A 114,333-nucleotide genomic window follows, 5' to 3' on the forward strand; every position below is an offset into this window, starting at 1 on the left:
CGTGATGATGCCATTGAGGGTCGTGCCGGCATCCTGCCAGCCCAGCACACCGTACACCTGCAAGGCGCTCAGGGTTGTGTTGAAGTAAAGGTCCCCCACCTGCAGCTCGGTACCGTCGATACGGACGAATGGGGGTTCGGCCTTAGTCCCTTGGTAAATCTTGTACAGGGTCGAGCCGAGTGAGCTTTGCAGCAGCGCCAGGTCAGCCGAGTCCTGCGCTTCTTGAGCACAGAAAAGAACGAACGTGGTCATGAGGTCCAGGTCCGACTCTTTCAGTACAGAGCCGTCCGAGAAGTTCACCGGAGCGACATCTTTAGGGGTCGTACGGCGAATCTCTACTTTCCCCGAGGGGGCCGGATCGATACGGATGGCACCGGAGTGGAGCCAGGTAAACGGGACCTCGGCGTCCTTGACCTTTACGGTGATGTGGCTCTTGTCAAGGTATTGGAACGGCAGCGAAAAGTTCGCAGTGGTTCCGTCCCCCCGGAGGAGGACATAGCTATAGGGCAAAGTTATCTCCGAAAAAAGAAAACCCCAGCCGGAGCCGGGGGTGTATTAGCGTTCTGCTTCGCTTGATGGGTAGTCGTTGGCCAGGCTGTTCAGCATGGTGCTGACCGGGACAACGTTGTTTAGAGGCAGGAGCCTGCCCCAGGTGCGGATGTCTTTCTCGGTCGTTTGGTACTCGTCAGAGACCCCATTCCGTACCAGCTTCTTCATCGAGATAAGGCCGTTGATGGCCTGATAGGTCGGGTTGGAAGCGAAGCTCGAAAGGTCACTGGTCGTCCGCATCCCACTAAACAGTGGGTACGGAGAAACGGTATCGAACGCCACGGGCAGGAGGGACGCCTGGGCGATCCGCCCGAAGGAGTTGGCAACGATCTGGCCGGGAGCCATACGCTGTGCCAGGAACTCCTGCTGCTTCTGCGGGTCCATCCCTTGGGAGGTCAGCATCGTTCGCCCCATGTAAGCCAGGGAGGCAAACAGGGAGCCGTGAAGCACCGTGCTGAGCGTGGACCAGTCGCGGTGATTCATTGCGAACTGCAGGGACTTGTTCCAGCCGTGCAGCGAGAAGTTCATGAACTGGAACACCGTCTTCCCCAGGGTGGTGCCCATAAGGGGAATCATCGAGCCCAGGTCGTTCTCCTGAACCACCCTGCGGGATTCCCGATGGATGGCTGTCATGAACTGCGAGTACGTCTTCGGGTCTGCCTTCTGCCACCCCTCGAAGTCCATCTTGTGGCTCTTGGAGAATTCCCCTTGGGCCGGCTTGGTGTACGTGTCGATGGCCTTCAGCACACTTCGGTAGTCCTGCTGGTCCAGCCCCATCCACGCCAGGCGTTCAGGGGTAAGGAACTTAGACTCCGTGCCCTTTGCTGCGGACACCCAATGGTTCACCAGGGCTACCGCATGGACCCGCTTCTGCTGGATCATGATGGGTGTCATCCCGGTGTAATCTAGGACGCCCCGTGCCAGCTTCCGCTGTGCCGTATCGAGCTGGTCCAGCCGGCGATTGAACGCGGTATCGCCCTTGTGGCGTACCCAGTCATCCTTGGCGGTGAACTCCATGCGGGCCACGTACTCGGACCCCACGCCACCGATGGTGTTCTCCAGGTGATCGAGGATGTCGTTCGGTGCCTTCCCGCTGGCGATGTCACGGGTGAGACTCCGCAGCTCCGGAATGGCTCCCATCGTCGTCCTCCAGCCCATAGAGCCCACGATCTGGGACATCTCGGTAGCCTGGTTCCACACCGCACCACCCATAAGGCGGATCACGTTGAAGTTCCTCCACATCTCCATGGACTTGTTCAGGGTCGAGAACTGCTCCTGAGGGAGCCCCTGAAGGCGGTCAAAGGCGAACTGAAGATCAGTGCGGAACTTCTCCAGGTCGGCCGGCTGCTTAAATCCTGAGCCCAGCTTGTTGGTCGTGGCGTCAAGGATGCGGTCCTGGATGTGGGTCGACTTGTAGATGTCCAGATGCTTGGCCAAAGCCACGCTGCCTGCCGTCCTGCGGAGGTATGGCTCCACGAGATCGAACGCATTGGAGTGCGTGAAGTCGTTCAGAGACACCTGCACCTTCTCACCATCGGCACGGGTCCACGATTCCGTATAGGTCTCGTTGATCGTGTTCCGGTGTTTCAGGCTGGCGATCCGGCCGGCGTCACTACCTGGTGGAGGGAACATATCGTCCATGATCTTCTGGGCCTCCCAGTCGGAGAACATGCCGTTCCTCATCAGGGACTCCTTCAGGCCATCCTTATCGGTGCCCCGCATCATGTCCTCCAGGAGGTCCTGGGAACGATTTGCATGGGCCTCCTCTACGGTCCGGACGTACCACTTGGACCACTTCGCAGCGGCTTCGTCGGAGATGCCCTCCCGGCCACTTTGGTAGGCACGAGCCCACCACCCTTCCACAGCCTCACGGCCGAAGGAGGTGGCCATATCGTTCCATTTGTTGACATCATGCTTACGAGGGAGGTAGTTCGGATTCTTCTCCAGCTTCCCTACCAGGGCCACCTCGTTGGTCTCAGGGTCCCTCAGCTCAGTCTCGGTAAGGCCGCGCTTCTGCATCCCCTCATCGCGGAGCGGGTTATTGATGTATTCCCGTACCTTGTCCAGGGTCTTGCGCATGTGATCGCCGGCCTTGATGACCTCGGGTGAGAAGTCATCCTCGAATCCCCGGATGTAATTGGAGACCTGAGTACCGAAGTCCTCGAAGGCTTGGCCCTTCTGGTGGTACGGAAGGTCCTGCTTCTTGAACCACTCCTCGAATACCGGATAGGTCCCCTTCCGCATCTCCACCGCCCAGCTATCGGCCCACTTGGTCGTATCGTCCCAGGCATTCGCCTTGACCACTGAATGGCCCTTGTAGCCAATTGTGGTGCCGAAGAGTTTGGAAGCCAGCTCACGGACCGCTTCAGGTGCCTTCTCGCCACCCAGGCGGTTCTCCAGGCCGAGGCCCCAGCCAAACACGGTGGGGATTTCAGCTCGGGTAGCAGCGGCAGCGGTGGCCGCATCCACGCCCGAGTTGGCTGGCGTCATCAGGTAGTCCACCTTCTCCTGTGCCCCGGTGCGCTTGTGAACAAGGGTCTGCTTCATTTGCAACGGAGTGGAGATCAGTTCGTCCGTCAGGCCCATTGCCTTCGTCAGGGCGTTGTGTTCGCCCGGTGCCATCCCAAGGATGCGCCGTACGATGTCCACAGCCTTGCTCAGGAGGGTCTGTCCGGACACCTGGGTCTTCGCCAAGAACTCTACGAACTCGGACTTCCCGGAGTACATCCCGGCAACGAATTCATCAATGTTCTTGAGGTAGTAGTCGGTCTTGTAGTCACTGAACGTCCTACCTGCAGCGGCCTTTCGGACCTCCTCATAGACACCGTGGAGTTCCTTGGTGAGATGGCCGTGGGCCGATGTCGGGTTATCGAGACCAAACCTGATCTTGTTCACCGTGGCCGCGTGAGCGATTTCATGGAGGGCGACCCAATCCTCAGCCCCTTTGCTAAGGTGAATCTCGTGCCGGCCCGCATCGTAGTAGGAGCGAAAGTCTTCACGCCTTGTGACGATTCGGATGTCGTCCCCGATCTGGCCCTCCAGGCGTGCTGCCAGGCCGGCGATCAGTGTGTCATCAGAGCCCTTCAGGGAAGACAGCCGGGACTTCACGGTGTCATCACCGAGGCCCTCGATGCGCCTCCGCATCAGGTTCGTTCGCTCGTAGACTGGGATGTCCGACTTGACCTCCTCCCGCACGCGGGCAGTGATCTCGTCCACCTCATCCACAGCGTTGCCCGCAGCTACCCTCTCGTCCACATTCACGGCATCCGAACGGGTACCGAGGTGGGCATCCGCTTTCACGTGGTCGATGTTCTTCTCGCCCACGAGGTCCACCAATTCCTGTTTCTGGGACACGGAAGCCTCTCGCCGGCCTAGCTGGGCCAACTCCTGGTTCTCACGGGCCAGCCGCGTGGCACCGATCCTCGCAGGATTGATAGCACCACCGATGACAGCACCGAGGCCCAGGCCCATGGCCGCGCTCATGTAGAGCTGGTCGTGGGTGTAAGTCGGCCGGTACCGCCCCGCAGCGGCATCGAATGCCACGTTTGCGCCAGCATTGAAGAGACCCAGCCGGGCAGCGTTAGCGACCCTGGAGCCCACCGTGAGGAGCCCCTCCCCACCCATACCAGGCACGAATGCGATGAGCGTAGGGAGGTCGGCAAGGCCACCGATGAGGCGCCCGCCAAAGCCGGCAACGCCCATGCGGCCCAGCTCCGCCTCCTTCTGCAAGGAGTCAGCCATGCGGGCCTTTCGGTGTGCCGCTTCGCGGTCGGAGGTTGCCTGGAGGATGTACCCCCAGTGCTGCTCAGGGACACCATCAAGGTAGTTCGAGGTGCGCTCGTCGTTCCACCGGAAGTCCGGATCGGTCTCCTTCACGCCTCTGTCTTGCCACCAGTTGTACACCGAGTTGTCCACCTGGAAGCCACGCGAGATAGCACCAGGCAGATTGCCAACACCATTGACAAAGCCCCCGTACTCAGACTGCTGCTGTTCTGAGTCTCGATAGAGTTCAGATGCGCCGGGGGAAGCAGTAAGAGGGGTCTCGGTCCCTGTTGAGAACTGGGTTGAGATGGGAACTTCGGTGGCCGGCTTGGCGCCCTTGTAGAACTTCGCCAGGTAATCCGAAGTCTCCGCCCAAGGTTTCCCTCGGGCGAGCGCGGAGGCAGCCTTAGGGCCACCGTTGTAGTCCGCGAGGGCCAGCTCCAGGCTGCCCCCGTACTTCGCCAGGTTGTCCTTTATGTACCGCGCGGCACCGTCAGCCTCCGAGGGGAAGTCCCCGTATGTGACGTTGTACGCCTGTGCGGTACTTGGCATGAACTGGAAATAACTGCGGGCACCTTTCGGGGACACCGCGTTCTTGTTGAAGCTGGATTCAATGCCACCAATCTTGAACAGCGTTCCCGAGGGGATGCCGTACTGCGCCTCCTTCTCGGAGGTGATCTTCCGTGCCTCGTTTAAATCAATCGTTGGCATATCTTCCTGTTATTTGATTTCACCTGCCTTGAGCTTTCGCTCGTAAATTTCACGGGTGAAGAATTTGTCGAGTCCATCGACACCTGGGATGAAGGGCTTGGAGCCCAACTTCTCACTGAGCTTCAGAGAGCGGGCACGTTCGCGGGCCTTCCACGCTTCATAGTTGGCATCTGCCGCTGCCGCATGGACATCGCCCTTGTAGGCACCATCAATCCACTGGCTCACCTCGTCCTTGCGGTAGGTGACCACTTGGCCCCGTTCGTTGATGAGGGGTGTCCCACCGATCCACGCGGTGAAGCCTCCGTACTGGTTCGGCTCCAGGCGCACATCGCCGGACATCTTCTGGTCCTTGGCTAGCTTGCTCGGCACGTCCGTGATGAACCGCTCCAGCCACTTGCCAGGCTGTTCGCCCTTAGGCACGGCCGGCAGGTCCTTATTGAAGTACAGCGTGTTGTTGATCTTCGTGGTTACTGCGGGGTTCGAGAGGTACTCCACGGAGGACCGGACAGCCACCTCGGCATTCGGCACTTGGCCGGACATCACGAGCAACTCGGCCCTGCGGCGGATGTCGGATTGGACCGAGGTGAGGTTCACCTGGTTGTTACCGAACATCCCCGAGAACCACGAAGCGGTCCCCGAATACCAATGCGGGTTCACCACATCGTCCACGGCAGCGCCCACAGCCTTAGCCATGGAGCCGTAGTCCGACGACTTGATGTCCGCACGGGTGACCTGGTTCACGATGGCAGCCGCATCGGACACGTTCGGGAACCCACCCTTCTCTACGAGGAACTGGATATCGGACAGCATCTTGTAGTCCTTCCCGCCCCCTACGAGCTTCTCCGCATACCCTGGATGGGTCGCGTTGACGCGCATGAAGGTCTCGATGGACTTCTGCCCCTGAGGGTTGAGCTGGCCGATGTTCTTACCGTCATAGCTCCAGCCCACGGAGGCGATGTTCGAGGCGCCCGATTGGATATCCCGCTGCCACTCAGGGTTTTCCACGTTGTTGGTGGCCCACATCTCCGTGGCTTTCCCCAAAGGCATCCCTTGGGTTGCACTGAGGAGGTGCTGTTGGGCCGCCTCCTTGACGTTGAAGTCCTTCACTTCCCCGGTGGGGGACATGACTTTCACGCTCAGGGGAATTGGAGAGCCAGTCCGTACCGCAGCAGAAACCACCTGGTTAGCTTCCAGGACGGAACGTTCCGAGGCGGCCACCATCTGGGCACGCTCGTATTCCTTCTGGAGCCGTGCACGTGCCGCAGCGTTGGAACTGGTGATGGCGTGCATGGTTTGGGACGTGAGGTACTTCTCGCGGCCCGTGGCCCACTCATTGAACTTCTTCTCGTCCAGCTCGCCGCGATCCGCCCGGGCCAGGAAGGGGCGCATCTCCACGTCGACCTGCTGCCGCTGGCCTTTGTCGAAAACGACCTCGGACTGTTGCAGGATGGTTTTGGCCCGAAGGTCCCCCACCACGGCAGCCACTGTCACACCACTATCGAGCTGCTTATCGAGAAGCCCCTGGACCAGCTCAGTACGGCCACCTGCAGCTACGGAAGTCAGCATGTTACCCAGTGCCTCCTTCGCGGCATCGTCACGCAACAGTGCGGTTTTCCGCAGGAGTTGATAGCGATCCACTAGGGTTTGCGCGGGGTCCCCTTTGAAGTCCGGAGCGGTGACCTGCAGGAGCACGTTGCCCAGGTTGTCCGAAGACTCCTGAATGCCACGCTCCACTGCTTGGGCGTTGACCACCTGGGTGTTCGCCCCGATGGCCCGCTCACGGAAGGTGTTCCAACCCTTGTCAAAGCCGGCCGTGGTGTACTTCGATTGGCCAGTAAGGGTCTCGTTACGGTGCCCCGTGAGGTACTCGTCCATCTCTTGCTGCGAGCCGAACCGAAGTTCCCCGCTTTGGATTTTGGACAGCGTATCCCGCTCGAAGGCGCCCTGAGCGTTCTCCCCGTAGATGTGCTGCAGGGCTGCTGCGAAGGCGGGGGAGCTGGACGGAAGAAGGTCACCAGTCCGGATGGCCTTGCCCAGTCCCTCGACTGTCATGGAGTTTGCGTAAGCCTGGGCCTGTTGCTGGGCCTCCTTGTCCCGCGCATCCTGGATGGTCTGGAGAGAGGCGCCTAGTGCCCTCTCATCGATTGCCCCTAGCGCCCGTGCAAGCTGGAATGCAGTAGAGGCGGGCGGGTCTAAGCGGGCTCGTGGCGCTTGTAGGGTTTGGTAGTTTGACTCCCGGAGCGCAGTGCGTCCCCCCTGGTATTCAACCTGAACTCGCGCCATTAGAACTTACCTGTTCTCTGATAATCGGCGTAGGCGCTTGTACTTGCTTGACCAATTCTCAGCACTGCACCCGCGTAATCCGGCATCTGGGCGCCCGGTAGTGAGTTGATCTGGTCGACCACTCCGCCGAAGGCATTGGCCTGCTGCAAATCTATTGCACGGTTCTCGCGGAGGAGGTTTTCCTCCACCCGTGTATTGTCCAGTCCGGCCTGTCCAGCCAGCTCGCGCAACAGGGCGTCGACAGACGTTCCTGCCACGCCAGCCTCACCGGCCGAAACGGTCCCGGTAGCTTGGACCTTCTGGGCTGCCCGGTTGTTTAGGTTGATCTGATCCGAAGCGTCGGAAGCTTGCTCGTTTCGCTTCACTTCTAGGTTTGCCACGTTCTGGCGATAGGTCTGCATGTTGCTCTCATACTGCTGGTCGGTGGCCTTGTTCGCGGCCTTCACCACTTTCTTTTGCTGTGCAATGGATGCCGCTGTGGTAACCGCAGTGATGGCCAGCATGATGGTTGTCGGCTCACACATGGTGGTCCTCCTTCCTCAAATAGAATCGTTGAAATGGTTGATCGTTGATCCCGAACGGGACCGGGGGGTCGATGGTGAAACCCAGCCAGCGGAGCCACTGGATATGAACCTGGTTCTCTGCCCAGGCATAACCCTCAAGCTCGTCATGGGCCTCCAGCCAGCCTTCCACGTATCCCCGGCACTCCCTTAGGAAGCTCTTGCGGATCAACGGAAGTTCTTCCGAGGCCAGCATCCAGGGGAACCCTGTAGCGCCCTCCTCGCCCCACGTGAGCTGCCCGGCGATGCCGAACAGGGCGATCACTTGGCCACGCCAAACCACCGCATAGGCGATGTTCGAGACCGCGAGGGAGAACCTGAGGGCCAGCTCGGGGGGCATTCCGGAGGAGTGGAAGACTTCCTCCACGTCCTCCTGCCGAAGCCTTGGGGCCAGCTCGAAGGTGTCCTTACGGGTCGCCAGGCGGACGTAGGGCTTAGATGCCTTGGCTTCGTTTTGCATACATACCTTCCCAGTCCGCGCTCAGGAAGGCGCACGGCAATGGCGAGTCGGAAACCATCTCGATCTTCACGTCGGTGTTTCTGGCACGCACGGGGAAGCGGAATGTCCCTGTCGCCAGTGCCATGGAGCCGATGATGGATGAGGTCATGCCGAGGGTCTTCCCTGTAAACGGATAGGTGAAAGTGTCGCGGCCCTGTGGCGTCACCTCAACCTTGAAGTAACCAGTGTCCGAGTAGTTCACCTGCATGTTGCGAAGCTGGAGCCTCGCCGTGTTGTCGGCCTTCTCCCCGCCATTGCTGGTTGCCGTCTTGGGGACGATTGTGGAGAACTGGTAGCGGAATGCGTACCTGCGGCCGAACACGAAGTCATACTCCGTTAAGTCGCCAGGGCCGATAATCAGCCGCAGCTCTCCAGCCTCAGTGTCATTGGCAACAGGGAAGACCGCGCCAGGAATGCCTGTGGTAGCCACTGCCGTATAGGCGGGCGTGCCAGAAGCGAAGTAGCCAACTTCCTGCGGCAAGACGTAGGTGTAGTTCCGCGCCTCGTCGTAGAAGAGGACCTGTCCGGGGAGATTCCTCTTGCGGTCCAGGTGGACGAGGAATGGCTCCCCCTCCTCCGGGAACTCGGCGGAAACGTCCAGGGACTCCAGGTAGAGGCCATCCACCCGGTTGACCGCGAGGTACATCACGGACTCCACGAAGTCCACGTTGAGAACCTGGTCGAAGATGTCCAGGGACCAGCGGGACCAGGAGCTTTGTAGCTTCTCGTTGTTGGACCAATAGAACTTGTAGACGTAGATTGCTGCCCGGTCCCCCTTCGTCAGGACACACAGCATGTCCTCGTTGAGGCCGGCAGCCAGTTTAAAGATGCCCTTCGGGATGTACCGGGGCACGTGGCTGGTCACTTCCGCCGCATCGTTAGTCTGGGAGTCCTGATCCACGAAGTACTCACGGACGCCCGAATAGGCCCCTGCAGGTGTCGCAAAGAGCACCATGCGGCCCATTCCTTGCGGCTTCGCTGCGGGGTTACACTCGAACTCCGTGGTGGGTTTGATCGAGATCGTCTTCGGGGTCAGTAGGTCCCCGGACTCCACGGCAAACTGGGTCTGCGTGGAGAACAGGAGGAGCTGCTTACTAAATGGGATCGCGGCCGTGAGCTTTGACACCTTGGTGTGCGACACCTGTACATCGATCCGGTCCGAGTCCAGCAGGTCCGTTACCGTACTCGGGTAGAAGTTGAAGAACTCACCTGCCTCGGAGAAGCACACCGCCTCGTCCACGATGAAGCCCAGGCGGTTCCGGTAAAAGAACACGTCCTGGATTGAGCCTCCCACGAACGATGGGTGTGGGGCGGAGCCCTCATCGCCAACCTTGCGGGTGCCCCAGGAGAGGGCCTTGAAGGAGAACGTTCCGTCCGCCTCACGAACCAGTGCGAAGGGCATGGTGCCCGGCATGAAGCCCACCGAGATACCCGGCTGGACGGTCTCCCGCCATACACCGGAGCTGTTCTCGGTCTTGTCGAACTTGACCCAGTAGTTATCGAACTCCGATGTCTTGTCGCCAACGATCTCCACGGTGAAGTCCGCGAAGGCCGCATTGTTCGGCAGGTCAGCGAACCGCTGAATCTTCCCCTTGATGGGGTACATGGCTGTGTTGCCGTAGCCGTCCGAGGTGGTGACATTAAAGTCCTCCGCCTTCGTCAGGTACAGGACGGAGCCGGCCAGGCTGCAGGTGACGCCATGGGTGTCCACAGCGGCATTGATCCTGGTGGCGAGCTGCGAGGCGATGTAATCCGTGGCAGTCTGCGGCATATCGGCAGCGGTGGTCCCGTTCGGGGTCGTGAAGCTGTACGTGTTGCCATTCAGTGTCACCGAGTACGTCTTCCCGTAGAGGCCATTCTTGACCACCACGATGGCCTCAGGGGGCCGCTCAGGGGACAGCGTGAGGTTCTCCTCCACCACCACGGAGCGGTTCACGATGAACGTGTAGTCGGCCACGGTGACAGCGCGGAAGTCCTTTTCAGGGTCCAGCGATTGGAGATACTCCGCCCCATCGGGGAAGGAAACAGGGTGCTCCGTACCATCGAGCCCATACACCCGAAGGGTCCCCTCGGTGATGATTACGACATACTGCTCCGAGTCGTCCCGGTTGATCGTGTGGATGTAAGCCTGATTGACAGGCCCGGAGATGCGCGCAATGTGCCTCGTGGGGGCCTCTTCTTCAGCCCTCGGGCCACCGTGCTGAGACCGTTCTCCTGGACTTCAGCCTGGGAGGACAGGCGCAGTGTGTATGGTTGTTGAGAAACCCCATTCACCATATTGGCGATGGAGGAAGAGACCAGAGGCATAAGTTACCTTCGTTGGAGAATGCGGGTCACTGTGGTGCCCGTAAGGAAGTTGTGGTCCGCAGTGGCCCCCTCAGCCTTCTTGAAGATGCGCCGTGCTTCCACTTCGTCCGCTTGGGTGAACTGGTAGAGGGTGTCCGAACCAACCGCTCGCGCCTGGAACTTCCGGGCAGCCTTGACGGTGATGTAATGGCGGGCCGCCTGGGGTAGCTCCTCGAACGGCAGCAGGACCACCAGGTCCACCTTCAGGGTCCGTGAGAACTCGTAGGTGTGCTTCTTGCGGTCATACAGGCGGGTCCCACGATGGACCACATCGATGCCCTGGTCGGGGCCTATGGTGTCCACTCGCAGAGTGTTGAGGGGAACGCTGATCTCGTTCGTTTCAAACGAAGGGACCAGCGGATATTCTTTCTCGGTGTTGAAGTGCCAGCCTTGAGACTGAACCTCCCTCAGGGTCTCAGCGAGAACCTGTTGGGCGATCACAGCGTCAACTACAGGGGGACCTGAGAGAGAGCTTATGGGGCTCTCTCCGATCACCTGCAGCATCAAGTTGACAGCGTCCAGCTCCGAGGTCGGAGTGGTGGCTGTTGGCATGCGGTTACATGAAAGCGTTCAGGCTCGGCGTCACCGTGTCCACCAAACCACCGAGATCAGTCACACCCAGCGTCAACTGGGCGCCAACAGTGGTATGAATCCGGAGCGTGAATGCAACGGTTGTCGTGCCCACTGGTACCAGCATCTCCGGGGTACGTTTGAGACCGAAGTCAGGCGTACCTGTCAGGCCGGTGAGGTCATCCGTGGTGGCGTTCCAGTGCGACTTACCAAAGGCAACAGTGCCCAGAGTAGCGCCACCGGAGTCCAGGAACTTCAACTCAGCAACGGTCTTGAGGATGTTCCCGGAGGTAGCAGCGGTGACCTGCAGGCCTGCCTCGAAGAACGCGGCGATGCCCGCACCCTTCGAATAGCCACCACTGGCCGCCAACTGGACGTAATCGGTGGTGGCTGCTGCGCCCGAGATGGGCAAGAGGAGCTGCTTACCTGGGCCGCCATCCGTACGTGCGACCGTTGATGCCCCGGTGACAACGATGCTTCCGGACCGCGTGATGTTAATCGGGTCGGGGGTGCTTCCGGTGTTGGGTGCAGTAACTGCCCCTGCAGTGCCGATCATCAGCTTATTACCAAACAACGAGGACTGGTCGCCGTTGGAGCCGTAGCCGTTGAGCGTTCCGCGATCTGGCACTACCCCTGCCATGTATGGCGTGAGGAAAGTGGCAAGTGCACTACCCATGAGGTAAGCACCATACGGTGATGGGTGGGTCGAATCAACCAACACGTTCGGGATCACAGCACCGGTCGACGTGCTACCCGTCGATGCGGTGTAGTCACGCATGATGGCAGCCATATCGAAGTACATGAAGCCCGGCAAGGTTCGTGCGGCCTTTCGTGCATACGTCAGCAGCTTGGCAAACTCCTGACTTTCCAGATATTGCACACCATCGATAGGAGACACGCCCGTACCTGCATTGGTGCGGTTCATGCCTGCCGTGCCCACATACAGCAGGTCGGCACCGATGGCACGGCTCGCCCGATAAGTGGACATCACCGACTGCCACACTTGCTCGGCGGAGTACCCTTGATCCAGGTCGTTCGAGCCACCTTGAAGGACAACGAGGGTCGGCCGGAATGGGACAACATCACGGGTAAAGCGGGCACGAATCTGGTCAATCCGCTCGCCCGATACACCTGCCCGGTTGAGGATGTTCATGCGTTGGCCCATCAACGCGTTAGCGTGGTCCAGCCAACTCCGTTCAGTGATCCCCCGGAAGGGCTTGCCGCCCACCGTCAGTTCGTCCGTGCCGTACCAGGTAATTGAGTCACCGATGGCGACCACTCGGGCCTTCTGGAACAACATACGGATTTCACCGGAGATGCCCGAACCGATTGTGTTGTAGGTCACCTCCACCACGTCGGTGGAGTTTACAGGATTCGCCAATGTGATGCCGGTGATGGACTGCTTGGAAATGGCGGCATTCACCCCATTGACCCGTACCGATGCGGTCAAGTCATGTGGAGGGAGCGGGAAGAACACTTGTCCCTGGAAGGGACGGTCACTTTGAACAATCTGCATCTAGTCTCCAATAAAAAAAAGCCCCATCAGGAGCCCCTTCCGGGACCCCCAATGAGGCTTGAGGTTGAATCGCTGATTAGGCGGTCTTGATTTCGATAGCTGCTTGCGGAGCCAGGATGCCGTAGCCCTTGGCGAACTTAGCAACCATCAGGGTTGCCTGATAGCGTGCCTCGTATTCAGCGTCCATCGCCAGGTCCATCAGCGTGACGGAGCCCAGTGCGGCCTTTTGCAGGGCCAGGGCCACCGTGGTGCTGAAGTTGCCAGCGTAGGTGTTGTTCGAGCCGGCATCGGTCGTGCCGGTGGCAACGTTCGCGGACGGCAGGTTGTTCGTCTTCACGATCTCCATACCAGCGACACGCAGTACCTTGCCATCGACGTAGACGCCTTGACCGCCCCAGTCCTTGTTCATCAGCTTGGTGGACTGCGCCAGCAGGTAGTACTGGGCAGGACGGACGAAGAACGCACGGTCGTCTTCCGGTACGTCTTTCTCATCGAACTTCTGGGCCGCAGCGAAAGCCGAGGCGATCAGTGCTTCGGCATCGGTACCGGCCGAACCAGCGGTGATTACCGAACCGCCCGGCTCACCCGTGATACGGGCTGCCGAACGTGCGGCCAGGATCGCCAGTTGCAGGAGTTGCTTGTCTTCCGTGTTGGCCAGGAAGATGCCCATCTGGGACGAGTACTCGGAGCGCACGTCGAAGTGGGACATCGCTTCGTCGTAGTTGGCAATCGAGACATCCGATTCCAGCAGGTCATCGATGGTGATGACCACTTCGCTCGAAGCCACCGGGCGGCCGTTGATCTCGGTACCCGGAGTGTGGTAACCGCCCGAAGCCTTGCCCAGGACCGGGAAGGATGCGGACTTGCCAGCGGTAATCTGGCGGTTACGCACGTAACGCGATGCGACACGCTTGGTTTCGTAAGCGGTCAGTACTTCACCAGCGAAGACCTTCAGTGCCAGTGCTTTTGCATCACCTGCCAGGTTGTTTTGCAGGATACGTGCGGGGGTCATATTTGCCATGTAAATCCAGTGAATGAGTTGAAAAGTCGTTGGAGCGGCTTTCCTGGACTCACACGCTTTCTCGTCCGGTTGTCCTCCTCGGAGGGCCTGAGATACTCTTGTGGGTGTCTTCGGATTGCAGCGTGGTCACCGCGCAGGGGCGCAGGTGTGACTTGTGCTTTTCTTCATTCGGTCGGCAGATACGGGTGGGGATTCTTGGGCAGGCTCCCCATGGCCTGTTACTTGGTTTCGCTTCCCAGCGATGCCTTGTGCTGCTGTCTCACCCAGTCCTGCAGGCCCTCCAGTTGGATGGAGTTCATGCTGGACTTCGTGTAGTTCACCGCAGCGGATGGCAGCAAATCCGCCACGTCGATAGGATCACCGTCCTTTCCTGGGAGTTTCTCCAGTGGCCTCGGAGGCCGCATCAGCGGTTCCGGAGGTAACGGATAAGGGACTGCCTGCGGCTTCGTTGAGCAAGCTCCTAACGTCAGCAGGCAGCACACAAGTATTCCTCGGTACATGCTCGATCACTTTCTTCTCGATGGTCTCGCCTTTCTCGCGGACCACTTGAATGCGGTCCACGTATTTGGTAACCGTGACGGTGTTGATCTTCTCGGACTTTGCCTTGAGGTTCGAGATCGCCTCAGCCTGTTCGGCCTTGTACTTCTCGAACCCTTCAGTGCCCCATTGGTGACCCCAGGAGAATCCCAGGCCCACCAGAAGCAGCCCGATCAGGAGCCACTTGAGAGCCGATATGGCCCACAGGGGAACTGCGGGCATTACGCCGCCTTGGTGGCTGTCTGCTTCAGCACGCGGGCCACGATGATGGCCGCTGCCAGAACAGTGGTGACGTTCGCGGGAAGGTACTGCTGGACGGCCGGCAGGTAATCGAAGGCAGTCTCCAGGGCCAGCAGCAGGAACGCGAGCTGGACCGAGAGGAACTTATGGGCCTTCGCCCAGTCTTCCACCAGGTGGGCCTTAATTCGGGTCCACATGGTTAGATGATGCTGGAGCGGCCGATCTTCTCTTGCACCTTCTTGCGGAAGGCCGGATCGGTTTTGTACTGCGGGGTAGCCATATCGGCCGTCATCTGCGCCAGGGACTCGTAGGAATCGCCGGCACCAACTTTCGTGGAGCCACCGATCAGGTTGCCTTCGGTAGGGTTGGCTTCGCGGTACTTCGCAGTGATGCCCGTTACTGCCAGCTTTGCCTTGACCGGATCACGGGAATCCACCGCCTCGTTATAGGCAGCGATCTCCGCAGGGGTCAGGTTATTGGCAGCCCAGTCGGCCACTTCAGCGAACTGTTCGGCACCACCTGCAGCGGACATCACATCCGCCTGGTAGCGTTCGCCCAGGACCTTCTGGCCTTCGATGTACTGGTCCACCAGGGCCTTCGGATAGCCGGCTTTCGTCAGCTTCTCGTAGCTCTCGGCGGACAGCTCGCCCTTCTGAGCGAACTCGGTGGAGAAGTCTTCCAGGTTCAGGCCCTTGTCGGCCAGCTCTTGGGAGACCTGTTCGGTGCCACCTTCAGGAACCGGAGGGACCTCGGGGGCCTTCTCGGCTGGGGAGGCTTGCTTGCCTTCCAGCTCGGCAAAGGCTGCGGCCATTTCTTCCGGGGTCTTGAACTTCTCCGGAAGCCAAGCCGGACGATCACCCGAGGGGGCAGCCGCAGGGTCTTCAGGGGTCGGCGTACCGTCCACCTTGGCCACCATGGCGGCAACGTGAGCTTGATCTTCGGCCGGGGCCGGCTGCTTGATGGTTACTTGTTCCGTCATCAGTAGTCCTCGAATGTCATTTCATGGCCGTTCACCACGAGGGTTTCGGCCTTGGTGGGCTTCGGGGGTTCTTGCAGTTGCACCGTAGAGTCTTCCACGATCACCACAGGTTTCTCGGTGTTCTCGCCATCAGCTTTGGGCTGGGTTTTGGCCATTACTCATTCCTTGTTTCATAAGTTGACCGGCTTGGTTGATAGCCGGGGAAAGACCCTGTTGCAGCATTGCTGCTTGCTGGGCCGCCTGTTCTTCCTGTGCCACCTGCTCATCACTCTTGATGAGGCCCTTGAGGTCCATCCCGAGGGCGGTGCCACGGCGCGTGATGTAGTCGCCCCAGTTGATCCGCTGGGCCGCTTGGGGAATCTGTTCCAATCCCGCGATGAATTGCTCCAGCTTCGTGAGGTCGTTGCCCCGGCCAATTGCTTCCAAGCCTGTGACGATCACTGGCTTGACTGCTTTGGTCGGGAGGACCGGGAGGCGTTTCTGTCGCTCCATCTGATAGATGAGGCGCTTCACGAGGGGAAGCTGTAACTCTTGGGACATCAATGCATAGATGCCCCCCAGGGCTGCGTCCAGCTCGTTTGCCACGTACCGGATTTCCTCAGCCGTCACCCGCTCACCGTTACGTTGGACTGCTGAATTCAGCAGGAACGCATACGAGAGGCGGGCAGAGATTTCGCTTACCGATTCAGCAGCGACACGGAAATCGTTGTACTTCTGGAGCTGCAGGACTGACACGTCGGATTCCATACCTTCGCGGAACGCACCGTTCTCAGCATCCGCCAGGTCGTCCATATCGGTCACCCCGTTAGGGTTCACGAGGAACAGAATCTTGGCTGCTGCTGCGGCACCCTCCACGATGGCCTGCTGGAGACCTTCGAGGGATTTCAGGTCCCCCAGGTATTCCTCCACGTAGCCACGGCCGTAGTTCTCGCCGTCGATCTTGGTGAACCGAACGGGGAGCCACGGGGACTTGTCCAGTGGGTAAGTACCCTCGGAGCCTGGAACCTTGAGGTCCTTCACTTCCTGGTGGACGTTCCATATTTTTCCGTTACGTTTCACCCAGGTGTAAATCTTGACTGGTTCGTCCTTGTCCCTACCGCTGTCCTCAGGGAGGACCATCGTGGCCGGCAGGAGATCGCGGTCGATTTCCTCTTCCACGATAATGTCCAGCACGTTGCCCATCGGGTCCCTTCGGACCACGTAACGGTGCAGGTGGAATACCCGCAAGCCAGTGTCCGTGAGGAACAGGAGGGAGTTGCCACCTGCGATGAGGTGCTTCAACGCCTCGAACGCAGCGACACGGAGGGCAGAGGCTTCCACCTCAGCTTGTACCGCACGTTCGATCTTATTGAGGCCCTCTTCCACCTTCGCCCGCATACCCTCGGCTTGCGTCAGCTCCTCAAGGGTGAAGTCGTCAATGGAGTATTTAAAGAAGGGACTGTTCACCGGGAACAGGGACATCAGCATCTTGGCTGCCAGGTTGTTCACCCCACGGGCACCGATGGACTGCCACGGAGTGGGCAGGTCGGATGCACTGGAGTGGCCATCGGGTGGCAGCAGGGTCGGGATAGTCAGGGCCGAACAATCGCGGGCTCGCCTCAGGAAAGGCTCGCGGTCCGTCTTCCACTTCGCATACAGGGAAGCGGCTGATTTCGTAGCCATGAGTCCTTAGGTGGTCGGGAGGTTCAAGCCCGAGGCACCGCCCGTACTTGCTTGGGCACGGTCGATGCGCAGGGATCGGCGGCCCTTCGTTGCGCCGGATGCGTTCGCGTTCTTCGATCCTTCGGACTTTGCGGTTTGCAGGATGGTCGGCTGGATCGGAGGAGGCGGAGGGGCCGGTGCTGGGGCCGGGGGTGCGGCCTTGGGTGACGACATACACATGGATTAATTCTCCAAAATGTTCTTGGTCTGGTCGTCGTATTGCTTGCGCAGGAACCGGACCACGGACAATTGCCCCTGAAGGAGCTTGAAGTCCTCCAGGGTTGTCTCAGGGTTATTGGGAACGGTGTCCCGGAAATGGTTTTCGAGGGACTCCAAGAGAACCTTGGGGACCAAAGGGAATGGTTGTTTCATGGCTCGATAATCCTATTGTGCTACTGACCCGAAAGTCATTTAGGAATGATCGGGCCCAGCTTGTCTGCTTCGATGTGGTGGTGAGGGTGCTTGTCTTTGAACAGCTCGTGGAGGTGCTTCACTTCTGCTTCCAGGTTGTCCACGATGCGGGCCAGAGGGATGCTCGGTGGGCGATCATCGGTCAACATGCCGGCCGCGTTAGCGTCCAGGATGATGCCCGCACAGGCGATGACGGAGGCCAGGTGTGGCACGCCCGTGATCGGGTCGGCCCACTCGCCATTCCAGTACTTCATCAGGTGGCGCTCCAGCGCGGCCTTATAGATGGACGCACGGACACCGGCAACACGCCAGTTCATCGAGCCGTACTTCAAGGCACCTTCGGTGAACGCCAGGGCAGCGTAGACCTTCAGGGTGTCCGGAACGACATCGAGGCCCAGCTTGGTGGAACCGATGGCGTCCTTGGGGTTCGTGGGTTTTGTGGCGGAGTCAGTGGGAGTCGAACCCGCACTGACCGCTTTGCTAGCTACTTCACGGCAATAGCGGCAAAACCCTTCGGCTGGGTCGCACCCGTTGCACTCCACCTGTTCCAGGTTTTCGGGCAAAACCCCGTACGAGTTGTCGGTGCGGGATGAGGAAATACCATCAAACACTACGCGAACATCGTCCTCGTTCGAGTGCCTCAGCACGGTCCCCGAGGCTCCTTTCGGAACGCTAAGGAGCGTACCGATGTACTTGACGCGCCCGCCTACTTTGAACTTGGGTTCCATAATTTCACTTTCTTTGTCTTGAAGTCGTAATCCGATGCGCGGCAGATGCGCGCCACTCGGGCTTGGACCAGCGCTTCTTCTTCGCCCAGCCCTACTTTGTTGAAGCACGAGACCACGCCTTCCCATATAGGCAAGTTGCCCAGGGGCTCCTTCGTCCAGCGTAGTTCCGTAGTACCCTTCCGTGGGCCGGACTTGAACGTGTGCTCGTATTGAGTCCAGATGTACGGGTCGTTCAGGAACTCCTCGGCGGTGTCGTAGCCCATCCCTGGGCAGCCCGCGTAGTTGTCCGTAGAGTCGCCTACGAGGGTCTGAACGAGGTGCCAGCGGTCGGCCTCTTCCTCGGTAACCTCGAACAACTCCTTCTTGCCGAAGTTGTAGTGGTGGCCGGGGACGGTCTTCATGTCCTTGTCGATCGTGCAGATGATGTATTCATCACCGGCAGGGTTCGAGCGGGTGGCCAGAATGCCCAGCACATCGTCACCTTCCAGGGTTGGACGTGTGAACGTTTCATAGTTCTCACGTGCCCAGGCGGTGATGAATTTGCGCAGCATTGGGGACCGCTGGCCAGCTCGTGTGGCCTTGTAGGAAGGCAGTACCTTCAACCGCCAGTTGGCCGAACGATCATCATCGGAGAACGCGAGGATGACCTTATCGGCACCCGTAGCGGCTTGGATGGAATTGATGGATGCCTGGAAGGACTTGATAACGTCCTCCTCGTGGGCATGGAGGGTGTGGACCCCATCACCCCAGTCGATGGACTTCTCGTTCACCGCTGCGGCTTGGAACGCATTCACGTCCGCATCAATGAGGGCGATCCTCATTCAGGTTTCACCAGATATTTGGTCAGGTCGGGGTTCTGCTGCAGGACCAGCAGGAGGCCGGTGGCCATTTTACGGACCACGTGTTCCTCAACCTTGCGGTTGCCGATGTCCATGAGAGCCCACACCGCGTGCATCACCTCATGTAGAACGGTGTCCTGTTCCTCCACTCGGGGCATTCCCTCGCGGACTTCGATCTCGCATTGCATGGTGTCGCAGGAACCGTAGTCCCCATCGTCCAACTCATATGTGATCGAGTAGTCCCGGCCAAGGATGTGGATGAGCTGGGGCCGCTTCACAGGGCACCCAGTTTCCGCAGCTTCTCCAGGCCGATGCCCGTGATGCGCCACTTATTGCCGAACTGGCGGGGCAGCTCGTAGGTCGTGATGTACCCCATCGAGGCCAGTGCTGCGACCTCCTGGGCGTTGTCCCGTGCGTAGTCCGATTGGAGCTTGTACGGGGCCAGGTAGGTCCGGTGAAGGACCTCCTTCAGTTTCGTGTTGTTGAACATGGTTTCTCAGTGGGTTTCGGACCAGTTGGTACCGATCTTGGATTCGCCGGCCGTGGGGCAGCGGAAGTTGAAGTGATCGCCGGCTTTGACCACGCAGGCTTCAGCGGTCTCTCGGACGATCTGAGCGATCTCCGGGGTGCGGCAGGCGATCTGGGTTTCGTCGTGACTCCAGGCCACGTTGGCGTAATCACCATCCCATCCGTTCTTCAGCCCCCTTGCCTGCAACTCTTCTTCCAGCATGACCAGCCACTGCTTGCACAGGATTGCGCCAGCAGATTGGAGGAGCGTGTTCAGGGCAGCGTGCGAGGACCGGACGTGAACCTCACGCCCATCCAGGCCCATCAAGAAGCCCCTCTTCGCGGCAGCCTTCACCGCCTCGATCAGGTACTTCAGAGCTGGGGTCTGCTTCAGGAAGCTGGCCTTCAGCCGCTTGCCGGCCTCCGGTCCACCGCCTACGATCTTGCCGATCTTCGCGTCACCTGCCCCATAGAGGAAGGCGTAGATGAAGGTCTTGGCAATCGCACGGGCGGCCTCGTGGTCGGGGTTATGCTTGTCCCGCTTGGTCCCCTGAGGGAACAATCCGAGAGCCAGCGTGTTCACCCAGTGGATGTCCCCGTTGAGGATCACATCCCCGTACTTACCTCCGTCGTAACGACCCATAAAGTGAGCAAGACAGCGTAGCTCCAGGCCCGAAGCATCCGCACCAACAAGCGTCCAGGTTGGCGGGACACAGAAGAGTGCTCGGCATTCGGGACCGTAGGGTGACGTGGAGGATGGGACTTGGGAGATGTTCGGGTAGGCATGGGTGGCGCGGCCGGTGACCGCTCCGTTTGGATTGACGGAACCGTGAATCTTCCCGTTGCGTTCCACCAGGAGCCACGCTTGTTTCCCTTCAGCTAACTGAGAGATGCGTTTAGCCACCATCAGGTATTCCGTGATGAGTGGCACTGGTGGGTACGTCAGGTGCCCTACGGTGTCTTCGTCCACCTGCGGCTTGCCGCCATCGGTGAACACCTCGGGCTCCCATCCGTACAACGAGATGAGGCGGTTGGCGATGTGATCGCGGGAACTGGGGTTGAACTCCACGATCTTGATCTTGGTGTACGTGGCGCCTTCGATGAAGTGCTCGTACCAGCCGCGTTCGTAGTAGGCGTCCTGGCCCTTCAGCTTGATGCGCCTGGTGTCGCCACCTTCAGGGTCCTCGTGCCACACCTTCCGATCCTTCGGAGGGGTAACCGGGCGACCATCAGCGGCGTACCAGAATTTGAAGTAGTCCCGCAGCTCACGTTCCAGCTCGGCCCTGCGTTGAGCCAGCTTGGCATACAGCGCGGCACCTGCAGGGGCATCGAAGGGAAACCCGTTGCGTTCCTGCTTGGCCATCAGCCAGGCGATCTTGTGCTCCAGCTCCAGACATTGCAGGCTGTAGTTCTTCGCCAGAATCTTGAGGTACAGGGCTTCGGTCACCACCACGTCCTGGACGCAGTAGTCGAGCATCTCCTGGGAGAGGCTCTTCCACTCGTCACCGGGCTGGTAGTCTTCGCCGGCAGCGGCAATGTAGTCCGCCTTGTACTCGCCCTTCATCAGTTTGAGGCGGTAGCCCCAGGCTTCCAGGGAATGCGAGCCCCACAGGTTCGGGGGAATCTGCTTCTTCTTCAGCAGGCCGTTGTCGTGGTCCTTGATGTTGGACCAGATGACACGGGTTGCAGTGAGGGTGTCGAACACCGTGGCCTTGTCGTAGCGCCACGTGGGATACAGCTTCTTGAGGACAGGGATGTCGTACTTGATGACGTTGTGGCCCCCGATGGGACCCTTCGAGAGCATCTCAAGGCCCTGCTCGATTGTCGCTTCCGCCACCATAGGGAACCCTGCGGGGACACAGCGGATGATCTGCTGGGTTTCCAGGTCCTTAATGACCAGGCAGTGAACTTTGGTGACGGTATCGAGGAGGCCGTTCGATTCAAGGTCGAATAGCTTCATACCGCCCTGGGTTACTTCGCCCAGATGTCTTTGATGAGACTCGGGGCGTTGGTCAGTGCGTCATCAAGGATGCGCTTGAAGGGGGCACCTTCTGAGCGCTGGGAGAACGCGCAGGCAGGGATGAAGAGGATCACCGCGGGGACGGCAAAAATAGTGGCCAAGATGCGGAGGGTGGTTTTCATGCGGCCTTCTTGAAGTCGGGGTATTTGGACAGGAGGCGCTCGATGCGCCGTTCGCTGCGGAGGGTTTGGCCGTCATCGTCAGCACGGCAGATGCGGAACACCCGGTCTTTCGAGTCCTGCTCGAAGTCGGGGTGGATGTAGATGTTGATGCCGTCATACGTGATGCGGCTCAGGCCCAGGTCGAAGGTGCTGGCGAGGTCCTCAAGGGTGTCGAACTCGGCCGCGATGAGTTGCACGTCAAAGCCTTGTACTGGGAACAGCACATCCCAGACACCGTGCATATCGGAACGCAGTGCGTACAGGCCGATGTGTTCGGGGATGACCATCTTCACGAGGGGGTGGGCCAGGCCGTTCGGATGATCTTGCGCGCGCATAAAGACATCCACGTCCTTGATTGGACGGCCATGGTAGGCATCCCGCAGGCAGCCACCACCTATCACCGGATTCGAGCCCGGGAACATTTCCTTAATGACCTCCAGGATTTTCCGGAAGAAGTACAGTTGATCTTGGAAGTTCACGATCAGCCCAGCAGGTCGGACAGCTTGCCGTGGATGCGTGCAGCGCGGTCGGCTGCCTGCTCGTGGCGATCAGCGGCCAGCTTGTGTTCTTGGGCAGCGTAGTCGTGGTCCTCGGCAGCGTCCGTGTGGTGAACGATGGCCGCTTCCAGCTTCGCCATGTTGCCCTCCAGGGAGGACAGGGCTTTCGTCAGGTCGATCTCACGAGAGAACGAGGCCAACAGGTTCAGGAAGAATTCTTTCATGGGGGTTCCTTAAAATTCAGGCTTGGAGCCTGTTTCGTCTTTGAAGGGGGATGCTTCGGTGGGGGCTGTGGTGACGGACAGCAGGCCGGTTTCGCTGTCATAGGCGAGGTAGATCACCTCCCCTGTTGCTTGGCCGGTATAGCGGTCCTTCAGGATGCGGAGTGTGGTCGTCTTGCGTACAACGGGATCTTCTGCTTGCTGGTCCCGTTCGAGACCGAACATGAAGAAGGACCAGAAGCCAATCGCTCGGGAACCCTTGAAGTGGCGGATGGATACCCTTCCGCCCTCCTCGTGAGGTTTCCCTTCAGGTGTCGCTAGGTGGCTCACGAAGTGGATGATGATGTCCAGCTCTTGGGCCAGGCCCGCCATCTCCTTCATGATCTGTTCGAGACTGCCCTTCTCATCCGCCGTGTCTGCCATCGCCGTGAGGTGGTCGAGGTAGATCAGGCGGATGCCTTCGGAGACAGCCATGAATCGAACTTTGTTCTTCACTACGTCCCATTCGGTTTCCCCGAAGGAGTCGTAGAGGACAATCTGGTCGCCCAGCTTTTCAACCGCGGAGTCCAGCTCCTCGATAGTCCAGCCGGCATTCGGTACGTGGAAGCGCTTGCCTGCGATCTTGCCGGCGATGCGCTTGCCAGTTTCAACGGGCTTCTGTTCCAGGAAGACGGTGCCCACCTTCATCCCCAGGACTTGTCGGTCGTAGGCGATCTGCTGGGTGAAGAGGTCCGTCTTGCCCGTACCAGTGCCGGCACCGAAGCCATAGACTTCGCCGTAGCGGCGTCCGTAGGTGAGCTGAGTGAGTTCTTCGAGGAACCACGGGAGGCCCATTTCGGTGGGCTTCTTCATTTCCTCGCGGAGGTCGATCACGTTGACCAGGCCATCCGGGCGGTAGGACTTGGCGTTCCAGATTGCGGAGATGATCTCCTGCTCCCGGCCCGCCACGAGTAAATCGTTGGGGTCCTTGAAGCCGGAAGGCATCGAGGCGATCTTGCATTTGCCGGGGGCGAACAGTTCCGCGCATTCTGCTGCAGCGTCCCTGCCCGGTTCATCGGCATCGAACATCAGGATGACTTCCTCGAACCCGTTGAGGTATTCGAGGGCTTTGCCGAGGGACTTCTTGGCCGATGGGGCGCCATTCGGGATGGACACCACGGGCCACTTATTGCCTTGGGCTTGGCTTACGGACATCGCATCGATCTCACCTTCGGTGATGACGATCTTCTTCCCGCCATTCCAGAGGTTCTGTCCGAAGAGGAGACCAGGGGCAGCTTTCGAGTCCCCGACGATCTTGAAGGTTTTGTCAGCGAAGCGGACCTTCTGCGCAACCATGGTGCCTGAGGCATCGTAGTATGGTGCGAGCTGGACTACCTTCCCTGCATACTCCCCGACCTGGTACCCGAACTTTCGTGCGGTCTCCTCGGTGATCTTGCGTTTCAACAGGGGCTTGTAGTCCCCGGATACGAGTCCTTCCATTCGAGCTTTCTTGGTCTGGGTTCCGGTGTGGGCTTCGCCATCACCGCGTTCATAGTGGCCGCACCCCTGGGAAAAGCAGTAGGCGTGGCCATCGGAATATCTTGCGAGGTTGTCGCGGGAGCCACATGAAGGACACGGCTCCTTACGGACGAGGGTGCTATCGTTGTCTTGCATGTCGCCCAAAGAAAAAGGGCCAGCCCGAAGGCCAGCCCGAAGAACTACTCTCAGGAGATAAAACTGAACCGGAAAGGAAGCGCGGCTCCCTTATCCGTATGTGCAACCGATGCTTCCTAATTAGGAACCTTTACGACGTTGAGCGGATCAACGTAGCGGAGTTCACCTGGGTCGCGGTACTGGGCAGTTGCATCTACAGCCAGGCGTTTCGCTGTGATCTTGCGGATGGTCACCTTAACCAGGTCCACGTAGCCGACTCGCGGCACCACCACGGTGTCCCCTACGGCCAACTCTTGGCCCAGGAAGTCTTTCACTTCTGTTCCACCAGGCGTGCCCGCAGGTCCAGGCGGAACATGCCGGCCCGCTTGGAGTCACGGCGGAGTTGCTTCATGGCCTCCCACTGTTCGGCGGTCGGGCGGAGGTAGCGGTTCTGATCTTTCATGCGGGTGGTCCTTTCAGTTGGAGATGTTTTCAGCCTTCAGCCAGTCAGCCACGGAGAAACTTGGGCAGGCTTTCGCCACCTTCGGAAAATCTCGGTGACCCTGGATGCGGGCCTTCGGGTACTTCAGTTTCAGTTCTGCCAGCAGGGCCTTCAGGGCACCATACTGGTCTTCCGTGAAGTTGGCCTCGGCCTTCGTCACGTCCTTCTCGGAGACACCGCCGACCATGCAGATGCCCACGGAGACTGAGTTCCAGTTCTCCACATGGGCACCGATCTGGTCTACAGGGCGGCCCTCCTCCACGCGGCCATCACGGCGGATGACGAAGTGGTAGCCGATGCACTTGAAGCCACGCTGGCGGTGCATACGGTCGATCTCGGCAGCGCCGATGTCTTGGGACGGTCGGGTAGCGGCACAATGCACCGCCAAGTAGTCCGTCCGGGCACGGTTTTTCGTGCCTGCGTTGAATGTCATTGGGATTTCTTGGGCTCGTGCAGCCAGGCATCGGGGATGTCCTTGTCTGCGAAGATGAAGCCATTCTTTGCGCACCAGTCGGCGTACGTGGTGGTGCTGCGCTTGTTGATCTTGGCCTTCGAGTTGGAGAAGACGAAGCGGATGTCCAGGTGGGGGTGCTGTGATTTCACGAGCAAGTGCTTCTGCCGATCTGCGGTCTCGAAGCGACCCTTGGACTCCACGATGATGCCGTTCTCCAGTACGAAGTCTGGGGTGTACGTGTGGGGCTTTGCGGGGGTGATGTACTGGATTTTCTGTTCCTCGTACGTGTACCCCACGCCTTTCAGCGTGAGGTTGCCGGCAATCTTCTCCTCCAGGCCGGACCGGAAGCCATACTTCAGGGCCACCTGCCGGCTGGAGAGAGGAGCCTTAGAATTCTTCAGGGCCGGCACTCTCGTCCTTGAACGGGGTATCGTCTTCGGCTGCCGAGTCGTCCGCCTCGAAGCCCTCTTCTTCACCGAAGCCGTAGGCACCGGCATCACGCTGACCGCCCGACACCAGGTCGATGATCTGGACTGCGTTCAGGCGCAGCTTCAGGCCGGCAGCGCCGGTACCTGGGATGAAGTACGGGGCCGCCTCGAACGAGACCTTGCCCTCGGTGCCGCCCCAGATGTCCGGAGCTTTCAGCATCGGCTTACCCTTGGCATCGAACAGGGCCGGCTTGCGGGTCCACTTTTCCTTCTTCTGGTTCTCGCCGGAAGCGGCCATCGTGAACTTGAAGATCACGTTGCCGGTTTCTTCTTCGGTGTCCTTGTCGTATTCCGGGGTGTACAGGTCGTTGACCTTCAGTTCCTTCAGCTTCTTGCGCTGCTCTACCTTCAGTTCCTTGAACTTGCTTTCACCTTCAGCCACAGCGGCATCGAAGTGCGGCTGCAGCTTTGCGATCATCGGCTCGGCATCGGCTTGGCTCAGAATGAGCTGGACCTTGTACTCACCGTTCGGCTTCGGGAACTGCTCGTTGCCGTAATCGGGCTTGGTCAGCGCCGGATACTTGAAGGTGCCCTTCGGGGTCGTTGCTTTGAAGTTCTGGGGTTTCTTGTTTGCCATATTGTCTGGTGTGTGTTTAGGGGCGGTACTTCGATTCGAGGGCTTGAACGTCGTGGCCCTGGTTCATCAGCTCTACCGCCAGGTCCAGCGGGATCGTGTGACCACGCTTGAACTGGTTGATGGCCCGCTTCAGTTCGGGGGAACGTTCTTCGTGTTGCTGCTGGTTGTCTCGGGTACTCATTGGGGTGTCCTTCAGGGTTCAGCCGGGGAAGGTCGGCTCGGTTATCCGTATGTGCAACCGACGCTTCCCCGAACGTGATGATTGCAGATTCGGAAGCGTTAAAGCTGCTGATCCCACATGTAGATTGCCGTGTCTCCTCTCCGGTGGGGGAGCACGTAAGTATGGTGGCGCACTGCGATCTCCATGTAGGGAATGCGCTCCTCGAATCGCGGCTGCACCTGCGGGAACTCCGGGACCTGCAGGTAAGGCGGTGCGTCCCTCAAGACTCGTTTGGTTAAATCCTCAGGGCCGCCGATGAAGTATGCGTACATATCAATTGTTCCTATTGTGGAAGGGTTAGGCAAAGCAAAAGCGGCTGTCGGCCACCGCTGCGAGTTCCAAGGTGCCGGACTCAGGGAGCGCCTTCAGTTTCTTCTTCTGTTTCTCACTGAGCTGGACCAGCAGCTCGTCCCTGAAGCTCCCCAAGACGTCCACCTCGGTGTACATCTCGATGAAGCTCTCGCGGACCACGCGGTACAGCGTTTCGGTTTCCCCTGCAGTGGTCCCGAACGAATCGTGGATCATCGCAAAGGAGTGAATGCCGGCCTGCTTCGCGCGGTGGACGGTGAGCATCAGGTGGGATGCGTCACACGAGTGGACGAAGTTGGGGCTGATCCCTTGGGATTGCTTCCGGCTGTCCAAGCCTTCCTTCTCCTGGTTCATCAGCAGGAAGAGGATGGAGCCGTTGATAGCGGTCTTCACCCTCCTCGGCTCCAGGGCCGGGTAGGCTTGCATGACAGGGAAACCAACAGGGGTCGTCCAGCGCACCGGGAGTCCCTCCTTCGCGGCTAGGCTCGCGGCATCTTGCAGCCACGCCATCGCCTCGCCAGCTTTCACGAGGACCTGGTTCACCGCGCCCCAGATGAGGTGGGCCATGTAGACCGCAGCGGAGAACCCATCGCCACTGAAGGGGAACCGGGAGGCATCCACGGAACCATCGGGCAGCGTAGCGGAGCGCTTCGCCGGCCACAGGATGTCTTCCATGAGCTGTTCCTTGAACCCGTACTCCTTCGAGCCGTAGGCCAGGGTCATGACGGACCGCTTGGTAGTCTTGCGGGTGATCCCGAAGGCCAACCACTGGGACGCCAGGGCCTTGGTGCCGGCCACGACGTAAGCGCGACCCTCGTCGCTGTGCTTGAGGGTGTCCTCGGTGCCCTTGGTGGAGTCTTCCTTGACCCACACGGATACCAGGTCAGCTACTTGGCGGTAGACATCGGCCGGCAAGTCCTGCGGGACCAGGTTTACAGCTGCTCCCCCTTTTTCATCTCGGAGCATGGCACTGAAGTGTTGGATGCCAGAGCAACTACCGTCCATAGCCACGGGTATCTTGGAGACGAATGACTCTCCCACAGCGACGTACCCGGACCACTCAAGCGCAAACGCGAGGAACTGCCAAGGTTTGTCGATCTCCACGCCGTCAATTGAGGACGCCCATCCACGGTTCTCGAAAGGATCGTGGGCAATTCGTAAGATTTCTTCTTCATTTTTCAGTATCCAGTGAACACGATCTTCAAGGCTGGCTTTATCAAAGCCCGCCACGTTTGCTCCATGTACGGCCAACCACTTCCAGCCCTCCTCGCCCAGCGGTTTCCCGTTAGCGAACCGGAGGAGCCCCTTCTGGTAGTCGGGACCCTGCGGGTTGATGTGCGGGACAGCGTAGATGCGGCCACGGAAGTCGAGCTGGTACGGGAAGAAAATCTTCCGGTACTGCTCATAGCGGCCGGCGATGTCCACGGTCATTCCCAGGCTGATCCTGCTGCCCATCAGGGAGAGGTTCTCCTGGTGGACCTTGAAGGCCGCCTTCCGGTACTCCGCGAGGGCATCCGGGTTCGTGTCGATGTCGTGAGGCTTCACGGGCAGCTCCATGCCTTCCCGTGGGGGCATCCCCGCGATGATCGTGCCGTTGTCCCAGAAGGTCTTCATGACCTCCAAGATTTTGCTGTTGATCTGCCAGGCCGTCCGCTGGATGGCGTTCAGGGCATCGTAGACGATGGGCATATCGGTGGAGACCAGCTCCTCCAGGTAGGCCCGGTTCTTCGTCTTCACCATCACGAGGGGCTTGATGTCGGAGGACAGGTAGCCGCCATCGTAGGGCGTGGTCCAGTCGCGGGGCTGCACTACCATCGGCTCGTACACCGGACGCAGGAGGGAGGTCGCATCGTTCTTCTTCGTGATCCACTCCAAGGTGCTGGGCAGTGGCTTCACGTACTTCAGGGCCTTGTCAGTGCCCTCGCCGTTCGTGCCGATCTCGATCAGGCCGATGGATGCCTGCAGGATGTCCAGCAGCTTGACGCCCACATGGAGGCGATCCGTGCGGGACCAGCCTTCCCACTCATCGTGGTTGTCGGCCAGGCGGGTGGCGTAGATGTGCTTGTAGCGTGCCGAGGTGCGTTGCTTCGCGCCCTTGACGATCTTGTCGTAGAGCTTGCGCTCCTCTTCGCGGATGTTGGCGAACCGGACCTCATCCTCGATTGCAGTGCCGATGGCCACGGCCACGAACTGGACCGTGCGTGGCGTAGACAGCCCACTGAGCACATGCTTCAGTGCGAGGAATGCCAAGACCTTCGCGTCCGTATTACCGATCAGCTTGTAGGCCGACGAATTGCGCAGACCACTCGCGCCCTCCTTCGCTGCGACCTGCCAAGCCGTGATGGCATCGGCCAGCTTGGTGATGCGACCTGCCAGGATGGTCCGACCATAAGCGGTCTGGTCTTCACGGTTACCTTCAGTTGCCCTGGAGGTGTTCCTCAGGAACCTGTCAGCACCGCGTTGAGTCATCTCTTCCTCCAGGCGCAGTTGCACTTGGATCAGGTCTTCAGGCTCTTTGATGTCTTGGGTGGTCATGTTCGTTCGCTTATAGAGAATCGTTAGATGTAATCTCTAAGATGTTTATTTATTAGAGATGTTTATTGAAGATGTAACCTTCAGGGTCACCTTCAGTTATCCTTATGTGCAACCTATCAAGGAACAGTTGAACATTAGGAAACGTAAGGGCAAAACAAAAGAGGAACCTCTCGGCCCTCTTGCGGGTACTGCGTGTGCTATGTGCTACCTACCGAACAAACCCTTCTTGGCAGGACCATCCACCCTCTGCTCGATGGCCTCCAACTTCTGGAGCACGGTGTCGAGCCGAAGCTGAATGGTGGTCAACGTCCGTTCGTTTTCGATGGCCTGCGCCGTGAGATTCGATATCTCCGCTGCCATTTCGTTGATGAGCTGTTCGTCAGGTGCCATCGCAAACTTTAAGTACTATGGGAATGCCGAAAGAATACCATACAGCTCCGCCATGAACTTGCTCCGAGCTTCGATGACCTTCTCTGCAGCTTCCTTGGGAAGACCTTCAAAAATGTCCCGGTTGGCATCGGAAACGTCAACCGTGCCGTCCCCTCTCGTTCCAAAGATGATCCAGTGACCACCCGTGGCCTCATCCACATATTTTTCACGCATGGGTATCTTCATGTGTCCTCCAGTTATTTGTTAATGTAGGTGGAATGTATGCCTGCTCCAGGGCCTCCTTGCCCATCAACAGGCTGTTCGGCGCCAGGTGGGCATACCGAAGCGTGGTCTCGATTTTCTTGTGTCCCATCCACTTCTGGACCATCGCCAGCGGCACCCCACGCTGTACCAGCCGGCTCGCGCAGGTGTGGCGGAGCATGTGGACAACGAACTGGGGATCATCGGTGAGCTTCAGGTGTTCCCTGAGGGCTTCCCATTGCGCCCTCAGCGCGTAAACGGAAAGCGGGCTGAAGGTGAACGGGAGGTGTGCCCTGCGGGTGAGCACTTCGGTGACTCGCCTGGTAGCCGGTACTGCCCTCGCCTCGTCCGTCTTGGTCTGCCCTGCGTGCAGGTGCAGGAGACCATTCGAGAAGTCTGCCGGCCGGAAGCCCAGCATCTCACCACGGCGGAAGCCGGTATCGATCGCCACCATGATGAAGTCGCGGAGGTCGGCCAGGCCCAGGTGCTCGCAGGCTGCCAGGACTCGAACCTCTTCCGCCTCGTCCAGCCACCGGAGGCGATGCTTGGCCTCCTTGCGGAATGGCGGATTAGGGAAGTCCTCGATCCAGCCCTGCTCCTGCGCGGTCTTGAACATCATCCGCAGGCAGGAGCCCTTCTTGTTTACAGTGGAGCCGGCATTGCCCTGGTCCTCAAACTCGAAGACCATCTCGTTGACCATCTCCATCGTGATGCTGGTCAGCGGGGTGTCCCTCCCGAGGAATTCCAAGACAGCGTTTGAGTTGATCTTATGAGTCACCTCGGCTGCCGTACCGCGCCAATGCAGGCGCATCGTGAGGTCGTAAGCCTCGCCCAAAGTTTTCCCCTCGTGGGGCTTCTTGCTGACCTGGAGGGGCACTTTGGTGGCACCTTCGGTCTTCCTGCGTTTGATCTCGTCCAGCTCTGCCTGCTGCGCTTCCAGCTCGTCCTGGAACATCTTCCGGTAGCGGTTTTCTCCGGAACCCACGGTCACCTGGAAACTTCCACCTCGCGGTTTGATCGGCATTTCATAGTCCTTGTAGTTTGGCGATTACTTCGCGGCCTTTCGCGGTCAGTGAGATCGTCTTCCTGCGGCGTTCCATCGGGTCCTCAACGGAGACCACGAGGCCCAGGCCCTTCTTCTCACCCGTACCAGGTTTGCCAAAGAGGGCGACATAGCGGGAAACTGAAGCCATCCCCATGTCTACCTTCTCGGCAACCTCTTTCACCGAAATGCCATCGTTTTGTGCAATGACGAGGAAACTCATCGCCATCGGCATGTTCATATCTGGGTCAAGCTTCCTGAACGTTTCCAGGACCGCCATCAGGCTGTCTAGGCTTCGAACTCCTTGTTGCATTTACTGCCTCCTTGTCGATTCCACGTGATGTGGACTGTTCCGAACCAGAGATGGTTCTCGTCCGGCGAATTGTACCAGTCAAGGAATTGTTTGGAAAGGGGAACGATCTCGACGTAGCATTCCCAGCCGGCGAACTTGATGAACATGTGGTTTTTCCTTAGTTTGTGGTCAGAATCCAGACCAGATGCGTAAGTATACTTCTCGGAACAGTTCATTCCGGGAAGAAACACCCCGATTTCTGGAATTTCTCTGTTTTTATTGTTGTTTACCTGCGACTTTTCATAGGTGTTTACGGGATGGCAACGAGTCCAGGCTTGTTCGCTGCTTTACCGTGTGTTAGGGGGGGGCCTACATGTTGCAGCCCATTACGATAGTACATGAGGAGTTGTTTGGCTGAAGCACGCTGGGTACATGCTCGGTACACTCAGGAGCCCTCATAGAAGGCTCCTTGGTTTACCTCCCTGCGAGGGTGCAGGGAATTTGCCGGGGTACTGCGGAATGTTGCTGGTTTTCATAGGTGTTTGCAGTGAAGTACTGTATGTACGTACAGTATCATTACTGCCACACTATATCAAGTGCTTATGTTGCGGTTAAGCACTTGCTTAATTATGCGGCTTGCATTTCAAATTGCTCGCGGTGGGCGATGACCAAACGATCAGGCTTCGAGAGCGCTACTGCATACTCCGTCAGGGCCGGGTTCAGGAACTCGCGGACGTTTACGATGAGCCCTTCCGCCTTCATGAGTGGATCAAAGGCACCCGTGGATGCCATGATGGTGACCTTGGTGCCTACGGCTGGCTGCGCTACCAGCTCAGGTAGCGCTTCAGCCTCGGGGGCACCCTCGGGCTCATCCAGGTAAATCTCCAGGCTCGCCAGCAGGGCACCTGGGCACTTGCTAGGCACATCCCACACGACCACCGCCCCTGCGTATTCTGGCGCGATGCAATGCGGGATTGCCTTGATAGTGCCAGTCTTGCCTTCGAGGTGCGCACTGCGGATCGATTCATCGCGGCCGACATACTTCACGCGGTCACCGACCTGGAACGACACCGGGGTCTCTACGGATGCCAGCTCGGACTCCATGAGGCGCAGCGTGGCACGGCTGAAGATGCCCCCGAAGACGACACGGTAGGGGTACTTCAGGTTTCCTTCTGCCACCTCAACGGTGCCCACTAGACCGGCCGGGATGTCGAAGCCCTTGGACAACAGGCGCACCTTGTCGCCCACTTGGTACTTCAATTTCTTAACTTGGGATTGACCACACATTTTGTTTCTCCTAGTGATGAGCCACGGCCAATCCGAAGCTCACTCCTAGGCCCTCTTTCGAGGGTTTCTAGGTGCCACGCTTGTCCCCTGAGGGCGTCCGCACGTGACCCCGGCTTTGGTACAAGGCCCCGGTCAGCCCTCTGGAGGAATTGTTCCTTTCAGTAAATCGAATCTTATCAGGAACTCTTCCGAATGTGGAAGTGAAAGATAGCTATGGGCAAAAGATTCTCGATAGCACTTAGTTCCGAGACAACAACAATACGTAGTTTCCACACGCCACTACATTTTCTGTGTGGTAATCGGTGTGGTAGAGTTTGGGGTAGCCTGCTCACAGGTACGGATACCCGCGCATCGCTCTATAGGGAAACCCTAGATGCGTGGTAGAAATATCTCCTTACAGAGGATTCCCATGAACCAGATGTCAAGGCGCCAGTTCCTGAAGGTTACTGGCGCAACCATCGCGGGTTCGAGCATCGCAGCGCTGGGCTTCATGCCGGCTACGGCCATGGCCGAAGTCCGGCAGTACAAGCTGGCGCGCACGACCGAAACCCGCAATACCTGCCCCTACTGCTCCGTCGGTTGCGGCCTGCTGATGTACGGCCTGGGCGATGGCTCGAAGAACGCCGCCGCCAGCATCATCCACATCGAGGGCGACGCCGACCACCCGGTCAACCGCGGCACGCTGTGTCCGAAGGGCGCCAGCCTGATCGACTTCATCCACTCGCCGAACCGCCTGAAGGAGCCGGAATACCGCGCACCGGGCGGCACGGAATGGCAGAAGATCTCGTGGAGCGACGCGCTCGACCGCATCGCCAAGCTGATGAAGGAAGACCGCGACGCGAACTTCATCGAGAAGAACGCGGATGGCGTGACCGTCAATCGCTGGCTGACCACCGGTTTCCTGGCCGCCTCGGCCGCCAGCAACGAAGTCGGCTACCTCACCCACAAGACTGTGCGCAGTCTCGGGATGCTCGCATTCGATAACCAGGCGCGTGTTTGACACGGTCCGACGGTGGCAGGTCTTGCCCCGACGTTTGGCCGTGGTGCGATGACGAATCACTGGGTCGACATTAAAAATGCCGACGTGATTCTGGTTATGGGCGGTAATGCCGCCGAAGCGCATCCTTGTGGTTTTAAATGGGTTACCGAAGCCAAGGCACATAACAAGGCCAAGCTGGTGGTGGTGGACCCGAGGTTTACCCGTACTGCGTCCGTGGCGGACTACTATGTTGCCACGCGTACCGGCACGGACATCGTGTTCCTTGGCGCGATCGCCAATTACCTGATCACGAACGACAAGATCCAGCACGAATACGTCCGCAACTATACGGACATGTCCTTCATCGTCCGCGAAGACTTCGCGTTCGAGGACGGCATCTATTCCGGTTACGACGCCACCGCCGGCAAGTACACGGACAAGGCGAGCTGGAACTACGAGATCGGCGAGGATGGCTACGCCAAGGTCGACCCGACCATGCAGCACCCGCGCTGCGTGTACCAGCTGATGAAGAAGCACTACGCCCGCTATACGCCCGAGATGGTGCAGAAGGTGTGCGGCGTGTCGCCCGAACAGTTCCACAAGGTTGCCGAGACGCTCGCGTCCACGGCGGTGCCCGGCCGCGCCGGCACGATCCTGTACGCGCTGGGCTGGACGCACCACTCCACCGGCGCGCAAACGATCCGCATGGGCGCAATGGTCCAGCTGTTGCTGGGCAATATCGGTATCGCCGGCGGCGGCATGAACGCGCTGCGCGGCCACTCGAACATCCAGGGCCTGACCGACCTTGGCCTGATGTCGAACCTGCTGCCGGGCTATATGACGCTGCCGTTCGACAAGGAACAGGACTTCGATGCCTATATCGATGCGCGGGCACCGAAGCCGCTGCGGCCGAACCAGCTGAGCTACTGGAGCAACTACAAGAAGTTCCACGTCAGCTTCATGAAGACCTGGTGGGGCGATGCCGCCACCGAGGAAAACAACTGGGCCTTCGACTACCTGCCGAAGCTGGACAAGCCTTACGACCTGCTGCAGACGATTGAGCTGATGCACCAGGGCAAGATGACCGGCTACTTCTGCCAGGGCTTCAACGTGCTGGCGTCCGCGCCGAACAAGCAGAAGGTCACCGAGGCGCTGGCCAAGCTGAAGTACCTCGTCATCATGGACCCGCTGGCCATCGAGACGGGCGAGTTCTGGAAATCGCATGGCGAATTCCATGACGTCGACCCGACCAAGATCCAGACGGAAGTGTTCCGCCTGCCGACGGCGATCTTTGCCGAGGAACGCGGTTCGCTGGTGAGTTCATCGCGCGTGCTGCAGTGGCACTGGCAAGGCGCCGAACCGCCGGGCCAGGCCAAGGGCGACATCGAGATCATGTCCGGTCTGTTCCTGCGCCTGCGCAAGATGTACCAGACCGAGGGTGGCAAGTTCCCCGACCCGATCCTGAACCTGACGTGGCCTTATGCGCAGCCCGCCCATCCGACGCCGGAAGAGCTGGCGATGGAATTCAACGGCAAGGCGCTCAAGGAGATCACCGATCCGAAGGATCCGACCAAGGTGCTGCTGAAGAAAGGCGAGCAGCTGGCCTCCTTCTCGCAGTTGAAGGATGACGGTTCCACGGCTTCCGGCTGCTGGATCTTTGCCGGCAGCTGGACGGCCGCGGGCAACCAGATGGGCCGCCGCGACAATTCCGACCCGACCGGCATCGGCAATACGCTGGGCTGGGCGTGGGCTTGGCCGGCAAACCGCCGCGTGCTGTACAACCGTGCCTCGTGCGACACGCAGGGCAAGCCGTTCGACCCGACCCGGAAACTGGTCGGCTGGAACGGCACCACGTGGAGCGGCGCGGACGTGCCGGACTTCAAGCTGGACGAAGACCCGGCGAACGGCATGAACCCGTTCATCATGAATGCCGAAGGCGTGGCGCGTTTCTTCGCCCGCGGCCAGATGAACGAAGGCCCGTTCCCCGAGCACTACGAGCCGTTCGAGAACCCGCTGGGCTACAACCCGATGCACCCGAAGAACCCGAAGGCGACCAGCAATCCCGGCGCGCGCGTGTTCCCTGGCGACCGGGCGCAGATGGGCACGCACAAGGAATTCCCGCACGTGGCGACGACCTACCGCCTGACCGAGCACTTCCACTTCTGGACCAAGCACGCCCGCCTGAACGCGATCGCGCAACCGGAACAGTTCGTGGAAATCGGCGAGGCGCTGGCGAAGGAAATCGGCGTGGTGGCGGGCCAGAAGGTGAAAGTGTCGAGCAAGCGCGGCGTGATCGTGGCGAAAGCCGTCGTCACCAAGCGGATCAAGGCATTGACCATCGACGGCAAGCTCACGCACACGGTCGGCATCCCGCTGCACTTCGGCTTCAAGGGCTTGACGAAGCCGGGCTATCTCACCAACACGCTGACGCCTGTGGTAGGCGACGGCAACTCGCAGACACCGGAATTCAAGTCGTTCCTGGTGAAGGTCGAGAAAGCTTAAGCGGGGATAAGGATCAATCATGGCATTACAATCTTTGGACATCAAACGGATCTCGGCCACCACGGTGCAACCGCCCGCGGCCCGCGAACCCATCACCGGCACCGTCGCCAAGCTGATCGATGTGTCGAAATGCATCGGCTGCAAGGCATGCCAGACGGCGTGCTCGGAATGGAACGACCTGCGCGACGACGTGGGTGAAACGATCGGCGTGTACGACAACCCGATCGACCTGACGCCGCAATCGTGGACCGTGATGCGTTTCGCGGAACACGAGAACGAGCAGGGCAACCTCGAATGGCTGATCCGCAAGGATGGCTGCATGCACTGCGAGGAACCGGGCTGCCTGAAAGCCTGCCCGGCGCCTGGCGCGATCGTGCAGTACACGAACGGCATCGTCGACTTCCACGAGGAGAACTGCATCGGCTGCGGCTACTGCGTGACCGGCTGCCCGTTCGACGTGCCGCGCATCTCGAAGAAGGACAACCGCGCGTACAAGTGCACGCTGTGCTCCGACCGCGTGGCCGTAGGCCAGGAACCGGCCTGCGTGAAAACATGCCCGACCGGCGCGATCGTCTTCGGCACGAAGGAAGACATGAAGACGCATGCGGCCGACCGGATCGAGGACCTGAAGTCGCGCGGCTACGAGAACGCCGGCCTGTACGACCCGGCCGGCGTGGGCGGCACGCACGTGATGTACGTGCTGCACCATGCTGACCGCCCGGCGCTGTACAGCGGCTTGCGCAACAATCCGCGCATCAGCCCCGTCGTGGGCGCGTGGAAAGGCTTGACGAAGCCGCTGGCGCTGGCCGGCATGGCGGCGGCGGCGCTCGCGGGCTTCTTCCACTACACCCGCGTGGGGCCGAACGAGGTCAGTCGCAAGGAAGAAGAGGAAGCATTGCACGACGCCAAGCGGATCGCGGAGGAGCGCCATGACAAACGATAAGATCGTGAAGGACAAGGACGGCAACCCGGTCATCGAACGGTACAAGCCGAACGAGCGCACCAACCACTGGATCACGGCGATTTCGTTCGTGCTGCTGGCGGTCTCCGGCCTGGCCCTGTTCCACCCGGCCATGTCGTGGATGGCGGTCTTCCTCGGCGGCGGCCAATGGACGCGGATCCTGCATCCGTTCATCGGCATCGTGATGTTCGTGTCGTTCCTGGTACTGGTGCTGCGCTTCTGGCACCACAACTTCCTGGACGCCTCGGACCGCCAATGGCTGAAGCAGATGAACGATGTGCTGGCCAACCGCGAGGAGAAGCTGCCCCGCATCGGCAAGTACAACGCCGGCCAGAAGCTGCTGTTCTGGGTGCTGATCGTGTCGATGGTGGGCCTGCTGCTGACCGGCATCGTCATGTGGCGCGCCTGGTTCTCGCACCTGTTTGCCGTCGACGTGATCCGCGTGGCCTCGCTGCTGCATGCGTTCTTTGCATTCGTGATCATCCTCTCGATCATCGTGCACGTGTACGCCGGCATCTGGATCAAGGGCTCGATGGGCGCCATGATCCGCGGCACCGTCACCTACGGCTGGGCACGCAAGCACCACCCGCGCTGGTTCGAGGACGAAATCCGCAAGAACAACCGCTGAGTGCGGACTCGAACTGCACGCTTGTTCGTATTCGTCTAAAATTGGCCGGGCCCGCGTGGCCCGGCTTTTTTATTGGCATCTGCTACCGATGTGCCTGGTGTCTGACACCTTTTCCAGACGACTTTCCTGGAAAAGGTGTCAGACACCGGTTTTCGCCGGATGCAATGGCGCCTCATGAGAAAACCGGTGTCCGACAGCCATTCGCAAGCGAATGGTGTCCGACACCAGTGTTTCGGCGCCAACACTGAATTTGGAGTTATCTTGGTACAGCGACTGCTAGAACCGGGCGAGATCGAATCGCTCGACCACACCGCCATTCCCCGCCTGCTGCTGCCACGGCCGGGCGAACTGTACGCGGCGCGCGCGGAACGCCTGCGCCAGCTGGCGCAGAACAACATCCAGGGCATTCCCGTCGACGCAGCCCTGGCCAGCTACGTCAACGTGATGGCCGAGCTCGTGCAGGCGCAGGCCGATGTCGTGAAGACGCTGCTGCCGGCGGGGATTGCGCTGCCGCCGCAGGACGACATGCGCATCGCGCATGAGCACAACATGCCGCCACTGCCGGTGACCGGCAAGCGCCCCGCCGGGTGGCGCGCGGTCTTCGGTGCCATCCTGGACAAGCTGGAAGCAAAAACGGCGGACCAGCCGCAACTGGCGGCCGCCCTCGCCGCCCTGCGCGCGCTGGACGATGCGCAGCTCGAAGGCGCGGCCGACGCGGTGCTGGGCGAATTCGCCGAAGGCATCGATGCCGCGCAGGCGCCGTTCGTGGCGGCCGCGCTGCAGGTCACGTGGAGCGTGATGGCCGCGCAGCTCGACGAGCGCTGGGCCCAGCCGCTCGTCACCGGCACCCTTTGCCCCGTGTGCGGCTCGCACCCGGTAGCCAGCGTGATCCGCATCGGTGGCCAGTCGCAGGGTTACCGTTACCTGCACTGCGCCGTGTGCGCCAGCGAGTGGCACATGGTGCGGGTGAAATGCTCGTGCTGCGAAGCCAATTCGAAGGTGGCTTACCAGGGCCTGACCGACGCCGATGCCGACCCTGTCGCCGAGAACGTGGCGGCGGCCAAGGAAGGCAAGATACTGAACAAGGCCAACGATCCCACCCGCGTGGCGCGCGCCGAAACGTGCGACGAATGCCATTCGTACCGCAAGATCTTCAACCAGGAACACGACTACAACGTGGATCCGCTGGCCGACGATCTCGCCAGCCTGGTGCTCGACATGCTTGTCTCGGAACTGGGTTACGCACGGGCCAGCGGCAATCCGCTGCTGCGGCTGGGCGCCCCGGAATGACGGTGGCGGTCCAGCACCTGCGCCTGCCGGCCGTCCACCTGCTGCTGGCGGCGCCCGCCTGCCAGCCGCTCGTGGCCGAATACGGCCGCGAGCAGACGGTCGAAGCGTTGCGCGCCCTGCTGGCCGACCTGCGCGGCGCGCTGCTGGCTGGCGGCACGGCCGACACGTCCGAACCCGCGGTGCTGGCCGCCCTTGCCGCCCGGCTGGCCGCCGCGAACCGCTCCACGATGCGCCGGCTGTTCAACCTCACGGGCACGGTGCTGCACACGAACCTGGGCCGCGCGCTGCTGCCGGACGTGGCCGTGCAGGCCGTGGCCGATGCGCTGCGCTGGCCGATGAACCTCGAATGGGATCTTGAGACGGGCAAGCGCGGCGACCGCGATTCGCTCGTCGAGGAACACCTGCTGAAGCTGACGGGCGCCGAGGCTGTCACGATCGTCAACAACAACGCGGCCGCCGTGCTGCTGATGCTGAACACGCTGGCCGCCGGCCGCGAAGTGATCGTGTCGCGCGGCGAACTCGTGGAAATCGGCGGCGCGTTCCGCATCCCCGATGTGATGACCCGCGCCGGCGCGGTGCTGCGCGAAGTGGGCGCCACCAACCGCACGCACCTGAAGGACTACGCCGAAGGCATCGGTGCGCACACGGCGCTGCTGATGAAGGTCCACACAAGCAATTACATCATCACCGGGTTCACGAAGGAAGTGACCTTGCCGGAACTGGTGCCGCTGGCCCGCGAGCGCGGCATTCCCATTGCCGTGGACCTCGGCAGCGGCACCCTTGTCGACCTCGAACAATACGGCCTGCCCCATGAAACGACGGTGCGCGAAACCATCGAGGGCGGCGCCGACCTCGTGACCTTCAGCGGCGACAAGCTGCTGGGCGGCCCGCAATGCGGCATCATCGCCGGCCGCAAGGACCTCGTCGCCGCCATCAAGAACAACCCGCTCAAGCGCGCCCTGCGCGTGGGCAAGCTGACCCTCGCCGCGCTGGAACCGGTGCTGGCGCTGTACCACGCCCCCGACCTGCTGCCCGAGCGGCTGACGACCCTGCGCCTGCTGACGCGCCCCGCCGCCGCAATGCGCGCCCTCGCCGCACGCCTGCAGGCGCCCGTCCAGTGCGCGCTGGGCGTTGCCTACACAGTGAACGCCGAGCCGGTGACAAGCCAGATCGGCAGCGGCGCCCTGCCCGTCGACGTGCTGCCCAGCTTCGGCCTGGCATTGCGCGCCATGCCGGGCATGCGCGGCAATCCGCTCGGTGTACTGGAACGCCGCCTGCGCGCGTTGCCGGTGCCCGTCATCGGCCGCATCGCCGACGACACGCTGTGGCTCGACCTGCGCTGCCTGGAAGATGGCCACGTGGAAGAATTCGAACGGCAGCTGGCGCACCTGGCGCCGGAGGGCCCGGCGGCATGATCGTCGGTACCGCCGGCCATATCGACCATGGCAAGACCACGCTGACCCGCGCACTGACGGGCGTGGACACCGATCGCCTGAAGGAAGAAAAGGCGCGCGGCATCTCGATCGAGCTGGGTTACGCCTACCTGCCGCTGCCGGGTGGCGACATCCTGGGCGTCATCGACGTGCCGGGCCACGAAAAATTCATCCGCACGATGGCCTCCGGCGTCACCGGCATCGATTACGCGCTGCTCGTGGTCGCGGCCGACGACGGCATCATGCCGCAGACCGTCGAGCACCTGTCGATCCTGCGGCTGCTGGGCGTGCGCCGTGGCGCCGTCGCGCTCACCAAGACCGACCGCGCCGACGCGCAGCGCACCGCCGCCGTCGAGCGGGACATCGCGGCGCTGCTGGCCGACACGCCATTCGCCGGCGCGCCCGTGTTCCGCACCGCCGCCACGCAAGCCGGCGACCCTGGCGTGGCGGCACTGCTTGCCCACTTGGCCGAGGCGGCCGCCACGCTGCCGTCGCGCGATGACCGGCGGCTGTTCCGGCTCGGCGTCGACCGCGTGTTCACGCTGTCCGGCCAGGGCACCGTCGTCACCGGCACGGCGCTGTCGGGCCGCGTCGCCATCGGCGATACGCTGGTCCTCGCGCCCGGCGCCCAGCACGTGCGCGTGCGCGGCATCCATGCGCAAAGCCGCGGCGCCAGCGAGGGCCATGGCGGCCAGCGCCTTGCGCTGAACCTGGCCGGCGTGGCGAAGGACGACATCGAACGGGGCACGTGGGTCGTCGCGCCCGCCATGCAGGACTGTTCGGAACGGGTCGATGTGCTGCTGGCGCTGGCCGATGGCACGAAAACCGGTGTGCTCAAGGCCTGGTCGCCCATCCACGTGCATCTCGGCGCATCGCACCACACGGCGCACGTGGTGCCGCTCGATGCGGATACCGTCCAACCGGGCGAGCCCGCGCGCGTGCAGCTGGTGTTCGACGTGCCCGTGCACGCGGTGCCGGGCGACCGATTCGTCGTGCGCAATGCCCAGGCCACGCAGACGATCGGCGGCGGCACCGTGCTCGATCCGTTCGGCGCCGCGCGCAAGCGCCGCAGCCCGGCGCGCCTGGCATGGCTCGACGCGTTGCAGGCCTACGTGGACAGCGGCGACGTGTCGGCTTTGCTGGCGCAAAGCCCGCTGGGCGTGCGCGCCGCCGCGCTCGTGCGGCTGACGCAGCTGCCCGCCGATGCGATCGCCCTGCCGGAAGGCTGCCTGCGCCTGCCACTGCCGGGCGGCGACGAACTGTGGATCGCCCCCACCGCGCTGGCGCGGCTGGAAAGCTCGGTGCTCGATGCGCTGGCCGTCTTCCACGAAAAACATCCGGACGATGCCGGCCCCGAACTGTGGCGCCTGAAGCGGATGGCGCAGCCGGACGCCGAGGATGCGCTGTGGTCGGCGCTGGCGGCACGCATGCTGGCCACCGGCACGATCGCGCAGCGCGGCAACAGCCTGCACCTGCCGGGCCACAGCGTGGCGCTGACGCCGGAGGAAGAAGCCCTGGCCGCGCCGCTCCTCGCCGCGCTGGAACAGGGCCGCTTCGACCCACCCTGGGTGCGCGACCTGTCAAAGGAATATCGCGTGCCCGAAGACGAGGTGCGGCGCCTGTTGCGCAAGCTGGCGCGTGCCGGCCAGCTGTCGCAGGTGGTGCCCGACCTGTTCTATCACCCGCGCGCGCTGGCGGCGCTGGCGAGGATCGTCGCCACGCTGCCCGACACGCAGGCGGCCAGCTTCCGCGATGCGACAGGCCTGGGACGCAAGCGCGCGATCCAGGTGTTGGAGTATTTCGACCGCGTCGGCTATACTCGCCGCGTCCGCAACAGCCACCTGGTGCGGCCCAATGCAAGCTGGCCGGAATCAGGGTGACATCCGCACGATGACATTCGCACCCGATCCGCGGCTTTGTTCCAAGGAAGGCATTCTCATCCGGTGATGGGGCCGGGCTTCAAACCCGGTGAGGGGCGTCAGCCGTTCCTCTGTAAGTTCGACTCTTTCTGCCTTCCGCCATTCCTGTGGACGATAACCACGTTTCCCATAGCGTGGAACCAAAGGATTTACTGAAGCAGCGGGCGCATAAAACTGCGTTCATAGCTCAGGATAAACTTCTGCTGAGTGGCCTTGCGCACCAGCTCAATGCATTGTTGATCCTCTGCGGCCTCGCGGCGATACCGCTCATAATCGGACAGGCTCGCGAAACTGAACAGGCAGCAGGCAATATTATTAGCCCCTTCGGCGGGCAGGAAATAGCCATGGTGCTCTCCTCCCATTCGCCTGACAATCTGGATCCAATCGCGGGAATAGCGTTCGAAGGCGTCCAGCTGATAGGGGTCGATAATGTACTTCACGTGGCAGGTAATCATGTCGTCAGTCGGTTGATGGTGCAGCATAAAAGCCGTAGATTTCAGCTCATCCCCAGTCTTGCAATTTCCTCTGCGTGAACCAGGGCACAGTCGATGAGCGGATACGGATAATCAGGTTTGTCGAACGCCAGAAACAGGTCGGTTCCCCCTAATACGATGGCCTGGGCACCATGTTCACTGATGAGGCGCGCCGCTGCGCCCTCAAAGTATGCCCGATGCTCGTCGGTTGCTTTGCCGGCGATTGCCATGGCGATGTAGTTTGCATGTGCCGTGCCTAATTCCTCATTCGGAACCGTAACCACCTCCACGCCTGCAAGACCGTATAGCCTGGATTCCATGACCGCACGTGTACCCAGGACGCCGACTCTTGTGATGTTCCTTGCCAAGAAATAATCCTGGAGTACGGGCAGCGCGTTGATGATCGGAAGACTCGACACAGGCGCCAATTCGTCCATGCAGTAATGCCCACCCATCGAAGTCACCGCGACAGCTTCACAGCCAGCCCCCTTGAGCTGATCGATATACTTGGCAAAGATAGCTGCCTGAGCCTCTTTGTTCCCCGCTTCCAGGTTGCTTACCAGTTCCTTCGCATCTGCATTGGCAATGGTCAGTTCCAGCCGCCGATTTGCTTTGGCATACAGCTTTACCAAGGCGCGGTAATAGAATTCGGTCGCTGCTGGCCCGATACCGCCAATCAATCCAATATGCATGGCTTCTCCTGTGCGCAATGACTGTTTGTGACCGAAAGCGGAAGTGCTGCAGATGATTGTACCCTTACAGGTACACTTGAACGCGCCAACTGGTCGAGAAAATTATTATTTCGATAAGGTTGTTATTTTGTTTTCTACATGGTAGTTTCAAAACACCCGAGCGTAATGAGATGAACCCGACCATGTCACTCTACGGATATGCCGGCATTTCGGCTGGGACCAAGATTTCGCATTGCCGGAGCAGGAGCAGTGGCTGTACTTCATCGCACGACTGCATCCACCTTATTGCAGTCGCTGGCTTGAATCCATCTCCAGCTGATTAATCACGCGTTTAACCTTTGATCCTGCTGCTTTGACGGCCGTTAGTATCGCTGTTTCCACCTGTAACGGCGATTGACGGCCCAATGCAATTTCGGCATGTTGGGCGCACCCACATCCTGCGAGGTCTCGCCATGAAACCGTCCTTCCGCATCGTTCTACCGTTAGCCGTCATTACACTGCTGGCTGCGTGCAGCGGCCCGACGCCGGAGTCATCCACACCGGCACAGCCCGCATCGCCGCTCCCTGCTCCGCCAGCCCCGCCAGCACCACCCGCCTCGCCGGCGCCTTCCGTCCTCAGCCGCGTCAGCCCCATGCACTTCCACCAGCTCGCTAAGACCATTCCCGGCGCACCGTACATGCCTCCCGTCGCGATGCCGGAAAGCGCGAACCGGTTCCCCGACAAGGCGGCCAACAAGGCCGTGCTGGTGGCCGAACAGCCGGTGTCGACGTTCAGCGCCGACGTCGACACGGCGTCCTACGCGTTCGTGCGGCGAATGCTGGCCAGCGGCAGGCTGCCGCCGCTCGACGCGGTGCGTGTCGAAGAGCTGGTCAATTATTTCCCCTACGCGTACGCCGCGCCGCGCGACCCGGCCCGGCCGTTCGCGATCGGCACCGATGTCGTGCCGAGTCCGTGGAAGGCCGGCAACCAGCTGGTGCACATTGCCGTGCGCGGCTATGACGTCGCCGCGGCGGCGCGGCCGCGGGCGAACGTGGTGCTGCTGGTCGACGTTTCCGGTTCCATGATGCCGGCGGACCGCCTGCCGCTGCTGCAGCAGGCGTTCCGGCTGTTTGCCGCGGGATTGCGCGACGACGACCGGGTCGCCATCGTCACTTACGCCGCCGGCACCCGGGTCGCACTGGAGCCCACGGCCGGCAAGGAACGGGGCAGGATCGCCGACGCGATCGGCGCGCTGCAAAGCGGCGGTGGCACGGCCGGTGCCGCGGGCCTGCAGCAGGCCTACGAACTGGCCGCCCGTCATTTCGATCCGAAAGCCGTGAACCGCGTGATTTTGGCCACCGACGGCGACTTCAACCTCGGCATGACCGATCCGCGCGAACTGGAAAAATTCATCACCGACAAGCGCAAGAGCGGCGTGTACCTGTCGATCCTGGGCGTGGGTGAAGGCAACCTGAACGACGCGCTGATGCAGCGCCTGGCCCAGTCGGGCAACGGTAATGCCGCCTACATCGATTCGCTGCTGGAGGCGCGCAAGGCGCTGGGCCAGGAGCTGGGTTCGACCATGTTCCCGATCGCCAACGACGTCAAGCTGCAGGTCGAGTTCAATCCGGCGAAGGTCGCCGCCTACCGGCTGATCGGCTACGAAACGCGCATGCTGGAGCGCCAGGACTTCAAGGATGACAAGGTGGACGCCGGCGACATCGGCGCCGGCCACACGGTGACGGCGATCTACGAGATCACCCCGGCCGGCGGTGCCGCGAAGCTTGTCGATCCGCCGCGCTACGCGGGCAACCAGACCGCAAAGCCTGCCGCCACGGACCGTAAGGCCGGCAGCGACGAGCTGTGTTTCGTGAAGCTGCGCTACAAGCTGCCCGGCGAGTCGGCCAGCCGCCAGCTCGAACACCCGGTGCGCGCCAGGGCGCGGGCCCGCATCGATGCCGCGCCGGATGACCAGCGCTTCGCCATTGCCGTCGCCGCGTTCGGGCAAAAGCTGCGCGGTGAGCCGCAACTGGCCGACATGGCATATCCGGACATCGCCGCGCTGGCCAACGGCGCACGGGGCGCGGATCCGGATGACTACCGGGCCGAGTTCGTCCGGCTGGTACGCATGGCCGAGTCGCTGGACAAGCTCGGGCCGCAGGCCGGCACGCTGCTGCCGGCCGGCCCGATCCCGCGCTGACCGGAATCACCCACCGCGGTGAGATTACTTCTTGCCGCTCTTCGGCGCCTCGTCGAGCGCACGGCGCTCGACCGGGTTCACATAGGCGTCGGACGGCTTGATTTCCATCGCGCCTTCCGCGCCACGGTCGCCATTACCGGCACCGATGCCCGTGGTGGCGGTCGCGCTGGAACCGGCCCCCACGCGCTCGCCCGTCATCGCGCTGCCCGACGACGTTCCGCTTGACGACGCGCCGCTCGAAGACGTTTTGCTTGATTCAGCCTTGCCGGCCTGCGGAGCATTGCGCGTCTGGCCGGCATTCTTGTCCTGCTGCTTGTTGGAGTTACGGTGCGCCGTGGCGGTCCTGCCGGGCGTGGCCTCGGTGGCGGCCTTGTTGTCCGACTGTGTCTGTGGCGGGTTGGCCATATTGGACACAGAATGGCTCTGTGCCGACGCGACGCTGGTGAAAGCAAGTGCGGCGACCGCCGCGAGCAGGTGGATGTGCATGGAATTCTCCTCCGGGCCGATGACCCTGTAACGCTCCGGCCATGTGCCGGGATGACAGGGCGATTCTGCCATCTTGCTCAGCAATAGCCTGTAGGAGAAGGTCTTGTGTGCGGGTCGGCCCGGACCGCACGAACGCAGGCGCTACATGCTCAACCGGGCCGCGCGCAAGGCCGCGGCAGCGGTGCGCCGCCCTGCACGGGATCGCGGGCCACGTAATTCAGCGGCAGCCAGCGGTAGCCGTCCGCGCCGTTCACCACGTGGCCGAGGCCCGGGAACGAGATATGGGCGGCCGCCACGCAATCGCCGCGCTGCGCCGCTTCGGCAAACCACTGGCGCCGGTGCGCCGCGGCTTGCGCCGCATCGCTGTCGTATTTCACGGTCACGCCCGGGTCGGGGAACTGCACGGGCGCCACGTGCACCGTGTCGCCCCAGGCCAGCAGCCGCTCGCCATCGCTTTCGATCAGGTAAGCCGTGTGCCCCGGGGTATGGCCGGGCGACGCCAGGGCCGTGACGCCCTCTTCCAGCTGGCCCGCGCCATCGAACGGCTTGAAGCGCCCGGCCGCGATGTAGGGCTTCAGAGAGGCCATCGCACCATCGAACATGCCGCGCAGGAAGGATGGCGCCTTGCCCTGCTCGGTGGTGCTGAGCCAGTAGGTTGCATCGCGCCGGTTGACCCGCACCACGGCGTTCGGGAAAGCGGCGGCGCCGCCCAGCGCCACGCCGCCCACGTGGTCCGCGTGCAGGTGCGTCAGCAGCACTTCATCGACCTGTTCGGGCGCATAGCCGGCCGCGCGCAGGTTGCCCAGCAGGTGGCCACCGTCGGCGCCGTACAGCGCACCGGCACCGCTGTCGACGAGGATCAGCTTCGTGCCCGTATTGACGAGGAAGGCGTTGATCGATCCTTCGACGGGCGCCTTCAGGTACGCCGCGGCGAGCAGCTGGTCGGCGAGGCCCGGGTTTGTGCTGTCCAGGCTTGCCATGCCACGCGTGAGCACTTCGTGGGCCGGGAAGGGATGGGTGCCGTCGAGCAGCGCCGTGACTTCGTAGCGGCCCAGCGCCACGCGGTACCAGCCGGGCGCCTGTGCGGCCGCGAACGGGGCGGCGGCGTGCACCTGGACGACGGTCGCCGCGGCAAGGCCGGCGGCGGCCAGCGCCAGTCCCAGAGAGCGGGCGATGGCGCAACGGTAAGGGTTCGTGGCGGGCGAAATGGGCATGGCGGCTCCTCTGCGAAGGTGGAGCCGCAGTGTGCGCGAGCAGGACTCCGTTCGATAACCCCCTGCCGTGGCGGCCTCCCCTCTCCCATAGTGCAGTGGCCCGCGCGCCGCCCAGCACCGACAATGCCTGTACCGCAACAACGTTCAGAGAGGAACACCATGACAACGCAGCACACCATCAATACCGTGACCACCCGCGACGGCACGATCATCCGCTACACCGACTGGGGCGACGGTCCGGCCGTCGTGTTCAGCCACGGCTGGCCGCTGCAGGGCGACGCATGGGAAGACCAGATGCTGTTCCTGGCCGAGCATGGCTACCGCGTGATCGCCCATGACCGCCGCGGCCACGGCCTGTCCAGCAAGCCATGGCACGGCAACGACATGGATCACTATGCCGACGACCTGGCGGCCGTGATCGAGGCGCTGGACCTGCAAAGCGTGACGCTGGTCGGCCACTCGACCGGCGGCGGCGAAGTCGCCCGCTACATCGGCCGCCACGGCACCGGCCGCGTCAAGGGCGCCGTGCTGGTGGGCGCCGTCACGCCGCGCATGCTGGTGGGCCCGGACAATCCGGCCGGCGTGCCGATGGACGTGTTCGACGGCATCCGCGCCGGCGTGAAGGCCGACCGTGCGCAGTTCTTCAAGGACCTGACCACGCCGTTCTACGGCTACAACCGCGACGGCGCCAAGGATTCGGCCGGCGTGCGCGAAACGTTCTGGCTGCAGGGCATGCAGTGCAGCATCCGCGCCGCCTACGCGTGCATCAAGCAGTTCTCCGAAACGGACTTCACGGAAGACCTGAAGAAGATGACGATCCCCACGCTGGTGGTCCATGGCGACGACGACCAGATCGTGCCGATCGCCGCCACCGCGCGCCGCGCCGCCGAGATCCTGCCGCAGGGCCGCCTGGTCGTCTACGAAGGCGCGCCGCACGGCCTGCCGACCACCCACAAGGACCGCCTGAACGCGGACCTGCTGGCTTTCCTGAAGTCCTGATGCGGGTTCCACCCAGCGACCTGTTCCTCGGCATCTGCCTCGGCGCACTGGCCGGCTATGTCGACACGGCCGGCTTCGTCGCCCTGTACGGCCTGTTCACGGCGCACGTGACGGGGAACTTCGTGCTGATCGGCGCCACGCTGACGCATCCTTCGCACAGCACGCTGCTGCTGAAGTGCCTTGCCTTCCCCGCCTTCGGGCTGGGGGTGGTGGCCACCCGGCTGCTCGGCAACCGGTGCGAAAGGCAGGGCGTGGTGCCGATCCGGCCCATGCTGTCGATGCAGCTGGTGCTGCTGGTCGCCTTCATGGCGACCGCGCTGCTGGCCGTGCCGATCACGAGCCCCGATGCGCCGATGGTGCTGCTCACCGGCGCGCTCGGCGCCGCCGCGATGGGCGTGCACAACGCCGCCGGCAAGCTGCAGTTTTCCCGCATCGCCCCCACCACGGTCATGACGGGCAACGTGACGGAACTGCTGATCGACATGACGGACCTGGCGACCGGCCATGCGACGCCGGCCGCCAAGGAAAAGTTCATCCGCTTCGTGTGGCCCGTGGCGGCATTCGCCGTCGGCTGCATTGCCGGCGGCGCGGGCTACGTGCATTTCGGCTTCTGGTGCCTGCTGGCGCCGATCGCCGCCGTGGCGTTCCTGATGACGATGCCGTGGCCGGTGGCCAAGCCGGCGCACGTATAGTTCACCGCGGCAGTCGTAGCACTGGTGTCGCACATTTTTTCCGGGTGATTCTTCCGGAAAAAGTGTGCGACACCGGTTTTCCCTTCCGGATTCAGGGCCATACGAGGACGCGCGGGACAACCGGTGTCCGACACATTTTCCGGTAAATCCATCCGGAAAAAATGTCCGACACCAGCCGCATCGGCGGCCGTTTCTACGCCTGCCCTACACTCTTTCCACCCGCGGATCCGGCCGGATCCACACCAGCGCCAGACCCACGTAGAACGCGGCGCCCACCAGCGGCTGCCAAAGCGACAGCGGCACGCCGATGGCATACAGCACGATCGAGATCCACCCCTTCGTGTCGCGGCCGATCGCCCGGGCCAGCGCCGATTGCGGCCCGTGCAGCCGCACGAGACTGCGCACCAGCAGGTCATAGGCGATGGCGCTCATCAGCAACACGAAGCCGTACAGCGCCATCGGCAACGCGGCCATGTGCTGCTCGCCGAGCCAGTTCGTCATGAACGGCACCAGCGACAGCCAGAACAGCAGGTGCAGGTTGGCCCACAGCGCGCGGCCGTCGACCTTGCTCGCCAGCTGCAGCAAATGGTGGTGGTTGTTCCAGTAGATGCCCACGTAGACGAAACTGAGTACATAGCTGAAGAACAGGGGCCATAGCGGCAGCAGCGCGTCCAGCGTGGCTTCGTGCGGCACCTTCAGTTCCAGCACCATGATCGTGATGATGATGGCGATTACGCCATCGCTGAACGCTTCGAGCCGCGATTTTCCCATTTCCCTGGCCATGGCCGGGGCGTGCCCGCCTGCGGCGGTTTCCGTATGGTTCTGTTTGCTTCCTTCCTGCATGCTTCCTCCAGCGTGTGTTGGACAACCATCTTAGTGCCCCGGGCTGGTGCATCACATCGCCCTGAAGGCAGAGCCGTCCACGCCTCTACCGGACAACGGTTGCACCATGGGCAAAACGTCCGTAAGCTTGGGGCTCACGGGAAAGGAGGCGCTCTGTCATGGACACGCGGATCGAACGGGATGAGTCGGAGCAGCGGCGCGTGCAGGAGCTGTCGCGCTATGAGCTCGCGCTGGACAATCCCGACCCACAGCTTCGTTTCATCGTGGAGCTGGCCGTGAGCACGATGGGCGCGCAGATCGGCGGCATCAGCCTCGTCTACCGTTCGCATATCTGGCTGCCCGTCACCGTGGGGATCGCGCTGGGCGAAGTGGACCGCTGCGATTCGTTCTGCAGCGCCCTCGTGGCCTCCGAGCAGGACTTCCTCGAGGTCGAGGATGCGCGGAATGACGACCTGGCTGCCGCCCTGCCGATCGTGCGCCAGTCGCCCCATTACCGGCGCTACGCCGGCGTGGCGCTGTACGGCAACCGCGGTTACCAGCTGGGCACCCTGTGGGTCATGTGGCTGGAGCCCGGCCGGCTCGATGCGGCGCAGCGCACGATGCTGCAAGGACTCGCCCGTCTCGTCAGCGACACGCTCGAACTGCGCTACTGCGACGCGGTGACCGGCATGTACAACCGCGGCGCGTTCATCCAGCACCTGCAGCATGCCAAAGGCACGACGGACGTCCAGCAACTCATCGTCGGCTACATCGACCTGACCGGCTTCCACCAGATCAATGAAGTGTACGGCCGCGCCGCCGGCGATGCCACGCTGGCGGAGATCGCGGCGCGCGTCACCGGCTGGGCTGGGCCGGACGGACTCGTGGGCCACCTGGGCGGCGACCGCTTTGCCTTCGCTTTGCTGGACAGCTCGGAGCCGGACCGGTTGCAGGCGCTGTGCCACGCGATCGACGTGCCGGTCTCGCTGCCGTCGGACCGCACGCAGGTGCTGCGCGCCCGCATCGGCATCGTGCGTGAAAGCCTGCCGACGCCGCTGGCCGCGCCGGCGCTGCTGGACATGGCCGAAACGGCCGCGGCCAGTATCGGCGACATCGACAATTTTTCGGTGGTGCGCGAATACGGCAGCGAGATGCGCGAACGTTCGTGCTTCCTGCATGACCTGCTCGGTGCGCTGGACGGCCAGGAGGGGGCGGGACGGCTGTCGATGCACTACCAGCCGCAGGTGAATTTCGCCAAGCAGAAGCTGATCGGACTGGAAGCGCTGCTGCGCTGGGAGCATCCGCGGCGCGGTACCGTGCCGCCGTCGACCTTCGTGCCGCTGGCCGAAAGCTCGGGCAACAGCTATGCGCTGGACCTGCTGGTGATGGGCCAGGTCTGCCGCGACATGCGCCACTGGGCCGACGCGGGCCTGCCCCAGGTGCCCGTGTCGCTGAACTTTTCCCGTTCGTCGCTGCTGCATCCGGGCCTGCCCAAGGCCATCGCCGCCCTGCTCGAGGAACACCGCCTGCCCGGCGCGCTGCTCGAGGTGGAAGTGACGGAAAGCCAGTTGCTCGAGGCGCCGGAAGCGCTGGGCGAGCGGGTGGCCGCCCTGCGGGAACTCGGCCTGCGTATCGCGATCGACGATTTCGGCATCGGCTACTCGAACCTCGATGCGATCGGCACGCTGCCGTTCGACCGCCTGAAGGTGGACCGACGGTTCGTGCACGGCGTGGCCGACAGCGCCGTGACGGCCAGCCTGTTCCGCCTGATCCAGGGCGTGGCCGAGGTGTCGGATGCGGAATTGCTGTGCGAGGGCCTGGAGCGGCAGGTCGACCTGGACTGGCTGCGCCACCAGCATGCCTACTGCGTGCAGGGCTGGTACTTCAGTTCCGCGCTGCCGCCGGAGGGCGTGGAACATCTGCTGCGGGCCTGGGGCCAGCGCTCGCGCCAGGTGGTGCAGGACGGCGACGTGCGCGAGTTGTTCACGACGACGTAAAGCGCACGACCTGAGCGGGCAGACACCACCGAAGCGGGCGCCATCGGCTGCCGGGCTTTCCTATACTCGGCGGATGACACAACCGCGGGCAAACCTCCGTATCGGCATTTCCGGCTGGCGCTACGAACCGTGGCGCAAGGTGTTTTATCCCCATGACCTGGCCCAGGCGCGCGAACTCGATTTCGCTTCGCGCATGCTGCCGACCATCGAGATCAACGGTTCGTTCTATTCGCTGCAGCGCCCGAAAAGCTACCAGCAGTGGTATGACGCCACGCCCGACGGCTTCATGTTCGCCAACAAGGGCAACCGCTTCATCACGCACATGCGCCGGCTGCGCGACCCCGTACCTTCGCTGTGCAATGTGTTCGCATCCGGCGTGCTGGCCCTGCGCGACAAGCTCGGCCCCTTCCTGTGGCAGCTGCCGCCGAACTTCCAGTTCGATCCCGACGTGCTGGAAACGTTTTTCGCCGCGCTGCCGCACGATACGGCGGCGGCGCTGGACATGGCGCGGCGCCACGAGCCGCGCATGGAGGGCCGCGCTTTCCTGGAAATCGACCGCAAGCGCAGGCTGCGCCACGCGCTCGAGATCCGGCACGAGAGCTTCAACGACCCTGCCTTCATCGCGCTGCTGCGCAAATACAAGGTGGCGCTCGTGGTCGCGGACACGGCCGGCAAGTGGCCGGATTACGAAGACGTGACGGCGGACTTCATGTACCTGCGGCTGCACGGCGAAAAAGAGCTGTACGCGGGCGGCTATACGGACGAAGCGCTGGACAGCTGGGCGCGCAGGATCCGCGCGTGGAGCACCGGGGGCCAGCCGGACGACGCGCGGCTGATATCGCCGGTGGCCCCGCCGCGACGCGCCAGCCGCGACATCTTCTGCTACTTCGACAACGACATCAAGGTGCATGCGCCCTTCGACGCGCGCCGCCTGCTGGCCCGGCTGGGCGCGGACGAGGCGCTGCCACCGCTCACCGATCCACGCGTTGATTCACGTCCTGACCTACGCTCTGATCCACTTTCGGATATTCATCCCGGCGCGCGTTGAACGGCAGCTTCGACCCGCGCTGCGCCCGGTAGATGCCGGCATGGCCCGAGCACAGGTAGGCCACCACGCATGCCAGCGCGGCATAGGGCCCGATCGCGGGCCCGAACAGTTCCAGCGCCATCACCGTGGAGGCCAGCGGCGTGTTGGCGGCACCCGCGAACACGGCAACGAAACCGACACCGGCCAGCAGCGGGAACGGCAGGTCCAGCAACGGCGCCAGCGCATTGCCCAGCGTCGCGCCGATGTAGAACAGCGGCGTAACTTCGCCGCCCTTGAAGCCCGTACCCAGCGACGCCACCGTGAACGCCAGCTTGCCCAGAGCATCCCACACGGGCAGCGGCTGCGTGAATGCTTCGACGATGACGGGAATACCCAGCCCCACGTAACGCTGCGTGCCCAGCGCCCATACCGCGCAGGCGACGACGGTGCCGCCGATCAGGGGCCGCAACGGCGCATAGGCCACGCGACGTTTCATGAACGCCGACAGCGCGTGCGTGGCGCGGGCAAACAGCATGCCGGCCAGACCGAAGGCAACGCCCGCGGCCAGGATCGCGGCGATCGTCCACGCCGTCAGCGGCGGCACGGCGGCGACCGCATAATGCGCATGGTGCACGCCCCAGGCCAGCCCGACCTGGTCGGCCAGGATCGCCGCGGCGATGCAGGGAAAGATCGCTTCGTAGCGCATGCGGCCGATCACGAGCACTTCGAGGCCAAAGATGGCGCCCGCCAGCGGCGTGCCGAACACGGAGGCAAAGCCCGCGCTGATACCGGCCATCAGCAGGATGCGGCGCTCGCCCGGCGCCAGCTTCGCCACCTTCGTCAGCTGGTCGGCCAGCGTGCCGCCCATCTGCACCGCCGTGCCTTCGCGGCCCACCGATGCGCCGAACAAATGCGAGATGACGGTGCCGCCCAGCACGAGCGGCGCCATGCGCAGGGGCACCACGTTCTTCGGGTCGTGGATCTCGTCGATCAGCAGGTTGTTCCCCGCTTCCACGCTGCTTCCCCAGCGCAGGTAGATCCAGCCGACCGCGAAACCGGCCAGAGGCAGCAGCCAGATGATCCACGGATGCTGTTCACGGTATGCCGTCGCGGCGTCGAGGGAGAACAGGAACAGCGCGGAGGCGGTGCCGGCCAGGATGGCGACCAGCAGAGAGATCAGGGACCATCGGGCAAGATAGCGGACGGCGAGGACGAAGGAGTCGAGGTGGGCTTTCATCGGCCGGCCAATATAGCATGCGGCTTGACTGGCATGGGGGAACCGGTCGGTCCGCCTGAGGCGCAGCGCGGGCCTGCCGCGATCAGCGCAGCGTCTGCAATGGGAATTTTGCTCTACACTTCCCACCGCCCTATGGACCAATAGCGCCGACGTATGCTTCGCGGCGCGTGGACGAAGTACATGCCCGGCGCAAGGCCAATCCGGACGTTCGGTGACGTCGAAGCCACCGTGCCGGCGGCATCCGCATGCGGAACCGGCGTGCATCGCCATACCTATCGCCCCAACAACCTGGCATCAATGGAGATCTGAAAAACATGAATTTGAGCACGCTCGGCCTTGCCACCACTTTCTCGCTCACCCTGCTCGCGTTCGCCGCCGCCCCGACGGCCGCATCCGCGACCGGCGGCCTGCCTTTCGAGGTCAAGCCGGTCGGCACCTTCAAGAACCCATGGGCCATGGCATTCCTGCCCAACGGCAACGTGCTGGTGACGCAAAAGGAAGGGACGTTGATCCTGTTCGATCCCGCAACCGGTACCAGGCGGACGGTGTCCGGCACCCCCACCGTCAGCAGCAAGGGCCAGGGCGCACTCATGGACATCGTGCCCGCTCCCGATTTTGCCGCCAGCAAGCTGCTCTACTTCAGCTACTCCGAGGCGGGTTCCGGTGCCGGCAGCCGGGTCGTGCTCGCCACCGCGACCCTGGATCTGGCAGGCGGCACGCTCAAGGATACCAAGGCCATTTTCCGCAGCCAGGATGCGTCGACCGGCGGGCACTATTCGGGCCGTATCAGCTTCTCGCCGGATGGCAAGTATCTCTTCTTCACCAGCGGCGACCGCCAGCTGTTCGATCCGGCGCAGGACCCCAAGTCGACGCTCGGCAAGGTCTTGCGCCTGAACCTCGACGGCACGCCGGCCGCCGGCAACCCGCTCGCGGCCAAGGGCTTCCATGCAGCCGTCTGGTCGTATGGCCACCGCAACCTGCTGGGCATCGCCTTCGACAAGCAGGGGCGCCTGTGGGAAATGGAGATGGGGCCGCGCCATGGCGACGAGATCAACCTGATCAAGCCAGGCCTCAACTATGGCTGGCCGAAGGCATCGAATGGCAGCCACTATGACGGCCGGGACATCCCCGACCACGCGCCCGGCGACGGCTTCGAGGCCCCGAAAGTGTCCTGGAACCCGGCCATTTCACCGGGCGGCCTCGCCTACTACGATGCGGACCTGTTCCCGAAGTGGAAAAATTCCCTCTTCATCACCGGTCTCTCGGGCGAGTCTCTGGACCGCATCGCCCTCGACGGCGAGAACGCGACCAAGGCAGACCATTGGGACATGGACGAACGCATCCGCGCCGTGCGCACGGGGCCGGATGGCGCGCTATGGCTGCTGGAAGACGGTTCGCGCGGCCGGCTGCTGAAGCTCACACCGAAGAGGTAGGCCAGCGGGAACTGCGTGGCGCGGGCGTGCCGCTATCTGGCGGTTCGCAGAGAGCCCAGGTTCAGCAGGCGCGGCGTGAAGATCGTCATCGCTGGTTCTCCCGCTCAGTCGCCGCAACTGAATGTCAGGCTTTCGCCGACGGCCAATGTGCCTTCGTGGAGCCGGGTACCGGGCGCTTGCGACAAGACCCTTTCGAGATTCGAGCTATAGCCTCGCGCGCGCGCCTGTGCTGGCCTGTCGCTGGTCCAGACCACACTGAACCCGAATGAATCGTCCTCCGGACCGTTGCACCCGGTGAGCTCTTCGCCATCATGGGTCGTCAGCGACCAGGAGAATCCTTGACGCAGGCGCGGTCGGTCGCGTGCCTCCTGCGCTTCCGCCGCCGTCGGCGTGAAGTCGGTGCGCTCGCACGGCGGCTCCTCCGGGTACAGCTCGGCGATCGTCCGGCCCTGTGTTAGCCCTGCCGCAGGCGGCCGCTCGGCCAGGCGCACCGTGACGACCTGGCCGGCGACAAGCGTCATGTCGGGCGTCCAGATGCGGAACGTCGATGGCGCATCGACGGGGTAAGCCCCGCCGTGGCACGCCAGCGACCCTGGTTCTGCCCAAGCCAGGTCGCCACTCATGTGCACTGCAAAGATGTCCAATACGGCCAGGTCGGCTGCCGCGACCAGCACCCCGTCCACTGTCACAACCATCACCGTCATCTACACTGCCTCTTCTGTTGGGATTTTCCGCCGGCCGCTGCGTTGGATTCGACGCTACCATCTGGCGGGGCTATGAATCGATCCAAGGCACAAAACCTTTATCGCTGTCATGGTCTGCCCGAAGCAGGAATACGTTTGCGCTCTGGAAATCTGAATCCCTTTTCCATTCTATAAAATTCATCCTTGAATTCTACGCATCCGTTACACGGCATGACGGCTTCCAACGCCGATATGCGCTGTTCGGTCAGCCTCATCAAACACAAGTCCATTGAATAGTTGTAGCTACTTCCACCATGCTCTGCCTCGTTCTGGAACTTGCATTCAGCGTCGCGGAAAACGATCCATGCACGTTGCACGCTTTGCAGTCCTTGTGGCTTGACAAGTGCATGCACCAAGGTTTTATACACGACGTTCAAGCGTGTATCGGATTCCTTCAGCTCTCGATTCATGCAGAAAGTAGTTTCCCTCATGTTGCCTTGTTCGCAATGCTCCTGCTTTCTCCTCGCCAAATCGCTTTCTTGTTCCGACGCCTTGGTCAGAGACGGCTGCGAAACACAGCAGAAGACAATGCTCAACATGAACGACCGGCATAAGATGGAAGTTCCCACCACATTGCTCCTTCTGATAAGTAATCGTATTGATGCCTGCTTCTGGCCAGGTCTTGTCGCTCAGTGTACGGTAACTCGGCCCCAAAGGAGAGATTCACTGCCATGAAAGAAAATGCGGCATATGCCGATCCAGTTTAAAAATTCTCTTCGGTGTTGTTACGCTTTCCACGTCGGCGCGGCGCTGGATGGAATGGCCTCTTGAACAGGTCCCGCACGCTTTGGATAGAGCGTGATCGTGTTTCGGCCGCCGCTTGGCTCATCCTGGCCAGTGGCCGAGTTGCGCACACTAAAAAATTCCCTCCGGCTGTCGTACGAGATGAATGCGCCCTCAACTTGGTCCGTGACCTTCTTTCCTTCAAGGCGACGCAGCCGAGCGCCCGAGAAGAGCTTGACCACTAGCCTCTGTCTGAAAGCGGAAGTTCATGGGGACATATCCGCCTCGGCCTGTTGTGTCAAACATTAGTGTTTTCTTCCGAAGTCAACGTCTTGAGTCCGACTTTATTATTCGCTCACAACATCCGATGTGGTTGGCTTGGATGAACACGGTGTCTGACACTATTTTCCGAAGGAAAATAGTGTCAGACACCGTGTTCATCAGCCAATAGCTACGGCTTGAAGTTACCGGTACGCGAGCGCGCAACGACAAGCATCAATGATGCTCATGCCCTCCCCGCGCTTCAGCTCCAACGGCTTGCCCTGCGCCGGCGCCAGCGCGGGCATGCCGGGGGCCCGGGGTGCGGGCGGCAGCTCGCCGGTGAACTCGTGGGCGACCGTGCCCTTCGGGTGCTTGTAGTGGCCGGGGTCGCGGTAATCGCCGCGCGCCTGGCCCTCGCGAACCTTCACCAGCGTGAACATGCCGCCCATCTCGATCTCGCCGTACTGGCCAGTGCCGGTCATCATCGGCAGCGTGTTTTCCGGCAGCGGCATGCGCATGCTGCCCATCGAGCCGCCCTTGTCGCCCATGACCATGTAACCGGGCACGAGATCGTTGATCTTCTCGGCCACGCCGCGGTGGTCGACGCCGATCAGGGTGGGCACGTCGTGCCCCATCGCGTTCATCGTGTGGTGCGACTTGTGGCAGTGGAATGCCCAGTCGCCCGGGTTGTCGGCCACGAATTCGATGGCGCGCATCTGGCCGACGGCGATGTCGGTCGTCACCTCGGACCAGCGCGCCGACGGTTTCACCCAGCCGCCATCGGTGCCGGTCACCTCGAACGTGTGGCCGTGCAGGTGGATCGGGTGGTTGGTCATCGTCAGGTTGCCGGCGCGGATGCGCACGCGGTCGCCCTGGCGCACCACCATCGGGTCGATGGCCGGGAACACGCGGCTGTTGAAGGTCCACAGGTTGAAGTCCAGCATTGTGTTTACCTTCGGCGTGTAGCTGCCGGGCTCGATATCGTAGGCGCCCAGCAGGAACACGAAGTCGCGGTCGACGGCGTGCTGGCGGATGTCCTTCGGGTGGGTGACCCAGAAGCCCATCATGCCCATCGCCATCTGCACCATTTCGTCGGCGTGCGGGTGGTACATGAACGTGCCCGCATGCTTTGCCACGAACTCGTAGACGAACGTCTTGCCGGGCTGGATCGAAGGCTGCGTCACGCCGCTCACGCCATCCATGCCGTTCGGCAGTATCTGCCCGTGCCAGTGCACGCTGGTGTGCTCGGGTAGCTTGTTGGTGACGAAGATGCGCACCCGGTCGCCCTCGACCACTTCGATCGTGGGGCCGGGGCTTTGCCCGTTATAGCCCCACAGGTTCGCCGTCATGCCGGGCGCGACCTCGCGCACGACCGGTTCCGCCACGAGGTGGAACTCCTTGACGCCATCCTTCATGCGCCACGGCAGGCTCCAGCCATTGAGCGTGACGACGGGGTTGTACGGCCGGCCGTTCGGCGGCACGAGCGGCGCGGCGGTCGCGGCGGATGGACCCACCGGGGCTTCCGGCAGCGTTGCGGCACCGGCGCGGCTCACCATGCCGGCGCCCACCAGCGTGGTGGCGCTGGCCAGGAAGGAGCGGCGCGAATTACTGGACGTGGTCATGGTGTGCTCCGTGTTCGTTGGCGGTGGGTGTCGCGGGTGTCGCGGGTGTCGCGGGTGTATCGGATGTCGTGGGCGTTGCGGGTGGTGCGGACGTTGCGGCGGGCGTGGCGGGAACGGCGCGCGGTCGGCCGCCGATGGCGGTTTCCAGGTCGGCGTCGGCAATCCAGAATGCTTTTTGCGCCTCGATCGCCGCGGCCACGGCCACGCGCTGCTCGCGTGCGTCGGCCAGCAGTTCGAAGGTACTGAGCAGCATACCGTTGTAGCGCAGCAGTGTCTCGTCCGACACCTGCTTTTTCAAGGGGATGACGACGTCGCGGTAATGCCTGGCCAGCTCATACGACGTGCGCCACACGTGGTACGCTTCGCGCGCCTCGCTGCGGGCGTCGATTGCGGCCTGCGCCAGCCGGTTCGCCGACTGCATGTAGACCGCTTCGGCACGCCGCGTGCGCGCGGTGCCCCAGTCGAACAGCGGGATTTCCAGGGTCAGCTCGTAGCCGCGCTGCACCGGCTCGCCGCCTTCCCGCTCGCGCAGCGCGCCCAGTTCCAGCACGTTGATGAAGCGCGTGGCGCGCACCAGGCCGAGGGACGCGGCGGTGTGCTCGACGTCCTTCGCCGCCGCCTGCACGTCGAGGCGGTCGCGCATGGCCACGGTTTCGACGTCGGCCAGTTCGGGCGCTGCCTCAGGCAGGTCCGGCAAGCGGTCCGGCAGGCGGTATTGGGCGTCGGTGCCCGCCAGCCCCAGGAGCCGCGTGAGCCGCTCGCGCGCCGCCGTGGCGGCCTGCGACGCGCGCGTCACGTCGGCCATCGCTTCGGCATGAAAGGCGGCTTCGCGCGCCTGGTCGAAGGCGCTCCAGTTGCCGGCCTTGCGCATGCGCTGCGCCAGCTCGGCGCTGGCATCGGCCGCGCCAGCCACCTGTTTCGCATAGCCGGCGGCCTGTGCGCCGCCCACCGCTTCATACCAGGCGCGCCGCGTGTCGGCCGCCACTTTCAGCGCCTCGGCGGTCACGCGCAGCCTGGCTCCTTCGAACAGGCGGCCTTCGATGCGAGTGGCCAGCGGCGCCGTGATCAGGCTCGCCAGGTTGACGGCCAGCGAGCGCTCGATCGACGTGGTGCCGCCGCCGCGCTTGTGCTGGTAGCCGAATGCGGGATTCTGCAGGCGCCCGGCCTTCACCAGGTCGGCTTCGGCGATGCCGAGTTCCCAGTAGGTGGCTTGCAGGCCGCGGTTGTTCAGCAGCGCGATGCGCACCGCGTCGTCCACGGCGAGCGGTTGCGCCAGCATCGGCTTGAGTTGCTGCGCCAGCGCGTCGCGATCGGCGTCGCCGCGCAGCAGTTTCGTGGCCACGCCGGCGCGTGCCTGCGTGGCCTGGTCGACGGCGTTCATGCCGCCATCGGGGGAAAACGTGGCGCAGCCGGACAGGGCCAGCGCCAGGATCGGCACGGCAAATGCCGTCGCCATCGGGGATGATGTCATTGTTACCTCGAGCATGAGCGACCCGCTGCTGCGGGCCGGGACCGGCCATGGCGGCCGGCGCTGGAATCAGGCGGAGGCGGACTTCGGCGGCCGCTCGAGGCCGGCCAGGTCGACGGCGGCCGGTGCGGCGGGAACGAAGGGAACGGTGGCGCATCGGCCATCCTGCAGCGGCGGCGCGGCGGGCAGCGCGGGCGCCAGCGGCGCTCCCGTGCAGCAGGCGCCCGCGCTGGCGCATTGGCCATGATCGGCGTGCGATGCATCGCCGTCGGGATCAGCATAGTGATGCCCGCCGGCGTGATCCGCCATGGCGGCTGCGTGCTGCGCGGCGAGCATGGCCGCGTGGTCGTGATGGCCATCGGGCTGCATCGACGCCTGCATTGGCGCCGCCATTGCGGTATGCGCGGCCGGCGACGTTTGCATGCCACACAGCAGCATCGTGACCGAGGCGAAGCCCTGCAGCGGCACGCCGGCCAGCAGGAACCACAGCAGCAATGTACGGAGCAGCGCTTTCATGGGGCGCCATGGTAGCACGGGCACGCGCCGGATGGCGGCGGGCGGCTATACTGTCGGGCCATCCCTGCCGCGCAGGCTGCCACGCCCGCGCATCGATCCGACGCTTCATGCCGCCAGTTTCCACACCTTCGCCCCGTTCCGACGCCCTTCCCTATGCCGCGCTCCTGCTGTCGCTCGTGTCGCTGACGGCCGGCGCCTCGCTTGCCAAGCAGCTGTTCCCGCTGATCGGCCCCGCCGGCGCGACGGCGCTGCGGCTCACCTTTGCAGCGCTCATCCTGTCCGCCGTGTTCAAGCCATGGCGCATCCGGCTCGGTGGCGAGTGGCGCCCTCTGGCGCTATATGGCGTGTCGCTCGGCGTGATGAACCTGACGTTCTATTCGTCGCTGGCCTACATTCCGCTGGGCGTGGCCATCGCGGTCGAGTTCACCGGCCCGCTGGCGGTGGCGGTGTTCACGTCGCGCCGGCGCATGGATTTCGTGTGGATCGCACTGGCCGCGGGCGGGCTGGCGCTGCTGCTGCCGCTGGACCGCGCCGCGGTCGCGCTCGACTGGCGCGGGATCGTGCTGGCGCTGTGCGCCGGCGTGTGCTGGGCCGTGTACATCCTGGCCGGCAAGCGGGCCGGCATGCGGCATGGGCCCGCCGCGTCGGCCTGCGGCATGTGGATCGGCGTGCTGGTGGCCGCGCCGTTCGGGTTCTACCAGGCCGGCGCCGCCATCCTGTCGCCGCACGTGCTGGCGCTGGGCCTGGGCGTGGCCATCGTTTCCAGCGCGATTCCCTATTCGCTTGAAATGGTGGCGCTGCGCCGGCTGCCGGCCAGCACGTTCAGCATCCTGCTGAGCGCGGAGCCGGCGTTCGGCGCGCTGATGGGCCTTGCGCTGCTGGGCGAACGGCTGGCGTGGAACCAGTGGGCCGCCATCGGCGCCATCATCGCCGCATCCGTCGGCGCGGCGACGAGCAGCCGGTTCGCCGCGAAGTGACGGGTTGACGCGATCAGCTAGCCGGCGTGGCCGGCTTGAACTGTTCGCGGCGGTCGCACCGTTCCTGGAAAGCCTTGCGCACGGCTTCGTCGGCGATCTTGCCGATCTCGGCGGACGTGCATGTGGCATCCGTCATTGTCATCTGCTGTGCCGTCAGTTGCGGGTCGACCTTGCTGCTGCAGCCAGCCAGCAGCATGGCCACGGCGCACAGGGCGCCAATCGTTTTGAAGTGGTTCATCGTCGTTCCATTCCGGAAGTGAGTGGGTTCCATCATTCGACCTGTTCCGGCGCGCGGCCGATCGGCTGGTCCATGTTGGCAAGGTACCACGTCAGCGCCGACATCACGGCCACGTGCCGCTTCAGGTACTCCGGGTCGACCTTGTCGAACGTGTCGGCCGGGGTATGGTGATAATTGAAATAAACGCTCGAGTCGACCAGCGGCGTGAACGACGGCACGCCGTCCGCTTCCATCGCGTGCAGGTCGCCGGCGCCGATCACGTCGCGGCGCTGCAGCACGCCCGCGCCGATCGGCACCAGCGAGGCCTGCAGCGGCGCGAACAGCTTTTCATATTGCGGGCGGATGCCGGCCTGCACGCCAAACGTGCGGCCCGCCACGCCGCCATCGCTTTCGATCGCGGCGAACTGCTTGTCCAGCGTGGCCTTGTTCGCCATGTGGTAGGTGTCGCCGCCACGGCCGCCATTTTCCTCGTTCATCCAGGCGATCATGCGGATCGTGCGGCGCGGTTTCAGATTCAGCTTCTTCAGCGTTTCCAGCACGCCCATCGACGCGGTAACGCCGGTGGCGTCGTCATGCGCGCCGGTTGCCAGGTCCCACGAATCGAGGTGGCCGGACACGATGACGACTTCGTCGGCCTTGTCCGTGCCCGGCAGGTCGGCGATCACGTTGTAGCTGTCGGCATCGGGCAGGGTTTGCGGCGTGAGCACCAGTTTCATCGCGACCGGGCCGCGCTTGCTCAGGCGGGCGATCAGCATGGCGTCTTCCGCCGTCACGGAGGCGGCGGGAATGCGCTTGCCGTCCTTCAGGCCCGTGGTGCCGGTGTGCGTGAGGCGATAATCGGCGCCACCGACGGCGCGCACCAGCGCGGCGGCCGCGCCCAGGTCGGCCGCCAGCGCCGGGCCGCGGGTGCGGAAGGCGGAACCGCGGCGATAGGCCGGGCCACCCAGGCCCGCATCGGCCATGCCCTGGTCGAACGCCACGTCGAACAGCACGATCTTGCCCTTGATCTCGGCGGCGCGGGCTTTCAGTTCATCGAGATCGCGCACGATGATCACGGGTGCCGTCAGGCCTTGCGCCGGTGTGGCGCCGGAGCCGCCCAGCGCCGTCAGCACGATGTTTTGCACCACGCCCTGCGGGCGGCCCGCGTAATCGACCAGTTGCGCCTTTTCCTCGCCGCGCACCCAGTGCGGCACCTTCACCGGCTGCAGCGTGACCTTCGCGCCCAGCTTGCGCATCGTGTCGGCCACCTGCTGCACGGCCGCCGCCGCGCCCGCCGATCCGGACAGGCGCGGGCCGATCAGGTCCGTCATGTCTTCCAGCTTTTCATAGGCCCAGTTGCTGCCCATCGCCGTATCGCGGATCTTGCCCAGGGTGGCAGCATCGTTGGCGCTGGCGGCATGGGTAAAGGTGGTGGCAAGCAGGCCGGAAGCGAAAAGACTCGCGGCGATGGCGGTGAGGACGGGATTGCGGATATTCATGCGATGGATCCGGAATAAGGTTCGAGGAAGCAGGACGATATCATTTGACAATGTTGTAAAGCAACTTATAACTGAGCTACCAAACCAGAATGCCTGACAAAGCCTTCAGGGCAAGGCGCGCCGTCGAAGACAGTACGCTTGTACGGCAAGACGGTGCAACGCAGCCATGGAGGTTTGCCAGACGTTCCAAAGCGCTTGTTTGACCTTGCGGTTTTCCTCGCATAGCATGTGACAATGCTGAAAGGACCCCTCTGCACCGTGCGGCACCTGCTGAACACGGACCTGAACACGTTCATCGCGCTCGTGAACGACCTGCCATCGCGCGGGGATTATTTTTCCAGCCAGTTCAAGTCGCCGGAAACGATGCGCAAGGAATTTGTCCAGCATGGCTTCGTGACCGACGACAGCGAACTGTTCGTCGTCGAAGACGCGTACCGGCACATCGTCGGCGTCATCAGCCATTTCAAGAGCCGCACGCCAACCACGCGCGAGATCGGCTACCGGCTGTTCGACATGGCCCTCGCCGGCCAGGGCTACACGACCGACGCGCTGCGCATGGTGACGGATCACCTGTTTCGCGTGCACACGTGGCACCGGCTCGAGCTGCTGGTGGCGCCGGGCAATGTCGCTTCCATGCGCGTGGCGCAAAAGTGCGGCTTTACCGGGGAAGGCGTGTTGCGCGAGGCATTCTTCATCAATGGCCGCTACCAGGATGTGCAGGTTCTGAGCCTGTTACGGCACGAGTGGGAGCGGCTGCAGGCGCCCCCTCGGGACGGAAATCTGTAACACGCCTGTTACCTGCCCGGATGACTTTGTAAGAATCTGTGTATTGACTGGCAATTCCGTACGGACCAGATAAAGTACACCTACATCAAACGGCAGACATCATTTCGGTGACGCCGGGCATAATATGGGGGAAATATCATGTTCATCAAAAAAATCATCGGAGTTGTCCTGCTGGGTGCCGCTGTGACGACATCGTCCGCCGCCCTTGCCGCCGGCGACCGTGCCTTCAATACCGCCGCCGGCGCCGTCGTCGGTGCCGCCCTCGGCAGCCAGACCGGCAATGGCACGACCGGCACCGTGGTCGGTGGCGTGGTTGGTGGCCTGGTCGGCAATGCCATCAGCTCGAAGGACCGCGACCGCCACGAGCGCGAGTACTACCCCCGCGAGCGCGTGTATGTGCAGCAGCGGCCGGTGTATGTCGAGCGCCGCGTGGTGCACGAATACCGTGACGGCCACCGTGGCCGCGGCCATGGCAAGGGCCATCGCAAGCACCACCATCATCACCACGACTGATCCTGGATCAGGATTGCAAAAAGCCCGGCCGATGCCGGGTTTTTCATTTCTTGCCCGGCCGATGCCGGGCCAGTTACTCGTGCCAGGTTGGCAGCGTGAATGCACCGCCCCCAAGTGTATACAGGGCCACCTGGCCGTTCGCCAGCGAATAGCGGAAGAAGTCGTCCCGCGACAGGTCTGCCAGCAAGGCCCGGATGACCTTGGCGACGAAGCCGTGCGCCACCAGCACGACACTGCGGCCGGCAAAGTCGCGCTGCACGATCGCCAGGCCGCGGGCAACCCGCTCGAAGACGGCCCGGATGGTTTCCCCGCCCGTCGGCGCCGCATCCCACCGGCGCGTGATGTCCTGTTCCCACAGTGCGGGATAGGCGGCCCGCGCCTCTTCCCGCGTCAAGCCCTCGTAGACACCGACTTCGCGTTCGGCGAATTCCCCGATCGTCACCACGGGCAGCGACCATGCCGCCGCGAGCACCCCGGCCGTCTGCCTCGCACGCAGTTTCGGCGAGCAGACGAGGACATCGGCGCGCCCTGCCAGCACGCCCGCCAGCGCCGCCGCCTGCCGCAAGCCGTCTTCGTCGAGCGGCGGGTCGAGCGCACCCAGGTAACGGTCCTGGGCATTGAAGATGGTGCGGCCATGGCGGATGACGAACAGGGATGTTTGCATCAACTGCCTCGATCGCGCTGCACGATGTGCGCCGGATGCGGCCCGTCGCCCGCCAGCGCGTCGCGCAGCGCCGCGGGCCGTATTTCCAGGCCATCCAGCGCCGACCTTGAGAACCACCGGAATTCGAGGTGCCGCTCACCCTCGATGCCCGCATGGCTGCGCGCCTTGTCCAGCAGCGCCGACCCTGGCCGCAACGTCACGTCGAAATACAGGCCTACTTCGTGATATGGGCGATCGCCCAGCGCAAAGAAATTTTCCACGACATGCAGCAGGGCCCCGCATTCGACCGCTTCACCGATCTCCTCCTCGAATTCCCTCGCCACACATGCACTGGCCTCCTCCCCCGCCTCGACGCGGCCGCCGGGCAGCGCCCAGACAGTGTCGCCGACCGGGCGGTGCAGCAGCACGCAACCGTCGTCGATGACGATCCCGGCCGCGCGCAGCCGGAAGCGGTGACCAGGAAAGTCGACCGAAATCATGGATATGCCGTTTCAATGTCAATGGGTTGATATGGAACGGCGTCGCCGTTCACCCGGTAGTGCGGGGCAAGCATCCACCATCGCGGGCAAGGTGGTCAATGCCCCGAGGCCCGATTCCGGCCGGATCACGGTCGAATATTTACGCATATGCTCATCCGCCGCGCGCATGACGACGCCGGCACTTGCCTTTTCCCCCTCCCCCGCTAGCCGGCATCGGACCATCCGATACCGACACCATGCCAGCTTGCGACACCACCATTGCCCTCGCCAGGGGCCACTACCGCCTGCGGGAGCAGGTCGGCGGTTCCGTGTATGGCACGATCTGGCGCGCGACATCGATCAAGTCAGCGGCATCGAACCATGCCGGGGTGCCGGACGTGGCGCTGAAGTTCGTGAACGCGGAGCAGATGGCGCGGGCGTTGCCGGCGCAGCAGGAACGCTGGATCGCCAGCGCGCGCAATGAGATCGCCTTCCTCGAAGCGCTGCAGCCATGGGATGGCCGGCATATCGTGCGCCTCGTCGACACGGGCTGGCACGATGGCTTGCCCGTGCTGGCGCTCGAGCTGATGAGTGGCGACCTGGGGCGGCACGTGGCGCGCCGCCGCGCACAGGGCGATGCGCCGGCGCTGCCCGAGGTGCTGGACTGGATCGGCCAGTTGAACGGGGCACTGGCGAAGGTGCACCAGCATGGCTGGCGCTACCTGGACCTGAAACCGGCGAACGTGCTGGTGGATGCCGCGACCGGCACGGTCAAGCTGGCCGACTTCGGCACCAACCGCGCACTGGCTATGGCGCAGGCGCACAGCTACTGCGGCACGGCGAACTGGCAGGCGCCGGAACAGTTCTTCCCCGCGCCCGGGGGCGGCTATGCGACAGGGCGCCATAGCGATTACTTCGCGCTCGGCGCACTGACCTTCTTTCTCGTGACAGGGACGGCGCTGCGCTGGTGCACCGCGTGCGGCGACGCCTACCGCCAGCACCTGTCCGATGGCGCCCGCACCATGCTCGATGCCGGCCCGCTGCCGCCCGTGCTGGCCGATGACGACGTGGCGGCCTTTATCGATGCGGTGCCGGCCGCGGCACGGGTGCCGGCGCTGCACCTGCTGACAGGGCTGCTGGCGCGCGCACCGGATGAGCGCCCGCGCAACGCCTTGCACATCAGCCGGATGATCGACGCGGTGCGCGCCGGCCTGGGCGGCCGCGCGGCGCTGGTGCGCAGCTGCGCCGCCATGCTGGAGGGACGACTGTGAGCGCCCTGAAGGGTCGACACCTGTTGCTCGCCCTGTTGGCGGCACTGTTCGCGCTCCAGCTCATCGCGCTGCTGCGCGCGCCGGCCGCGTGGCTGCCCGCCACTGTCACGATCCGCCTCGACCGGCCCGGCACGGTAACGGTCAATGCCGCGCAGCTCGGCGCCGTGGGCGCAGCCGGCACGCGGCTTACCGTCAGCCGGGATGCCGGGGGCGCGTGGCGGCTGCGCGCGGCGGGCCCGGCCCGGCCGCTGCTGCGCCGCGCCACTGGCGATGAACGACTAGGTACGGTCGACACGACAGGGCTGCGGACGTTCCGCGTCGGTCCCCGTGTTTTCACCGTGTTTTCCGCCCCGGCGGGCAGCCTGGCGTTCACCGATGGCGCAACGCGCTGGACCTTCGACGGCGCCACGGTCCACCGCGACGGCAGGCCGCAGCCGCCATGTCCGGGGGCACCGTGGTCCGCGCACGTGGCGGCGCTGTGGAACGACCTCGCGCCCTCCGTGCTGCGCATTGCACGGCCGCTGGTCTTCGGCGGCAACCTGCACTGCGGGAACCGGGTCGGCGTGGCCGGCGTCGATGGCGGCGGCGCCCGGGTGGCGCGCGGTTCCGACGGCATGGTGCTCGCCGGCGGCACCGCACCGGTGAACGCCGGCGATGCGAACCTGCGCGACGACGAACGCGGGCTGGAAGGCGTGCAGGCGATGACGCTCGGCCGCACTCGTTATGACGTGTCGCTCGATGGCGCCGCGCTAGCCCTGGCCCCTGCACGGCGGGTGGCACTGTACGCGGCGCCCGACATGGCGCTGCCGGCGCCAGTGGCGTGGCAATGGCGGCAACGCAGCCTGTGGCAAGGCGGCCCGGTGCCATGGACACTCGCCGCCGCCGCGGCGCTGGCGCTGCTGGCCGTGGCCCGCGCCAGGCCGGAACCCGCCCGGCGGCGCGGCAATATCCTCGGTCCCCTGGCTGGTGCGCGCCGCGCACGCTCCACCTTGTCCGGCCTCGGGCGGCACCTGCGCGCTCCTGCCGCCGCGCTGGTGTTTGCCGCCGGTTGCACCGCCCTCCTGCTGGAACGGGGCGGCGCTGCCGTTACCACTACCCTGCCGGCGGGCTGCTCGCTGCTCCTTGCCGCCTGCGCGGTGGGTCTCTGGCTGGTGCAGCCCGGCCGCCTGCCAGCGGCCGTCGGCGCGGCGCTGCTGCTGGCCGGCACCGGCCTCGTATGCCAGCTGAACCTGGGCCTGGCGGGCATGGATACCGGCTGGCTGCGTTATTACGGCAAGACCGCCGCGCTGCTGGCCATCGGCAGCGGCGCGGTCGCCCTCTGGCGCCTTTCCCCGTGGGCGCGGCTGGCGATCTCGCAGCGCCGCATCGAATGGCTGCTGGCCGGCGCTGCCGGCGGTACCTTGCTGCTGCTTGGCGCGCAAGTGCTGTGGGGCGACGAAACCGGCGTGTTCGACGTCCAGCCGGTGGAGGCGGCCAAGTTCGTGCTCACCTTGCTGACGGCGCACTGCGTTGCACTGCGGATGGGCTGGCGCGCCGACCATGGCAAGCAGCCGGGCCATGGCGCGCGCTGGCTGCGCCTGGCCGCGCCGGCGCTGCTGTTCATCGCGCTGCTCGGTTGCGCGCTGGTGCAGGTCGACGATTATTCGCCGCTGATCCTGCTGCTGCTGTGGGCCGGCGCCATGATGCTGGCCTATGCGCTGGCGGCGCGCCGCTGGGTGGCGGCCGCCCTGGTGGGCTGCGCGGCGCTGGCCGCCATCGCCGGCGTGACGGCGCTGCGTACCGGTGACCCGGGCCGGCTGCCGGCCACCTTCTACGGCGACCGCTTCCAGGTGTGGCTGGAGCCCGGCCGGCATCCGCATACCGGCCAGCAGGTGCAGCAAGGCGCGGCCGCGATCGCCGCCGGCGGCTGGCTGGGCACGGACGGCATGCTGGGGCTCGCCTCGCTCGGCCATGCCGGCGGCGCCGTGATGGCGCTGCCGGCCGTGCAGGACGATTTCGCGCCATCGTTCCTGCTGCACCGGCACGGCCTGCTGGCGGCGCTGCTGCTGTGGTGCGCGCAGGCCGCGCTGGTGACGGGGCTGCTGGTCGCCGCCGTGCGTTGCGGGCGGGCCGGCACCGCCGCACGCGGCTTCCACCAGGCCTGGCTGCTGCGCCTGCGGGCGTTCACGCTGTGCGGTGGCGGCGCGTTCGTGGCCGGGCACCTGCTGCTGTCATGGGGCACGAACCTGGCGATCCTGCCCGTGATGGGACAGCCGATGAGCTTCCTGTCCGCGGGTGGCAGCCACCTGCTGTTTTTCCTCCTCCCCCTGCTAGGCATGTCTGCCGGTTCATCACAGGAGTAAACCATGCCGATCTATGTCCAACACGAAGTCCTGGGCCGCATTCCCGACGTATTCAACGCGGAGGCGATCTGGCAGGCGCCGGGGCTGGCCCTGTTCGCGCGCCGCCCGCTGCTGCGCGACCTGCTGGAACGCTGCCCCCGCGAACAGCGCGGCAGGGCCGCGACGCGCTGCTTCACGCACGTGACGCTGCGGCTGCCGCAGGAAGATGTCGACGACGACTACCACCTCACCCGAGGCAACCGGGCGCGCGACCTGGCGCAGACGCTGGCCACGCTGCACCAGAAGGACTTCGGCGACCTGCTCGGCGCCGACCAGGTGCGCTACCACGTGACCGGCGCCGACGACCTGCAACCCGGCGAGATCGAGGTGCGCTTCGGCCATGCCGTCTACCTGCCCGGGCCGGACGAGAAGGTGCTGTTCCACGTGAGCGCGTCTACCGATTCGGCGGTGTGGAAGCCTGTCTGCCCCGTCTACCCGGACCAGCGGCTGGCCGTGATCGATGAAGCCAGCGCACCCGGCTGGCCGTTCGGCGCGGTGGGCACGCTGTTGCTGATCAACGATGGCCCGGATGCCCAGCCGACCTTGCAGGTGCGCCCGAAGGACGCGCTGGAATGCCGGCGCGAGGAAGGCCGGAGCGGCCAGGCGACCTACGTCGTCACCCGCAAGGGCGACCCGCAGGGCAGGCGCCTGCTGCTGAAGGTCGAACGGGCCGGTGGCGCACCGGAAGCGCGACCGCTCATGCAGCCACTTATGCAGCCAAGCGCGCAACCGCTCATGCAACCAGAAATGCGACCGGACACGCAGCCGATGATGCAGCCGGTGGGCCGGCCCGCGGTCTGGCAATCGCGGCCGCAGGCCGCGCCGGTCCGCGGGCGCGCCGGCATCGGTGTCCAAGCCGCGGTGGACGATGGTACCGCCCTGCCCCAGGCCGTGGCGGCGCGCGCAGCGGCGGTTGGCGGCCAGACCGATGCAACGTTCGCGCCCGGCACGCGCCAGCGGCTGGTGCTGGCCGCGCTGGCGCTGCCCCGGCTGAGCCGTTATCGCGGCACGGGCGCCGCGGCGTTGTCGGTGCCGTTCGACCGCGCGCTCGCCGTCACCGCCCAGGCCGACCGTGCCCGCGACAACGGCGCATGCGGCGCGGCCGACGGCGCGCTGACGCTCGTCGTGGATGCCGACGATACGTTGCACGCAGTGACCGCGGCGGGCCGGGAACGCATTGCCCTGCCGGCAACCTTCGCGCCGGTCGGGGAACGCAAGCTGCACGTGCAGGCGGTGCCACGGCAACTGGCCGAGCGCTATTGCGCACTCGTCGCGCTGCCGGTGCCGGTGGCCGTTCCCGTCACGCAGGGCAGCTTCGGTCGCGGCACGCCGGACCTGGCGGCGCTGCGCGTGCTCGACGTGCCCGGCCTGCTGGCGAGGGACGGTGCCACCGCGCCCGACACGCCGGACCGCCTTGGCCTGTCGCGCGCCGCGTTCGCGTTCGATGCGGGGCCGCAAGGCCTGTCGATCACGCGGCAGTCCGCCACGCAGGCGCTGTACCACCTCGACGCGGCACTGGGCTTCGTGGGCATCATCGATGGCGCCGCCAGCGAAGGCGTGGCGGGCAATGCGCCGTTCATGCTGCCGCCGGGGCACCACGTGGTGGCGGGCCATTACGTGCTGCGCTTCGACGCCTGAGGAGCCGCCGATGTCGTTCACCGATTATCACGGTATCGCCGCTTACGGGCTGGCGCTGGCGTTCACGCTGGTACTGGCAGCGTTCCTTACGCCGGCGCGCTGGTGGCGGCGGCCGACCGCGCGCGGCGTCGCCATCCTCGGCACCGGAACGTGGGCGTTCGGCGCACTGCTGCTGCATCTCGTCGCGCCGCCGATGGCGGGCGCCGTGCAAACTGACGTGCCGATGCAACAGGCGGCATCGTCTTTGCCGGCGAACGTGCCGGCCGCCGGGCAGCCCTACCGTGTCCACCGCGACCTGAACGTGCGCGACGCGGCCGGTGTCGGCGCGGCGCGGATGGCGGTGGTGCCAGCCGGCGCGGTCGTCACGCCGACCGGCGCGCGCCACGGCGACTGGTGGCAGATCCGCTATGACGGCGCGGGCAGCGCACAGGCCACGCGAACGGGATGGGCCAGCAGCCTGTGGCTGCGCAGCGCGGCCGAGCAGTGACGGGAGGTTTTCGACAAGGTTGAGCAATCGCTACGGGGGCCGTGGGCCGGGCCGGCATGCGCGGGAATACGGGGCAAAAAGCACTGCTGTTCGGGGTAACGCCGAGTTGCCAACAGGATGCAAAAGCGCGTAAAGTCTCACTTGTCCCACCCCTGGCCCTCCATGAATACTTGCCGCAACACCGATCACCCGCACTGCACCTTCTGGGTCGCGCCGGGTCAGCACGCCTGCGAAGCTGGCCACGACCAGCCCGCGGAGGCATCGGAACCGGCTGGCGCTGCGCCAGGCGCGCCATCGGAAGCAGCGTCGAGCTACGAGCTGCTGGCCGCCATGCGCAATGCGCGCGGCCCACAGGCCGATGTCCGGAGCGCGCCCGTGGCACCTTCGCATTCGACCGGCAACTACGCTTCGCCGATCCGCGTGCGGCCGCAGTTGCACATCAGCGGCTTCGATCCGCGCGCGGCCGGCGGCCGCCAGACGCTCAAGATGGAACTGCGCGGCATGCCGGGCGACTGCGCGCCGCAGCTGGCGATCCGGCTGTCGTCGGAACTGATCCGCAACGGCGTGTCGGACCAGCGCTTCGTGCGCGCCGTCGATGGCGACTGGCGCCCCGTATTCGCCGAATTCTCGTCGCGCGACCGCGAACATGGCCAGTACCAGATCCATGCCGAGGTGCTCAGCCAGCATCCGGGCCAGGCCGGCCGCAAGTGGGAATGCACATTTGTCATCCTGGTGCCGCGGCTCGATGCCACGCTCACCGAGATCCACCGCATCTTCCTGTCCACGCACAAGAACGTGCGCGTGATGGCGGATGACGCGTCGATCGCCCGTGTCTCGGGCATGGGCGCCGACAGCATGGATATCGACGTCACGGCGCGCAATGCCGGCATCGCCCACGTGGACCTGGGCGCAGCGGATGGCAAGGGCGGCAAGGTCGACCTGGGCTTTTCCACCATCGCGTGGGATGAGGACCTGATCGAGATCGACATGCCGCATGCCGGCCCGTCGCACCCGCATCCGAGCCACGCCGCCACGTTCGTCAACGCGGCACCGGAAGCCGGCGCCCAGCGCCACGTGCGCCTGTTCGCGCTGGAGGAATGCGTGTTCGGCCGCATGGAGATCGTCGACCCGGAAGCGAACGTGCTGCTCAACCACTATGGCGCCGATGGCATCGACAGCGCCGGGCTGACGCGTCGCCTGTCCGGCCGGCACGCGGTGATCCGCCGCGGCACGCAGGGCTTTGAAATCGAGGACGTGTCCCGCTATGGCCTGCTGCTGGACGGCGTCTGGCCCGGCAAGCACAAGCCGGTGCCGCTGCGCCTGGGCATGAAGATCGAGCTTTCCGCCAGCATCAAGGGCATCGTCATCCTCGAGGTGACGGCGCTGATGCCGCATGGCGTGGTCCTGCACCGCATCGACGAGGGCGCGCACGCCGAATGCTTCGTCGTGCTGGCGCCGGACACGCATCCCGGCTATCCGCTGCGTCGCATGCAGGCGGCGCCGGTGGCCGCCACGCTGCCACCGCTGTTCCACCACGACGGCGGCTTCTGGCACCTGGACGCGGTGACCGGCAAGGAAACCGCGCTGGGGCCGCAGGCGCAACTGGACAAGCTGAGCCGCGTGCCAGGGCACACCCGGTTTGCCGCGGACCCGTATCCGGAGACTTACATCATCCGCACCGGCGCCATGGGCGCCGCGACAGTGGCCGGGGAAATGCATACCGCCTGACGGTAGGGCTGCCAATTGGAGTAGAAGCTCAACTTTTGCGATGATGTTCGGACGCTTGGTGTCGGACATTTTTTCCGGGCGCTTTATCCGGAAAATGTGTCGGACACCGGTTTTAGCTTAGGAAATCGGCAACATCATGCGAAAACCGGTGTCCGACACCGAAAAGGCGGTGTCCGACACCAGACCGCCGCCGCTGCTGACGCATCACCTACTACAAACCAAGCGGCGTCAGGGCCTTTGGTTTAGTCTGGCGCAAAAACCTGCTGCGCCAGGTTGTCGACGGTGACCGGGCTGTCGAAGAACGTCACGGTGGGATCGGTACCGTATTTGTCGGCGACGAAGGCCCGCCACGCTTCCGTGTACAACGCTTCGGCTTCGGCCCGCGAATTCCACAGGTAGACGCCACCGGCGGTTCCCCCATCCTCGGACAATACGTAATGCTTCTTTAACAGCCCGGGCACACCCTGGTACGTGGGCGCCGTGCCGAGGAAGATGCGCCGGGCTTCCTCCGGGGTGATCGGCTGCGGCAACCTGAACGCGGTGATGGCGATGATCATGTCGGCCTCCTTGCCGGTGAGCTTTTGGAGCTCGATGAACTTACAGATAGGTGCCCTGCGGCTTCGGCCGGTTCGGCAGCGGGATCCGTTCCGTTTCGCCCGGCACCTTGTCGAAACGGTCCGCCTCCCAGTCGTCCGCCGCCTGCGCCAGGCGTTCCTTCGAGGACGACACGAAGTTCCAGAACATGGAGCGGTGTCCGTCCAGTGGCGCGCCGCCGATGACGACGAAGCGCGCGCCGGCCGCCGACGTGACACGCGGTGCGCCCGACGCGTCCAGCAGCGCCATCGCATTCGCGGCGACGGCGATGCCATCGACTTCCACGCTGCCGGTGACCGGGTAGATCGCCGCTTCGGCGGGCAGCGCATGCAGCGTGAGTTCCCGGCCGGGCTCCAGCGCCACGTCGAGGTACAGCGTTTCCATGTACGTCGGCACCGGCGACGTTTGCCCGAACGCCGAACCGATCAGCACGCGCACCGTGGCGCCGTCGACGGACAGTTCGGGAATAGCGGATGCCGGCGTGTGCGAGAAATTCGGTTCGTCTTCCTCGTTCGCGCGCGGCAGCGCGGCCCACAATTGCAGGCCATGCATGCGGTGCGGGTGGCCCTTCAGGTCGACCGGCGCGCGCTCGGAGTGGACGATGCCGCGGCCGGCCGTCATCCAGTTGATGGCGCCCGGTTCGATGCGCTGGTACGTGCCGATGCTGTCGCGGTGATCCATCGCGCCCTCGAACAGGTACGTGACCGTGGCCAGCCCGATGTGCGGGTGCGGGCGCACGTCGTGGTTGGCATCGAGCGGCACGTCGAGCGGGCCGAAATGGTCGAAGAAGATGAACGGGCCGACGGCCTGCTTGATGACCGATGGCAGGTAGCGGCGCACGATGAAGCCGCCGCCCAGGTCCTTGTCGTGGCCCTTGATCAGGTGCGCGATGTTCATGTCTTACCCCAGCGTGGTGGTTACTTCGGTCGTCACGGCCGTCATCAGCTTGTGCACGGGGCACTTCTCGGCCACGGAAAGCAGCTCGGCCCGCTGCGCCTCGGACAGGTCGCCGGCCAGGTGCAGCGTGACGGCCAGGCGGTAGGTACCCTTCCGTTCTTCGCTGTCGTCGCGCACGGTCGAGACCTGGATGTCGTCGACGGGGATGTTCTTGCGCTTCGCATACCACAGCACCGTCAGCGCCTTGCACGAGGACAGCGCCGCGTCGTACAGGTCGTGCGGCGATGGGCCGGCATCCGCGCCGCCCTCTTCCTGCGACACGTCGGCCGGAATCAGGTGGTTACGCACGTGGACGATGTGGCGCATCGGTTGGGTGGCATCGCGGCGGACGGTAATGGTCATGCTGTTCCTTGCGGGAGGTTGAACTTCGTGCAATGTACACCTTTTCAGGGCCGCCTGCCCATCACCGAAAAGATGGACCCGCCAGGCACTACCCGAGCTTGCGCGCCACCCTGAAGCCCACCACATCGTTGGCCAGCAATGCCGAAAACCCGTTGCGCACGGCCGAGCGCACGTAGCGCGGCGGATACAGCCAGGCGCCGCCGCGCACCATGCGGCGGTCCGGGTCGCTGGCCACGTCGGCCGACTCCAGCCATTCGCTGCCGTCGAGCGGCGCGCCTTCGTAGTCGTCGTGCGCCACGTCCTGCGTCCATTCCCAGACATTGCCGTGCATGTCGTACAGGCCCCACCCGTTCGGCGGGAAGCTGCCCACCTTGCTGGTACCCCCGCGCAGTTCGCCGCGCACGCCGTCACCGAAGGTGAAGTGGCCGTCGTAGTTGGCCTGTTCGGTGCTGATCGTGTCGCCGAACGAAAACGCGGTGCGCGTGCCGGCGCGGCACGCGTATTCCCACTCGGCCTCGCTGGGCAGCCGGTACAGGGCGCCCGTCATCATCGACAGCCAGCGCACGTATTGCTGTGCGTCGTGCCAGCTGACGTTGACGACCGGGTGCCAGTCGTCCTGCTCGAAGCCGGGCGATGCCCAGTCGGCGCCGAGCGGCGATTCCCACGCCGTGGCGCGCACGAAGCGGCGCCACTCGCCCACCGTCACCGGATAGCGGCCCAGCGCGAACGAGCGCTCGATCGCTACCCAGTGCGTCGGCAACTCGCGCGCGAGCCATGACGGTTGCGAGCCGGCCTTGCGCGCCAGCACGTGCTCGTGTTCGGTGCCGCCCATCTGGAAGCGGCCCGTCGGGATCAGCACCAGGTCCGGGCCCACGGCGCTGCCGTCCCGGAACCGGTCGCGCAGCACGCCGCTGGGGTCCGCCACCGGGCTGGCCGCCGTCGGCATCAGCGCCGCCAGTTCGGCCGCGTTGCGGGCCGCCTGGTCGCGGCGGGCCCGTTCCTGTTCCGCCTTGTAGGCCGCCTGCGCCTTCAGGAGCGTGGCCTTGCGCTGTCGTTCTTCCTCGATGGCGCGGGCCTTGGCGGCATCGGCTTCGCGGCGCGCCAGCAATTGCTGGCGCAACTGTTCCTTGCGCGCCTGCGCCGCCGCTTCCGCTTCCAGCCGGCGCTGCCGTTCCAGTTCGCGGCGCGCTTCATCCTCGCGCAGTTTCCTCACCGCCGCGGCCTGTGCCTCGGCGCGGCGCCGTGCCGCCAGCGCCTGCTCCTGCTGCACCTCCTGCTGCATCGCCAGGCGCCGCTGTTCCTGGGCCTCGGCGGCACGGGCCTGCTCCATCGCGCGCTGCTCGGCGTGCAGGCGTTCCTGCGCTTCCTTCAGCTGGGCGCGCTGGCGTTCGTGCTCGCGCCGCTCGGCGGCCAGCTGGGCCGCGGCAGCCTGCGCTGCCAGCTCTTCCGGCGACGGGCCGGCGGCGCGGCGCAGCGCGTCGAGCAGCGCCGTCACGCTGTCGCAGCGCTCCTCGTGGTCGAACGCGAAACCGCGCTGCAGCACCTGCCATTGCGCGTCATTCAGTCCCGGGGGCTGGGCGACCGCCACCTGCGCGGAGCGGCCGTCATCGAACGGCAGCGCGCCGGACAGCATCTGGTAGATCATCACCGCCACCGCGTAGACGTCCAGCTTTGGCGTTGGCGCGGCCTGCGAGGTGCCGATTTCCGGTGCCCGGTAGCCCGCCGTGCCGGCATTCGGCACGGCGGGCAGGCCGGCGCCGCCATCGCGCGAACGGGCGGCGATGCCGAAGTCGAGCAGCTTGATGTCGCCCTGCGTGGTGAGGAACACATTGCCGGGCTTGAGGTCGCGGTGCACGAGGCGGTGCCGCTCCCACGCGTATTGCAGGGCGCTGGCGACGGGGCGCAGGAGGCGCTCCACCTCGCCGAATGGCACGGGGCCGTGCTCGGCGAGCCACGCGTCGAGGTCCTGCCCGTCCAGGCATTCCATGATGATGAAGTAACTGGCCGTGGCCGGGTCCTGTGCCCATTCGTAGACGCGCACGATGTTGTCATGCGCCAGCCGGCGCGCCTGCGTGGCTTCTTCCACCAGCAGGCGGGCGTGGGCCGGGCTTTGCGTCAGTTGCGGCGGCAGGATCTTGACGGCCACCTGTTCGCTGTGGCCCAGTTCCGCATGCGTGGCCAGGTCGGTGGCCTGCCACACCTGGCCCATGCCGCCCATGCCGATCAGCCGCTCGATCCGGTAACGGCGGTGCTGCGGGCCGATTTCCTGGCCAGCCATGAGGCCCAGCTCGGTGCCCGGGCGTGCCTGCCCCGGCGATGCCGGCGCCTGCATTGCGGACGCCTGCAATGCAGATGCTTGCGGCGGCGCGGTGGCGCCGGGCGTGTACTCGGCGTCGAGGATCGCGTTCTTGCGCCGCTCGAATTCTTCCGCGGAGAGCAGTCCGTCGTCATGGAGGGCGCGCAGTTCGCGGATTTTTTCCCTTGCCGTCTGCATCGATATGCTGCCGTTCCTTCAGCGCCGCAGCGGCACGCCGCATTCCGCACAGAATTTCACACCCGGCTGATTCGCCGGTACCGGATGGCCGTTCACGCAGGCCGAGGGCCCTGCCGGCTGCGCCGGCGCATGGTGGTGATGCACCGGCGCACCCGCCTGCGCGACACCGACGCCCAGCTGCATCTGCGATGCCAGCGCATTGGCGTGGCTGGCGTTCTGCAGCTTCAGCAGCTCGAGCTGGTGCTGGCGGTCCTTGTCCTGCTGCGCATCGGTGCGGGCCCGTTCTTCCGCCACGCCCTGCTGCGCCATCCGCATCGCTTCGAGCGGGCTCACGCTGTTCTCGGCGCCCACCACCAGCGCCAGCGCCTGCAGCTGGTCGGCGCCCATGCCGGCCTGCGTCTGCACTTTCAGCAGTTGCGCCAGCGCCTGCGCATTGGCGGTGGGCGCCAGCGCCACCTTGCCCGTGTCGGACAGGTTGCCGATCGTGCCGATGCGCTCGATCTCGATACGCGCCAGCTCGGCGGCATGGGCCTGCTGTGCCACCAGGGTCTCGTAGGCCGTGCGGGCACGGGCATAGCGCTCCTCGCGCTCCAGTTCCATGCGGCGCAGTTCCTGCTGCCATTGCGCCTCGTGCTCGCGCAGCTTCAACGCCAGCCGGCTTTCCTCGGCCTCGTGCGCGATCGCGTGCGCCTGGCGCTGGGCGATGCCGTCGGCCTCGATCGTGCGCAGCAGCTTCTCGTGCTGGGCGATCGCCTCGAGGCTGGCGCCGCCGCGGCGCAACTCCTCGAGCCGCGCGGCGATGCCGGCCACTTCGACCTGCGACGACGCATCCTTCACGGCCTCGCCGCGCGCCAGCTCGCGCCCTTTCGCCATGTGCAGTTCTTCTTCCCATTCGCGCATGCGCTCGGCCTCGCGCCGGCGCGCCAGGTTGGCCAGCGCCACGGCCTGCGTGCGGCCCTCATGGTGCGCCGCCTCGATCTCGGCCTCGCGGCGCTGCGCCTCGAGGTGGGCACGCTGCAGGCGCTGCGTTTCGGCGCGGCGCCGGCCCTCGTCCTCGATGGCAAGCGCCGCGTCCATCTGGTTGCGGATCTGCTGCACGTGCAGCTGGTGCGTAAAGCGCTGCTTCGCCAGCGCGCGCTGTTCCACCGCTTCCTGCTGCGCCACTTCCAGCTCGGTACGCATGCGGATCTGGGCCAGCCGCCGCACATGTTCCCAGTCGGCCGCCTCGCCGGAGCGCGCCCCGGCCGACCTGGCCAGCTCATGTTCCAGCTCCGCGGCGGCCGCGCCGGCGCCCCGCTCGAGCGCCGCCTCGCGCGTACGCGACTCGACGATGCGGGCGTACAGGTCGATCTCGCGGGCACGGATCGCCTGCAGCCGTTCCGCTTCGCGCAGCGCCAGCTCGGCATTGTCCACGGACGCCTCCTGCCGCAGCTCGGCGCGCCGGTAGTTGTTGCGCGCCTGCTGTTCCGCGCGGGCCAGTTCGCGCCACGCTTCCTCGTCATACAGCTCGTCGAGGTGCTTTGCGTGCTCGAGCTGCACGTGGCGCTCGTCCGCCACCAGCCACAGGCTGCCCACGCGCGCGCGGTTGGCATCGTATTTGTCGTGGCGCAGCTGCAGCGTTTCCACCTGCACGGCGGCCAGCCCGAACTCGGCCAGGCGCAGCTTCAGCGCCGACTGCAGCCGCTCATCGAGCTGCGCGCGCAGGTCGGGATTGGCGCTCATTTCGCGGATCGACCGGGCGCCGACGAATTCGGCGGCGATCTGCCACACGGATTGCTGCAGCAGTTCCTGCAGGTGGCGCGTGGTGACGGTGCCGGGCGCCGTCATGAAATGCTGGGCGAACGCGGCCACGTGCTCGACCTTGATGCCGATGGTGAAGCTGGCGTTCACGGCCAGGTGCTCGGCGGTATGCAGGTCGGCCAGGTTGAACGTGACCGGCAGCGGCATGGTGCGGGTCACGAGTATCTCCGCATGCTGGTCGCGCAGCAGGTTGTTCAGGCGCTGGAAAAACCCTTCCAGTTCGTATTCGCCCTGCGGTACCTCGGTGGCCGTGCTGCCTTGCAGGATGTAAGCGCGCGTGGTGGGCGGCACGCGCAGCGTTTTCGTGAAGATGCCCGACAGTTCGCGCACGCCGAAGTACACCGCCAGCTCGTCGGCGGCGGGAACCCAGCGATTGTCGAGCATGACCGGCTCGCTGCGCGGCGCGCCCAGCGACAGGCCGCATTGCGCGCAATAGCCTGCCGCACCGTTGCGTTGTCCGCAGCGCGGGCACTTCGTGCCACCGATACCGAACATCTTGAACATGTCTCCTCCGATTTTCACCATGAGCTCCAGCCGATTTTAACAGGGGCCGGGGCCTGGCCCGACGCACAGCGCCCATGTTCGGGTTTCATGGCAGGCCGATATGCTCGACGCACGCGCATGAAGCCCCCCTGGCCCGCAGCGCCTCGCGCCAGCCCGGCGGCAAGGCGTCGCGCCATGCGTGCGGCAGCAGCACCCGGTCGCCGGCATGGGCCTCGGCCAGGATCAGCGCCAGCTTGGCATCGCGCCCCGCCACGGCCTCGACCTGGCCGGCGTGCCATGCCGCCGAGCAGCCGGTGGCGATCAGCCGGCCGCGCGGCACGAAGTCTCGGCCCCGGGCCAGGCGGTCGGCCATCACCAGCGCCAGCTGGTAGGAGTCGCCGGTGAAGCGCGGCTCCCCGAAGCGCACGGCGGTGCGCCAGCGGCCCAGGGCGCGGCCATCGAAATGCCGGGCGCCGGCCAGCGCGCCCCGCACGGCCAGTTGCATGGCCGCGTCCACGCCCGGCACCGCGATCGTGTCTTCCTCGTCGACCGGCCCTTGCGCTTCACTCTCCGTGCCGTCCAGTGGACTGACCGCGACCTCCACCCATGCCAGCGTATCGTTGATGCCGCCGCTGTGCAGCGGGAACCAGCAGCGCACCGACGATACGGCCGCGCCGGGGTCGGCGTGCCCGGTCAGCGCGCCGAGATGCGGCAGGCCGGAACCGCCGAGCAACGGCGCCATTCCGGCGGGCAACGCAGCCGGCGCATCGTGCCCGTCGACGCGGCCCAGGTGCCAGGCATCCGACCAGCCCAGCGCGCAAGGTGGCGCCGTGGACGCCGGCGGTTGCCATGCGCCGCGCGCCATCCGGTCCGCGAGGACGGCGGCCAGTTCCCAATTCCGTTCGCCCTCTCCCGGGATGCCGTCGATGCCCAGCACCACCTGCACCCGGCTGTCGAGCCGCACTTCGGTCAGGCGCGCCAGCCGCACGGCTTGCGCCATGCGCTCGCCCAGCGCCGGTGCGCCGGGCACCGCGCACTTGACGTCGGCCCGGTTGGCGCGCGGGCGCACGGTGGCGGTCACGGCCAGCACGCGGCCGTCGCGAAGCACCGTCTGGCACGTCGCCATGTCGTTCTTGCCGTTCACAGCGCCGGCTCCCGGCGCTCTTCGGCGGCATGGCCGCGGCGTGCCGCCAGGTGGCAGGCCAGGTTCGCCAGGATGCGGTCCAGGTCATCGCCGCCGGTGCCCGTCTGCACCTGCATTTGTGCCAGCGCCGCCCACAGCTCGTCCAGCGCCTGCACGGCGGCCGCGCTGGCCTGCGCAAGGCGGCGCTGCTCGTCCGCTGCGCGCGCCTGGCCGGGGGCCAGCCACGCCAGCGCGGGCATCGTGTTCACGTCCAGCGCCGCCAGCGCGAGTTGGCGCAGGTGCGCCTGCCGGGCCGCGAAGGCTGGTGCCGGCAGCAGCCGCAAGGCGCGCGACGCGTCGGGCAATTCGAGGAACAGGCGGCGCAGCGCGGCGGCATCGTCCAGCTTTGCCGCCGGCGCCGGGGCTGCCAGCCAGGGTGCCGGCGATACCGGTTCCGGCAAAGGCGGTGCCGGCATGGGCGCGGCGCGGCGGCGCAGCACGGCCGCGAAATCCACGTCGTCCAGCTCGACGGGCACGCAATCGTCCACCGTCACGCCAAACCGCATGTACAGCAACTCGTCCAGCCCGCCGCGGAACGCGTTCCACTCATCGAGCGACGCGCAGGGAGGCAGTTCCAGCGTGCCCTGGTCCAGCGCCGCGCGCAGCGCCGTTTCGATGCGCCCGGCAAGATCGGCCAGCCCCAGGCTGGCGCCCTGCCCGGCCACTTCGCTGAACAGGAACAGGTCGAAGCGCTGCCGGACCAGGCGCGGATCGGGCAGGTCGACGACGAACGCCAGCCGCAGGCCGATCTCCGGCGCGGCGGCGAACGGCACCAGCCCGACCGCGTGCGGGCCGGGCTGGAACCACCATGCCGTTTCGCCCTTGCCGGCGGCGGCCAACTTGCCGCCCTGCGCGGCCGGGCGGCGCGCCTGCCCATCCGCGCCGAACACGATGACGCTGGCGCCAGGCGGCACAGGCGCGCCATCGCAGCGCGCCGCGATGGGGGTGTGCTCCTCCCGCAGCGGAGGCTCGCGTTTCATCGCCACGTTCATTCGACGGCCGTCACGGCGAACGTGGCGCCGTGTTGCTGGAAGTGGCCCGCCGGCGCCGCCGCGAACGGCCACCGGCGTTCACACTCGCCATCGGCGTCGAGCCGGCCCTGCAGCACGATGGCGCCGGCGCCATCCGTCACGCGCAGCAACGCGCGTTCGCGCAGCAGCGTGGCGGCGTGCGGCGCCGCCGCGTCCAGCGCCAGCACGACCTGCCAGCCATCGCCGGCGTCTATGAAATGCAGCGTCCACATGCGGTCGTCCGTCGACAGCGCCGATAGTGCGTCGCTGTCGGCCGCGCGCAGCATGCCGGTCGACGATTGCCATGCGCCGCGGCGGTGCGCCAGCGCCAGGTGGCGGAAACGCCGCAGCGTGACGGGCGAGCCGTTCAGCGCCTGCAGTTCGCCCGGGCTCAGGGGCCGGCTGCCGTCCAGCGCCGCCAGCAGCGTGGCATCGGCCAGCATCAGCCGGTCGCCCGGCACGGCACGCGCCAGCAACAGCCGTTCGCGCAACCTGGCTTCAAGGTTCATCATCTTCTCCAATGGGGCGTGCGCCACCGTTTTTGCCATCGCTTTTGCCATCATTAGTGCCGAACAACAGGTCGAGGGCCGCGTTGCGCCGCTTGCGCAGCGTGGGCACGGACATGCCGCCCCGCTGCGCGAGCCGCTGCAACGTGGGCAGTTCGCCCGTCTCCCCGTCGAGCCAGTCGTCGGGATAGCTGTCGTCCGCGGGGCCCAGCAGTTTCAGGCAGACGGCCAGCCGCACCGGCAGCGCGAGGCTGTCGAGCGTTGCCATGGCCGCCGCACGGCCCGGCAAGGCATCATAGCCGGGGGCGCCGGAAACTTCCTCGTTATCGGCCTCGTCTTCCCCGGGCGGCGGCAGGATGCGATCGTCCGCGCCACTTTCATGTACTTCGTTCGCGACCCGGTCCAGGTCTTCCAGCCACGCCGCGGCATCCTCGCTGTCGTGCCGCCAGCCGTCGCCATCGCGGTTGCCGGACAATTCCTCGTAACCGCCGATTTCGGCCAGCATCGCGGCGATCTTTTCCGGACTGTTGCGCAGGCTCGCGAAGCGCTTCGATTTCGTGTGCAGCGGCCCCGGCGCACCGCCGAAGCGTTCCAGCGTGGCGCTCCAGTTGATCACCCACGCGGCCTTGCACTGCCCGATCGATCGCAGCTGGCGCACTTCGATCGGCAGGCCTTCCGGCTCCCGGCCCAGGATCGCCGCCACCTGCTGCGCGGTGGCGGGCCAGCCGGCGAAGACCTGCGCAATCGCCGCATAAGCCATGTCGAGCATGCGGTACGTGTAGATGCGGTTCGGCGTGCACGGCTGGCCGGTGGCGGCCACGTAGTTGTCCGCGTCGACCTTGTCGCGCAGCGTGGCGTACATGTCGTTGACCTTCTTGCGCAGCAGCGCGTCGCCAGCCGCATGCTGCCAGAACGGACCGGCTTTCGCATGCTCGGCGGCCACCGCGGCCGCGAACGCGGCAAAATACGCGGGCTGGGCCTGCAGTTCGCACAATAGCGCGAACGCCAGGTCGCCCACGCTGTCGCCATAGCTGTTGCCGGCGGCAATGCCGCGCAGCGACCCGCCGGCGCCGCGCAGCGCATGCGCCACCACGTCCGTGTACCAGTCCAGCATTCCCGCATGGCGGGCCGGCTCGAGCAGGTGCGCCAGCTCGCACTGCCGGAATGCCACGAGCGACGCATGGCCGAGCAGCTTCCTCACCTGTTCCCAACCCGGTTCCTGGTAGCGCGTTCCTGGCAGCCTCATGGCGTTGACATGGCAAATCGATCGTTCGCCATCATGACATGGCTGAGCGGCGCGCATTCACGCGTGGATGCCCCGGTTTACCCCTTTGTTTGCGCCTTTCTTACCGTTTCCCTCCGTCCCGGCCGGCCAGTGCGCCCAGCAGCGCGGCCACGGCCGGCGCCGCGTGATCGCCGCCCGTGCCGCCCGAATGGCTGGCGTAGGCGGCAAAGGCAAGCCGGTGGCGCTGGCCCGGCAGGCTACCCGGTTCCAGCCAGCCCGTGAACCAGACCGTGGCCGTGTCGTCCCCCGTGGGGGCGGTGCCCGTCTTGCCATACAGGCCGCCGCGCACGGACCGTGGCAAGCCGTGGAACGCGCCGGCCGCCGTACCGGCATCGATCACGCCCTTCATGCCGGCGCGGAGCCGGTCGAGCCGCACGTCGAGCTTTTCGGCGGAGGGCGGCGCGGCGGCATGCCCGTCCAGTTCCAGCAGCAGCCGCGGCGCGACCGTGGCGCCCTGCCCGATCGCGGCCGCCGCCAGCGCCATCTGCAGCGGCGTCGCCTGCATCCGCAAGCCGATGCTCATCTGGCGCAACTCGTGGCGCGTGTGGATCGGGTCGATGCGCGCCGGCGTGGCCTGCAGGACATCGTAGTCGTTCCAGCGGAAATCCGGCGGCAGCAGCCCGCCATCGAGCCGCAGCGGGCGTTCGAAGCCGAGCCGGCGCGCCGCGGCCAGGATTGGCCGGGCGCCATCGAGCGCCCCCGCTTCGAGCGGCTGGACGGCCGGCGCGCCGCCTTCGGCGCGGCCGAAGAGCGTGCGGTCGGACAGTTCGCCCGTCCAGGCGAACCACGTGTTCAGGCTATGGGCCAGCGCCTGGGCCAGGCCGAGCCGCCCGCCCTGTGCGCGGCGGTCGATGCCCTGTTCGCGGTAGTTCGTCACCGTGGCGCCCTGCCCGGCGGCCGGATACGTGGCGGCGCCCGTGGCGAAATCGAAGCCGCGCCCGCGCGCCAGCGCGTTGATGGCCGGCAGCGGCAGGCCGGCCAGCAAGGCATCGAGCTGGCGGTCATCGCGGGCAGCCAGTTCCAGGCCCAGCGCGCTGACGACCTTGAACGTGGAACCGGGGCTGTGGTGGGCGCCGCCGTCGTGCTGCCATGCGGGCAGGCGCAGCGGGCTGCCGGCCGGATTGGCACGGTCCAGCGCGCGCGCCTCCAGCCAGTTGCCGGCGTCCACGCGGGGCTGGCCTGCGCCGGCGGCGGCCAGGATGTCGCCGTTTTCCGCATCGAGCACGACGAAGCCGGCCCGCCGCCGCGGCGGTACCGGCATGCCGCCTTCGCAGCGGCCATCCCGCCACGCGCCCCGGCGCTGGGCCACGCAGTCGAGCACCCGCTGCGCCAGTGCCTGCAGCGGCAGGTCGAGCGACAGGCGCGCGCGGGCGCCGCCCTGGCCCGCCCGCGCCAGCATGCCGGCGATGCCTGTTTCATGGTCCGCCGCAAGCCCCAGCAGCGGGGCCAGGCCGGCCGTCGTGGCGCCAGCAGTGGCCGAGTCGCCCGCCCACAGCGGCGTGCCGTTGCGGTCGGCGACCAGCATCGGGCCCGCGCTGCCGGGCGCCGCTGCCGCTGCCGCCGGCACCGGATGCGGCGACGTCAGCGGCAGCGGTTGCCAGACAATGCGGTTCGCCACGACGCGCAGGTGCCGGTACTGGCGATCGCCCGGCCGTTCCAGTGCGCGCGCATCGAGGGGCGCCACCGTCAGCACGATGCGCCGCGCCCCCGGATGCGGCTGCAGGCGCAGGTGCCGAACATCGTCCGGCGCCGCGCAGGCGCGCCCGTCGCAGGCGGCGCGCGCTTCGACCGTGGCACCGTCCACCCGGGCCAGGTGCCCCGCCAGCAGCAAGGTCACCGTCCCGCGGCCGGTCGCCGGCTGCGGCAGGTCCAGCGACAGGCGGCCCATGGCGGCACCGTCCGGCATCGATGCGAGCCGTGTCCATGGCTGCCAGCCCTGCGGCAGCGCGGCAAACAGGCGGGCTGCCTGTGGCGGCGCGGCGTCCGTCACCGGACCGTCGGCGTGCCAGCGGTACGCATCGTCGTTGCGCGTGCGCCAGGCCAGCAGGATGCGCTCGCTGTTGTACAGCGCGACCTGCTGGCGCAGGTAACTGCCGTCCGCCTGGCGGTACAGGCGGCGCAGCAGCTTCAATGCCGTGTCGTCGATGGCCACGTGGCGCCACGCGCCGAGGTCGGTCGCGCGCTGCCGCGCGGGCGCCGCGCGCCACGCCGGCAGATCCTGCGGTGCCAGCAGGATGGCGCCATCGTCCCCGAGCCGAAGAAGGCCGCGGGCCTGCAATGCCGTAAACAGCGATTCGTCTTCCAGCACCGGCGCCGGCGTGGCGGGCACCGTATAGCGGCCGGGCGCCAGCCATGCCGTGGCGCTGGCGCCATGCGCGCCGAACGCGGTGACTTGCGCCCTGCCGTGCTGCGCAGCGTCACGCCCGGGAGCGGGCGCATACAGGCGCGCCACCAGTTCGCCGGCGCCGGCACATGCGGCGCCCGGCCGGCGCACCAGCTGCAAGGCGCCGCCGGGCCAGGCCAGCCAGCCCTCGTCGCGCAGCGCCGCCTTGCCGGCCGCACCGTGGACGATGCCTTCGCCGCCATCGCCGAGCCATCGCGCCGGCCCGCCCGTCCATGCCAGTTGCAGCGGCAGGCCCGCATTGCCGGCCAGTTGCACTTTCGGCATCGCCACCGTCGTTGCCGATGCCGGCGCCACCAGCAATACGTTGCGCACCGCCAGGGCCGGGCCGGCGGCGCGCTCCCAGCGCGCCACGTCGGCGAAACGATATCCCAGCCGTACCCGCAGCGGTTGGCCCGCTGGACACAGGTCGATCCGCACCGGGGGCCCCGGCTGCATGCGGCTCGCGACAGCAATTCCGCCGCCCGGCCGCGGCAGCAGGACGACGCCGGGCGTGGCCGCCACGTCGAATGTCGCGCCGGGCACGATGGGTTGCAGCGCCGCCGCCGCGCGCAGCGCATCGGCGCCCGCCGGCGTCGCTGGCGCCATCGCGCCCAGCCGCTGGGCGTTCACACCCAGCACCGCGGCACCCAGCAGCACGAACGCCGCCACCAGGACAGGCGTCCACGGTACCGTGCGGGGGCCGCGCAGGTTCCCGGCACGGCGCCACGCGCGGTGGCGATGCTCGGCAAATTCCCTGAACGATGCGGTTGACGGTTGGGCCATGCCGGCCGCTAGCCGGGGGAGATGGAAAGGCGCGTTCGCGCTGGCGGAAACAGCCTTGCAACATGTTGGAAACATGGCGGAAACATGTCGGCCCGACCCTGCGTCATTTGTAAGAATCTGAAATCGCTTTTTGCCCTGGAGGCCGCGCACGCTATAGTGGTTTCAACGGGGGGCGACGGACGCCCGACACGGATAACAGATCGACACCATGCGGAGAACCACCATGATCAGGAATTCATTCATTGCAGCGGCCGCCATCGCCCTCGGCGCCGCCGCGTTCATGCCTACGCAGGCGATCGCGCAAGTCGGCGTCAACATCGTCATCGGTTCGGCACCGCCCCCCGTGCGCTGGGAAGCGCAACCGGCACCACGCCGCGGTTATGTCTGGGCACCCGGTTACTGGGACTGGAACGGCCATCGCCATGTGTGGGTCGGCGGCCGCTACCTGGCGGAACGCCCGGGCTACGCCTACGCATCGCCACGCTGGGTGGAATACGGCGGCGGCTGGCGCTATGAACAGGCCCGCTGGAACCGCCACGGACCGCGCGGCGATCTCGATCGCGACGGCGTGTCGAACCGCTTCGACCGCGACCGCGATGGCGACGGCCGGCCGAACTGGGCGGACCGCGATCCGAACCATTACAACCGTAACAGGGACCGTGGTTATGACCGCGGCTGGGATCGCGGCCATGACCGCGGCTGGGACCGGGACCGCGGCCAAGCCTACTATGGCCACGGCCCGCGCCGCGACCAGGACCGCGACGGCGTGCCGAACCGCTATGACCGCGACCGCGATGGCGACGGTGTACCGAACCGTTACGACCACCGTCCGGAAAATCCGCATCGCCGCTAGGCGATTGATGACAAAGGCGCCTGCGGCGCCTTTTTTTCGCCCGAGGGGGGCTACGATCGGCGCTACAATCGGCAATTTCGCCGCCGATGACCGCTCCCCCCTTCACTCCCCGCGCCCTCGCCCAGGCCCGCGCCGCCGCCGAAAAGCTGGCGCGCCGGCCGGTACCGCCATCGCCGTCCGCCTGGCGCGGCTGGTTCGATGGCTCGGCCACGCCGAATCCCGGCCGCCTCGGTATCGGCGCACTGCTGCTGGGCCCCGGTGGCGAACGGATCGAGATCAGCCGCCGTGCCGGCGAAGGCAGCAGCGGCGATGCCGAGTACCTGGCGCTGATCGCGCTGCTGGAAACCGCGGTGGAAACGGGGATACGCGAACTGGCCGCCTATGGCGACAGCCAGGTGGTGGTGCAGGATGTGCTGATGGGCGAGGTGCCCGGAGCGAAAGGACTCGAAGCGCACCGCGCGCGGGTGCTGGCCTTGATGGCGCGGCTGGACCGGGTGGCGGTGCGCTGGCTGCCGCGGCACCGCAACGGTGACGCGGACGCATTGTCGCAGCGGGCCATTGCCGCCTAGTGCGAAGACGGGCGGCCCGGCGCCGTGGGCTCATCCGACATGCCGCCGGAAAGCTGGTGGGCCGCTAGCGCAGGGCTGCGGCCGGCAAGCGCCGCGCCGCATGGGCCGCCACTGCCACTGCCGCTGGCGTGGCTCCGGTGTTGAACACGCTGACCACCTCGGCAAGCGCACTGGCCTGCTGCTGCATGGATTCGGCGGCCGCCGCGGATTCCTCGACCAGCGCGGCGTTCTGCTGCGTGACCGCGTCCATCTGCACGATCGCGCCATTCACTTCCTCGATCCCGGCGCCCTGTTCGACGCTGGCGGCGGTGATTTCGCCGATCACGTCGGAGACGCGTCGGACGCTGGCCACGATCTCATCCATGCTGCTGCCGGCCTGCGCGACGAGGCGGCTGCCTTCGGCCACTTCGGCAACGGAGTCGCCGATCAGTTCCTTGATTTCCCTTGCCGCCGTGGCGCTGCGCTGCGCCAGGTTGCGCACCTCGCTGGCCACCACGGCGAAGCCGCGTCCCTGCTCGCCGGCGCGCGCCGCCTCGACGGCCGCATTCAGCGCCAGGATGTTGGTCTGGAAAGCAATGCTGTCGATCGTGCCGATGATGTCGACGATTTTCTTCGACGCCGTATCGATGGAGGTCATCCGGCCCACTACCTGCTGGACGACGTCGCCGCCCCGGGCCGCGGCGCTGGCCGCAGCCGCGGCCATGCCATTGGCCTGGCGCGCGTTGTCGGCATTGGTGCGCACGGTGGACGTCAGCTCTTCCATCGAGGACGCGGTTTCTTCCAGTGCGCCGGCCTGCTGCTCCGTCCGGGCCGACAGATCGTGGTTGCCCGCCGCGATCTCGGCCGAGGCCACCTTGATATTCTCGGTACCGTCGCGCACCCTGGTCACGATATTGAACAGCGCCTGGTTCATCTCGCCCAGCGCGCGCAGCAATCTGCCGGTTTCGTCGTCGCTGCCCGCTTCGATGCGGCCGGTCAGGTCGCCGGAAGCGACCCGTGTCGCGGCATCGACCGCCTGGCGCAGCGGGCGCGTGATGCCCACCGTCAGCCACCAGGCGCTGGCCGACCCGAATACCAGCGCGGCCAGCGCCAGCGCGATCACGATGGTGCGGCTGCGTTCGTTGATCTGGCCGATTTCGGCAGCGGTTTCGTCAATCTGGGCGCGTTCGAGCTTCAGCAGGTCCTTGACCATTTCCTGGTATTTCGCGGCGCCAGGCACGAACACGGTCTCGAAAACCTTCCCTGCCTCGTCCAGCTGGCCGGCGGCTTTCAGCTTTGCCACCTCGTCGCGGGAGCCCAGGTAGATCTTGCGCTGTTCCATGATGCCCGCAAAGAGTGCCTTCTCGGCATCGGTGACGAGCAAGCCCTCGATTTTCTTTTGCAGGTCGGACGATGACGACGACGAACGCTTGCTCTCGTCGGCGAAGTAGCCCACCAGCGACGTGTCCGTGGACTTGGCGATCGCTGTCGTGCGGCGGATGGCACTGTCGATATTGCTGTACCAGTCGCTGATCATGCGCTCCTTCGCCAGGGGCGAAGCCATCATCGCGTGCGTGGCCTGCGCCACGTCGTTGAGCCGCCACAGCGCGATGGCGGAGATGACGATCGCCAGGGCGATCGTGACGGCAAAGCCCAGGCCCAGCCGTTTGCCGATGGGAAGGTTACGCAGGATATTCATGGCGGGTTCTCGTCAGGCCGCGAGGCGCTCGCCGAGGCCCATCTCCTCGCTCGACATCAGGCGGTCGATATCGACCAGGATCAGCATGCGCTCGTCGATGGTGCCCAGGCCGATGATGTGTTCCGTGTTCAGCGTCGAACCCAGGTCCGGCGTCGGCTTGATCTGGTCCGGCGTCAGCGTCGTCACGTCGGACACCGCGTCGACGACCATGCCCACCGTGCGGCCGCTGATGTTGAGGATGATGACGACCGTGAACGGGCCGTAATCCGGCGTACCGAGCGCGAAGCGGATGCGCATGTCGACGATCGGCACGATCACGCCGCGCAGGTTGATCACACCCTTCACATAGTCCGGCGCGCTGGCGATCTTGGTCGGCCCTTCGTAGTTGCGGATCTCGCTGACTTTCTGGATGTCGATGCCATATTCTTCCTTGCCCAGCGTGAAGGCGAGGTATTCGGCAGGATTGGTGGTGGCGGTGTCGGTCATTCTTGTTCCTGTTGGGCGCTGTATGGAGGCGGGTCAAGCCGAAATGTTACCGCAGGAAAAGTTTTGACGCACTAAAAATTCCGTAGGGCAACTCATCTAATCGCTGGAAAGTGCCTGAATTACCGCGAAAGCGTTTCATTCATGGCACAATGGGCGACTGCCGCACCGATTTGACCATGACAAAAACGACTTCATCTCTGGCCAGCTGGCACCCCAGGCTGGTCGCGCTTGCAACCGCCCTTCCCGAAACCGATGGCGCCCACGATACCAGCCACCTGCACCGTGTCTGGCGCAATGCCACCGGGCTGCTGCGCGATCACCCCGAAGCCGATGCGCTCGTGGTGATGGCCGCCTGCTACCTGCACGATCTCGTCAACCTGCCGAAGAACCACCCGGAACGCCATCTCGCCTCGCGCCAGGCCGCGCAGCAGGCGACGCGCGACCTGGCCGGCGCCGGATTCCCGGATGCACTCCTGCCCGGCGTGGCGCACGCCATCGAGACGCACAGCTTTTCGGCCGGCCTGGCGCCGGCAACGATCGAGGCGAAGATCGTGCAGGATGCGGACCGGCTCGACGCGCTGGGCGCCGTGGGCCTGGCCCGCATGTTCTACACGGCGGGCCGCATGGGTTCCGCCCTGGCCCATGGCAGCGACCCGGCCGGCCTGGCGCGCCCGCTCGATGACAAGGCGTATTCGCTCGACCACATCGCCGTCAAGCTGGCCACGCTGCCTGCCACGATGCAGACCGCCGCCGGCCGGCGCATCGGCGAGGAACGCCTGCGTGCGCTGGTGGCGTTCCGCGACCAGTTCGTGGACGAATGGGCCGCACCGGCCTGATTCCGTGACATTGCCATTCGCCCGCCTGCTGCTTGCAACGTCGCTCGGCATCACTGCCCAGTGGGCGCATGCCGACGGCCAGGGCCATGTGCGCGCCCTGCGCGAGCGCACCGATATCGTGATCCGCGCCGACCACACGGTGGAACAGACGGTCGACTACACGTGGCGTGCCGTCGACGCGACCGGTGCCGGCACGCTCGGCCAGCAATACGTCAACTGGGATGCGCGCCGCCAGACGATGGAACTGCTGGCCGCCGAGACCATTCCCGCCAGCGGCGCACCGATCCCCGTGGACCCGTCGGCCATCCAGGTGCAGGACGGCATCCTGGGCGGCGTATCGTTTCCGGAAAAACGCCTGCTGCAGGTGACGTTCCCGCAGCTGGCTGCCGGCGACGCCATCCGCCTGCGCTACCGGCTCGTGCAGAAGGTGCCGGAACTGCCGGGGGGCATGTCGCACGTGATGTTCCTGCAGGACGACGTGATCCGCGACGATACTGAAATCACGGTGCGCTATCCGCGCGCGCTGCCGCTGAAAGTGGCGCAGTACGGCCTGGCGCCGGCGCACGGACAGCCCGCTGCCGCCACCGACGGTACCGACGCCAACGCCAACGCAAGCGGCACGCTGCGCTGGCGCTACCGCAGCACGGCTACCGGCACGGCCGAGCCGAACGCCGCCAATGGCTGGGCGCGCACGCCGCACCTGATGCTGTCCACGTTCGCGGGCTGGCAGGCCATCGCCGATGCCTACGAACAGGGGGCGGCGCCGAAGTCCGCCGCCACGCCGGCGATTCGCGCGCTGGCCGATGAAGTGGCCGGCAAGGCCGCCGATCCAAAGGAGGCCGCGCGCCTGCTGTACGACTGGGTGCGCGCCAACGTGCGCTACGTGGCCAACTACGTGGGCGACGGCGGCTGGGTGCCGAACGATGCGGGCACCGTGCTGCAGCGTCGCTACGGCGACTGCAAGGACCACGTGGCGCTGCTCGAAGCATTGCTGGCGGCGCGCGGCATCGCCGCATCGCCCGTGCTGCTGCGTGCCGATGGCGAAAACTTCACCCTGCCCGACATTCCCGTGATGTGGTTCGACCATGCGATCACCTATGTGCCGGAGCTGGACCTGTACCTTGATTCGACCGACGATGCGATGCCGTTCGGCCTGCTGCCCGACAACGATGCCGGCAAGCCCGCGCTGGCCACCCGGCTGGCACCGGCGCAGCGCCGCACTCCGCTGCCGGAAGCGCAGGCGTTTCGCGTCGAGCGCAAGGTGACGTTGCGGGTGGCGCTGGACGGATCGGCCGAACGCGTCACCGACATCGTCGGCCACGGCCGCAATGCCGTCGCCGTGCGCCAGTTCATCGACAGCGTGGACGCCGGCGGCATGGCCGACTGGGTGCGCCGCACGATGGCATCGAACGGCTACGAGGGCGACGGCAGCCTGGAAGCGCTGCCGCAAGCGCAAGCCGGCGCGCTGGGCGTGCGCTTTACGGAACGCATCCGCAACTATGTCAGCCAGCCCGAAGCGGGCGTGCTGTCCTTCCTGCCCGGCATGAACGGGCCCGTACCGCTGGCCGGATTCGCCGGCCGCTTCACGGAACGCGAGCGGCAATACGACGCGCGCTGCGAACCATTTGCCGTGGAAGACGACATGACCATCGAACTGCCCGCCGCGATGCAGGTGCTGTATGTGCCGAAGAGCCTGTCGATCCGCCAGGATGGCCTGGACTACGATGCCACGTACTCGCGCGACGGCACCCGCTACCGCCTGGCGCGGCGCGTCGTCGCCGGCAACCCGCGCGGCTGGTGCACGCCGCAGGAATACCAGGCGCTGCGACCGGCCATGAACCGCATCAGCCGCGCCATGCATGGCCGCCTCGTGTTCGTGCTGGACGACACCGAGGTGGCGACGGCCACCGTGAAACCATGAAGGACGACACCGCCTCCCCCGCGGCCACCGCGCCCGTCAGCCTGAACTTCGTGCTGCTGTGCGTGTTCATCGACATGCTCGGCGTGGGCCTGATCATTCCCGTGCTGCCCGTGCTGGTGGGCGAATTCGTCGCCGCGCGCGAGCAGCAATCGCTGTGGTATGGCGTGCTGGGCGCCACGTTCGGCCTCGCCCAGTTCGTGTTCATGCCGATGCTGGGCGCCATCAGCGACAAGGTGGGCCGCCGGCCAGTGCTGCTGTATTCGATGGTGGGCATGTCGCTCAACTTCCTCGTCACCGCGCTGGCGCCCACGCTGGGCTGGCTGCTGGCCGGGCGCGTCATCGGCGGGATGTCGGCGGCCAGCATGTCGGTGGCGTCGGCCTATGCGTCGGACGTGTCGACGCCGGACAACCGGGCAAAAAGCTTCGGCAAGATCGGCGCGGCGTTCGGCATGGGCTTCATCGCCGGTCCCATGCTGGGCGGCATCCTGGGCGGCATCGACCTGCACCTGCCGTTCTACGTGGCGGCCGGCATGGCGGCCGCCAATTTCATCTATGGCTGGTTCTTCCTGCCCGAATCGCTGCCGCCCGGCCGGCGCGGCGCATTCCCCCTCCACAAGCTCAATCCACTGGGTGGCCTGATCAAGCTGTGGCGGCGCCACGAAACCCGCGGCCTGGTGGCCGTGTTCACGCTGGTGGCGCTGGCGCAGACGATGCTGCACACCACGTGGGTGCTGTACACCACGTTCCGCTTCGGCTGGTCCACCACGCAGAACGGCATCGCCCTGTTCTGCGTGGGCGTGGCCAACGTGATCGTGCAGGCCGGCCTGCTCGGCATGCTGATGAAGCGCTTCGGCGAGGTACGGCTTTCACTGCTGGGACTAGGCTCCGGTGCCGTCACCTACTTGCTGTACGGCCTGGCCACGCAGGGGTGGATGATGTATGTGCTCATCCTGTGCAACCTGCTGGCGTTCGCCGCCGGGCCAGCCCTGCAGGGCATCATCTCGAAGGCCGCGCCCGCGACGGAACAGGGCGAGCTGATGGGTTCCCTGCAGGCGATCAACAGCGTGGGCGTGGTCCTCATGCCGCTGCTGGGCGGCTTCCTCCTGGCGGAAGTGAGCCACCTGCCGCCCTCGGACTGGCGCATCGGCGTCACGTTCTTCGTCAGCGCCGTCATGCAGGTGGTGGCCATTCTCGTGGCACGGCGGTGGTTTCGGGATCATCATCGGGCGTTGTGACGTGATCCGGGCTTTATAGCCATCGTTATTCTGGTCTGGGCTTTCCCCAATGGTGGAATGGAGCGCGAATTTACCATCCAGCCCCGCCATGTCAATCTGGTTTTTGCTCCTGGGAGATTTTACGTGAAATTTTCAGCACGTCTCTTGCGCTCCGTGCTTGTTGGGGCATGGGCGGTCGGAATGGCGTTCCAATGTGCCGCCGAGCAAGCGCCGTCTGATGTTGAGGCGCTAATGAGCAACAACAGATGGAAGGAGGCATCGCGGGCAATTTTTCTGGAAGCAAAGTCCGCGAACAAATTTGAGTGGTCTATTCCGGCCGGACAGGCAAACGCCGGTTTCCTTGATGATGCCTTGGATACGATCGCCGGAATGCATCCAAACACGCAGTCGAGCGCACTTCTGGCTCTTGTTGCAGATGTTCCGTCAATTCCGCCGAAACGTTCGGTCGAGTTGGTTCAGCGAGCACTTGCGTTGGCCCGGACGATGTCTGGGAAATCAGCGAATTATATAAAGTCCGGGGAATTGGCCAAGGTTGCTTTATTCTATTCGAGGCAGAGAGCAGAGCCGGATGCAAAAACGATCTTTGAAGAAGCCCTGAAAGCAGCTGAAAAAGGAGCGGATGAAGATGATAGTGGCGGCTACAGGCAAATTTCAGAAGCGCTAGTGCGTGATCCGAAGGGTAGCCGGGACTGGATGGTTGTGCTTGTGGCCAAGCACCTTCAGCGGCAAGGGAAAAACGCCAATTCCGCGTTCGCGTACAGGGATTTGGCCGAAGTCGCCATTCGCCATACCAACCGTCAAATGGCATCGGAACTGATTGAGTCAGGAATTTCTGCGGCGAAAAACATCAGCCGAGAATCTATGCGGAAATCAGCTCTTGAAGGGTTGGCAAATGTTGCAGTCGAGGCGGGATACACAAAAGGGCTGCCCAAAACCTCTCCTTATACGCAGGCCATTCAAGAGGCGCGTGCAGGTAATCCACAAAGAGCCCTTGCTATTGCTTCTGCACTCTCTGAGAACTTGTACGTTGACCACGGGCAGGAGTTGCATAGGCGCGTTTTCGATGATGCCGTGAAAAGGGAGGACTTGAAAACGGCACTCTATCTTGGTGAGCATCCGATTCGGCCAGTTTCCTGGATACAGGCCAACGCGTGGAGACAGATTGCGGAATTGCAGGTTAAGAAGGGGACAAAACAGGATGCTGCTGGCAGCTATCTTCGGGCGTCACAAACAATCTCCGGCAGCCCGGAAGCGGTTCGTTACCTCGAGGAAGTCGAGACCACGCTGATTCTTGGAGGGTCCATGCGTCAGAACGGGTTCGAGGCACAAGGCCGAAAGACGACTCTTGGTGCAATAGCCATGATCGACTTGATTCCGGGGCGTCGAACCGATGACCGGGCAAGGGCCGCCACCTTACTTGCTGAAGCTCTTTGGCGCTATGGCATGTACTCCGAGGCGAAACAGCAAGCTCTTCGCGCCTACCGTGAAGCTAGCGGGTATAGCGACAAGAACGGGATGGAAAAAGCTCGCCTGCTTTCTGGACTAGGGCAAGCTGCTTCGACATTCATTACCAAGGCCAGTGACCAAAGAGGCGAACGCAATAACTCGAAGGCAACCAAATAGTGGTTGCGCGCCATTAGTCAGGAGCAATCGTTCGAAGATTGAGGGTAACGGAGCCTAATGACAAATTTAATTCTTGAAAAGTCCCATCGAGTTCCTCGGCATAACTTGGTGAGTCGAATCGCTTGTCGGGAAGGAGTTTCGATGGAACCTGAAGTAAAACGTGACTTGAAAGAGTTGCTGGACGTTCCCGAATCGGCGCTCTGGTATGAGTATGCGGCCGGGGCGGCACGCGACATCATTGAAGAAGAGCCAGAAGAGATACTGCGGTGGCTTCTTGATGAGTGCGCCGACTTCAACGCAAACATGCAAGAACACTTGGCTTATATCCTTTGTGACGAGCCAGGCTCGTTTGAGCATGAAATTCTCGTTCGATTGTCCAAGTCCGGCAATGAAGGCGTGGCCTGGAGAGCCAACGAGGCACTTAACTATTACCGATAAGCTTCAGGAAATGGTCTCCGAACTCGGCATTTCTAGATGGCCGGTTTGGGGTGGGAGCTGCGCTATACCGGACGGCATCAATCGTCAAAAGCGGACCTATTTGGCGACACAAGAGGGCTTATGCAAGTTACCGAAGAAGAGTGCTTGAAGATTGCGGAAGACTATCTATCGTCGCTTGCCGTTGAGTATCTGCGCCCTGGCCATACCGGGTTCAGGGATAGCTGTCGATGGGAAGCCATTTTCCGTATTCCGGAAGTGATGGACCCTGCGGTTGCAGCGGTAGACCCGCCTGATGTTCGCGTATGGGTAAGCCTCGTGGACCGTAAAGTCCAATGGATTCATCAGATGTAAACGTCTGGTATGGGGCAATGGCTCAATGACGAGTACTTCGAATTACTTTCAATCCCCGACTTGCCTGACTGCTATGCAGTCGCTTGCCGCCCCGGATAGCTTGCCTGGGGCGGCGTTGCAGTCGCCTCAATCGTTGTTCTGTCGATTGCTGCCGTCAGGCTGCGTGAGCCTGGACGCGGATTGAACGGTTCAGATCGCGAAGCGCGCCAGGATACAAGACGGGCCCGATGGCGTGGACGATTGATCGATATACTGATTCGGTGCCCGCATTGGGCAATAGCAAAATGCAAGGAACGGCAGTCATCGGTCAAAAGCGTTCATGGCACATCGGGAATGCTGTTCAGCGACATGTTCAAGCTCCCGGCATTCGGGCAAAACGGTTTGGAAAACAAGGCGGCGTGGATGGGTGGATTTTCAAATGAATTGCGTACTGCCAAGAGAACAGTGCGCATCTGTATCCTGATGGCGATGGTGCTGGTCGGACTGGGGATCAATGCGCTGGTTTCTGAACACGCCAGCCCATTTGGCCGGGGACTAAGCGGCATGCTTCGCCAGGTCCTGTTCACCCACTTTGGTGCGGCTGGCCTTGCTGCCCTGTGGATCGCGCTGGCAATGGTCCCGCTCTTTTTTGCACGGTTGATATGGCGTCACACGGCTCGTGCTCCCCGCGATCGCTGGTGGCGGAACTGATAAAAACTGCTGGCGCCATGGATTCCGACGGACCGGCCGTCGGAATCCATGAAAGGCGCACGCAATGGGGCGCGCCTGCGCGTCACGCGCTGTTCGTAAGCCACGTAAGCAGCACGGTAATCGTGGCGATCGACAGCACCGTCGAGACGAGGACGCTGCCCGCCACACCGTCCGCCTTGCGCCCGTACAGATTGGCCAGCATGAATGGCCCGGTACCTGTCGGCAGCGCGGCCAGGATCACGGCGATCGCCGTCAGCGCCGGTGGCAAGCGGAAAACCCAATGGGCTAGCACCCACGTGAGAAGCGGCTGGCCGACAAGCTTCAGCACGACCTGGATACCCAGGCCGGTCATATCGGGCCGCGCTCTTGGTTCCGCCAGGAACAGGCCGAGCGACACCAGCGCGCACGGGCTGGCCGCGCTGGCAAGCAGTGTCACGAAGCGCTCCGCCCCGGCAGGCAGGGGCGGCCCGGCGTATGCATACAGAGCCCCCAGCGCCGGCGCGACGAGCATCGGGTTCCTGGCCAGCGACGCGCCTACCCGGGCAAGGATCGCGCGTGTGCCGCCGGTGCCAAGGCCGAACTCGAGAACCGCCAGGGCCATCGCGAACAGGGCGCAGACGGTCAGGATGGCGGCAATCGTCACTGGCGTCATGCTGTCCGCACCGAACGCTGCCATACAGAGCGGAAAGCCGATAAAGCCCACGTTGGCGTAGGCGGCGTTCAAGCCTTCCAGGCTCGCGTCGGCCAGCGCGCCGCCGCGCAGCCGCCGCCAGGCCACGGTGCTCGCGAAGATGGCCGCGCTGGCCAGTCCGAAGGCGGCGATGAAGCCCGGCATATCGAGCTGCCGCCAGGTGGCGCGGCTCATGATCTGGAACAGCAGCGCCGGCATGGCAAGATGGACGACGAAATGGTTCATCTCGATTGCGGCGCCCGCCCCCATCCAGCCGGCCCGGCGCGCCAGCCAGCCCGCGCCGACCAGGCCGAAAACGGGCAGCACGACCGCGAACAGTACGGCCATGTCAGCCAGCCCAGCCGGCCAGGAACGACAGCAGTTCGGCATTCACGCGGCCCGGCTGCTCTTCCTGCGGCAGGTGGCCAGCCTGCGGAATCGAGACAGTGCGCAGGTCTTGCGCCATCTCCGCCCATACCGCTGCCATGTCGAACATCTTGCCGACGGCGTGGAAATCCTCGCCCCATAGCGCCAGCGTGGGACAGGCGATCTTCACGTGCGCATCCACCTTGTCCTGTGCCACGTCTTCGGCGATCGCGCGATAGTCCGACATCGCGCCGCGCAATGCGCCGGGGCGGCGGTACGCCGCCACGTAGTGCTCGAACGCAGCGCCCGAGATCGCCAGCGGGTCGTAGCACCAGTCGGAAAACAGGTGGCGCAGCCACAGGTCCTCGCGCCCGGCGATCAGCGCCTCCGGCAAGTCGGGCACCTGGTTGAAGATGAAGAACCAGTAGGCATTCGCCACCTCGGGGCTGAAGTCGCGGGCCACAATGCGGGTGGGCACGTTGTCCATTACCACGAGCCGGTCGAGCATGTCCGGATAGTCCTTGGCAAAGCGTGTCGCCACGCGCGCCCCGCGATCATGGCCGACCAGGGCGATCCTCGCGATGCGCAATTCGCGCAGCAACTCGCGCAGGTCGCGTGCCATGTTGCGCTTGTCGTACCCGCCGGCCGGCTTGTCCGTTTCGCCATAGCCGCGCAGGTCGGGGGCGATGACACGGAAGCGCTTGGCAAGCTCCGGCATCTGGAAGCGCCACGCAAAGCTGGTTTCCGGGAAGCCGTGCAGCAGCACCACCGGCGGCCCATCGCCGGCCTCGAGGTAGTGCTGGCGGATGCCGTTGGCCCGCAGGGTGTGATGCCTGACGTGGTGCGAAATGAAGTGATCCGGATCGATGCTCATGATGGTTCCTGGAAGGGTCGGATGAACAGCGATTACAGCAGGCCACGCCAGCATGCGCGCATGCCATCGGGCCAGCTATGCGACTCCCTTATCCGACACCCCCGGGCCATCCCGTTCGGCGGACGAAACCGCGGCAGTGGATGCCTAGAATCCATCAGGTCATCGCATTCGCGTCCACTGCTACCTGGAATACCTATGAGCGACCTTCACGATCCGCGGGCCGGGCATGCCGGCCCGCTCCCCGACGTCCAGCCCGGCGGACGCCGCGGCTTCCTGCGCGGCACGGCCACCGTGGCGCTGTCCTCCGTACTGCTGCCCTCGCAGGCTGCAGCATCCGGGCGGGAAACCCGGCAGGCACCCTTGCCAGCGGCAGCGTACCGCCCCGTGTATTTCACGCCGAACGAATGGGCCTTCATCCTGGCCGCGGTCGACCGCCTGATTCCGGACGACGGCAACGGCCCCGGTGGCGTGGCCGCCGGCGTGCCGGAATTTCTCGACAGGCAGATGGAGCTGCCCTACGGGCATGGCGCCTACTGGTACATGCAGGGGCCCTTCCACCCCGACAGCCCCGCAACGCTCGGCTACCAGTTGCGCCTGACCCCGCGCGAACTCTATCGTGCCGGCATCGCCGCCGCGGACCGGGCGAGCATGGCGCTGCATGGCACCGCATTTGCAGGGCTGCGTGCCAACCAGCGCGACACGCTGCTGGCGGCCCTGGAACAGGGCAGCATCCCCCGCGACGGCAGCCTGGCCGCCGCGTTCTTCGCACTGCTGCTGAAGAATACCCGTGAAGGCTTCTTCGCCGATCCGATGTATGGCGGCAATCGCGGCATGGTGGCGTGGAAGATGATCGGCTTCCCCGGTGCGCGGGCCGATTTCACCGACTGGATCGACCAGCCGGGCAAGCCGTATCCCTACGGCCCGGTGGCCATCGATGGTTCGACGGGTTCGATAAGGTCGACGGGAGGGAAGTCATGAGCACGCCCGCCCGCCACAAGCCCGTCGATGCCGTGATCATCGGCTTTGGCTGGACCGGCTCGATCATGGCCAAGGAGCTGACCGACGCCGGCCTCTCCGTCGTCGTGCTCGAACGGGGTCCGGCACGCGACACATCGCCCGATTTCGCCTACCCGCGCATTGCCGATGAGTTGAAGCACGCGATCCGTGGCGACCTGTGGCACCGCCTGTCCCGCGAAACCTTCACCGTGCGCCACAGGGTGGGCGACACCGCCGTGCCTTACCGGCAATATGGCTCGTTCGTGCTGGGCACGGGCACCGGCGGTGCCGGCGCGCACTGGAACGGCCAGCAATGGCGCGCCTCGCCGAACGACCTGCGCATCCGCAGCCTGTACGAGGAACGCTACGGCAGGAAATTCATCCCGGCCGACATGACGATCCAGGACTATGGCATCGGTTTCGACGAGCTGGAACCGCATTTCGACCATTTCGAGAAGGTCGCCGGCGTGGCCGGCACCGCCGGCAACCTGCACGGCACGATCCAGCCGGGCGGCAATCCGTTCGAAGGCGCGCGCAGCAGCGATTATCCGAACCGCCCCTTGCCGCCCATCCTCAGCTCGCAGCTGTTTGCCAACGCGGCGCGCGAGCTGGGTTACCGGCCCTTCCCGGTGCCCGCGGCAAACAGTACGACCGCCTACACCAACCCTTACGGCGTGCGCATGGGGCCGTGCAACCTGTGCGGTTTCTGCGAGGGGTTCGGCTGCTTCCTGTACTCGAAGGCGTCGCCGCAGACCACGATTCTGCCCGTGCTGAAAGGCCGCGCCAATCTGGAAGTGCGCCATGATGCCCACGTGACCCGCATCCTGCTCGACGCGGACCGCGAGCGGGCGACGGGCGTGCGCTACGTGGACGCCGCGGGTCGCGAAACGGACCAGCCCGCGTCGATGGTCGTCGTCGCGGCGTTCCAGTTGAACAGCGTGCGCCTGCTGCTGTTGTCCGGCATCGGCACGCCCTACGATCCGCGCACCGGCAAGGGTACCGTGGGCAAGAACTTCGCCTACCAGATGGTGAGCACCACTTCGGCCTTCTTTGGCGAGGAGGTGGCGATGAACCCGTTCGTGGGCGCCGGCGCCGCCGGCCAGCAGGCCATCGACGAATTCAACGCGGACCATTTCGACCACGCGGGCAAGGGCTTCGTCGGCGGCGCCATGATCTTTGCCGGCGCGACGGGCGGCCGCCCGATCGCACAGATGCCGTTGCCGCCGGACGCGCCCAGGTGGGGCAGCGGATGGAAAAGCGCGGTGCGCCGGCATTACGCCCACTCGAGCAGCGTGGCCACGATGGGCTCGGTGATGGCCTACCGCGACCGCTACCTCGACCTCGATCCGACTTACCGCGATGCGTATGGCCAGCCGCTGCTGCGGATCACGTTCGACTGGCATCCGAATGAATACCGGATGACGGCCTTCACCTCGGCGCGCGCCGCCGCCATCGTCAGGGCGATGCGGCCGCAGCGCATTGCCCAGCACGTGCTGCAGCCCGGCGATGCCTACGATGTACGCTATTACCAGTCGTCGCACACGACCGGCGGCGCGATCATCGGCACGCACCCCGCCAACAGTGTGCTGAACCGCTATTCGCAATGCTGGGACGTGCCGAACGTGTTTGTCCTGGGCGCTTCGTCGTTCCCGCAGAATATCGGCTACAACCCCACCGGCCTGGCGGTGGCCCTGGCGTACTTCGCCGCGGCGAAGATCCGCTCGGCATACCTGAAGGCTCCCGGCCCGCTGGTGTCCGCATGAGCCGGCGCGCCTTGTACCTGGCTTGCGCGGCAGGCATCGGGTTCGTGGCACTGTTCGCCGCCACCCGCTGGTCCGACACGCATACCGGCGCGGCACTGGCCGAGCCGGCGCTCACGGGGGAGCGCATCGCCCGCGGCGCCTACCTGGCTAAAATGGGCGACTGCGCCGCATGCCACAGCGTGCCGGGAAAGCCGCCCTTCTCCGGCGGCCTGCGCATGGAAACGCCGATCGGTGCCCTGTTCACCAGCAACATCACGCCGGACAGGCGGTACGGCATCGGCAACTACACGCTGGCCGATTTCGACCGCGCCCTGCGCTACGGCGTCGCCGCCGGGCACACGCTGTATCCGGCCATGCCCTACAGTGCCTACTCGATCACGCGGCCGGAAGACGTGGCCGCGCTGTATGCCTACTTCAAGCAGGGAGTGGCGGCGGCTGCAGTGCCGAACCGGGACAGCGAGATCATTTTCCCTCTGTCGATGCGCTGGCCGCTCACGGTATGGCGCTGGCTGTACGCGCCGACGCCGCGGCCATTCGCGGCGCCGCCGGGCATGGACCGGCAACTGGCACGCGGCGCTTACCTGGTGCAAGGCCTGGGCCATTGCGGCGACTGCCATACGGCGCGCGGCGTCAGCCTGCAGGTGCGCGCGCTGGGCCCGGCCGACGGGCCCGCCTACCTGGGCGGCGCCTCGGTCGACGGCTGGCATGCCCCCAGCCTGCGCAACGGCGGCGCCGCCACGATCGGCGCCTGGAGCGAAGCCGACATTGCGCAGTTCCTGACGGGCGGCGCCAATCGCCACGGCAGCGCGTTCGGATCGATGAGCGATGTCATCGTCAACAGCACGGCGCACCTGACCGACGACGACGCGCGCGCAGCCGCCCGTTTCCTGAAATCCCTGCCCGATACCGGGGGCCGCGCCTACCGCTACGACCCCGCGGCCAGCCTGGCGTTGCGCCGTGGCGACGCGGACGCACGCGGGGCTCGCCTCTATCTCGATAACTGCGCCGCGTGCCACCGGCCGGACGGCAAAGGTTACGAGCGCGTGTTCCCGCCACTGGCCGGAAACCCCGTCGTGGCCACCGCCACGGCCGAATCGCTGATACGCATCGTGCTCGCAGGAGCGCAAACACCGCGCACCGCGGCCGCGCCCGCGCAGTTCGCGATGCCGGCTTTTGCCTGGCGCCTGTCCAACCAGGAGGTGGCCGACGTGGTCACGTTCATCCGCACCAGCTGGGGCAATGACGCATCGCCCGTGGAAGTGCGGGCGGTCGGCAGATTGCGGGAGACCGCCGGGCGGAACACGCCCCCTTGAAATCTTTTCTCAACCGCTGCACAACCAAAGGAAAAAGCATGTCCCAGAACGCACCAACGAACTTGCCCCGTCGCTCCGCCCTGGTCGGAAGCGCCCTGACCGCAGCCGGCGCGGTGGCCGCGGCACTGCCGCTCGCCGCCGTCGGCAGCGACAGCATGGCCGGTACCGACGACAGATCCGGCGACAGCTCCGGGAACAAGGTACGCAAGAGCGGCGATACCATCACCACCCGCGATGGCGTGCGCATCTATTACAAGGACTGGGGGCCACGCGGTGGCCAGCCGGTGATCCTCACCCATGGCTGGCCGCAGAACGCGGACAGCTGGGAATCGGCCGCGTTCCACCTCGCCAGCAACGGCTTTCGCGTCGTGACCCCGGACCGCCGTGGCCATGGCCGCTCCAGCCAGCCCTGGGAAGGCAACGACATGGACCACTACGCGGACGACCTGGCGCAGCTCATCGAAGCGCTCGGCCTGCAGAACATCATCCTGGCGGGCTTTTCCACGGGGGGCGGCGAGGTCGCCCGCTACGTGGGCCGGCACGGTACCCGCCGCGTCGCGAAACTGGCCCTCGTGTCGGCCGTGACGCCCTACATGGTGCAGACCGACGACAATCCGGGCGGCCTGCCGATCTCCGTCTTCGACGGCATCCGCGCGGGTTCGCTCGCCAATCGCGGGCAACTGTACCTGGATTTCGCAGCCGGCCCGTTCTTCAACTTCAACCTGCCCGGCGCGGTGCCTTCGCAGGGCCTGATCGACGGCTTCTTCAACCAGGGCATGCAGGCCGGACTCAAGAACACCTACGATTGCGTGGCCGCCTTCGCGCAGACCGACTTCCGGCCGGACCTGGCGAAATTCGACAAGCCCACGCTCATCGTGCACGGCGAAGGTGACCAGGTGGTGCCGATCGACGTTGGCGGGCGCGCGGCGGCGAGACACGTTCCGCATGCGAAGCTGATCACGTATCCGGGCGCACCGCATGCGCTCGTGGAAACCCACAAGGCACAGTTCAACGCCGACTTCCTCGCCTGGGCGAAGTCCTGAACCGCATGTGACGGCCTCGCGCCCGCTGCATCATCGCGACGTCTCCGGAGTCGCTGACGGTCGTACCGGCCGTCAGCCGCCCTTCATGGAGCCGCCAGGTACTCGTCGGTACTGATCACGGCCGCATAGCCGAATGCGAGCGCCGACATGAGCGCGTTGTGCACCTGCGCGGCGGGTACGGTCACGCCCTTGAACTCGAGGTCGCGGGTGGCGCAGGCGTCGTGCACGACCTTTGTGCGATAGCCCAGATCCGAGGCGGCCCGCGTGGTGGCGTCGATGCACATATGGCTCATTGCGCCGACCACGGTGACTTCTTCGATCCCGTTCTTGTCCAGTATGTCTTTCAGGTCCGTCTTCAGGAACGAATTCGGGAAGTTCTTGACGATGACCGGCTCGCCCGCGGCTGGCGCGACGGCTGCATGAATCCGGACGCCGTCCGTACCCGGCTGGAAGAATGGCATGGCTGGGTCGCTGGATTCATGACGAACATTGACCACCAGGTCGCCTCTGGTTCTGGCATCGGCAATCACGCGGGCCGCATTGCCCAATGCTTCATCGATACCTTCCAGGGCCAGCTTGCCGGTTGGCAGGTACTCGTTCTGCAGGTCGACGACAACGACGGCTTTTTTGCTCATGAGGATTTCCTTTCAGGACAGGGGAACATGTTCCTCATTGTGAGCGCCGGGTGCGGAGGCTGACAGTGACCCGCGCGTCAATTACCGATCGTTTTGGGCCACAACCGACTTACTGCCCGGGGCGGCAGCATACCGGCACTCATGCGGGACAGGCGTCCAGCTCCTCCGCCCGCTCCACTGCCGCGCCGATCGCATCGGCCACGGCGCGTGCACCGCCGTCCAGGTCCGGTGCGACGAGAGACACGTGGATATCCCCTGCTTCCTGCCGCAATGCCTCCGAGATCGCCCGCAGCGCACCTGCCGTGGCGCCGGGCAGTGCCTGCGCCGGGCCCGTACCGGCGCTCGATGCCGGCGGGGCAAGGTTGACGACGTGGCCGCCGCCGGCACGCTGCATCAGCGGCAGCACGGCGGCGATCGCATACAGCGCGCCGCGCACGTTCACTTCGAGCATGCGGTCCCACTCCAGCAGCTTCAAGGCATCGAGCCGCGACGGCGCGTGGACGCCGGCGGCGTTTACCAGCACGTCGATGCGGCCATGCCGGTGGAAAGCGGCCAGCACGAAGGTTTGCGCGTCGTCGGCATCGGTCACGTCGACGATGTGGCACTCGGCGCTGCCACCGGCGGCGCGGATCCGGGCAGCCAGCAGCACCAGGCGATCGATGCGCCGCGCGCCCAGCACCACGTGGTGGCCCTGCCCGGCCAGCGTGCGCGCCGTGGCCGCGCCGATGCGGCCGGTGGCGCCCGTGATCAGTACGATTTTCTGTTCGGCCATGTGAAGCTCTCCTGCGATGGTCTGTCGGGATGTCCTGCGATGTTGCCAGTGTAGGTGGGGTGGCCGGCCGGAGGTTGCGCGATGGTTTCAAAAGATTGCCTGATCCTCCACGGGCGGCCACGCCGCCGCGTCTCCGGCGCATAATCACTGCCTGAAACTGGGGAGAGGATCATGAGCGCAGCTGAACGGCAGGCACGGATGGTGGAACTGATGGGCGTGCTGGCGCCGGACGAGGGCTACACGCTGTGCGGACTGCCCGGCGTGAAGTTCATGCGCGCGAACGCCGTGCGCCCGCGCGGGAAGGCCCTGTACGAGCCATGCATCGTCATCGTTTGCCAGGGCCACAAGCGGGGCTACCTGGGCGGCGAAGTATTCGATTACCACGCGCAGCAATTCCTCGTGCTGTCGGTGCCGCTGCCGTTCGAGGGCGAGACCGTGCGCGCCTCCGAGGCCGAGCCGATGCTGGCGATCTCGATTCCGATCGACCTGCAGCTGGCCGCCGAACTGGCCCTGGCAGTCGACGACGCGCAATCGGGCCTTGTCGCGCCAGCCGCCCCTCGGGGCATGATGGCATCGAAACTGGACGATGCCCTCGGCGACGCCGTGCTGCGCCTGCTGGGTGCACTCACCAGCCCCGTCGAGACGCGGCTGCTGGGCCCCGGCATCCTGCGCGAGATCCTGTTCCGCGTGCTGACCGGCGAACAGGGCGGCGCGCTGCGCGCCGGCCTGGCCCACCAGACACAGTTCGCCAAGGTCGGCAAGGCGCTGCGGCGCATCCATGCCGACTATCACCGGCCGATCGACGTGCCCACGCTGGCCCGCGAGGCGGGCATGAGCCAGGCCGCGTTCCACGCCAGCTTCAAGGCGGTCACGCAGACGTCGCCGATGCAGTACCTGAAGACGACGCGGCTGCACAAGGCCCGGCTGCTGATGGTGCAGGACGGCCTGACCGCGGCCACCGCGTGCGGGCGCGTCGGCTACGAAAGCAGCTCGCAGTTCTCGCGTGAGTTCAAGCGCTTCTTCGGCCGCACGCCCGTCGAGGAAGCGCGCGAAATGCGCAGCCTGCTGGCGCAGGCGCCCGGCGGGCGCGCGGCGCCCTGGGTCAGCGCCCCCTGACCAATCCGTCAACGCCGAGCCCGTGTCCACCTTGGGGTCAACCCCGTTTGTGGGCACGAGCTGGGCCGTACCAAAGCCGAGCTCGTGTCCGATTTTGGGGTTGACCCCAGGGTGGACACGGGCTGGGCCGTGGTGGCGGAGTCAGGGTGCGGGTGGCACCACGGGCAGCTCGATCGCGCTTTGCAGGGCCGGCGTGTGGTACACGCGGTGGGTGGCCTTCACGTAGTCGGCGGGCTGCGCGTGGAAGATGTTGGGCACGTAGCGCTGCGGGTTGCGGTCGTACAGCGGGAACCAGCTGGACTGGATCTGCACCATCAGCCGGTGGCCGGGCAGGATCACGTGGTTGATGTTCGGCAGCGCGAAGCGGTAGCGTTCGGGCTTGCCAGCCGTGATGGCGGATGGGGTTTCCAGGCTGTTCCGGTAGCGGCCGCGGAAGATGTCCATCGAGAGCGGCAGCTGGTAGCCGCCCAGCTCCGGCTGTGACGGCACTTCGTCCGGGTAGACGTCGATCACTTTGACCACCCAGTCGGCATCGGTGCCGGAGGTGGATGCGAACAGGTTCACGATGGGCGCGCCGGCCAGCGCCAGTGGGGCACGCAACGGTTCGGACACATAGGTCAATACATCCGGCCGGTCGGTCACGAAGCGCTGGTCGCTGACCAGCCAGGGGCGCCACACGTCCGGGTCGCCCATGCGCACTGGCCGTGGCACGAACGGCACCGGCTTGGCGGGATCGGACACGTATTCGTCGTAGTCGGCGCCGCCGGCCGGCGCCTTGAACGCCAGCTTGAACTTGTCATCGAGGTACACGGCCTGCGCGGGCGCCGGGCAGCCGGTGGCGCAGGCAAGCGGCCAGCGCTGCAGCCGCTGCCAGCGGTTCGTGCCGGTCTGGTAGGACAGCACGGGCGGCGTATCGGCCTTGGGCGCGCCCTCCTTCAGGTGCTCGTCGAGGAAGGGCTGCATCACGTCGCGCCGGAATTCGAGCGCCGTGTCGCCGGTGAATTTCAGCGCGCCCAGCGACGAACCTTCGTAATTGACGCCGCTGTGCCGCCATGGCCCCACCACGAGGTAGTTCAGGTTGTTGTCGCGGTCCTGCGGTTCGAGCGCTTCATACACGGCGAAGGCGCCGTAGCTGTCTTCCTGGTCCCACTGGCCGGTGACCGTCATGGTCGGCACCTTCAGCTTGCGCGCGCCGAGCAGGCGGTCCAGCGCCTGGTGCTGCCAGTAACTGTCGTAGGCTGGATGCTCGAACAGCTTTTTCGTGTACGTCAGCTTGTCGAGGCCGAACTGGCGTGCATACCCGGCGGCCGAACCGGCGCGCAGGGTGCCGTCGTAATCGTCGTAGACGCCGGTGGCCAGCGCTTCGCCACGGCCGCGCACCGTGGTCTGGGCATTCACGAACGCCAGCGACGGCATGCGGAACGCGCCGTTGTGGAACCAGTCGTCGCCGCGCCAGCCATCGACCATGGGGCTCATGGGTACCGCGGCCTTCAGTGCCGGGTGCGGGTCGGCCAGCGCCATCAGCACGGTAAACCCTTCATATGAGGAGCCGAGCATGCCGACCTTGCCGTTCGATTCGGGCACGTTCTTCACGAGCCAGTCGATGGTGTCCCACGCGTCGGTGGCGTGGTCGGTCTTCGTGGCGTTCAGGGGGCCGCGCAGCGGGCGTGTCATCACATAGTCGCCTTCGGAAGCGTACTTGCCGCGCACATCCTGGAACACGCGGATGTAGCCTGCCTGGACGAACGTCTCGTCACCCTGCGGCAGCGTGGCCAGCATGGCGGGGCTCCTGTTGCGCTGGGCGCGGCCGGCCGCATTGTACGGCGTGCGTGTCAGCAGCATCGGCGCGCGCCGTGCACTTTTCGGTACGACGATCACCGTGTACAGCTTGACGCCGTCGCGCATGGGGATCATCACCACGCGCTTCACGTAGTCAGCCGATTCCGTGGGCGCCTCGAACCTGCCGCCGATATCGGGCGCCATCGGCGGCGTCTGCGCGGTTGCGCCGGCAGCCGTGCTGGACGCGATCAGGGACAAGGCAATGGCAAGGCGCAACGACATCGGTTCCTCCAGGGCTGGGTAATCGCCGATGGTAACGCGCGGTTTCCTCAATGGCAACGAAACAATTGCTTACAGAGAAGTTGGGTGCCGGCACACTGCCGTAACAACTGCAAGCCAATAATGAAGCCATACCGTTCACCACAAGGAGTACATCATGAAAAAACTGCTGATCGCCGCGATGTTCGCTGCTTCGCTGGGTGGCATTGCCGCACCGGCCCTGGCCGCCACGGAAATCATCGTCGTGCGCAAGGCGCCGCCGCCACCGCGCCATGAAGTGGCACCCGCGGCCCGTCACGGCTATGTGTGGACGCCCGGTTACTGGAACTGGACCGGCCATCGCCATGTGTGGGTGAAGGGCAAGTACGTGAAGGCGCGCGCCGGCTACCACTGGGCGGCGCCGAGCTGGCAGGAACGCGATGGCCGCTGGCAGTTCGCGCGCGGCTCGTGGCAGCGCGGCGACCGGGACGGCGATGGCGTGCCGAACCGTTACGACCGGGACCGCGATAATGACGGGGTGCCGAACCGCCACGACCGCGATCGTGACAATGATGGCGTGCGCAATGGCCATGACCGCGACCGGCGCATGGACAACGACCGTGATGGTGTGCCGAACCGCCATGACGACCGGCCCGACAACCCGCGCCGCCATTGAGGGTAGCGCCGGCCTGTCTTGACAGGCCGGCATGAACCTGCAACCATAGCGGGATGACTTTTCATCCATCGCATCCGCTTTCGTTCTCCTGGTGGCGCCGCTCCATGCCGTGCGGCCCCAGTTTGAAGTGATGTGATTTCAATATGACGCCGCCTCTGCCAAGGTGGCGTTTTTCATGGCGCATCCGGGCAGGGGCCAACCCCGAAGGAATGCAATGAGCCAGCCTGACAATTCCACCGACGTATCCAGCACCGTCTCCAGCACGGTTTCCGCCGTCCCGGCATCCGGCAAGCCTGCCGTCATCCTGACGGGCGACCGCCCGACCGGCCCGCTGCACCTGGGCCACTATGTGGGCAGCCTGCGCAGCCGCGTGGGCTACCAGCACGACTACAAACAGTTCATCATGCTGGCCGACTCGCAGGCGCTGACGGACAATATGGACGACATCGACAAGGTGCGCCGTAACGTCGTGGAAGTGGCGCTCGATTACCTGGCAGTGGGCATCGATCCGGCCAAGTCGACGATCCTGATCCAGTCGCAGATCCCGGAGCTGGCCGAGCTGACGTTCTATTACCTGAACATGGTCACCGTGGCCCGCCTGGAGCGCAACCCGACCGTCAAGGCCGAAATCGTGCTGCGCGGCTTCGAGCGCGACATCCCGGCCGGCTTCCTCACCTACCCCGCCTCGCAGGCAGCCGATATCTCGGCATTCAAGGCTTCGATCGTGCCGGTGGGCGACGACCAGATCCCGATGATCGAGCAGACCAACGAGATCGTGCGCCGCTTCAACCGGATCGCCAACCGCGACATCCTCGTCGAGTGCAAGGCGCTGGTGCCGGAAATCGGCCGCCTGCCGGGCATCGACGGCAAGGCCAAGATGAGCAAGTCGCTGGGCAACACGATCAACCTGGGCGCCTCGGCCGACGAGATCACGGCTGCCGTGAAGAAGGTGTACACCGATCCGCTGCACCTGCGCGTGCAGGACCCCGGCCACCTGGAAGGCAACGTGGCCTTCATCTACCTCGATGCGTTCGATCCGGACAAGGCCGCGCTGGAAGAAATGAAGGCGCACTATGTGCGCGGCGGGCTGGGCGATTCGATCGTCAAGAAGCGCCTGGAAGCCGTGCTGCAGGAGCTGCTGGGCCCGATCCGTGCACGCCGCGAGGAATTCGCCAAGGACAAAGGCCAGGTCATGCAGATGCTGAAGGAAGGCACCGCCCGCGCCCGTGAAGTGGCGGCGAAGACGGCCGACGAAGTGAAGGCCGCGCTGGGCCTGAATTACTTCTGAGTTTCGCTTTCTTCATTGCGCTGGCTGGCTGGTACCTGTGTGCCAGCCTTGCCACCTTTCTTGCCTACTTCCTCGACAAGCGCGCCGCCCGCGCCGGCCGGCGCCGCACGCCAGAACGCACCTTGCTGCTGTTCGGGCTGGCCGGCGGCTGGCCGGGGGCTTTCTCGCGCAGCGGCTCGTGCGGCACAAGTCCTCGAAAGCTTCGTTCCAGCGGAAGTTCCAGATCACCGTAGCGCTGAATACCACGGCGCTCGCCCTCCTGTTGCTGCTCGCACAAACTGGGGACGTACCCCTGTTTTAGGGAAATTATTGCTTCCAAACAGGGCGGTTCGTCGATGCGGTACGTCGCCGCTTTGTTTGACGAATGATTGCCTTGAAACAGGGGTACGTCCCCTGTTTTTCCAGACTACAAGCCGCTTGGGTAGGTTTCCGGCACCTCGTCCTGCTTCCATAGCGCCGACCGTTCCAGCGGCCGCAGCGCGGTGCTGCGGTCGACGTGCACCAGCGCGTCGAACTGCTTCGCCGCGTCGGCATGGAAGTAGTGGCTGTAGCGTTCCGAATCGGGGCGGTAGATGACGCCGATGGCGCGCTCCAGGTAGCGCGACGGCAGCCGCGCCAGCATGCTGTCATGTCCGCGGATCGGCAGCAGGAACTGCGCCATGCCGGTGGCGATCGATGTTTCGTGCATCAGCCGCTCCACGCTGTCCGGCCGCGACGGCACCACGTGTTTCAGTTCTGCCGGTCCGTCCCATTCGGTGGCCGCGGTCACCGTGCCGGTATGGGTGGTGAAGCCGAGCAGGAAAACGTCATCCGGCCGGTAGCGCTCGCGCACCAGCTGGCCCAGATTCAGCTGGCCGCCCTCGCCCATTTCGGTGGCGCGGGCATCGCCCAGGTGCGAATTGTGGGCCCACACGACGATCTTGCCCGGCCGGCCCGTGCGCTGGCTCAGGTGCTCGCGCAGCGCTTCCAGCGTTTCCGCCATGTGCGAGTCACGCACGTTCCAGGATTCGTCGCGGCTCTGGAACATCGAGCGGTAATAGGTTTCGGCGTTGCGGGCCACGCGCGCGTTCTGCTGCGCATAGAACAGTTCATCGGGCACCTGCCCGCCCGGCTGCTTCACGTACAGGTTGGCCTGGCGCGTCAGCTCCATCAATTGGCGCACCACCTCCTGCTCGCAGTGCGGCTTCATGCCGAACGAGGTGGCGTAGCCGTAGCGCTGCGGGTCCTCCGCCATGTGGTCGATGCAGCCATAGCGCTGGCGGGCCCGTTCGGCCGCTTCCGGATCTTCCCGGTCCAGGTACTCGATCACGGCATGCATCGATTGCTGCAGGCTGTACAGGTCGAGCCCGTAGAAGCCCACGCGCCGCGGGCTGCTGGCCACGTGCGCATTGTGCAGGCGCAGCCAGTTCACCAGGTCGACGATTTCGTGGTTCCGCCACATCCATTGCGGGAAGCGCTTGTAGCCGCACAGCGCGCCTTCGGCCGTCATGTCGTCGCCGCCATGCTGCACGTAGCGCGACACGCGCAGCGCATCCGGCCAGTCCGCCTCGACGGCGATCGCGTCGAAGCCCTTTTCCACGATCAGCCGCTTGCTGATCTCGGCGCGCAGGCGGTAGAACTCGCGCGTGCCGTGCGTGGCCTCGCCGAGCAGCACGATCGATGCATCGCCGATCGATTCAAGGAGGTAGTCGAAATCCTCGGGGGCGGCGAACGGCCGCGCCTCGCCCTTCAGCGCATTGATGATGTCTTTATCGGTCATGGTGGTCTCCTGCTGATTCTGACTGGTCATGTTCAGGGCACCATAGCGCACTCTGTGCGACACTGGCGCCCCTTAATTACGAGAAATTTCGGGGAACGACGGGATGTGGACTGGTGTACTGTGCGCCCTGCTCGCGGGCGCGATGTGGGGCATGGTGTTCATCGTTCCCGCGCTGCTGGCTGCCTTCTCGCCGCTGGAACTGGCACTCGGCCGCTACACGGCCTATGGCGCGATGGCGTTCGTGCTGCTGTTGCCCAAGCTGTCGCGCCTTGCGCACCGGCTCGACCGCGCCGACTGCGCGGCCCTGCTGCGGCACGCGCTGGCCGGGAACATCGTGTACTACATGCTGCTGGCGGCGGGTGTGAAGCTGGCCGGCGTGGCGCCCACGTCGCTGATCATCGGCGTGCTGCCGATCACGGTCACGCTGATGGGGCGGCACGACCACGGCGCCGTGCCGCTGGCGCGCCTGGCGCTGCCCCTGCTCGTGGTTGCCGCCGGCATCGCCTGTATCAATGTCGACGTGTTCACCCATGCGCATGCCTCGGGGCAGCCGGCGTGGCGGACGGCAGCGGGCCTCGCGTGCGCGGCCGGCGCCCTGCTCTGCTGGACCTGGTATGCCGTCGACAACGCGCGCTACCTGAAGGCCAATGCGCATTTCAGCAGCGCCGAATGGTCGGCGCTGTATGGCCTGGCGACCGGCATCATCGCGCTCCTTATCGCCTTGATTGCGTTCGTGCCGCGGTTCGGGGACGTGACAGGCGTGACCGGCGCCGTCGATGCCCGCGACTGGGGATTGTTCTGGACGTGTAACGCGCTGCTTGCCCTGGGCGCTTCGGTGATCGGCAATCAGTTATGGAACGTGGCCAGCCGACGGGTGCCGGTCACGCTGTCGGGCCAGCTGATCCTGTTTGAAACGCTGTTCGCGCTGCTGTACGGCTTCGTCTACCGGCACGCCTGGCCACGGCCGCTGGAGGCGGCGGCGA

106 protein-coding genes, 1 tRNA gene and 1 pseudogene (2 of these 108 only partly in view) are annotated in these 114,333 nt (G+C 64.9%); 39 read left to right on the forward strand and 69 right to left on the reverse strand.

Annotated features, from left to right (window positions below; genetic code table 11):
- The 36 genes and pseudogenes from EWM63_RS30890 to EWM63_RS31045 all read right to left on the reverse strand — a co-directional run.
- A protein-coding gene (locus EWM63_RS30890) for a phage tail fiber domain-containing protein (RefSeq protein WP_130189940.1) crosses the window boundary here: on the reverse strand, positions 1–510 show its 5' portion. 2,121 nt of this gene lie to the left of the window's left edge; 510 of the gene's 2,631 nt are visible here — the first part of the coding sequence; its start codon is at positions 508–510; the stop codon falls past the left edge of the window.
- Between the two features lie 45 nt (positions 511–555).
- Positions 556–5,022 carry a transglycosylase SLT domain-containing protein gene (locus EWM63_RS30895; protein WP_130189941.1) on the reverse strand — a complete coding sequence of 1,489 codons (4,467 nt, stop codon included), beginning with the start codon at positions 5,020–5,022 and terminating at the stop codon, positions 556–558.
- Positions 5,023–5,031: 9 nt separating this feature from the next.
- Positions 5,032–7,074, reverse strand: a complete 2,043-nt coding sequence (locus tag EWM63_RS30900) for a hypothetical protein (RefSeq protein ID WP_130189942.1) — start codon at positions 7,072–7,074, stop codon at positions 5,032–5,034.
- A 230-nt stretch (positions 7,075–7,304) separates the two neighbouring features.
- Entirely contained in the window at positions 7,305–7,808 is a 504-nt protein-coding gene (locus EWM63_RS30905; RefSeq protein WP_130189943.1) for a virion core protein, T7 gp14 family, read from the reverse strand.
- Positions 7,809–7,821: 13 nt separating this feature from the next.
- Positions 7,822–8,325 (reverse strand): hypothetical protein, encoded by a 504-nt coding sequence (locus EWM63_RS30910; protein ID WP_130189944.1) that lies wholly within the window; start codon positions 8,323–8,325, stop codon positions 7,822–7,824.
- A pseudogene (locus EWM63_RS30915) lies at positions 8,300–10,671 on the reverse strand (phage nozzle protein). The gene EWM63_RS30910 and the pseudogene EWM63_RS30915 overlap by 26 nt, the downstream one beginning before the upstream one ends.
- Before the next feature lie 3 nt (positions 10,672–10,674).
- Positions 10,675–11,262 (reverse strand): phage tail tubular protein A, encoded by a 588-nt coding sequence (locus tag EWM63_RS30920; RefSeq protein WP_130189945.1) that lies wholly within the window; start codon positions 11,260–11,262, stop codon positions 10,675–10,677.
- A gap of 4 nt (positions 11,263–11,266) precedes the next feature.
- A complete protein-coding gene (locus tag EWM63_RS30925; protein WP_130189946.1) occupies positions 11,267–12,796 on the reverse strand; it encodes an SGNH/GDSL hydrolase family protein in 1,530 nt (509 codons plus the stop codon).
- 76 nt (positions 12,797–12,872) lie between these two features.
- Positions 12,873–13,817, reverse strand: a complete 945-nt coding sequence (locus EWM63_RS30930; protein ID WP_130189947.1) for a phage capsid protein — start codon at positions 13,815–13,817, stop codon at positions 12,873–12,875.
- A gap of 357 nt (positions 13,818–14,174) precedes the next feature.
- A complete protein-coding gene (locus tag EWM63_RS30935) occupies positions 14,175–14,576 on the reverse strand; it encodes a hypothetical protein (protein ID WP_130189948.1) in 402 nt (133 codons plus the stop codon).
- Positions 14,576–14,791, reverse strand: a complete 216-nt coding sequence (locus tag EWM63_RS30940) for a DUF7940 domain-containing protein (protein WP_130189949.1) — start codon at positions 14,789–14,791, stop codon at positions 14,576–14,578. The genes EWM63_RS30935 and EWM63_RS30940 overlap by 1 nt, the downstream gene beginning before the upstream one ends.
- 2 nt (positions 14,792–14,793) lie before the next feature.
- On the reverse strand, positions 14,794–15,573 hold the full coding sequence (locus tag EWM63_RS30945; protein ID WP_130189950.1) for a capsid assembly protein: 780 nt from the start codon (positions 15,571–15,573) through the stop codon (positions 14,794–14,796).
- A complete protein-coding gene (locus tag EWM63_RS31960; RefSeq protein WP_165391011.1) occupies positions 15,573–15,728 on the reverse strand; it encodes a hypothetical protein in 156 nt (51 codons plus the stop codon). The genes EWM63_RS30945 and EWM63_RS31960 overlap by 1 nt, the downstream gene beginning before the upstream one ends.
- Positions 15,703–17,235: a portal protein gene (locus EWM63_RS30950; RefSeq protein ID WP_130189951.1), complete on the reverse strand. Its 1,533-nt coding sequence runs from the start codon at positions 17,233–17,235 to the stop codon at positions 15,703–15,705. The genes EWM63_RS31960 and EWM63_RS30950 overlap by 26 nt, the downstream gene beginning before the upstream one ends.
- A gap of 222 nt (positions 17,236–17,457) precedes the next feature.
- Positions 17,458–17,646, reverse strand: a complete 189-nt coding sequence (locus EWM63_RS30955; protein ID WP_130189952.1) for a hypothetical protein — start codon at positions 17,644–17,646, stop codon at positions 17,458–17,460.
- Positions 17,647–17,681: 35 nt separating this feature from the next.
- Positions 17,682–18,413 carry a dATP/dGTP diphosphohydrolase domain-containing protein gene (locus EWM63_RS30960; protein ID WP_130189953.1) on the reverse strand — a complete coding sequence of 244 codons (732 nt, stop codon included), beginning with the start codon at positions 18,411–18,413 and terminating at the stop codon, positions 17,682–17,684.
- Positions 18,392–19,234: an exonuclease gene (locus EWM63_RS30965; RefSeq protein WP_130189954.1), complete on the reverse strand. Its 843-nt coding sequence runs from the start codon at positions 19,232–19,234 to the stop codon at positions 18,392–18,394. The genes EWM63_RS30960 and EWM63_RS30965 overlap by 22 nt, the downstream gene beginning before the upstream one ends.
- On the reverse strand, positions 19,231–19,530 hold the full coding sequence (locus EWM63_RS30970; protein ID WP_130189955.1) for a hypothetical protein: 300 nt from the start codon (positions 19,528–19,530) through the stop codon (positions 19,231–19,233). Before EWM63_RS30970 ends, EWM63_RS30965 begins: the two co-directional genes overlap by 4 nt.
- Positions 19,527–19,742 carry a hypothetical protein gene (locus EWM63_RS30975; protein ID WP_130189956.1) on the reverse strand — a complete coding sequence of 72 codons (216 nt, stop codon included), beginning with the start codon at positions 19,740–19,742 and terminating at the stop codon, positions 19,527–19,529. The genes EWM63_RS30970 and EWM63_RS30975 overlap by 4 nt, the downstream gene beginning before the upstream one ends.
- 6 nt (positions 19,743–19,748) lie before the next feature.
- Positions 19,749–21,719 carry a DNA polymerase gene (locus tag EWM63_RS30980; protein WP_130189957.1) on the reverse strand — a complete coding sequence of 657 codons (1,971 nt, stop codon included), beginning with the start codon at positions 21,717–21,719 and terminating at the stop codon, positions 19,749–19,751.
- 11 nt (positions 21,720–21,730) lie between these two features.
- Positions 21,731–21,901, reverse strand: coding sequence for a hypothetical protein (locus tag EWM63_RS31965; protein ID WP_165391012.1), 171 nt, complete (start codon positions 21,899–21,901; stop codon positions 21,731–21,733).
- Positions 21,898–22,419 carry a Gabija anti-defense Gad2 family protein gene (locus EWM63_RS30985; RefSeq protein ID WP_207221202.1) on the reverse strand — a complete coding sequence of 174 codons (522 nt, stop codon included), beginning with the start codon at positions 22,417–22,419 and terminating at the stop codon, positions 21,898–21,900. Before EWM63_RS30985 ends, EWM63_RS31965 begins: the two co-directional genes overlap by 4 nt.
- Positions 22,420–22,421: 2 nt before the next feature.
- Positions 22,422–22,661: a hypothetical protein gene (locus tag EWM63_RS30990; protein ID WP_130189959.1), complete on the reverse strand. Its 240-nt coding sequence runs from the start codon at positions 22,659–22,661 to the stop codon at positions 22,422–22,424.
- A gap of 9 nt (positions 22,662–22,670) precedes the next feature.
- Positions 22,671–24,311: a toprim domain-containing protein gene (locus EWM63_RS30995; RefSeq protein WP_371861163.1), complete on the reverse strand. Its 1,641-nt coding sequence runs from the start codon at positions 24,309–24,311 to the stop codon at positions 22,671–22,673.
- Positions 24,312–24,427: 116 nt separating this feature from the next.
- Complete coding sequence (locus EWM63_RS31000) at positions 24,428–24,625, reverse strand: hypothetical protein (protein WP_130189961.1); 198 nt, start codon at positions 24,623–24,625, stop codon at positions 24,428–24,430.
- Complete coding sequence (locus tag EWM63_RS32880; RefSeq protein ID WP_259772498.1) at positions 24,622–24,753, reverse strand: hypothetical protein; 132 nt, start codon at positions 24,751–24,753, stop codon at positions 24,622–24,624. The genes EWM63_RS31000 and EWM63_RS32880 overlap by 4 nt, the downstream gene beginning before the upstream one ends.
- A gap of 13 nt (positions 24,754–24,766) precedes the next feature.
- A complete protein-coding gene (locus tag EWM63_RS31005; RefSeq protein ID WP_130189962.1) occupies positions 24,767–25,225 on the reverse strand; it encodes an N-acetylmuramoyl-L-alanine amidase in 459 nt (152 codons plus the stop codon).
- Entirely contained in the window at positions 25,222–25,656 is a 435-nt protein-coding gene (locus EWM63_RS31010; protein WP_207221204.1) for a hypothetical protein, read from the reverse strand. The genes EWM63_RS31005 and EWM63_RS31010 overlap by 4 nt, the downstream gene beginning before the upstream one ends.
- Positions 25,634–26,311, reverse strand: coding sequence for an ssDNA-binding protein (locus EWM63_RS31015; protein ID WP_130189964.1), 678 nt, complete (start codon positions 26,309–26,311; stop codon positions 25,634–25,636). The genes EWM63_RS31010 and EWM63_RS31015 overlap by 23 nt, the downstream gene beginning before the upstream one ends.
- A gap of 16 nt (positions 26,312–26,327) precedes the next feature.
- Positions 26,328–26,492, reverse strand: coding sequence for a hypothetical protein (locus tag EWM63_RS31970; RefSeq protein WP_165390696.1), 165 nt, complete (start codon positions 26,490–26,492; stop codon positions 26,328–26,330).
- 336 nt (positions 26,493–26,828) lie between these two features.
- Complete coding sequence (locus tag EWM63_RS31020; protein WP_130189965.1) at positions 26,829–29,375, reverse strand: DNA-directed RNA polymerase; 2,547 nt, start codon at positions 29,373–29,375, stop codon at positions 26,829–26,831.
- Between the two features lie 204 nt (positions 29,376–29,579).
- Positions 29,580–29,765, reverse strand: a complete 186-nt coding sequence (locus EWM63_RS31025; RefSeq protein ID WP_130189966.1) for a hypothetical protein — start codon at positions 29,763–29,765, stop codon at positions 29,580–29,582.
- 15 nt (positions 29,766–29,780) lie between these two features.
- Positions 29,781–29,990, reverse strand: coding sequence for a hypothetical protein (locus EWM63_RS31030; protein ID WP_130189967.1), 210 nt, complete (start codon positions 29,988–29,990; stop codon positions 29,781–29,783).
- Positions 29,971–31,029: a tyrosine-type recombinase/integrase gene (locus EWM63_RS31035; protein WP_130189968.1), complete on the reverse strand. Its 1,059-nt coding sequence runs from the start codon at positions 31,027–31,029 to the stop codon at positions 29,971–29,973. Before EWM63_RS31035 ends, EWM63_RS31030 begins: the two co-directional genes overlap by 20 nt.
- Position 31,030: 1 nt before the next feature.
- Complete coding sequence (locus EWM63_RS31040; protein WP_130189969.1) at positions 31,031–31,360, reverse strand: MarR family winged helix-turn-helix transcriptional regulator; 330 nt, start codon at positions 31,358–31,360, stop codon at positions 31,031–31,033.
- A 606-nt stretch (positions 31,361–31,966) separates the two neighbouring features.
- Positions 31,967–32,626 (reverse strand): hypothetical protein, encoded by a 660-nt coding sequence (locus tag EWM63_RS31045; protein ID WP_130189970.1) that lies wholly within the window; start codon positions 32,624–32,626, stop codon positions 31,967–31,969.
- Positions 32,627–33,035: 409 nt separating this feature from the next.
- On the opposite strand from EWM63_RS31045, the gene fdnG reads away from it, so the two are divergent.
- The 7 genes from fdnG to EWM63_RS31085 all read left to right on the forward strand — a co-directional run bounded on the left by fdnG (position 33,036) and on the right by EWM63_RS31085 (position 42,440).
- Positions 33,036–36,107 carry a formate dehydrogenase-N subunit alpha gene (fdnG, locus tag EWM63_RS31055; RefSeq protein ID WP_165391013.1) on the forward strand — a complete coding sequence of 1,024 codons (3,072 nt, stop codon included), beginning with the start codon at positions 33,036–33,038 and terminating at the stop codon, positions 36,105–36,107.
- A gap of 19 nt (positions 36,108–36,126) precedes the next feature.
- Complete coding sequence (fdxH, locus tag EWM63_RS31060; protein WP_130189973.1) at positions 36,127–37,050, forward strand: formate dehydrogenase subunit beta; 924 nt, start codon at positions 36,127–36,129, stop codon at positions 37,048–37,050.
- The gene (locus EWM63_RS31065; RefSeq protein WP_130189974.1) at positions 37,037–37,696 is read left to right on the forward strand and encodes a formate dehydrogenase subunit gamma; all 660 of its coding nucleotides are present in this window, start codon (positions 37,037–37,039) and stop codon (positions 37,694–37,696) included. The genes fdxH and EWM63_RS31065 overlap by 14 nt, the downstream gene beginning before the upstream one ends.
- 261 nt (positions 37,697–37,957) lie before the next feature.
- On the forward strand, positions 37,958–38,986 hold the full coding sequence (gene fdhE, locus EWM63_RS31070; RefSeq protein WP_130189975.1) for a formate dehydrogenase accessory protein FdhE: 1,029 nt from the start codon (positions 37,958–37,960) through the stop codon (positions 38,984–38,986).
- On the forward strand, positions 38,983–40,401 hold the full coding sequence (gene selA / locus EWM63_RS31075) for an L-seryl-tRNA(Sec) selenium transferase (RefSeq protein WP_130189976.1): 1,419 nt from the start codon (positions 38,983–38,985) through the stop codon (positions 40,399–40,401). The genes fdhE and selA overlap by 4 nt, the downstream gene beginning before the upstream one ends.
- Positions 40,398–42,299, forward strand: coding sequence for a selenocysteine-specific translation elongation factor (selB, locus tag EWM63_RS31080; protein ID WP_130189977.1), 1,902 nt, complete (start codon positions 40,398–40,400; stop codon positions 42,297–42,299). Before selA ends, selB begins: the two co-directional genes overlap by 4 nt.
- Positions 42,300–42,344: 45 nt before the next feature.
- Positions 42,345–42,440, forward strand: a tRNA-Sec gene (locus tag EWM63_RS31085).
- Between the two features lie 47 nt (positions 42,441–42,487).
- On the opposite strand, the gene EWM63_RS31090 is transcribed toward EWM63_RS31085, so the two are convergent.
- Entirely contained in the window at positions 42,488–42,820 is a 333-nt protein-coding gene (locus tag EWM63_RS31090) for an NIPSNAP family protein (RefSeq protein ID WP_307720815.1), read from the reverse strand.
- A 14-nt stretch (positions 42,821–42,834) separates the two neighbouring features.
- The gene (locus tag EWM63_RS31095) at positions 42,835–43,503 is read right to left on the reverse strand and encodes an aspartate/glutamate racemase family protein (RefSeq protein ID WP_130189978.1); all 669 of its coding nucleotides are present in this window, start codon (positions 43,501–43,503) and stop codon (positions 42,835–42,837) included.
- Between the two features lie 677 nt (positions 43,504–44,180).
- Here EWM63_RS31095 and EWM63_RS31100 point away from each other — a divergent pair.
- A complete protein-coding gene (locus EWM63_RS31100; protein WP_229487614.1) occupies positions 44,181–45,683 on the forward strand; it encodes a vWA domain-containing protein in 1,503 nt (500 codons plus the stop codon).
- Positions 45,684–45,707: 24 nt separating this feature from the next.
- On the opposite strand, the gene EWM63_RS31105 is transcribed toward EWM63_RS31100, so the two are convergent.
- Positions 45,708–46,169, reverse strand: a complete 462-nt coding sequence (locus EWM63_RS31105) for a hypothetical protein (protein WP_130189980.1) — start codon at positions 46,167–46,169, stop codon at positions 45,708–45,710.
- Between the two features lie 149 nt (positions 46,170–46,318).
- On the reverse strand, positions 46,319–47,383 hold the full coding sequence (locus tag EWM63_RS31110; RefSeq protein WP_130189981.1) for an MBL fold metallo-hydrolase: 1,065 nt from the start codon (positions 47,381–47,383) through the stop codon (positions 46,319–46,321).
- 177 nt (positions 47,384–47,560) lie between these two features.
- Between EWM63_RS31110 and EWM63_RS31115 the strand changes: the two genes are divergently transcribed.
- Both EWM63_RS31115 and EWM63_RS31120 read left to right on the forward strand, forming a co-directional pair.
- Positions 47,561–48,382 (forward strand): alpha/beta fold hydrolase, encoded by an 822-nt coding sequence (locus tag EWM63_RS31115; protein ID WP_229488004.1) that lies wholly within the window; start codon positions 47,561–47,563, stop codon positions 48,380–48,382.
- Complete coding sequence (locus EWM63_RS31120) at positions 48,382–49,074, forward strand: YoaK family protein (RefSeq protein ID WP_130189983.1); 693 nt, start codon at positions 48,382–48,384, stop codon at positions 49,072–49,074. Before EWM63_RS31115 ends, EWM63_RS31120 begins: the two co-directional genes overlap by 1 nt.
- Before the next feature lie 204 nt (positions 49,075–49,278).
- Here EWM63_RS31120 and EWM63_RS31125 read toward each other — a convergent pair whose 3' ends face one another.
- Complete coding sequence (locus tag EWM63_RS31125; RefSeq protein ID WP_130190710.1) at positions 49,279–49,845, reverse strand: TMEM175 family protein; 567 nt, start codon at positions 49,843–49,845, stop codon at positions 49,279–49,281.
- A gap of 230 nt (positions 49,846–50,075) precedes the next feature.
- On the opposite strand from EWM63_RS31125, the gene EWM63_RS31130 reads away from it, so the two are divergent.
- Both EWM63_RS31130 and EWM63_RS31135 read left to right on the forward strand, forming a co-directional pair.
- The gene (locus EWM63_RS31130) at positions 50,076–51,893 is read left to right on the forward strand and encodes a putative bifunctional diguanylate cyclase/phosphodiesterase (RefSeq protein ID WP_130189984.1); all 1,818 of its coding nucleotides are present in this window, start codon (positions 50,076–50,078) and stop codon (positions 51,891–51,893) included.
- A gap of 73 nt (positions 51,894–51,966) precedes the next feature.
- Positions 51,967–52,941: a DUF72 domain-containing protein gene (locus EWM63_RS31135; protein ID WP_130189985.1), complete on the forward strand. Its 975-nt coding sequence runs from the start codon at positions 51,967–51,969 to the stop codon at positions 52,939–52,941.
- On the opposite strand, the gene EWM63_RS31140 is transcribed toward EWM63_RS31135, so the two are convergent.
- Complete coding sequence (locus EWM63_RS31140) at positions 52,865–54,157, reverse strand: voltage-gated chloride channel family protein (RefSeq protein ID WP_130189986.1); 1,293 nt, start codon at positions 54,155–54,157, stop codon at positions 52,865–52,867. The two genes, EWM63_RS31135 and EWM63_RS31140, sit on opposite strands and share 77 nt — an antisense overlap.
- Before the next feature lie 314 nt (positions 54,158–54,471).
- Between EWM63_RS31140 and EWM63_RS31145 the strand changes: the two genes are divergently transcribed.
- The gene (locus tag EWM63_RS31145; protein WP_130189987.1) at positions 54,472–55,590 is read left to right on the forward strand and encodes a PQQ-dependent sugar dehydrogenase; all 1,119 of its coding nucleotides are present in this window, start codon (positions 54,472–54,474) and stop codon (positions 55,588–55,590) included.
- 104 nt (positions 55,591–55,694) lie between these two features.
- On the opposite strand, the gene EWM63_RS31150 is transcribed toward EWM63_RS31145, so the two are convergent.
- The 5 genes from EWM63_RS31150 to EWM63_RS31170 form a co-directional block, all read right to left on the reverse strand.
- Entirely contained in the window at positions 55,695–56,294 is a 600-nt protein-coding gene (locus EWM63_RS31150) for a hypothetical protein (RefSeq protein ID WP_130189988.1), read from the reverse strand.
- 107 nt (positions 56,295–56,401) lie between these two features.
- The gene (locus tag EWM63_RS31155) at positions 56,402–56,902 is read right to left on the reverse strand and encodes a lysozyme inhibitor LprI family protein (RefSeq protein WP_130189989.1); all 501 of its coding nucleotides are present in this window, start codon (positions 56,900–56,902) and stop codon (positions 56,402–56,404) included.
- A 618-nt stretch (positions 56,903–57,520) separates the two neighbouring features.
- Entirely contained in the window at positions 57,521–58,939 is a 1,419-nt protein-coding gene (locus tag EWM63_RS31160) for a multicopper oxidase family protein (RefSeq protein WP_130189990.1), read from the reverse strand.
- A complete protein-coding gene (locus EWM63_RS31165; RefSeq protein WP_229487615.1) occupies positions 58,923–60,410 on the reverse strand; it encodes a TolC family protein in 1,488 nt (495 codons plus the stop codon). Before EWM63_RS31165 ends, EWM63_RS31160 begins: the two co-directional genes overlap by 17 nt.
- Before the next feature lie 66 nt (positions 60,411–60,476).
- Positions 60,477–60,923: a hypothetical protein gene (locus EWM63_RS31170; RefSeq protein ID WP_130189991.1), complete on the reverse strand. Its 447-nt coding sequence runs from the start codon at positions 60,921–60,923 to the stop codon at positions 60,477–60,479.
- A 107-nt stretch (positions 60,924–61,030) separates the two neighbouring features.
- On the opposite strand from EWM63_RS31170, the gene EWM63_RS31175 reads away from it, so the two are divergent.
- Entirely contained in the window at positions 61,031–61,900 is an 870-nt protein-coding gene (locus EWM63_RS31175) for an EamA family transporter (protein ID WP_130189992.1), read from the forward strand.
- A gap of 13 nt (positions 61,901–61,913) precedes the next feature.
- Here EWM63_RS31175 and trbK read toward each other — a convergent pair whose 3' ends face one another.
- Positions 61,914–62,138: an entry exclusion lipoprotein TrbK gene (trbK, locus tag EWM63_RS31180; RefSeq protein ID WP_165391015.1), complete on the reverse strand. Its 225-nt coding sequence runs from the start codon at positions 62,136–62,138 to the stop codon at positions 61,914–61,916.
- Between the two features lie 32 nt (positions 62,139–62,170).
- Positions 62,171–63,616: a M20/M25/M40 family metallo-hydrolase gene (locus EWM63_RS31185; protein ID WP_130189994.1), complete on the reverse strand. Its 1,446-nt coding sequence runs from the start codon at positions 63,614–63,616 to the stop codon at positions 62,171–62,173.
- A 234-nt stretch (positions 63,617–63,850) separates the two neighbouring features.
- Between EWM63_RS31185 and EWM63_RS31190 the strand changes: the two genes are divergently transcribed.
- Positions 63,851–64,402 (forward strand): GNAT family N-acetyltransferase, encoded by a 552-nt coding sequence (locus EWM63_RS31190; protein WP_130189995.1) that lies wholly within the window; start codon positions 63,851–63,853, stop codon positions 64,400–64,402.
- A 138-nt stretch (positions 64,403–64,540) separates the two neighbouring features.
- Complete coding sequence (locus tag EWM63_RS31195; protein WP_130189996.1) at positions 64,541–64,915, forward strand: glycine zipper domain-containing protein; 375 nt, start codon at positions 64,541–64,543, stop codon at positions 64,913–64,915.
- A gap of 73 nt (positions 64,916–64,988) precedes the next feature.
- Here the strand turns inward: EWM63_RS31195 and EWM63_RS31200 are convergent, their stop codons facing one another.
- Entirely contained in the window at positions 64,989–65,579 is a 591-nt protein-coding gene (locus EWM63_RS31200; protein ID WP_130189997.1) for a histidine phosphatase family protein, read from the reverse strand.
- Entirely contained in the window at positions 65,579–66,058 is a 480-nt protein-coding gene (locus EWM63_RS31205; RefSeq protein ID WP_130189998.1) for an NUDIX hydrolase, read from the reverse strand. The genes EWM63_RS31200 and EWM63_RS31205 overlap by 1 nt, the downstream gene beginning before the upstream one ends.
- A gap of 236 nt (positions 66,059–66,294) precedes the next feature.
- Between EWM63_RS31205 and EWM63_RS31210 the strand changes: the two genes are divergently transcribed.
- The 5 genes from EWM63_RS31210 (at position 66,295) to EWM63_RS31230 (ending at position 73,542) form a co-directional block, all read left to right on the forward strand.
- The gene (locus EWM63_RS31210) at positions 66,295–67,308 is read left to right on the forward strand and encodes a protein kinase domain-containing protein (RefSeq protein ID WP_130189999.1); all 1,014 of its coding nucleotides are present in this window, start codon (positions 66,295–66,297) and stop codon (positions 67,306–67,308) included.
- Positions 67,305–69,650 carry an FtsW/RodA/SpoVE family cell cycle protein gene (locus tag EWM63_RS31215; RefSeq protein WP_229487616.1) on the forward strand — a complete coding sequence of 782 codons (2,346 nt, stop codon included), beginning with the start codon at positions 67,305–67,307 and terminating at the stop codon, positions 69,648–69,650. Before EWM63_RS31210 ends, EWM63_RS31215 begins: the two co-directional genes overlap by 4 nt.
- A 3-nt stretch (positions 69,651–69,653) precedes the next feature.
- The gene (locus EWM63_RS31220; protein WP_130190000.1) at positions 69,654–71,327 is read left to right on the forward strand and encodes a hypothetical protein; all 1,674 of its coding nucleotides are present in this window, start codon (positions 69,654–69,656) and stop codon (positions 71,325–71,327) included.
- A gap of 10 nt (positions 71,328–71,337) precedes the next feature.
- Entirely contained in the window at positions 71,338–71,814 is a 477-nt protein-coding gene (locus tag EWM63_RS31225) for an SH3 domain-containing protein (protein ID WP_130190001.1), read from the forward strand.
- Between the two features lie 162 nt (positions 71,815–71,976).
- On the forward strand, positions 71,977–73,542 hold the full coding sequence (locus tag EWM63_RS31230) for an FHA domain-containing protein (RefSeq protein WP_130190002.1): 1,566 nt from the start codon (positions 71,977–71,979) through the stop codon (positions 73,540–73,542).
- A gap of 242 nt (positions 73,543–73,784) precedes the next feature.
- Here EWM63_RS31230 and EWM63_RS32760 read toward each other — a convergent pair whose 3' ends face one another.
- From EWM63_RS32760 to EWM63_RS31280, 10 genes are all read right to left on the reverse strand, one after another.
- A complete protein-coding gene (locus EWM63_RS32760) occupies positions 73,785–74,099 on the reverse strand; it encodes a YdhR family protein (RefSeq protein ID WP_130190003.1) in 315 nt (104 codons plus the stop codon).
- 40 nt (positions 74,100–74,139) lie between these two features.
- On the reverse strand, positions 74,140–75,033 hold the full coding sequence (locus tag EWM63_RS31240) for a pirin family protein (RefSeq protein WP_130190004.1): 894 nt from the start codon (positions 75,031–75,033) through the stop codon (positions 74,140–74,142).
- 3 nt (positions 75,034–75,036) lie between these two features.
- Complete coding sequence (locus tag EWM63_RS31245; RefSeq protein ID WP_130190005.1) at positions 75,037–75,435, reverse strand: OsmC family protein; 399 nt, start codon at positions 75,433–75,435, stop codon at positions 75,037–75,039.
- Positions 75,436–75,523: 88 nt separating this feature from the next.
- On the reverse strand, positions 75,524–77,929 hold the full coding sequence (locus EWM63_RS31250; protein ID WP_130190006.1) for an SUMF1/EgtB/PvdO family nonheme iron enzyme: 2,406 nt from the start codon (positions 77,927–77,929) through the stop codon (positions 75,524–75,526).
- A gap of 18 nt (positions 77,930–77,947) precedes the next feature.
- Positions 77,948–80,233, reverse strand: coding sequence for an SPFH domain-containing protein (locus EWM63_RS31255; protein ID WP_130190007.1), 2,286 nt, complete (start codon positions 80,231–80,233; stop codon positions 77,948–77,950).
- 85 nt (positions 80,234–80,318) lie between these two features.
- Positions 80,319–81,356, reverse strand: coding sequence for a hypothetical protein (locus EWM63_RS31260; protein ID WP_229487617.1), 1,038 nt, complete (start codon positions 81,354–81,356; stop codon positions 80,319–80,321).
- Positions 81,353–82,375, reverse strand: a complete 1,023-nt coding sequence (locus EWM63_RS31265; protein ID WP_130190008.1) for a hypothetical protein — start codon at positions 82,373–82,375, stop codon at positions 81,353–81,355. The genes EWM63_RS31260 and EWM63_RS31265 overlap by 4 nt, the downstream gene beginning before the upstream one ends.
- An 8-nt stretch (positions 82,376–82,383) precedes the next feature.
- Positions 82,384–82,917 (reverse strand): hypothetical protein, encoded by a 534-nt coding sequence (locus EWM63_RS31270; protein ID WP_130190009.1) that lies wholly within the window; start codon positions 82,915–82,917, stop codon positions 82,384–82,386.
- Positions 82,904–84,157, reverse strand: a complete 1,254-nt coding sequence (locus EWM63_RS31275; RefSeq protein ID WP_130190010.1) for a hypothetical protein — start codon at positions 84,155–84,157, stop codon at positions 82,904–82,906. Before EWM63_RS31275 ends, EWM63_RS31270 begins: the two co-directional genes overlap by 14 nt.
- Before the next feature lie 100 nt (positions 84,158–84,257).
- Positions 84,258–87,362, reverse strand: a complete 3,105-nt coding sequence (locus EWM63_RS31280) for a penicillin-binding transpeptidase domain-containing protein (RefSeq protein ID WP_130190011.1) — start codon at positions 87,360–87,362, stop codon at positions 84,258–84,260.
- A 223-nt stretch (positions 87,363–87,585) separates the two neighbouring features.
- On the opposite strand from EWM63_RS31280, the gene EWM63_RS31285 reads away from it, so the two are divergent.
- Together EWM63_RS31285 and EWM63_RS31290 are read left to right on the forward strand one after the other, a co-directional pair.
- Positions 87,586–88,215, forward strand: a complete 630-nt coding sequence (locus EWM63_RS31285; protein ID WP_130190012.1) for a YXWGXW repeat-containing protein — start codon at positions 87,586–87,588, stop codon at positions 88,213–88,215.
- Positions 88,216–88,301: 86 nt separating this feature from the next.
- Complete coding sequence (locus EWM63_RS31290; RefSeq protein ID WP_130190013.1) at positions 88,302–88,784, forward strand: ribonuclease HI family protein; 483 nt, start codon at positions 88,302–88,304, stop codon at positions 88,782–88,784.
- Positions 88,785–88,848: 64 nt separating this feature from the next.
- On the opposite strand, the gene EWM63_RS31295 is transcribed toward EWM63_RS31290, so the two are convergent.
- Both EWM63_RS31295 and EWM63_RS31300 read right to left on the reverse strand, forming a co-directional pair.
- Positions 88,849–90,462 (reverse strand): methyl-accepting chemotaxis protein, encoded by a 1,614-nt coding sequence (locus tag EWM63_RS31295; protein ID WP_130190014.1) that lies wholly within the window; start codon positions 90,460–90,462, stop codon positions 88,849–88,851.
- Between the two features lie 12 nt (positions 90,463–90,474).
- Positions 90,475–90,948, reverse strand: a complete 474-nt coding sequence (locus EWM63_RS31300) for a chemotaxis protein CheW (RefSeq protein ID WP_130190015.1) — start codon at positions 90,946–90,948, stop codon at positions 90,475–90,477.
- A 176-nt stretch (positions 90,949–91,124) separates the two neighbouring features.
- Here EWM63_RS31300 and EWM63_RS31305 point away from each other — a divergent pair, with 176 nt between their 5' ends.
- The 7 genes from EWM63_RS31305 (at position 91,125) to EWM63_RS31335 (ending at position 98,042) form a co-directional block, all read left to right on the forward strand.
- Entirely contained in the window at positions 91,125–91,784 is a 660-nt protein-coding gene (locus tag EWM63_RS31305) for an HD domain-containing protein (protein ID WP_130190016.1), read from the forward strand.
- Positions 91,785–91,788: 4 nt separating this feature from the next.
- Positions 91,789–93,705, forward strand: a complete 1,917-nt coding sequence (locus EWM63_RS31310; protein WP_165391016.1) for a DUF3857 domain-containing transglutaminase family protein — start codon at positions 91,789–91,791, stop codon at positions 93,703–93,705.
- Positions 93,702–94,940, forward strand: a complete 1,239-nt coding sequence (locus EWM63_RS31315) for a TCR/Tet family MFS transporter (protein WP_130190018.1) — start codon at positions 93,702–93,704, stop codon at positions 94,938–94,940. Before EWM63_RS31310 ends, EWM63_RS31315 begins: the two co-directional genes overlap by 4 nt.
- 57 nt (positions 94,941–94,997) lie before the next feature.
- On the forward strand, positions 94,998–96,563 hold the full coding sequence (locus EWM63_RS31320) for a hypothetical protein (RefSeq protein WP_229487619.1): 1,566 nt from the start codon (positions 94,998–95,000) through the stop codon (positions 96,561–96,563).
- Between the two features lie 141 nt (positions 96,564–96,704).
- Positions 96,705–97,001: a hypothetical protein gene (locus EWM63_RS31325; protein ID WP_130190019.1), complete on the forward strand. Its 297-nt coding sequence runs from the start codon at positions 96,705–96,707 to the stop codon at positions 96,999–97,001.
- 120 nt (positions 97,002–97,121) lie between these two features.
- Positions 97,122–97,352, forward strand: coding sequence for a hypothetical protein (locus EWM63_RS31330; protein ID WP_130190020.1), 231 nt, complete (start codon positions 97,122–97,124; stop codon positions 97,350–97,352).
- A gap of 333 nt (positions 97,353–97,685) precedes the next feature.
- Positions 97,686–98,042 (forward strand): hypothetical protein, encoded by a 357-nt coding sequence (locus tag EWM63_RS31335; RefSeq protein ID WP_130190021.1) that lies wholly within the window; start codon positions 97,686–97,688, stop codon positions 98,040–98,042.
- A gap of 82 nt (positions 98,043–98,124) precedes the next feature.
- Here EWM63_RS31335 and EWM63_RS31340 read toward each other — a convergent pair whose 3' ends face one another.
- Positions 98,125–99,060 carry an AEC family transporter gene (locus tag EWM63_RS31340; RefSeq protein WP_229487621.1) on the reverse strand — a complete coding sequence of 312 codons (936 nt, stop codon included), beginning with the start codon at positions 99,058–99,060 and terminating at the stop codon, positions 98,125–98,127.
- Between the two features lies 1 nt (position 99,061).
- Positions 99,062–99,952, reverse strand: coding sequence for an alpha/beta fold hydrolase (locus EWM63_RS31345; protein WP_130190023.1), 891 nt, complete (start codon positions 99,950–99,952; stop codon positions 99,062–99,064).
- Positions 99,953–100,147: 195 nt separating this feature from the next.
- On the opposite strand from EWM63_RS31345, the gene EWM63_RS31350 reads away from it, so the two are divergent.
- Genes EWM63_RS31350 through EWM63_RS31365 form a run of 4 tightly spaced genes read left to right on the forward strand, consistent with a single transcriptional unit; the run spans position 100,148 to position 105,067 of the window.
- Positions 100,148–100,930, forward strand: a complete 783-nt coding sequence (locus tag EWM63_RS31350; protein ID WP_130190024.1) for a gluconate 2-dehydrogenase subunit 3 family protein — start codon at positions 100,148–100,150, stop codon at positions 100,928–100,930.
- Positions 100,927–102,711: a GMC family oxidoreductase gene (locus EWM63_RS31355; RefSeq protein ID WP_130190025.1), complete on the forward strand. Its 1,785-nt coding sequence runs from the start codon at positions 100,927–100,929 to the stop codon at positions 102,709–102,711. Before EWM63_RS31350 ends, EWM63_RS31355 begins: the two co-directional genes overlap by 4 nt.
- Positions 102,708–104,024 carry a c-type cytochrome gene (locus tag EWM63_RS31360; RefSeq protein ID WP_130190026.1) on the forward strand — a complete coding sequence of 439 codons (1,317 nt, stop codon included), beginning with the start codon at positions 102,708–102,710 and terminating at the stop codon, positions 104,022–104,024. The genes EWM63_RS31355 and EWM63_RS31360 overlap by 4 nt, the downstream gene beginning before the upstream one ends.
- A gap of 38 nt (positions 104,025–104,062) precedes the next feature.
- Positions 104,063–105,067, forward strand: coding sequence for an alpha/beta fold hydrolase (locus EWM63_RS31365; RefSeq protein ID WP_130190027.1), 1,005 nt, complete (start codon positions 104,063–104,065; stop codon positions 105,065–105,067).
- A gap of 83 nt (positions 105,068–105,150) precedes the next feature.
- On the opposite strand, the gene EWM63_RS31370 is transcribed toward EWM63_RS31365, so the two are convergent.
- Both EWM63_RS31370 and EWM63_RS31375 read right to left on the reverse strand, forming a co-directional pair.
- Entirely contained in the window at positions 105,151–105,702 is a 552-nt protein-coding gene (locus EWM63_RS31370; protein WP_130190028.1) for a cysteine hydrolase family protein, read from the reverse strand.
- Between the two features lie 139 nt (positions 105,703–105,841).
- Positions 105,842–106,474: an SDR family oxidoreductase gene (locus EWM63_RS31375; protein ID WP_130190029.1), complete on the reverse strand. Its 633-nt coding sequence runs from the start codon at positions 106,472–106,474 to the stop codon at positions 105,842–105,844.
- Positions 106,475–106,645: 171 nt separating this feature from the next.
- On the opposite strand from EWM63_RS31375, the gene EWM63_RS31380 reads away from it, so the two are divergent.
- Positions 106,646–107,590, forward strand: coding sequence for an AraC family transcriptional regulator (locus tag EWM63_RS31380; RefSeq protein ID WP_130190030.1), 945 nt, complete (start codon positions 106,646–106,648; stop codon positions 107,588–107,590).
- Positions 107,591–107,731: 141 nt separating this feature from the next.
- Here EWM63_RS31380 and EWM63_RS31385 read toward each other — a convergent pair whose 3' ends face one another.
- Positions 107,732–109,651: a CocE/NonD family hydrolase gene (locus tag EWM63_RS31385; RefSeq protein ID WP_130190031.1), complete on the reverse strand. Its 1,920-nt coding sequence runs from the start codon at positions 109,649–109,651 to the stop codon at positions 107,732–107,734.
- Positions 109,652–109,805: 154 nt separating this feature from the next.
- Between EWM63_RS31385 and EWM63_RS31390 the strand changes: the two genes are divergently transcribed.
- From EWM63_RS31390 to EWM63_RS33030, 3 genes are all read left to right on the forward strand, one after another.
- Positions 109,806–110,303: a YXWGXW repeat-containing protein gene (locus tag EWM63_RS31390; protein ID WP_130190032.1), complete on the forward strand. Its 498-nt coding sequence runs from the start codon at positions 109,806–109,808 to the stop codon at positions 110,301–110,303.
- Positions 110,304–110,517: 214 nt separating this feature from the next.
- A complete protein-coding gene (trpS, locus tag EWM63_RS31395) occupies positions 110,518–111,591 on the forward strand; it encodes a tryptophan--tRNA ligase (protein ID WP_130190033.1) in 1,074 nt (357 codons plus the stop codon).
- Between the two features lie 35 nt (positions 111,592–111,626).
- Positions 111,627–111,824: a DUF1294 domain-containing protein gene (locus tag EWM63_RS33030; RefSeq protein ID WP_307720873.1), complete on the forward strand. Its 198-nt coding sequence runs from the start codon at positions 111,627–111,629 to the stop codon at positions 111,822–111,824.
- A gap of 173 nt (positions 111,825–111,997) precedes the next feature.
- Here the strand turns inward: EWM63_RS33030 and EWM63_RS31405 are convergent, their stop codons facing one another.
- Positions 111,998–113,350 carry an erythromycin esterase family protein gene (locus EWM63_RS31405; protein ID WP_130190034.1) on the reverse strand — a complete coding sequence of 451 codons (1,353 nt, stop codon included), beginning with the start codon at positions 113,348–113,350 and terminating at the stop codon, positions 111,998–112,000.
- Positions 113,351–113,453: 103 nt separating this feature from the next.
- On the opposite strand from EWM63_RS31405, the gene EWM63_RS31410 reads away from it, so the two are divergent.
- Positions 113,454–114,333, forward strand: the 5' portion of a protein-coding gene (locus EWM63_RS31410; RefSeq protein ID WP_130190035.1) for a DMT family transporter. 74 nt of this gene lie beyond the right edge of the window; 880 of the gene's 954 nt are visible here — the first part of the coding sequence; its start codon is at positions 113,454–113,456; its stop codon lies off the right edge, out of view.

Origin of the sequence: Pseudoduganella lutea (assembly GCF_004209755.1) — a bacterium.
GTDB lineage: Bacteria > Pseudomonadota > Gammaproteobacteria > Burkholderiales > Burkholderiaceae_D > Rugamonas > Rugamonas lutea.

Coding starts and splice junctions, on each gene's coding strand:
- EWM63_RS31360 (WP_130190026.1), top strand. CDS start 102,708: ATGAGCCGGCGCGCCTTGTACCTGGCTTGCGCGGCAGGCATCGGGTTC.
- EWM63_RS31960 (WP_165391011.1), bottom strand. CDS start 15,728: ATGGCCAAAACCCAGCCCAAAGCTGATGGCGAGAACACCGAGAAACCT.
- EWM63_RS32880 (WP_259772498.1), bottom strand. CDS start 24,753: ATGAAAGATCAGAACCGCTACCTCCGCCCGACCGCCGAACAGTGGGAG.
- EWM63_RS31135 (WP_130189985.1), top strand. CDS start 51,967: ATGACACAACCGCGGGCAAACCTCCGTATCGGCATTTCCGGCTGGCGC.
- EWM63_RS31220 (WP_130190000.1), top strand. CDS start 69,654: ATGCCGATCTATGTCCAACACGAAGTCCTGGGCCGCATTCCCGACGTA.
- EWM63_RS30910 (WP_130189944.1), bottom strand. CDS start 8,325: ATGCAAAACGAAGCCAAGGCATCTAAGCCCTACGTCCGCCTGGCGACC.
- trpS (WP_130190033.1), top strand. CDS start 110,518: ATGAGCCAGCCTGACAATTCCACCGACGTATCCAGCACCGTCTCCAGC.
- EWM63_RS31295 (WP_130190014.1), bottom strand. CDS start 90,462: ATGAATATCCTGCGTAACCTTCCCATCGGCAAACGGCTGGGCCTGGGC.
- EWM63_RS30990 (WP_130189959.1), bottom strand. CDS start 22,661: ATGAAAGAATTCTTCCTGAACCTGTTGGCCTCGTTCTCTCGTGAGATC.
- EWM63_RS31165 (WP_229487615.1), bottom strand. CDS start 60,410: ATGACATCATCCCCGATGGCGACGGCATTTGCCGTGCCGATCCTGGCG.
- EWM63_RS31035 (WP_130189968.1), bottom strand. CDS start 31,029: ATGCCGATCAAACCGCGAGGTGGAAGTTTCCAGGTGACCGTGGGTTCC.
- EWM63_RS31365 (WP_130190027.1), top strand. CDS start 104,063: ATGTCCCAGAACGCACCAACGAACTTGCCCCGTCGCTCCGCCCTGGTC.
- EWM63_RS31250 (WP_130190006.1), bottom strand. CDS start 77,929: ATGCAGACGGCAAGGGAAAAAATCCGCGAACTGCGCGCCCTCCATGAC.
- EWM63_RS31105 (WP_130189980.1), bottom strand. CDS start 46,169: ATGCACATCCACCTGCTCGCGGCGGTCGCCGCACTTGCTTTCACCAGC.
- EWM63_RS31185 (WP_130189994.1), bottom strand. CDS start 63,616: ATGAATATCCGCAATCCCGTCCTCACCGCCATCGCCGCGAGTCTTTTC.
- EWM63_RS31225 (WP_130190001.1), top strand. CDS start 71,338: ATGTCGTTCACCGATTATCACGGTATCGCCGCTTACGGGCTGGCGCTG.
- EWM63_RS30975 (WP_130189956.1), bottom strand. CDS start 19,742: ATGTTCAACAACACGAAACTGAAGGAGGTCCTTCACCGGACCTACCTG.
- EWM63_RS31245 (WP_130190005.1), bottom strand. CDS start 75,435: ATGACCATTACCGTCCGCCGCGATGCCACCCAACCGATGCGCCACATC.
- EWM63_RS31040 (WP_130189969.1), bottom strand. CDS start 31,360: ATGCAACAAGGAGTTCGAAGCCTAGACAGCCTGATGGCGGTCCTGGAA.
- trbK (WP_165391015.1), bottom strand. CDS start 62,138: ATGAACCACTTCAAAACGATTGGCGCCCTGTGCGCCGTGGCCATGCTG.
- EWM63_RS31100 (WP_229487614.1), top strand. CDS start 44,181: ATGCCTCCCGTCGCGATGCCGGAAAGCGCGAACCGGTTCCCCGACAAG.
- EWM63_RS31270 (WP_130190009.1), bottom strand. CDS start 82,917: ATGATGAACCTTGAAGCCAGGTTGCGCGAACGGCTGTTGCTGGCGCGT.
- EWM63_RS32760 (WP_130190003.1), bottom strand. CDS start 74,099: ATGATCATCGCCATCACCGCGTTCAGGTTGCCGCAGCCGATCACCCCG.
- EWM63_RS31090 (WP_307720815.1), bottom strand. CDS start 42,820: ATGCTGCACCATCAACCGACTGACGACATGATTACCTGCCACGTGAAG.
- EWM63_RS30965 (WP_130189954.1), bottom strand. CDS start 19,234: ATGAGGATCGCCCTCATTGATGCGGACGTGAATGCGTTCCAAGCCGCA.
- EWM63_RS30900 (WP_130189942.1), bottom strand. CDS start 7,074: ATGACAGTCGAGGGACTGGGCAAGGCCATCCGGACTGGTGACCTTCTT.
- EWM63_RS31095 (WP_130189978.1), bottom strand. CDS start 43,503: ATGCATATTGGATTGATTGGCGGTATCGGGCCAGCAGCGACCGAATTC.
- EWM63_RS31025 (WP_130189966.1), bottom strand. CDS start 29,765: ATGGCACCTGACGAACAGCTCATCAACGAAATGGCAGCGGAGATATCG.
- EWM63_RS31125 (WP_130190710.1), bottom strand. CDS start 49,845: ATGGGAAAATCGCGGCTCGAAGCGTTCAGCGATGGCGTAATCGCCATC.
- EWM63_RS31375 (WP_130190029.1), bottom strand. CDS start 106,474: ATGGCCGAACAGAAAATCGTACTGATCACGGGCGCCACCGGCCGCATC.
- EWM63_RS30950 (WP_130189951.1), bottom strand. CDS start 17,235: ATGGCTACGAAATCAGCCGCTTCCCTGTATGCGAAGTGGAAGACGGAC.
- EWM63_RS31390 (WP_130190032.1), top strand. CDS start 109,806: ATGAAAAAACTGCTGATCGCCGCGATGTTCGCTGCTTCGCTGGGTGGC.
- EWM63_RS31305 (WP_130190016.1), top strand. CDS start 91,125: ATGACAAAAACGACTTCATCTCTGGCCAGCTGGCACCCCAGGCTGGTC.
- EWM63_RS31405 (WP_130190034.1), bottom strand. CDS start 113,350: ATGACCGATAAAGACATCATCAATGCGCTGAAGGGCGAGGCGCGGCCG.
- EWM63_RS31030 (WP_130189967.1), bottom strand. CDS start 29,990: ATGAAGATACCCATGCGTGAAAAATATGTGGATGAGGCCACGGGTGGT.
- EWM63_RS31355 (WP_130190025.1), top strand. CDS start 100,927: ATGAGCACGCCCGCCCGCCACAAGCCCGTCGATGCCGTGATCATCGGC.
- EWM63_RS31190 (WP_130189995.1), top strand. CDS start 63,851: ATGCTGAAAGGACCCCTCTGCACCGTGCGGCACCTGCTGAACACGGAC.
- EWM63_RS31065 (WP_130189974.1), top strand. CDS start 37,037: ATGACAAACGATAAGATCGTGAAGGACAAGGACGGCAACCCGGTCATC.
- EWM63_RS31005 (WP_130189962.1), bottom strand. CDS start 25,225: ATGACATTCAACGCAGGCACGAAAAACCGTGCCCGGACGGACTACTTG.
- EWM63_RS31210 (WP_130189999.1), top strand. CDS start 66,295: ATGCCAGCTTGCGACACCACCATTGCCCTCGCCAGGGGCCACTACCGC.
- EWM63_RS31175 (WP_130189992.1), top strand. CDS start 61,031: ATGCCGCCAGTTTCCACACCTTCGCCCCGTTCCGACGCCCTTCCCTAT.
- EWM63_RS31160 (WP_130189990.1), bottom strand. CDS start 58,939: ATGACCACGTCCAGTAATTCGCGCCGCTCCTTCCTGGCCAGCGCCACC.
- EWM63_RS31045 (WP_130189970.1), bottom strand. CDS start 32,626: ATGTGTGGTCAATCCCAAGTTAAGAAATTGAAGTACCAAGTGGGCGAC.
- EWM63_RS30980 (WP_130189957.1), bottom strand. CDS start 21,719: ATGAAGCTATTCGACCTTGAATCGAACGGCCTCCTCGATACCGTCACC.
- EWM63_RS31370 (WP_130190028.1), bottom strand. CDS start 105,702: ATGAGCAAAAAAGCCGTCGTTGTCGTCGACCTGCAGAACGAGTACCTG.
- EWM63_RS31195 (WP_130189996.1), top strand. CDS start 64,541: ATGTTCATCAAAAAAATCATCGGAGTTGTCCTGCTGGGTGCCGCTGTG.
- EWM63_RS30945 (WP_130189950.1), bottom strand. CDS start 15,573: ATGACGGAACAAGTAACCATCAAGCAGCCGGCCCCGGCCGAAGATCAA.
- EWM63_RS31230 (WP_130190002.1), top strand. CDS start 71,977: ATGAATACTTGCCGCAACACCGATCACCCGCACTGCACCTTCTGGGTC.
- EWM63_RS30895 (WP_130189941.1), bottom strand. CDS start 5,022: ATGCCAACGATTGATTTAAACGAGGCACGGAAGATCACCTCCGAGAAG.
- EWM63_RS30935 (WP_130189948.1), bottom strand. CDS start 14,576: ATGCCCGCAGTTCCCCTGTGGGCCATATCGGCTCTCAAGTGGCTCCTG.
- EWM63_RS31330 (WP_130190020.1), top strand. CDS start 97,122: ATGCAAGTTACCGAAGAAGAGTGCTTGAAGATTGCGGAAGACTATCTA.
- EWM63_RS31145 (WP_130189987.1), top strand. CDS start 54,472: ATGAATTTGAGCACGCTCGGCCTTGCCACCACTTTCTCGCTCACCCTG.
- EWM63_RS31970 (WP_165390696.1), bottom strand. CDS start 26,492: ATGAGTACCCGAGACAACCAGCAGCAACACGAAGAACGTTCCCCCGAA.
- EWM63_RS31385 (WP_130190031.1), bottom strand. CDS start 109,651: ATGTCGTTGCGCCTTGCCATTGCCTTGTCCCTGATCGCGTCCAGCACG.
- EWM63_RS31350 (WP_130190024.1), top strand. CDS start 100,148: ATGAGCGACCTTCACGATCCGCGGGCCGGGCATGCCGGCCCGCTCCCC.
- EWM63_RS31140 (WP_130189986.1), bottom strand. CDS start 54,157: ATGAAAGCCCACCTCGACTCCTTCGTCCTCGCCGTCCGCTATCTTGCC.
- EWM63_RS31200 (WP_130189997.1), bottom strand. CDS start 65,579: ATGCAAACATCCCTGTTCGTCATCCGCCATGGCCGCACCATCTTCAAT.
- EWM63_RS30940 (WP_130189949.1), bottom strand. CDS start 14,791: ATGTGGACCCGAATTAAGGCCCACCTGGTGGAAGACTGGGCGAAGGCC.
- EWM63_RS30925 (WP_130189946.1), bottom strand. CDS start 12,796: ATGCAGATTGTTCAAAGTGACCGTCCCTTCCAGGGACAAGTGTTCTTC.
- EWM63_RS31285 (WP_130190012.1), top strand. CDS start 87,586: ATGATCAGGAATTCATTCATTGCAGCGGCCGCCATCGCCCTCGGCGCC.
- selA (WP_130189976.1), top strand. CDS start 38,983: ATGACGGTGGCGGTCCAGCACCTGCGCCTGCCGGCCGTCCACCTGCTG.
- EWM63_RS31110 (WP_130189981.1), bottom strand. CDS start 47,383: ATGCCCATTTCGCCCGCCACGAACCCTTACCGTTGCGCCATCGCCCGC.
- EWM63_RS31325 (WP_130190019.1), top strand. CDS start 96,705: ATGGAACCTGAAGTAAAACGTGACTTGAAAGAGTTGCTGGACGTTCCC.
- EWM63_RS31130 (WP_130189984.1), top strand. CDS start 50,076: ATGGACACGCGGATCGAACGGGATGAGTCGGAGCAGCGGCGCGTGCAG.
- fdxH (WP_130189973.1), top strand. CDS start 36,127: ATGGCATTACAATCTTTGGACATCAAACGGATCTCGGCCACCACGGTG.
- EWM63_RS31120 (WP_130189983.1), top strand. CDS start 48,382: ATGCGGGTTCCACCCAGCGACCTGTTCCTCGGCATCTGCCTCGGCGCA.
- EWM63_RS31265 (WP_130190008.1), bottom strand. CDS start 82,375: ATGAAACGCGAGCCTCCGCTGCGGGAGGAGCACACCCCCATCGCGGCG.
- selB (WP_130189977.1), top strand. CDS start 40,398: ATGATCGTCGGTACCGCCGGCCATATCGACCATGGCAAGACCACGCTG.
- EWM63_RS30930 (WP_130189947.1), bottom strand. CDS start 13,817: ATGGCAAATATGACCCCCGCACGTATCCTGCAAAACAACCTGGCAGGT.
- EWM63_RS31280 (WP_130190011.1), bottom strand. CDS start 87,362: ATGGCCCAACCGTCAACCGCATCGTTCAGGGAATTTGCCGAGCATCGC.
- EWM63_RS31380 (WP_130190030.1), top strand. CDS start 106,646: ATGAGCGCAGCTGAACGGCAGGCACGGATGGTGGAACTGATGGGCGTG.
- EWM63_RS31205 (WP_130189998.1), bottom strand. CDS start 66,058: ATGATTTCGGTCGACTTTCCTGGTCACCGCTTCCGGCTGCGCGCGGCC.
- EWM63_RS31170 (WP_130189991.1), bottom strand. CDS start 60,923: ATGAAAGCGCTGCTCCGTACATTGCTGCTGTGGTTCCTGCTGGCCGGC.
- EWM63_RS30995 (WP_371861163.1), bottom strand. CDS start 24,311: ATGCAAGACAACGATAGCACCCTCGTCCGTAAGGAGCCGTGTCCTTCA.
- EWM63_RS31020 (WP_130189965.1), bottom strand. CDS start 29,375: ATGACCACCCAAGACATCAAAGAGCCTGAAGACCTGATCCAAGTGCAA.
- EWM63_RS30920 (WP_130189945.1), bottom strand. CDS start 11,262: ATGCCAACAGCCACCACTCCGACCTCGGAGCTGGACGCTGTCAACTTG.
- EWM63_RS31315 (WP_130190018.1), top strand. CDS start 93,702: ATGAAGGACGACACCGCCTCCCCCGCGGCCACCGCGCCCGTCAGCCTG.
- EWM63_RS30955 (WP_130189952.1), bottom strand. CDS start 17,646: ATGAAACAACCATTCCCTTTGGTCCCCAAGGTTCTCTTGGAGTCCCTC.
- EWM63_RS31965 (WP_165391012.1), bottom strand. CDS start 21,901: ATGAAAACCACCCTCCGCATCTTGGCCACTATTTTTGCCGTCCCCGCG.
- EWM63_RS31015 (WP_130189964.1), bottom strand. CDS start 26,311: ATGGCAAACAAGAAACCCCAGAACTTCAAAGCAACGACCCCGAAGGGC.
- EWM63_RS30905 (WP_130189943.1), bottom strand. CDS start 7,808: ATGCTGGCCATCACTGCGGTTACCACAGCGGCATCCATTGCACAGCAA.
- EWM63_RS31320 (WP_229487619.1), top strand. CDS start 94,998: ATGGAGCGCGAATTTACCATCCAGCCCCGCCATGTCAATCTGGTTTTT.
- EWM63_RS31255 (WP_130190007.1), bottom strand. CDS start 80,233: ATGTTCAAGATGTTCGGTATCGGTGGCACGAAGTGCCCGCGCTGCGGA.
- EWM63_RS31300 (WP_130190015.1), bottom strand. CDS start 90,948: ATGACCGACACCGCCACCACCAATCCTGCCGAATACCTCGCCTTCACG.
- EWM63_RS31290 (WP_130190013.1), top strand. CDS start 88,302: ATGACCGCTCCCCCCTTCACTCCCCGCGCCCTCGCCCAGGCCCGCGCC.
- EWM63_RS30960 (WP_130189953.1), bottom strand. CDS start 18,413: ATGGAACCCAAGTTCAAAGTAGGCGGGCGCGTCAAGTACATCGGTACG.
- EWM63_RS31340 (WP_229487621.1), bottom strand. CDS start 99,060: ATGGCCGTACTGTTCGCGGTCGTGCTGCCCGTTTTCGGCCTGGTCGGC.
- EWM63_RS31345 (WP_130190023.1), bottom strand. CDS start 99,952: ATGAGCATCGATCCGGATCACTTCATTTCGCACCACGTCAGGCATCAC.
- EWM63_RS31335 (WP_130190021.1), top strand. CDS start 97,686: ATGCTGTTCAGCGACATGTTCAAGCTCCCGGCATTCGGGCAAAACGGT.
- EWM63_RS31275 (WP_130190010.1), bottom strand. CDS start 84,157: ATGAGGCTGCCAGGAACGCGCTACCAGGAACCGGGTTGGGAACAGGTG.
- EWM63_RS31240 (WP_130190004.1), bottom strand. CDS start 75,033: ATGAACATCGCGCACCTGATCAAGGGCCACGACAAGGACCTGGGCGGC.
- EWM63_RS31150 (WP_130189988.1), bottom strand. CDS start 56,294: ATGACGGTGATGGTTGTGACAGTGGACGGGGTGCTGGTCGCGGCAGCC.